Here is a 115343-nt window from a genome sequence, read left to right as displayed (position 1 = left end):
ACAGCGATTGCGATATAACCGCTGCGGGGTAATGTGTTTAAGAGAGAGTAGAGTTATTTTTAGATCAAATACTTATAATACAACGATGATGCGAAATCAGTTTTTACTATTTACAAGTTATACATCTATTTCGGTGTATATCTTACGTTAGTCATTAACTAGGATATTTATGAAATTTCTTAGTATATTGATTGCTCTTTTCTCTTTTATGCTTACTTACAATGCAAGTGCTGAGGAAAAGAGTTGTGCTGCCGAACTAGGCAAAAAACAATCTCAAATATTAGTTAATTGGTGTATCAACGTTAGTCCAGCCACTCATCCGCCATGTAATTCATTAAATGCCTGTAACTTAATTACCGATGAGATCAAACGAGGCTGTGAATTTCTAAAAAATGAAAAAAATCCGCCGTACTATTGCCTTCTGACATATCAAAATCAATCAAATTAATGTAAACCATGGCTAACGCATCCATCAAGTGGGACGCGCTAAAACGCGCCCCTCATATCAAACGTTAGAGCCTGTATGACACAAGAATTCAGAATTCGAAAACTTGCCAATAAATTTAGTGCGCAATATAGACCTTCAGAAAAAGTTGGCGTTGTTGCTCTAGATATAGTTGAAAGGTACAGAAAAAATCATGGCGGCATTTGGGTTGGTGGGGTTGTAGAGCTTACTGATAAAGGTGTATTTTTTAGTGCCAATGCGCTGAATAGAATGCTACATTCAGGCTCCATAAAAGCACAGGTCCCGATAAATAAAATCCGCTCGGTACGTCGAGAATTTGGATGGCTGACTGGCATTGTTGTTATTGAGCATGATGGTGGAGAGTTTAGATTTCGTTGTTTTGGAGCTAAGAATGTTGCTAAATGTTATTCTGCATATCTTGCTTCGCTCTAACCTATCATTGAAGCGGACGCGCTAAAGCGCGCCTCTTAATTCAAACGTTAGTCTGTAAACACACTAAAGGATGCTCTGAGTGAATTGGGCGCAATTCCAAAAAAACATTGGCATGCGATTTCAAATTGAGCCGCCGGCATGCAACCTGAACGAACTAGGACTTGTCATGCCAGATAGTTTTGACGACTGGCTCATTGAGTCGATTGGACCAGGAGAAGTAATAACGCTCCGCAATTTAGTCACTAACCACATAGCAGAATTGGGGAAGGATCATGTCTATGACTACCGAACCAATCCTTCTCGTTCAAAAGAGGGAGTTAAGTATGGGTTTCTTATGCTTAAGGTTCAAATATTCACGCAAGGTCCAAAACTGTGGTTGCGTCCAAACTCAAAGCCAGGCGAACGAGTTGCCCATTCAGATCGCCAACACCATTCACTCCAATGGACGCCCCGCCAAAAAATCGATGTAAGCTCTTATTTCCCACCAACAGCAAGCTTTATAAAATTGCAGTTCCGTTTATGGAGTGAGCTTCATGGTGCGCCCTTACTAATTCGAATTTCCTATTATCCAGAAGACGCTGCCATGCTTGAGTACTCAGGTCCTTCCGGAGTTATAGAAATTATGCTAACTCAAGGCCCAGAAATTTACGTCAGTTTTTCGCATCCAACGGTTAACTATCAACTAACAGCAATAGGCTGGACACACAATTTGTGAAAGGCGCACATCTTTTTGCACATCAGCCTAACTGGTCTTTCAACAGGGATGCCTATACTGCGTATGATTGCCTTTTAACTTAGCATTAGGTTAGACAAATGCCCATAACCCCTTTTCATTTCGGCCCAGGTGCAGCCATTCATGCGATTGCACCTAAGCGGGTAAGTTTCTTAGCTTTTTGTTCAGCCAATGTGTTGATTGATATTGAGCCGCTATATTACATGGTCACTGGGCAATATCCTTTACATCGGTTTTTTCATACTTACATCGGCGCAACCATCGTCATGGTTGTGACTACACTTATTTTCTTTGGCGCGTTAAATTTGGCTTCAAAAATCAAGTTGCCTAATTTATTTCAATGGCAAAACTTAAGCTCACTTTCTATCTGGCTGGGAGCCGGGATGGGCAGTTATTCTCACATTGTGTTCGATAGTGTGATGCATGCTGATATCGCTCCACTTTCACCCTTTAGCAATGCTAATTCGCTATATCGCTTCTTTTCGCTTGGGGAGTTACATCTCTTTTGCATACTGGCTGCTATATTCGGTGTGGTTGTAATTGCTATCCGTCGGCTTCTCAAGGCTGATAAATCCTAATCATTTTTGATTGGTTCAGCTATTCGCCACCATACTTAATTACATTGACGGCCGAGCACTACCCGCCGAAATTCTCTGTATAGATTGTGGTGACTGCCCATAAGCCCTTAGAAACGCCTGCCGCATACGTTCACGGTCACCAAATCCTGTTTCGCGGGCGATGATTTCAATTTGATGGTGGCCTGTTTCCATCATTAACCTTGCTGACTCTACACGTAGCCGTTCGACAGCTTTAGCCGGTGGCAAGCCTGTTTCTTCGGTAAACACACGGCTAAACTGGCGCGGGCTCAGGTTTGCGACTTCTGCCAAGGATTCAACGGATAAATCAGCTTTCAGATTTTCTTTGACATAGGAAAGCACCATTTGCACGCGATCAGATTTTGCGTCTAGCTCTAATAGCGTTGAAAACTGGGATTGGCCGCCGCCACGCCGCTGATGAATGACTAATTTACGGGCGATTTGCCTGGCTACATCCAGACCAAGGTCTTTTTCTACAATTGCTAATGCCAGATCAATGCCTGCGGTTAAGCCCGCCGAAGTCCAGATCTGACCATCAGTCACAAAAATCTTGTCTTCATCTAGTTGTACTTTTGGGTAGAACTTCCTGAATGCATTTGAATGCAGCCAGTGCGTGGTGGCGCGTTTGCCATCCAGTAATCCTGCTTCTGCCAGAATAAATGCGCCAGTACAAATGGCTGCGATTCTCCTGATATGTTTGGGTGATTCACGTAGATAGTTCAGCAGCTCAGGAGAGGGCAGTTTGCAATCATTATCGCCGCCTACAATCAGTGTGTCGTAAGTGGAGTCAGTGAGCCGTTCGGTATTGACCGAAAATGTTTGCGAAGTCATAACCGGGCCTCCATGTTCTGACACCAGGCGGAAATGGTAGGTTTTTTCAGGATGCATCAGGTTGGCATATTCAAAGACGGCTGAAACCGCTAGGCCTAGTGCTTGAAAGTTTGGAAAGACCAACAAACCTATCGTATGCATATATTTCCTTTATTCTTGAGTGGCATAAATTATTTTATAAGTATCAAATATGCCATTCATTCCACTCATGGTTAATAGCTAATGATTAATATGGTTAGCATAAAACAATGTCTAATTAAAAATAAAGTGAAAATTGCAGTAATGGCATAAAACATTGTATATATGTCATTGATGATATTTTGTCTCAAGATCAAAATGCGCTTCGTAATACAAACCAACACACATTTTTATCTGGAGAAATAACATGACATCTACGAATAAAGGCACTGCAGTAGTCACTGGCGCATCGACAGGCATTGGTGCGGTATATGCTGACCGTTTGGCAAAAAGAGGCTACGACTTGATTTTAGTGGCCAGAAATATTGATCGCCTGAATACGCTGGCTGAACGATTGACCAAAGAAACTGGTGTGAAGGTCACGAGCATAGGCGCTGATTTGAATGACAAGAAAGCGCTGGGCGAACTCGAGAAAATCCTGAAGGAACATAAAGACATCACTATGCTGGTAAATAATGCTGGTATTGGTTCTGTGGCTTCTATTCTGGATGCGGATGTGGATGAAATGACAGCAATGATTGATTTGAATATCACTGCGTTGACACGTTTGACTTATGCAATTGCGCCGGTATTTGCGGCAAAAGGTAGTGGCACAATTATCAATATTGCGTCTGTTGTTGGCATTGCGATTGAATTGCTCAACGGCGTTTACAGCGCTTCAAAATCTTATGTGCTCAGTTTTGGTCATTCTCTGCAAAAAGACCTGGCTGACAAAGGTGTGCGTATTCAAACCGTATTGCCTGGCGGCACTGCCACCGAGTTCTGGGATGTGGCTGGTTACGCAAAAGTGAAAGAAGCGCCAACCACAATGAGCGCAGAGGACTTGGTAGATGCTGCACTGGCTGGCCTGGATAATGGCGAACTGGTGACGATTCCACCATTGCAAGATAATCAGGATTGGGAACAATGGGAAACTGCACGCCGTGCATTGACTCCAAAGTTTGCCAATGCAAAACCTGGCAGCCGCTATGGTCTTGCTTCATAACATTTAGGAAAAGGTTGCTCTTATGTCTGAACTGAACACGATACAAACCCACGTTGCTTTGGGCGATCGCCAGCTTTACCGAATTGGTTTTGGCTCTATGCGTATTACTGGGGCAGGGGTGTGGGGGCAACCAAATGATCCGGCGCATTGTCTTGAATTGCTGCGTAGGCTGCCTGAGTTGGGCGTTAACTTTATCGATACCGCAGATAGTTATGGCCCGAATGTCAGCGAAGAGTTGATTCGTGACGCTTTGCATCTATACAAAGGGCTCACGATTGCAACCAAAGCTGGCTTAACCAGGCAAGGCCCGAATTTATGGGCACCAGTAGGTCGGCCGGAATATTTGCGTCAGTCATTGCTGATGAGTCTGCGTAGGTTAAATTTAGAGCAGATCGATTTATGGCAATTGCACAGAATTGACCCCAAAGTGCCAAGAGATGAGCAGTTCCAGGCGGTTGCAGAGTTTCAAAATGAAGGTCTGATAAAGCACATTGGCTTAAGTGAAGTGAACGTTGAAGATATTAAAGAGGCGCAAAAATACTTCAAGGTGGATACGGTGCAAAACCAATTCAATTTGCTCAATCGGCAATATGAGCAGGAATTGGATTATTGTACTGCCAATAACGTTATTTTTATTCCGTGGTACCCATTAGCCAAGAATGCACTGGCTGGTAAATTGGATACGTTAGGTTTGGCTGCACAGAAATATGAAGCTACACCTAACCAGATTGCCATTGCGTGGTTATTGAAACGCAGTCCAATGATATTGCCAATTCCGGGCACTAGCAAGGTTAAGCATTTTGAAGAAAATATGCAGGCGATGAATATTCATTTAGCTGATGAGGATTTTGAACTGCTGGCAAACGCCTATAAGGCGTTGGCTTAATAGGCTTAAGTTTTACATCGAGAAAGGACCAAGTAAACTCAGGCGGCTTGGTCTTTTTTCATTAAATCATCACCTTTTAATCATCACATTTCTGGTATTTTCTTTTGTTAAGAAAAACTAAAAGCAGGACTGACGATGAAACCCTTAAAAGCAACTCTACTGCTATTAAGTTAGGTAACGGTGCCGGCTTAAGCATCTCAAACCCTTCACCAAGCTGTAGTGTTTCGAATAGGGTCCAAAATGGCGAGGTGTCTTTAATCGACGGCATCAGCAACAATGGAGACACTATTCAGGTAATATCGTTTGGAGGCATTGTCGTCTGTGGCTCTGTTATACAGGAGCCTCGTATTTCTCTTTCAGCATCAGCAGTACTTGAAGCTGAGAGTTACTCAATGATGTTGGCCGGTTTTGGATTGATTTTCGTAATCATTCGTTGCCGTTTTATTTGAATAGAAAAAGCTCCGTTAGAATCGGGGCTTTTTGTTACGGCAAAAACTAGGCTGCAAGTAATAGGAATACTGTCGGTTTCTTATGGACATCCGGCAAAGGTGATTTCTTCCACTCAGCTGCAGTTTTTGTCACAATCAATTCATTCTGTGCTGTGATATTGCAGGCTACACACAACTTGGTTTGCGGCTGCAGGTTGGCAACCAGGTCTTCCAGCATATGCTGGTTGCGGTAGGGCGTTTCGATAAACAGTTGTGTGGCCTGCTGTTTCCTCGAGTCAAACTCAATGCCTTTGATGGTTTTGATGCGTTCGGCTTTATCGCTGGGCAAGTAACCCAGAAACGTAAAACGTTGACCATTGAGGCCGCTGGCCATTAACCCCAATAGCAAACTGCTGGGGCCGATTAAAGGGGCTACGCGTATGCCTTTGTGGTGCGCGACGGCGGCTAATGCAGCGCCCGGATCGGCAATGCCTGGACAGCCAGCCTCGCTCATCAAGCCAATATCTGTGCCTTGTTGCAGTGGCTGCAATAAGGAGGGCAGGTCTTTTGGTGGTGTGTCTTTATTCAGCACACTAAAGGTTAATTCGCGAATAGGTACCGGATGACCGCTGGCCGAGAGGAACTGGCGAGCGGTTTTTTCGTTCTCGACAATAAAGTGGCGCAGGCTATGCATGCGTTCTACCACTTCGGCTGGAAGTACTTGTTGTGGAGTTGTGCCTTCAGCCAAGGGAACGGGGATGAAATATAAAATGCCAGCCATAGTGAACCAGGGAATTATGCAAAGCCGAATTATCCCATGCTATGCATCAAAAGACATGCTGCTTTTAATGCGTTTTTAATTCGACCCTAGCCTGAATGATCACCTGCCATGCCGCGTGCAAGGCCAGGCTCGCCATAATAGTGGCGACCAGTAAATCCGGCCATGCAGAGCCTGTCCCAAACACTCCTAAGGCCGCCAGGATAACGGCAACATTACCAATGGCATCGTTACGCGTACATAACCAGACACTGCGCATATTGCTGTCGCCGTCGCGGTAAGCGTATAGCAACCAGGTCACGCCGAGGTTTGCCAGTAATGCCAGCACGCCAATCATGCTCATGGTTTCCGGCGCTGGAATGACACCCGAAAGCAGGTGCGAGAGGGCGCTGCCCAATATCCACAGGCCAAAGATTGCCATGGAGATGGCTTTGACTAGTGAAGCTTTGGCTCGAATGGATAAATGCATGCCTAACACCCATAAACTCAAACCATAATTGGCGGCATCACCAAAAAAGTCCAGCGAGTCGGCCAACAATGAAACAGAGTTGGCGTGCAGGCCTGAGGCAATTTCTACTATGAACATGGCAAAATTCACCAGCAACGCAATCCATAAGGCGCGGCGGTAATTTTGTGGTTGCGGATGATTGGGTTGTGGGGCACTCGGTGGGCAACAATGTGCGCTCATGGCTATCCTTTCAATACAGTGACTTGTATCATAAACTCTGTAGTTACTACAGGGTCAAGCCATGGAAGAACACTATACGATAGGCGCGCTGAGCCGGGCAGCGGGCGTGAATGTGGAAACGATACGTTATTACGAAAAGATTGGTTTGCTGAAAACACCGTTACGGGCGAGCAACAGTTACCGCTATTATAATCATGCAGCCGTGCAACGCTTGCAGTTTATCCGTCGCGGTCGTGAGCTGGGTTTCGGTATAGCGGAGATTGCGACATTGCTGGAACTGGCCGATCACCCGGAACGACCGTGTTGCGAGGCGGACCAGTTAGCGCAAACGCATTTGCGGGATGTGGAACAGAAGATCAAGGATCTGCAGGCCATGCAACTGGTGTTACAACAGATTGTGACTTGCCAGAGTGATATTGCGGCGGATTGCAAGTTGATAGAGACGCTGGGCAGCCATTAAGCCAGTGTGAAATTGCCAGCGTTGCTGGAAAGCACAACGCTGACAACGTTTGTATTACATTCGACTATCAATATTTCACTTGCACACGGTATTTCAAGGTTACATCACTTTCGGCAGGGATATTGATCTTCCATGTGGCTTGATGCGCAGAAGTTTTCTCGTGCGGATGTGAGGCATTCAGAATCTTCCAGTCGCCGTTGATAGGCTCTTTGACCGTGACGCTCACTGCCTCTTTCTTGGCGTTATGCAGGGTAATGGCATAAGCGCTTTCATACAGCGCATTCTGCTTCTCTTTGGTCAGGTTTTTAAAGTCTGTCTGTACACGGTCGGCGGTGACATCGAATGCATTGCCAAGTTTTAAGCGTACGGTATCATTTTTGGCAGTGTGGTCGATCTGGTCTTCACCGACAAACTGTGCAGTGCCATCATTGTCCTTTTTGTAAACGCGCATAGTACCTTTAGGCAAAGGAATGCCCAGCTTGCTATTTTCTTTATTCTCAAACTCGACAAACACCTGCACTTTCTGTTTTTTCTCTGCGTCGCGGTATTGGCCCTGGTAATAATAGTCTGAGCCAGTGAGTACCAGTTCTTTACGGGCAGGAATATGCTGGGCAGAAAGCAATGCGACTTGCTTGGTTTGGTTGTCAGCAATGGTGGTGGCGCGTGGCAGGGTGTACAAATGATATTCCAGCAAACCTTGCTCGGTTGGCATAGGCGCGTCGGCGACCATGGCCTCAGAGCGCATCATCATGGTTTTGGGGCGGATGGCTTCGCGCACGCGGTTGACGTCGCCAGCCACCAGTTGCACCTTGGCATTCGGGTAGGAGGTGCCGCTGGTGTTGTTCAGGGTTACCCAGCCGGACAGGTCTATGCTGTCTTCCTTGCCACTGAGTTCGGCCACATAGTCTGCTTTCCAGTTCAGGCCACCGGTGAGGTAGCTTAGCTCCACGTCCGCTTGTTCTGCGCCTTTGTATTGCACTTGTGTAGTCAGGGTGGGTCTGTCCCTGAGCTGACCGGGCACATTGGGATAAGCGATACGGCCAGGTATTCCTGTTTCAATCCGGTTACCTAATTTGAGTACCACGCCATTTTGTGCTGAAAGCACAGTCGCGGTTTCTTCAGTTTCAGCGCCTGTGCTTGGGTTGGTCTTAATCACGCTGACTTGCTGGCCGACAAATTTCTCCAGTAAGGTTTGTGGGCTGAGTAAGTCAAAATCAAAATTCTGCTCCAGTACCTGCAAGCTGCTGTTTGGCAGCAAGCTACGCAATAAGGCTGTTTCAGGTTTGATCTGTGCACTGACATCCCTGAAAGAGAGCGCAGACAAGCCATTGCCGAGTTTTAGTTTACGGCTGTCTTTCACCAGGGCCAGGTCTTGGTTGTAAATGGTGACCGCGACGCCGGTCTGGTCTGATTGCGGGCTGGTAATCGCAGATTCCGCCTGGGCAAGTGAAACACTGCCCAGCGTGAAAAATAGCAGGGTACTGAGTCGCATGAATATCCTCTCGTTTTAGTGGTTAGTATGTATGCTTGAGACTTTGTAACGTAGTAGCCGTTCAAAAGTTAACACGCGCTGATGACTAGGTGCGCTGAAAAGATAATACGTCGATACCGGCTTGTTGCAGCATATGGGTTAGCGCGATCAGCGGCAAGCCAATCAGCGCATTGGGATCATCGCCGCGCATATATTCCAGCAACGCGATGCCCATGCCTTCAGATTTGGCGCTACCGGCGCAATCATAAGGTTGTTCCAGGCGTAAATAGGTTTCGATTTGCTGTGGCGTGAGTGTTTTGAACTTGACGTAATAGGGCACGATAGTGGATTGCATATGCCGGTTTGTGCTGTCATATAAACACAGGGCGCTGTGAAAAATGACTTCTTTGCCACTGAGCATGGTTAGCTGTTTTACTGCATTTTCATGATTACCGGGTTTGCCTATTTGCAAGCCATCCACAGTTGCAACCTGGTCGCAGCCGATAATCAAGGCATCAGGATGGCTCTCGGCCACTTTGCGTGCCTTGTTTTCAGCCAGGCGTAAAGAGGTTTGTTCTGGGCTTTCATTCGCTAACGGCGTTTCATCAATATCCGGCGAGCTGCAGGTGAAGGGCAGATGCAGTTTTTGCAGCACTTCACGGCGATAACGCGAGGATGATGCAAGAATGAGGGAACTTATAGATAAAGCCATAGGATAAAAAAATCCCCGAATAACGATTCGGGGATTTTAGCATTGCGACGTCTGACGCTGGAGGATTAATCCGGTTGAATCTCTATCAATGTCTCGTCTGGCGTGACGCTGTCACCCTTGGCAACATGAATCGCCACTACCGTACCTGCCTTGCTGGCCTGGATTTCGTTTTCCATTTTCATGGCTTCGATCACCAGCACGCCATCGCCTGCGTTGACCTTGTCACCGACATTGACTTTGACGGTCACGATAGTGCCCGGCATGGCGGTGGTTACGCAGCCTGGATGGGATGGACGGGGGCGGCCACTGGAAGCAACCGCTGCCGCTTTTTTCTTGCCACCGGTAGAGGTACCGCCATCACTGACTTCCATTTCGCTCAGGGTTTCAACAAACACTTCTTCGGAGATGCCATCTACCTTCACATAGTAAGGACGACGCTCCTCACCTACATGGCCGCTACCAGTCAATTTGATATGGTAGGTTTCACCGTGCAGGGTGATATTGAATTCATTCGGTGCGAAGCGTGCAGCCGCCTGTTGGGAGACTGCTTCCTTGCTGAGCAACTGTTCCGGTTGCAGTGAGCCGGCATTCCGTTCCTGCAGGAAAGTTTTACCAATGTCCGGGAACATGGCATAAGTCAGCACATCCTGTTCGTTATTGGCAAAACGCTCGGCTTCGGATTGCAATTTGGCCATTTCCGGTTGCAGCAAGTCGGCTGGACGGCAAGTGATAGCCTGTGCATCGCCGATCGCCTTTTGACGTACCTCGGCATTGACGGCAGCGGGCGCCTTGCCGTATTGGCCCAGCAGGTAGTTCTTGACTTCATTGGTGATAGATTTGTAACGGCCACCGGTCAAAATGTTCAGTACTGCTTGTGTACCCACAATTTGGGAAGTCGGCGTCACCAGCGGCGGGAAGCCTAAATCCTCACGCACGCGCGGAATTTCCGCCAGCACTTCATCCATACGGTCGAGCGCACCTTGTTCTTTCAACTGGTTGGACAGGTTGGAAATCATGCCGCCCGGTACCTGGTTGACCAGCACGCGGGTATCCACACCAGTGAACTCGCTTTCAAACTGCCAGTATTTTTTGCGTACTTCTTTGAAGTAGGCTGTGATTTCCTGCAGTTTGCCTAAATCCAGGCCGGTGTCGTATTCTGTACCTTGTAATGCCGCAACCAGGCTTTCTGTGGTCGGATGGCTGGCACCTTCAGAGAAGGAGGAGTTGCAGGTGTCGATAATATCCACACCGTTTTCCACGCTCTTCAGCATCACCATGCTGGCTAGGCCAGAAGTGGCATGGCTATGCATATGCACCGGCAGGCTGATGGCCGCTTTCAGTTCCCTGACCAACTCACCTGCCAAGGTTGGGGTCAGCAGGCCAGCCATGTCTTTCACGCCAATACTGTCACAGCCCAGGGCTTCCAGCTCTTTGGCCATATTGACGAAGTAAGCCACGTCATGCACCGGGCTGGTGGTGAAGGACAAGGTACCAATCGCATGTTTCTTCACTGACTTAACGGCTTCAATCGCAGTTTGCAAGTTGCGGATGTCGTTCATCGCATCAAAAATACGGAACACATCCACACCGGTATCCGCAGCCTGTTTCACAAAAGCGTGCACCACGTCGTCAGAGTAGTGGCGGTAGCCCAATAGATTCTGGCCACGCAGCAGCATATTGATGCGTGTATTAGGCAATGCCTTGCGTAAACTGCGCAGGCGCTCCCATGGATCCTCTTTCAGAAAGCGCACGCAGGCATCAAAAGTGGCGCCGCCCCAGGCTTCAAGAGACCAGAAACCAATCTCGTCCAGTTTGCTGGCAATCGGCAGCATATCTTCGGTACGCATGCGCGTCGCGATCAGGGATTGGTGACCATCTCTTAAAACGAGTTCGGTGACATGTATTTTGCTCATAGTCTTGTCGATCTAAATAAATATCTGCAATGCGGGTTAATCAAATGCCTTCGTGGGCAGCAATGGCGGCGGCAATGGCAGCCGCAATGACTTCTTTCGGTAAGCCAGTGTCATACTCAATCAGCTCGGGATGTTGTTCCACAAAACTGGTGTTGAAATCAGCTGCACGGAAATCCGGGTGCAGCATGATCTGCTGGTAGTACGGGATCGTGGTTTTGACGCCATAAACGATCATGTCATTCAGGGCGCGGCGGCCACGCTCGATCACGCCTTCCCAGTCTAATGCCCAAACAGTCAGTTTGGCGCACATGGAATCATAGTAGGGCGGAATCACATAACCGCTATAGATCGCAGCATCCATACGCACGCCAGGGCCGCCAGGGGCATAGTAGCGCGTGATTTTACCAAAGCTCGGCAGGAAATCTTTTTGCGGGTCCTCGGCATTGATACGGTACTCCATGGCGTAGCCACGGAAAGCAATTTCACTTTGTTTGTACTGCAACGGCAATCCGAATGCCACACGAATCTGTTGCTGGACGATATCGACACCGGTAATGGTTTCAGTCACGGTATGCTCCACCTGCAAGCGGGTGTTCATTTCCATAAAATAGAAATTGTTGTCGGAGTCGAGCAGGAATTCCACGGTACCGGCATTTTCATAACCGACCGCTTTGGCTGCTTTCACTCCCAGGCCGCCGATGTAATCACGCTGGGCCGGGGATAATTGTGGTGACGGGGCAATTTCAATCAGCTTCTGGTTGCGGCGCTGGATGGAGCAGTCACGCTCAAACAGGTGAATCACATTGCCATGCGCATCGGCCAGTACCTGTACTTCAATATGCCGGGGATGGACCACGCATTTTTCCAGGAATACTTCCGGTTTGCCGAATGCCTTACTGGCTTCGGAAATCACGCGGTCATAGTTACTGAGCAATTCTTTTTCGTTGTCGCAACGGCGGATACCGCGCCCACCACCACCATTGGTGGCTTTAAGCATCACCGGATAGCCGATTTTTTTAGCCAGAACGACAGCGGCATCCACGGATTTCAGGTTGCCGTCACTGCCAGGCACGCAAGGGATACCCGCCGCAATCATGGCATTACGTGCCTGAATTTTGTCACCCATCTGGCGAATGACGTGCGCTTCCGGGCCGATAAACTTGATACCACGGCGTGCGCAGACTTCTGCCAGCTCCGGGTTTTCAGACAGGAACCCGTAGCCAGGATGTAACGCGTCGCAACCGGCGGCAACCGCAATATTCACAATATTATGTGCATTCAGGTAGCCTGCAACAGGGTCGGCACCTATGTTATAAGCTTCGTCGGCTTTTTTGACATGCAGGGCATGACGATCGGCGTCAGAATAGATGGCCACTGATTTGATGCCCATTTCTGAACAGGCGCGCACAATGCGTACCGCAATTTCACCGCGATTCGCGACTAAAATTTTCTTAAACACACATTACCCTTAAAGCAAGAAAAAAGGACAGAGTTTTTGCAAAGCCAAGTGTCTGTATTTACAACGTTTGGGCTGGCTTGATACCATCATGATCTTCCGGGAAGTTGATCGGCCATACAAACCGGCACCATGTATGCGCTCTCGAAAAGCGCACCGCGTGATGCGCCGGTATTATAACAAAAAACCAGGGGCTTAGACAGTCGGCAATAAATGACCGGGCGAGCTTTCCGCGATTGATGCACTGGCCTGCACGCGGTTTTCTATAGTAAATGATTGATATGCAAAAGGAGATTTTTTTGTCGAATGCGCGATTCCTGGAGTTGGCCAGGCAACAAAAGAAGAGTGAAGGTGTGCTGGGGCTGGCGGCATTACCGCGGCTGGAAGAGGCTTTGCGCGAATTGGGGGTGAGTAATGAGCGGATTCTAGCTGAGGTATCGGTCGCCTATGGTTTGCAAGGGCTACCTGCGCGCTATTTTGGCGAGGTACAACTGCCTATGCTGTCATTGACGGTGCATACCAGCTTGCCACTGGTGTGCCAACGCTGTTTTACGCCCATGCCGCAAGCAGTGGATGCCAGGTTTGAATATGCGATTTGTGATGAGCCACCCGAAGCCTTGCTGGAAGATGATGAGATTGACTGGCTGGAGCCGGGCGAGTTTTCGCTGGAATCCCTGGTGGAAGATGAATTGCTGATGGCATTGCCTATTTCTGTCATGCATGAAGAAGCGTGCGGGGAGTTGCAAAAAACGGCAGGCGAAAAGCCTAACCCTTTTGCGGTACTTAAAAACCTCAAGCTCGCTGATAAGTAGTAAGTACAATGGTGAAAGCAAAAAAACAAATCAAAAGCGGCGGTTGCAGGATTTATTTGCAGTTGTCTCTGGAATATTTTATAATGCTGGATTAGTAGCAATTCTGATTTTCTAAACTGCCCTTTATAAATTGCGGCGGTTAATTTTGGAGTAATTTAAAATGGCAGTTCAACAAAACAAAAAGACACCGTCCAAGCGCGGTATGCATCGTTCACACGATTTCCTGACTAATCCGCCTCTGGCTATTGAGCCAACGACAGGTGAGGTGCATTTGCGTCATCACGTCAGCCCTAACGGTTTCTACCGTGGCCGCAAAGTGATGCCTGCAAAGGGCGAGTAATCGCTGGTCAGTAGCATTAACGCTTCAAGGCGCCGCGCACAAAATGCGCGGCGTTTGTGTATCTGGTGCAAGCCTGCGTTTTTTCCGGCCCTGTGTCGAGATGACAGAGACAGAGTGCGTGTAAGTAAACATGGAAAATAACATGATGACAACTCAACAGGGGCAATCTCAGGAAGTGGTGATTGCCATTGATGCCATGGGGGGAGATCACGGTCCACATGTGACTGTGCCTGCGGCAGTTCGTATTCTGAACGAAAACCCTAATCTCAATATTATTCTGGTCGGTTTGCAAGACGCTATCGAGGCGGAGCTGAAGACCTTGCATGCTTCGCCCAGCCCGCGCTTGCGCGTGCATCATGCCACGGAAGTCGTGTTGATGGACGAGTCTCCACAAAGTGCGATGAAGAATAAAAAAGATTCTTCCATGCGTGTGGCTATCAATATGGTGAAAACCGGTGAAGCGCAGGCATGTGTCAGTGCCGGTAATACGGGTGCCCTGATGGCAACCGCACGCTTTGTACTCAAGACCTTGCCGGGTATTGATAGACCGGCGATTGCCTCCACCTTGCCTTCTGAAAAAGGCAGTACCTTCATGCTGGATTTGGGAGCGAATGCCGATTGTACGGCGGAGCACCTGTACCAGTTTGCCATTATGGGCGCCATGGTGGTCAGTTGCGTCAGCAACAAGCCTAATCCTACCGTGGGCTTGCTGAATATCGGTTCGGAAGACATCAAAGGCAATGAGGTTGCCAAGCAGGCTGCCGAGCTGTTGCGCGGCAGTCATTTGAATTTTTATGGCAATGTTGAAGGTGACGATATTTTCAAGGGAACGACCGATGTGGTGGTCTGTGATGGCTTTGTCGGGAATGTTGCCTTGAAAACCACAGAGGGTCTGGCCCATATGATGGGCAAGTTCCTGACCCAGGAATTCAAGCGCAACTGGCTGACCAAACTGATGGCGCTGGGCGCGTTTCCCGTTTTGAAAGCGTTCAAAAAGCGCCTGGATCCACGCCGCTACAACGGTGCCAGCTTCCTGGGCTTGCGCGGTATTGTGGTAAAAAGTCATGGCGGCGCTGACAGTGTCGGCTTTTACCATGCGATTCATGTCGCGATGGAAGAAGCGCAAAGCGGTATTCTGAAGCGCATCCAATCCCAACTCGAAATCGAGCATTTAACAACGGCTGAACAGCCTTAACACCACGCTGACACATTAGTTTTAGGCGTTTTTACCCATTTAAGGCATAATCGCAACCATGATTTACGCACGTATTGCAGGGACGGGCAGCTACCTGCCACCCCATATATTGACCAATGCCGATCTGGAAAAAATGGTCGATACCACCGATGAGTGGATATTCACACGCACCGGGATAAAACAGCGCCATCGTGTCACGGATGAACTGACCAGTGACCTGGCTACCCAGGCTGCGCTCAATGCGATTGAGGCCGCCGCTATCCAGCCACAGGACATTGACCTGATTATTGTCGCTACCACTACTCCGGATAAAGTTTTCCCAAGTGTGGCGACCATGGTGCAGCGTAAACTCGGTATTTCCGGCTGCCCGGCTTTTGATGTGCAGGCGGTATGTAGCGGTTTTATTTATGCATTGGCCACGGCCAACCATTTCATACAGTCGGGGCAATACAAGAACGCGCTGGTGATTGGTGCCGAGACGTTCACCCGCCTCTGTGATTATACTGACCGCAGCAACTGTATCCTGTGGGGAGATGGTGCCGGCGCGGTCATCCTGCAGGCCAGCGACCAGCCTGGCATCCTGTCTACCCATATTCATGCCGATGGCAAATACGAAACCCATCTGCATGTACCACGCAGCCCTGATGGCTCCAGCAAAGTGATCATGGAAGGGAATGCTGTGTTCAAGATTGCTGTCAACACGCTGGACCAGATTGTGGATGAAACACTGGCCGCCAATGGCATGCAAAAATCAGATATTGACTGGCTGGTTCCGCATCAGGCAAATATCCGCATTCTGCAGGCCACCGCCAGAAAACTGGAAATGTCCATGGATAAAGTAGTGGTAACCGTGGATAAACATGGCAACACTTCGGCAGCTTCCATTCCTCTGGCGCTGGATACTGCGGTGCGTGATGGCCGTATTCAACGCGGCCAAACCCTGTTGATGGAAGCCTTTGGTGGCGGATTTACCTGGGGCTCTGCGCTGGTCAAGTTTTAGGCGGCAGGCAGCCCCCATATGTTCGGCGCATCACTTCCACCCTCTGTCTAACATTGATTTCATTACTATTTAATTATCTATGTCTAAATTTGCTTTTTTCTTTCCAGGCCAGGGCTCACAGTCTGTGGGCATGATGCAGGGGCTTGAGTCCCAGGCCGTTGTGAAACAAACCTTTGAAGAGGCTTCTACCGTATTAAGTGTGGATTTCTGGAAAATGGCGACAGAAGCCAATGATGAAATCAACCTGACCCAGCATACGCAACCGATTATGCTGACGGCAGGCATTGCGACCTGGCGTGTATATCAGGCCATGGATGGGCAATTACCTGCCGCAATGGCGGGCCATAGCCTGGGAGAATACACGGCACTGGTTGCGGCGGGTGCGATCAGCTTTGCCGATGCGCTGCCTTTGGTGAAGTTCCGGGCAGAAGTCATGCAGCAGGCCGTGCCCGAAGGGCAGGGGGCCATGGCGGCCATTTTAGGCTTGGATGACGATACCGTGCGTGCCGTCTGTCATGAAGCGGCGCAAGGCCAGGTGATACAGGCCGTAAACTTTAATTCGCCAGGCCAGGTGGTGATTGCCGGCGAAAAAGCAGCGATTGAGCGTGGCATGGAGCTGGCCAAAGCCAGAGGTGCGAAACGCGCATTACCCTTGCCTGTCAGCGTGCCATCACATTGTGACTTGATGAAACCTGCCGCAGAAAAATTACGCGATTACCTGCAAAACGTGACAGTGCAAGCGCCAGTGGTGCCTGTGTTGCATAATGCAGATGTTGCCGCTTATAGCGATGCAGCACACATCAAGGATGCTCTGGTACGCCAGCTTTATAGCCCGGTGCGCTGGGTGGAAACCGTACAGCAACTAGCTTCACAGCAGATACTGAACAGTGCAGAGTGTGGTCCTGGTAAAGTATTGGCAGGCCTGGCCAAGCGTATCGTGGCTGACATGGCTTGCGTGGCACTCATAAGTGAAGAATCCATACAAACTTTTGTGAACCAATAATAAAAGTGAAGTGTGAAGGAGAAGAAATATGTTGAATCAACAAGTAGCGCTAGTGACCGGTGCCAGCCGTGGTATCGGTGCAGCCATCGCGCAGGAGTTAGGTAAACAGGGTGCAACCGTGATTGGTACCGCGACTTCAGCCAGTGGTGCAGATGCGATTACCACCGCGCTGAAGGCCGCCGGCGTGAATGGCACTGGCATGGCACTGGATGTGACACAACCTGAACAGATCGAAGCCGTCCTGAAGCAAATTGCCGAACAATATGGCGAGGTGAGCATTCTGGTTAATAATGCCGGTATTACGAAAGATACCTTGTTGATGCGCATGAAGGACGAGGACTGGGATGCCGTATTGAATACCAACCTGAAATCCGTATTCCGCATGAGCCAGGCGGTACTGCGCCCGATGATGAAAGCGCGTACAGGCCGGATTATCAATATTTCCAGCGTGGTTGGCCATATGGGGAATGCCGGGCAGACCAATTATGCCGCTGCCAAAGCGGGTATGACCGGTTTTACCAAATCCATGGCGCAGGAAGTTGGCAGCCGCGGCATCACCGTGAACTGTGTGGCGCCAGGTTTTATTGAAACCGATATGACGGCTGAATTGCCGGAAGACATTAAAACCAAAATGCTGGAGCGCATTGCGGTCGGCCGTTTGGGGCAGGTTTACGAAATTGCGGCGACAGTGGCTTTTCTGGCATCGCCAGCGGCGGCGTATATTACCGGCGAGACGATTCACGTCAATGGCGGGATGTACTGCGCCTAAACTGATAGGACAATATTATTTGTCATATCATTTTGAGCAATTGTTTTTTGTATTCTGAACAACATTTGTTAGAATACCGGTTTACTGAACATGACACTTTATCAATAAGGGGTATTTTAGATGTCCGACATCGAACAACGCGTAAAGAAAATCGTTTGTGAACAACTGGGTGCAAACGAAGCTGACGTTAAAAACACATCATCCTTCGTGGATGATCTGGGTGCAGATTCTCTGGACACTGTAGAGTTGGTAATGGCTTTGGAAGAAGAATTCGATTGCGAAATTCCTGACGAAGAAGCTGAAAAAATCACAACCGTTCAGCAAGCGATTGACTACGTCAACGCTAATCTCAAGTAATTCATTGACTCAATTCTTTTTAATCAGCCCTCGAAAGAGGGCTGATTTTCTATTATGACGAAACGCAGAGTAGTAGTAACTGGCTTGGGCGTGGTGTCTCCAGTAGGGATTGGTAGCCAGAACGCCTGGAACAATCTGATCGCTGGTCAATCAGGCATTACCCGTATTACCAAATTTGATCCCGCCCCGTTTGCTTCGCAAATTGCCGGTGAAGTCAAAGGCTTCAATGCTGAAGACTTTATTCCGGCAAAAGATGCGCGCCGCATGGATACGTTTATCCAGTATGGCCTGGCAGCCGGGATTGAGGCTTTCCGTGATTCCGGCCTGGAGGTGACCGAGGCCAATGCCGAACGCATTGGTGTGACCATCGGCTCCGGTATCGGTGGCCTGGGGACAATCGAGGCAACCAACGATAGCTACGATGAAGGTGGCCCTCGCAAGATTTCACCGTTTTTTATTCCTGGCACCATCATCAACATGATTTCTGGCAACCTGTCCATCATGCTGGGCCTGAAAGGGCCGAATATTGCCGTGGTGACTGCCTGTACCACTGGTACGCACAGCATAGGCGAAGCCGCGCGCATGATTGAATACGGCGATGCTGATGTCATGATTGCCGGTGGCGCAGAAGCCGCCATTACCGAATTAAGCGTCGGCGGTTTTTCTTCTGCGCGCGCCTTGTCCAGCCGTAATGACGATCCTGCGACGGCCAGCCGCCCCTGGGACAAGGACCGCGATGGCTTTGTGATCGGCGAAGGTGCGGGCGTACTGGTGCTGGAGGAATATGAGCATGCCAAAGCACGTGGTGCACGTATTTATGCGGAAGTCTCCGGTTACGGTTTAAGTGCCGATGCTTACCACATGACTGCACCGAATATGGATGGTCCGCGCCGTTCCATGGTCAATGCCTTGAAAAATGCAGGTGTAAACCCTGACCAGGTGCAATTCATGAATGCGCATGGTACTTCAACGCCATTAGGTGATACTAACGAAACCAACGCCATTAAAGCGACATTTGGTGATCATGCCTATAAGTTGGTCGTGAACTCTACCAAGTCCATGACCGGCCACTTGCTGGGTGGCGCGGGTGGCCTGGAATCGGTGTTTACGGTATTGTCTATTTATCATCAGGTTTCCCCACCGACGATTAACATCTTCAATCAGGATCCTGACTGTGACCTGGATTACTGTGCCAATACCGCACGTGATTTGAATATTGAGTATGCCTTGAAAAACAACTTCGGGTTTGGTGGTACCAACGGTAGTTTGCTGTTCAAACGCGTGTAAGCTTCCCGTTTTTAATGATGCAACAAAAAAGCCAGCTTAGCTGGCTTTTTTGTTTTCATGATTGATGCAGGATTATTTCAGGTACTGAAAGAAACTCATGTTCTTCAAGAATGGCAGGTGCTTAAAGAGCCTCAGCAAAGGCGTCAACCTCTCTTCTGCAATATGCGTATAAATAGATAATAACGGCGTATACATGGCGCTGGCATAAGCGACCATGGCGATTCCCAGGCCACCAACGAGGTCATCCGTAAACCAGTGGGCACCCGCCGTCAGGCGCGGGAGCGACAGTAAAATCGCCAGCCCCCAGGCCAGGCAGGGTTTATAGCCAGAGGTAAAGCGCGTGACAAACATGGCCCAGATCAGTAACACCGATGTATGGTCACCGGGAAAACTAACCGGTGAAGCATCTTTCATGAAATATTTTTGCCGCCAGTCAGGAAATAATTCGCTCAGCCTGACAGCATCCGGCAGGGTTAGGCTAGGACTGGCACGTGACCAGGAAAAGTCGGTGGATAGAATATGGACAAGCGCAATACGCAAAAGCAGCATCCATAACAGCAGGCATACAAAGCCGATCAGTGTAGTTTTTACCTCTTCAGCTTTGACTGTCCAGTTGGTACGTAATAGCAATGAAAATAAGAGCAGGCCAGAAACCAGGTCGATTGGCCGCATGTTTAATACAGCCCATCCCTTGGCTAAAAACAGATGACCGGCCATGGGATGGTTGAGCAGGGAAAATACGCCTATATCCACTCTGTCCCATATGGCACGGCTGGGTGACCACAACCAGCTCAGGCCGAGGATGATGACCAGTAACAGCATTTTTAATAATGCAGCAGGCTGTAAACGGGTATTGAATAATGAATTCTTCATACCCGGATTTTAACAATGGATTTATCAGCAGTTCTGTATTAGCAGCAGGCCATGATGCGAATATTGTGAAGTAAGTGTGACAAATACAACAGTTTTAATGCAGGGAGGGAGTGCGGAAGCGGCTGCCAATCTAGCTTGATTGACAGCCTTTGTACTACGAGGGGAAGTTACAGCACAGCCAGGGCTGCTGCGTAATTTGGTTCATTTGCAATTTCGCTGACCAGCTCGCTGTGCAGCACTTTGTTGTTTTCATCCAGAACTACCACGGCGCGGGCGGTTAATCCTGCCAGGCTGCTGTCAGTAATGAATACGCCGTAGTCGTTGGCAAATTTGGCAGTATCACGGAAAGTGGATAAGGTCACCACGTTTTCCAGACCTTCAGCGCCGCAGAAACGGCTTTGCGCAAATGGCAGGTCGGCAGAAATACACAGCACTACCGTGTTGCTGATATTGCCGGCTTCCTTATTGAAGGTACGTACGGAGGTGGCGCATGTCGGTGTGTCGATACTCGGGAAAATATTCAGCACTTTGCGCTTGCCGGCATAGGCATCCAGGCCCACCAGGTTGCGCTTGGCATCTGCCAGTTGGAACGCAGGCGCAGTGTCACCTGCAGCCAGAAATTTTCCGCCAACAGCGACGGGGTTACCTTTAAGCGTTACGCTTGCCATAGAGTTCTCCAATATAACGGGTTCAAATGAATTCAAGTAGCTACTTTAGCGTGTCACAGGATACCAATCAACCTTATAAGTAATAAGGATATCAGCGCGACAAGGCTTTCAGTGCCGCTTCATAATCCGGCTCTCTGGTGAGGTCTGCCACCAGTTCGACGTGCAGTACGTGGTCATGTTCATCCGCAACCATAAGTGCTCGTGCCGGCAAGCCGGCCAGTTTGCTCGACATGATCAGTACGCCATAATGCTTGAACATATCACGTCCACGCATGCCGGAGAGGTTAATTCCGTGCACCAGGTTTTCCATGGCGCAGAAACGGGTCATGGTAAAGGGGAGGTCTGCGGAAATATTCAGGATAACGGTATTGCTGAGTGTTTGCCCCAGTATATCCAATGTGCGCACGCTATTGGCGCTGACTGGCGTATCTATGCCGGGAAAAAAGTGCAGAATCTTGCGCTTGCCCTGAAAAGACTCCAGCGTGACATCCTCAAGCAAATGATTCACCAGTTGAAAAAAGGGCAGGGTATCACCGACGCCTGGTAAATTGTCTTCAACAAGGATAGGTTCATCCAGCAGCGAAATCGCGTTAGGCATAATTACATGGGCTTAAACAACAAAGTGCCTAACATCATAGTGCATATCGGTCAGGGGATTAAGTACATTTTGCAAATGTTAAGATGCGCGCTGGAGACTCTATTGAACCGGCGTTTGCCGTCTGTCAATCAGATTATTTCCATGGCTGACCGGCACAAAAAAGTCGCGTGCAGGTAAAATAACCGCATGGAAGCGCCTCAGACTCCGACCCTTCAACCTGCATTTGTCCACCTGCGTTGCCACAGTGAATATTCTATTGTGGATGGCACGGTGCGCATTGATGACTACGTGAAAGCAGCCAGGCAGGATGCGATGCCTGCCATTGCGTTGACCGACCTTGCCAACCTGTTTGGCGCGGTCAAGTTTTACAAGGCGGCACGTGGTAAAGGATTAAAACCCATCCTGGGTTGCGATGTCTGGGTAGAAAATACTGTGCAGCGTGACCAACCGTACCGTATGTTATTGCTGGTACAAAACCAGCAGGGCTATCGCAACCTGTGCGAACTATTGTCGCAGGCCTACCTGGAAAACCAGTATCGTGACCGTGCGGAAGTCAAGCCGGACTGGTTGCAGGAAAAGAATGCAGGTTTGCTGATGTTGTCCGGCTTTATGGCAGGGGATATCGGGCTGGCCTTGCAATCCGGTAACCAGGCGCAGGCATTGCAGGCAGCCAGGCATTGGGCGCATATATTCCAGGGACGTTATTACCTGGAAGTCCAGCGTGTATACGAAACGGGCAGTGCTGAAGCAAAGGCACAGGAGCAATGGATACAGCAAACCGCAGCGATTGCGCAACAGCTTGGGCTGCCAGTGGTTGCTACGCATCCGATACAGTTCCAGACTCCTGACGATTTTATGGCGCACGAAGCGCGTACCTGCATTGCCGAAGGCTATGTGCTGGCAGATACGCGCCGCCCCAAACGGTTTGTAGCTTCACAGTATGTGAAAACACAGACAGAAATGCAGGCTTTGTTTGCCGATATGCCGGTTGCGCTACAAAACTCGGTCGAAATCGCCAAACGCTGCAACCTTGCCTTGACCCTGGGTAAAAACTATTTGCCGGATTTTCCTACGCCGAATGGTGAAAGCCTGGATGCCTACCTGATCGACCAGTCCAAAGCCGGACTTGAACATCGTCTGGCCTATTTATATCCGGATGAGCAGGTGCGGGAAACCAAGCGTCCTGAGTATGAAGAGCGCCTGCAGTTCGAATGCGGCATCATTATCCAGATGGGTTTCCCCGGTTATTTCCTGATCGTGGCCGACTTTATCAACTGGGCCAAGAGCAATGGCGTACCTGTCGGGCCGGGTCGGGGTTCTGGCGCCGGCTCACTGGTGGCCTATAGCCTGGGCATTACCGACCTGGATCCGCTCAAATACAACTTGCTGTTCGAGCGCTTTCTCAACCCTGAGCGGGTGTCCATGCCCGACTTCGATATTGACTTCTGTATGGAAGGACGAGATCGCGTCATCGATTACGTCAAGCGCAAGTATGGCTTAGCGTCGGTGTCGCAGATCGCCACCTTCGGTACCATGGCCGCCAAGGCGGTGATTCGCGACGTGGGCCGGGTGCTGGATTTGCCGTTCAACTTTGTCGATGGCATCGCCAAGCTGATTCCGCTGGAGCTTGGCATCACGCTGGAGTCCGCGCTGGAAAAAGAGCCACAGTTACAGGAGCGACGCGAAAAAGAAGAAGAGGTCGCAGAATTACTTTCCCTGGCGCTCCGCCTGGAAGGCCTTGTGCGTAACATCGGCATGCACGCCGGTGGCGTATTGATTGCGCCTGGCAAGATTTCTGATTTTTCGCCTGTGTACTGCCAGCCGAATGGCGAAAGCCTGGTCAGCCAGTACGATAAGGATGACGTGGAAGCGGTGGGCCTGGTCAAATTCGACTTTTTGGGCCTGCGTACGCTGACCATCCTCAATATGGCCCTGGAAAATGCCAATGCCCAGCGTGCGCAGGAAGCGTTGCCACCGTTAAGTTTTGAAACAATTCCGCTGGATGACAAGCGCAGTTACCACCTGCTGAAAACCGCCAATACCACGGCGGTGTTCCAGCTGGAATCGCGCGGCATGAAAGACATGCTGAAACAGGCCAAGCCAGACTTGTTTGAGGACATTATCGCGCTGGTTGCGTTGTATCGCCCAGGACCCATGGACCTGATCCCGGATTTCTGCCGCCGCAAGCATGGTACCCAGCGTGTGGAATATCCGCACGCGTCAACCGAATCCATCCTCAAGGAAACCTATGGCATCGCCGTATACCAGGAGCAGGTGATGCAGATTGCTCAGGTCGTGGCTGGTTATAGCCTGGGCGGTGCGGATTTGCTGCGTCGTGCCATGGGTAAGAAAAAGCCCGAAGAGATGGTCAAGCAGCGCGAAATCTTCAATGAAGGTGCGCTCAAAAATGGCCTGACTTTGCAACAGTCTAACGAGCTGTTTGACTTGCTGGAAAAGTTTGCCGGTTATGGTTTCAACAAGTCACATGCGGCTGCGTATGCCCTGGTGGCCTATCATACGGCTTACCTGAAAGCGCATTATCCGGCAGCATTCCTGGCGGCGACCATGTCGGCGGATATGAACAACACCGACAACGTGCATACCTTTTTTGATGATTGCGGCGGCAATCATGTGGAAGTACTGCCGCCGGATATTAACGCCAGTATTTTCCAGTTCAAGCCACTGGATGCCCAGCGCGTGCTGTATGGCCTGGGTGCGATCAAGGGAACAGGCCAGGCAGCGATCGAATTGATTATTGCGTCGCGTACATCGCAGGGGCCATTCCGGGATTTGTTTGATTTCTGCCAGCGGCTGGACCTGCGCAAAGTGAACCGGCGTGTGATTGAATCGCTGATTCGGGCAGGTGCATTTGACAAACTGGAGCAAAACCGCGCTGCATTACTGGCTGGCCTGGATACCGCGATTAGTGCGGCCGAGCAATCCGCTGCGCATGCCGGGCAAGACTGCCTGTTTGGCGGGGTGGACAATACCGAACACCAATTGCCCGCGGTGAATGCATGGAGCCCGGAACAGGCATTGCAGGAAGAGAAAACCGCCCTGGGTTTTTACCTGAGTGGCCACCCTTATTTAAGTTACAAGGCCCAGCTTGGCCCGTTTATCAAAGGTAACCTCCGTGATTTGGCGCCGCAGGAGCAACCCAAGTTGCTGGCTGGCATCGTCATGGGGGTGCGCGTGCGCATGACGCAGCGCGGCAAGATGGCGATTGTCACGCTGGATGATGCATTAGGCCGCGTGGATGTCGTGATCGGCGCTGAACTGTTAACCCAGCATGCACAATGGATTAAAGATGACCAACTGCTGGTGGTAGAAGGTCGTATCAGTCATGACGAATTTTCAGGTGGCATCCGCGTCAGTGCCAGGAAATTGTATGACCTGGCTGCCGTGCGTAGCCGCTTTGCGCAGATGTTGACCCTCAGCTGTAATGGCACATCGGACGTGCAGCGCCTGATGAATGTACTAACGCCGTATCGCTATGCGGGAGAAGACCAGAAGCGTTGCCCGATCAAGATTGATTATCATAACCAGTCAGCGCAGGCCAGCCTGATGCTGGGAGATGACTGGCAAGTGGTGCTGCATGACGACTTGCTACAGAATTTACAGGGCTGGTTGTCAAAAGAAAATGTCAAAATCCTTTATAATGCCTGAACTTTTTTCTAAGAATTCATACTGGAATTCACCATGAGTGCAAAACGTTTAACGCCTAGTAAACTGACTTATCTTGAGTTCGAGCAGCCTATTGCCGGACTGGAGAAACGTATTGAAGCCCTGCAGTCATCCCATGATGAGCATGATGCGCTGGATATCTCCAAGGAGCTGGATTTACTGCAAAAGAAGAATAACAAACTGCTGCAGGAAACTTACCAGAAGCTGAGTGCCTGGCAAATTTCACAGGTTGCGCGCCATCCGCAGCGGCCTTACACCATGGACTACATCCAGGCTTTGTTTACAAATTTCCAGGAACTGCATGGCGACCGCGCCTATGCCGATGACCCGGCCATTGTCGGCGGCATTGCGCGCTTCAATGGCATCCCTGTCATGGTCATGGGCCACCAGAAGGGGCGTGATATCAAGGAGCGCCAATACCGTAATTTCGGCATGCCGCGCCCGGAAGGCTACCGCAAAGCCTTGCGCTTGTTCCGCCTGGCAGAGAAATTCCGTATGCCGATTATCACGTTTATTGATACACCGGGCGCTTATCCGGGTATCGGGGCTGAGGAGCGCGGCCAGTCTGAAGCCATTGCACGTAACCTGTACGTCATGGCCGAACTGAAAACGCCGATTATCGGGATTGTCATCGGTGAAGGTGGTTCTGGCGGCGCATTGGCATTAGGCGTGGTCGATCAGCTTAATATGTTGCAATATTCCACTTATTCAGTGATTTCACCCGAAGGCTGTGCTTCTATCTTGTGGAAGAGTGCCAGCAAGGCATCAGAAGCTGCAGAAACCCTGGGCATTACCGCTGATCGCCTGAAATCGCTCGGCCTGGTGGATTCCATTATCAATGAACCATTGGGTGGCGCACACCGCAATTACGAAGAAGTGATGGAACGTGTGGGCCATACCATTGCCACCCAGCTTAAGACGTTGCAGGCCAAAAAACTGCCGCAATTGCTGGAAACACGTTACCAGCGCCTGATGGGTTACGGTAAATTCAAATCCGCTAGTGAAAAATAATCCGCTGTTACAGGCACAGCTGGAAAAGGGGCTGAGTGCTTTCCTGGCTGCGCAAAAAGAACAATCCTCATCCTCCCCGCATTTGCTGTTGGCGCTCAGTGGCGGTGTTGATTCCATTGTCTTGCTGCATGCGCTTGCGCAGCTATCCACACAGGGGTTGTTCAGCTTGTCTGCCATGCATGTTCATCATGGCCTCAGCCCGAATGCGGATGACTGGCTGGCCTTGTGCGAGCGAGTATGCCTGGAAAAGGGCCTGCCGTTTTATGCCGAAAAAGTACAGTTGGATTTACAAAGCGGCCTGGGCGTTGAAGCCACCGCACGCGAAGCTCGCTACCAGGCACTGGAACGTAGACGCCAGCAAGTGGCTGCCAATGCGATTGTGACAGCCCATCACCTGCAAGACCAAAGTGAAACTATGCTGCTGCAACTGGTGCGGGGCGCAGGCGTCAAGGGCTTGTCTGCCATGAGTGCGTGGGATGTCGAACGCAAGCTGCTAAGGCCGCTGCTACAGGTCAGCAAAGCCGATATCCTGCAACAAGCAGAGGCATCCCAGTATCAATGGGTAGAGGATGAAAGCAACCGCGACATCAGCTATGACCGCAATTTCATGCGGCAAACCGTGATGCCCGTCATGCGTGAGCGTTACCCGCAACTGGATATGGCGCTGGCGCGCACCACCCTGCACATGGCAGAAGCACAATCGTTACTCGATAGCCTGGCCAGCCAGGATATGGCTGCGTGCGATGCGCGGGAAGAGTGGCTGGGCCAGTCGGTGGATATCCAGCGATTGCGTGACCTGGGCGGTGTGCGTGCCAAAAACCTGCTGCGTTACTGGTTCCAGCAACGGGGTTTGCGCATGCCAAATACTGAGCAATTGCAGGATTACTGGCAACAATTGTCTACGGTAAAACCGCATCGCTATTTACACCTGCCTTTGCACAGCCAGTCCGGTAAATCCCTGGCGTACCTGCATCATTACCAACAGCGTTTGTATTGTGTATCCAAACCTTCTGCTTTGCCACAGACGCCATTGATCTGGCAGGGCGGCAGTACGCAGATTTGGGGTGGCTGGCAGGTACAGTTTAAAGTGAGCAAAGGCAAAGGCATTGCCCTGGCGCGTCTGGGTGTCAGTCCCGCAGCCATTACTTTGCATAAGCGCTATGGGCACGTCATGCCGGTGCCTGACGGAATATCGCTCATGCTTTCTCCCAGAACGGGGGGGGAAATGTTGCAACCGGATGCCAAACGCCCCCGGCGCGAATTGAAAGTTATTTTCCAGATGCTGGGTATCCCACCCTGGCAGCGGGCATTTTATCCACTGGTCAGTGTGGTCACTACGCAACCTGGCATTTCCCAAACGCTGGTCTCACTCGCTTCACTGGCGATAGATGCGGGCTGGCGCCCGGGCCGTAACGCTTATGGCCTGGAAATTTCGCTGCATCCTCTTCCATCTTCTTCATACGCATAAATATGGTTGTAAACAACCATAAATAACCATAAAATTGGTTGTAAATAGCCACTTTTGTGGTTGGCCCGTATGGTCAAATATTTACATTATTGATTTTAAATGGCTTTTTCCTATTGGCATTCCAGGAACAATAATTGCTGTGTACAGAGTGCTTTTATAAAAAAGTAATAAGTTAACACTTTAGGGAAAAGGATCATTCTTATGAACAGAAATGCTGTCAAGCCCTTGCTGCTTGCGATTGTGTCGGCCTATGCCACCCAAGCGTTGCATGTGCAGGCTGAAGAGACATTGGATATTGATAAGGTGGAGGTGTATAGCACAACGCCGCTAAAAGGCATCGGTCTGCCTTTGTATAAAGTGCCTGCCAATATTCAGATGGCCAATCCAGCAGCCATTAATAATCAGGTCGGCGTATCGATTGCAGATTATATGAATAACAATATGCAAGGGGTGACGGTAACTGAGTTGGGGGGTAATCCATGGCAGCCTGAAATCAACTTCAGGGGCTATTCTGCTTCTTCATTACTGGGCAACCCGCAAGGTTTGTCAACTTATATTGATGGGGTGCGTGTAAACGAGCCATTTGGTGATGTGACTTCATGGGACAAAATACCCAGTTTTGCCATTGGTGATATGCAACTAGTTCCTGGTTCCAACCCTTTATATGGTTTGAACACATTGGGTGGTGCGATTGCCATTCAGACCAAAAGCGGAAGAAATAATCAAGGTGCTGCGCTTGAGTATGAAGCCGGCTCATGGGGCCGTCAACGCGCATTGGCAGAATACGGCGGTGTGTCTAAAGATGGCTCTGTTGATTATATGATTGGTTTTCAGCATACAACCGAGGATGGCTGGAGAAAATATTCTCCTTCCCATGTAAACCAGTTGTTTGCCAAAACTGGCTGGCAGAGTGAGACTACCAAATTAGACCTGACGTATATCGGAGCGGATAACAACCTGATTGGGAACGGTTTGACACCGGAATTTCTATTGCATGGAGATCGTGACCAAATTAATACCAGACCAGACCAGACCAATAATTACTCACACTTTCTGGCTCTGAATGCCAGCCATTGGTTGAATAGTGACACTTTGTTATCCGGCAACGTTTACTATAAGAAGTCTAACCGCAGGACCAAAAACGGGGATGGTTTTGATGCTGAAGTAGAAGGTGGGGAGGAGTTGGAAGGATATCCTGGCGTGACATGTCCAGGCCCTGGAGATTGTGACTTAAGCGGAGCTGTCATGAATAGCACACAGACCAGTCAGAACACTTATGGTATGACAGGGCAGGCCACATTTAACCAGGACTTCCTGGGTAAGGAAAACCAGTTTGTAGTCGGTGCTGGCTATGATTACAGCCTGATTCGTTTTAAACAATCCGAACAGATTAATATTGCTGAAGCCGATGGCGCGACCGTTGGTGAAAGCGATCCTGTGTTTGATGATACAAGAGCGCCGATACTGGATGGCCCCGGTGCCTTAGGCCAGCGCCAGTCAGTCGGTTTGACCGGCAAGCAATACACCGCACGCTTGTTCGCCAGTGATACCTTGTCACTGAATGACTTTTGGCATTTGAACGCAGGCGCCAGCTGGAACTTTACGCGTGTGGATAATACTGACACCTTGCGTGGTCCCGCATCTGCGGCGAACAATTTCAATAGCTTGACTGCGAAGGATAGTTATACCCGTTTGAATCCGACCGTGGGCCTGACCTATACGCCGACTAAAGCGTTGACACTGTACACTTCATACAGTGAGTCCAGCCGTGCGCCAACTGCCATTGAAGTGGGATGCTCCAATCCGGCAGCGCCTTGTCTGTTACCAGCTGCGATGGCGGACGATCCACCATTGAACCAGGTGGTTGCTAAAACCTATGAGGCGGGTGGTCGGGGGCAGTTGACGGATAACGTGTTCTGGAATGCCGGTGTTTATCACGCGGTAAATCATGATGATATCCAGTTTACCGCAGCCAATTCGCAAACCGGTGCCGGTTACTTCAAAAACGTGGGCAGAACCAAACGTCAGGGTATTGATATGGGACTGAATGGCTTTATTGATAACTTCAAATGGAGTGCTTCTTACAGCTTTGTTCGTGCTACTTATGATAGCGATGTTGAGTTTGTCAACGAGTCAAATTCTTCAGGTGTGAACAGTGATGGCGTTTACACAGCCCGTCCTGGAGACAGAATTCCTGGAATTCCACAACATCAATTGAAGTTGCGTGGTCAGTATGCGGTTACCCCAAGCTGGAATGTAGGTGCTAATGTAGTTGGCTACTCCAGCCAATATGTATTGGGCAACGAAAATAATAGCCATAGAGCAAATGCTGCTGATTGTAACGGCGGAGATGATTGTGCAACTGGCCGTGGCAAACTTGGCGGTTACTTCATTGTCAATCTGGATAGTCAGTATAACTTTGGCAACGGTTGGAAGGTATTTGCTAAAGCAACTAATATCTTTGACAAAGAGTACAACATTGCGGGTCGTTTGGCAGAAAGCATGTTTGATGCAAGTGGTACCTTTGGTGATGAAAGCAAAGTGCTGAGCTTGCTACCAGGTGCACCACGTGCGGGCTGGATTGGCTTGCGTTACGAGTTTAAACCAAAACAATCCGTAGCCAGTTATGATCCTGACTAAGTAATAAACAGAGGAGGATGCGTGCTCTCACAAATTTCATCACCTGATTCCCAGGCGACGCTTTTACCAGTGAAAAAGAAAATTTTACTGGTGGAGGATGAAGTGCTGTTTGCAAGAGCGGTAGTCAAGCGCTTGCAGAAAGCCGGATTTGAATGTGAGCACGCAGAATCCCTGCACGATGCAAAACTGCTGATCAAGCAGTTTGAGCCGGATATGGCATTGCTGGACATGCGCCTGCCGGATGGTAACGGGTTGGATTTGCTTTCTGACATGATTGCCAAGAATATCAATGTCATCGTCATGACCGCGTTTGGGGAAGTGACCGATGCCGTCAATGCCATCAAACTGGGGGCATTGGATTATTTGAAGAAACCCATTGATCTGGAAGAGCTGCTGCTGATTATCCAGAAAAATGAGAAAACCACTGAGCTGCAAACCAGCCTGGCATATTCCAGGCAACGTGATGCAGTGATTAACGAATCCATACAACTAATCGGCGAAAGTGCGGCCATGCAAAGCGTGCGCCAGCAGATCGGCCGTATTGCACAATTGAGCTCACTCAGTGATGCGGTACCGCCAACGGTGCTGATTACCGGGGAAACCGGTACCGGCAAAGATGTGGTTGCCCGGTATCTGCATGCCAGTTGTATTAATCATGACAAGCCTTTCGTGTATATCGATTGTGCGTCTTTACCTGCCGAACTGATGGAAAGTGAGCTGTTCGGCCATGAAAAAGGTGCGTTTACCAACGCTGTCGCTTCCCGCCCCGGCCTGATAGAGTCAGCCGAAGATGGTACTTTATTCCTGGATGAAATCGGTGAATTGCCGCTGGGCCTGCAGGCTAAACTGCTGAATGTGCTGGAGCGCCGCATGGTCAGGCGTTTGGGCTCCACCAAGGAGCGGCCCGTACTTGCGCGCATTATCGCTGCCACTAACCGTGATTTGTACCAGATGTCCAGTGAAGGGCGTTTCCGTTCGGATCTCTATTATCGCCTGAATGTGATTACCATGCAGATGCCGCCTGTACGTAATCGTGGCCAGGATATCCTGCTGCTGGCGAATTATTTCCGGCAAATGACAGAGAAGCGCTATGCCTTGCCGCATCATGAGTTTGACGCCAGCGCATTGATGGCCATTCAGCATTATCATTGGCCGGGGAATGTGCGCGAAATGCGGCATCAGATCAGCCGTGCCGTGTTGATGTGCACACAGCCGGTGATTTCGGCGCAGGCGCTGGGTTTGCCCCAGGCCAGCCAGGTGGCTGTGAGTGCACTGGGTGCCAGCGACGCACCCATGACACTGGAAGATGCAGAAAAAGCCATGTTGCTCAGCGCCCTGGAGCAGGCCAGGCATAATGTATCCAAGGCGGCTCGCATTCTGGGCATTACCCGTATGACCATGCGCTACCGGATGGATAAACATGGTATTTCTTCTGTGTGAAAATAATATACCGCTGGCAAGATAACAGGCCTCGCAATCGCGGGGCCTGTTTGTTTATGGGTAATTGATCCAGGCCAATCTTCTCCCTTCTTTGTGAAGGAAAATCCATGCCGATTGACAGCCCAGCAGGTGCTGCATGGTATCATTGCACTTTTACCTTGGAGTGCAGGAATGATAGGGACCCCATTAAGCGCGAACGCCACCAAAGTCATGTTGCTGGGCAGCGGCGAGCTTGGTAAAGAGGTCATTATTGCCTTGCAGCGACTGGGTGTGGAAGTGATTGCGGTTGACCGCTATGAGAATGCGCCGGGACATCAGGTAGCACATCATTCCTACGCGATTGATATGACGAATGCCGAGGCACTGAAAGCGCTGGTTGATGAGGTGAAGCCGCATTACATCGTGCCGGAAATTGAGGCATTGAATACGCAGGCGCTGGCAGAAATAGAGGCCGCTGGCGTGACTGTGGTGCCGACCGTGCGCGCTGTGCAGCTGACCATGAACCGTGAAGGTATCCGTCGCCTGGTGGCCGAGGAGTTGGGGTTGCCTACTTCGCCATATGCCTTTGCCCGTTCCGAAGCCGAATTACAGGCCGCCATTGATGGCGGCATTGGTTACCCCTGTTTTATCAAGCCAACCATGTCTTCTTCCGGGAAGGGGCAATCCCGTATTACGCAAGCCAGCGAAGTGAAAGCTGCGTGGGAATATGCCGCCAGTGGTGGGCGCGTAAACCAGGGCGTGGTGATTGTCGAAGGGCAGATTGATTTTGATTATGAGATCACACTGCTGACCGTGCGCGCAAAAAATGCTGCCGGGCAGGTAGAAACCTATTTCTGCGCACCTATTGGCCATTTGCAACAGCAGGGTGACTATATCGAAAGCTGGCAACCGCAAGCCATGCACCCTAAGGCATTGCAGAATGCACAGGAAGTAACGAAGAAGGTTACCGACGCACTGGGCGGTCAGGGGGTGTTCGGGGTGGAGTTATTCGTGAAGGGTGAGCAGGTATGGTTTTCCGAAGTCAGCCCGCGCCCGCATGATACCGGCATGGTCACCATGTGCACCCAGCGCCTGAATGAATTTGAGTTGCACGCGCGTGCCATCCTGGGGTTACCGGTGGATGTGGCCCAGCGTGAAGTGGGGGCGAGCGCCGTGATTTATGGCGGCGCAGATAGCAATGCATTGACTTATCATGGCCTGGAAGCGGCGATGACTGTCCCTAACAGTGAAATCCGCTTGTTCGGCAAACCGGAGTCTTTTGTCCGCCGTCGCATGGGAGTGGCGTTGGCAACAGCGGATAATACAGCGTTGGCACGTGAGCGCGCGAAACAGGCAGCATCGCTGGTGACGCCAAAAGCCGCAGGTTAACCGGCCATGGCACTTAACCAGATTCAGGAACCTAATGCAGCCAAGCAGTCTTTATTCGACTGGTTGGGTGGCGAGGAAAAAGGCCCGGAAAATATCCGCCTGCTAGTCGAAACTTTTTACGACATTATGGATAGTGATCCTAAAGCAGCGGAGTTACGCGCTTTGCACAGGCCTGACCTGACAGAAGCCCGGGAAAAGCTGTTTATGTTCCTGATGGGCTGGACGGGTGGGCCGCAGTTATATATTGAGCGCTACGGACATCCACGTTTGCGCGCGCGCCATATGCCTTTCCCGGTTGATGAATCAGCACGTGACCAGTGGATGTATTGCATGATTAAAGCCATGCATCAATGCCAGTTTGAAGACAGCCTGATGCGGCATATCGCCAACCAGTTATATGGCGTGGCAGATTTTATGCGTAACCGTGAAGGTTAATGTTACTCAAACGAAATTGAAATTAAAAAGCCCCGCATCAACGGGGCTTTTTAATTACTGGCTACTTTCAACCTCGACAGCCGGTGAAGTTGCTTGCACTTCTTTTTCCCGGGCTTTACCTGCTACCCGTTTTTTATTCTGCGCCGCACGTGGTGCCGCCTTGAAGCCAAATCCGCCCAGTAAGGCAGCGACGACTTTGCGTTTGGCCGTGGATGGCTTGGCGACGGGGGCTATGACTTTAGGAGTCTCCACGGTAGCCGCAGCACTGGAAGGTTCATAAGGCTGATAAAACCAGGCATCTTCTTTCTTGAGGGATTTTGCCGATTTTACCGGACGGCTGCTGCCTGCACTGGCAGCACTGCCGGATGCTTTTTCTTTGGGAATTTGCTTTTTAATCAGCTTTTCGATTTCATCAAAATACTTGGTTTCCTCTTCGTCAATCAGGGAGATCGCCACACCTTTGGCACCGGCCCGGCCAGTACGGCCAATACGGTGCACATAATCTTCCGGCGAGGTGGAAATCTCGTAATTGATCACCAGAGGCAAGTCGCTGATATCCAGGCCACGTGCTGCCACATCGGTTGCCACCAGTGCATGTATACTGCCAGCCTTGAATGCATCCAGCGCTTCTATGCGTTCTTTCTGGGATTTATCGCCGTGGATGGCAGTGCAAGGAATTTCGTCCCGTTCCAGTGCCCGCGCCAGCCTGCTGGCGGAGAGCTTGGTTTTGGTGAAAATAATCACTTGCTGGCTGGCGTATTGTTTAAGCAATTGCACCAGAAAGCGCTGTTTGCGGTCACTGTTCACCAGGTAGGCTTTTTGCTCGACATTGTCATTAGTGGCATTGCTGCGTGCCACTTCTATCAAGGTCGGCTGGTTTAAAAACGCATCTGCCAGTTTCTTGATTTCGTCGGAGAAGGTGGCCGAAAACATCAGGTTCTGGCGCTGTTTCGGCAAGAGCGCGAGAATGCGCTTCAGGTCAGGCATAAAGCCCATGTCCAGCATGCGGTCAGCTTCGTCCAGCACCAGGAACTGCACCTGGTTCAAAGACAGGGTTTTCTGCTCTACATGGTCGAGCAAACGACCAGGCGTGGCGACCAGGATTTCAACCCCGGTTTTCAAAATGGGCGTTTGCGTTTTGATATCGACACCGCCATACACCACCAGGCTGCGTAAAGGCGTGTGTTTGGCATAGGTTTTGATATTGTCATAGACCTGGATTGCCAATTCTCTTGTCGGCGCCAGCACCAGCGCCCGGATCGGGTGTTTCGCCGGTGAGGTGCTGGTGCTTGCCAGTGGCAGCAGGGTATGCAGGATCGGTAATGAAAATGCGGCTGTTTTGCCTGTGCCGGTTTGTGCGCCTGCCATTAAATCCTTGCGCTCCAGTGCCAGGGGAATGGCTTGCGCCTGGATAGGGGTAGGCGTGGTATAGCCAGATTCCTCAATGGCTTTTAACAGAGGCTCAGCCAGGCCCAATGCGCGAAAATCTACAGTAGTTTGCTCTGACATGGTCGTAAATTATGCAAATGAACGAGGGCGTTTCGGGCTGGATTCACCAAATGATTTGTTGCCTGTTGCACGTGGTTTATTGTTGCCACGATGACCATTCGGGTTGCCAAAACGTTCCTGCTTGTTAGCTGGTTGATTGTTTGAAGAGCGTGGGCGACGTTGGCCAAACTCTTCAGTCAATGCACGCGCAAATTGGAAGTCTGTATCTTTGGTGTAGCTTTTGCTATTGCCATTGACTTCGCGGTCCGTTTTTTGCTCGCCCTGACGAGCATCACGTGCCCGGTTCGGTTGGCCTTCGCGCATCACGCGGTCACCAAAAGAACTGTTTTCACGGTTGCCACGGAATTCGCGATTCTCACGATTGCCGCCATCACGGTTGTTACCACGGAAACCACTTTTGCCTTGCGGGCGGCCATTCCCGCTGCCATGACGTTTACCATTGCTACGTCGGCCTTCGCCATCATCCATGCGCACCGCACGTTTAGGTTCAAAACCGGCAATCACGGCTGGCTGGAATTTATGACCGGTGTATTGCTCGATTTTGCGCAGCAAGTGGCGATCGGTGTTGGAAGCAAAAGAAATGGCGATACCGGTGTTATTGGCACGACCGGTACGGCCAATGCGGTGTACGTAGTCTTCGGCAAATTTGGGCAGGTCGTAGTTAATGACGTGTGTAATACCGTGCACATCAATGCCACGTGCTGCGACATCAGTTGCGACCAGGACCTTGACATCGCCATGGCGCAATTTGGTCAAGGTACGGTTACGTGCACCCTGGGTCATGTCACCATGCAAGGCGGCGGTTTTGTGGCCGGCTGCGTACAAATCTTCAGCCAGCAAGTCTGCATGGCGTTTGGTGCTGGTGAAAATAATCGCCTGGTTAACGCCTGGTTCAACCAGCAAGTGTTCCAGCAATTTGTTTTTGTGGTTCATGTCATCGACAAAGTGCAGGCGCTGTTCAATGTTGGCATGCTTGTCTTTCTGGCCTGCCACTTGAATCGTGATCGGGTCACGCAGGAAGCGTTTGCCGATATCCATGATCCCATCCAGCGTGGCTGAGAATAGCAGGGTCTGGCGTTCAGCGGGCAGGGCGTCACAAATGCGTTCCACATCCGGCATAAAGCCCATGTCCAGCATGCGGTCAGCTTCGTCCAGCACCAGCATCTGCAAACGGCTCAAATCAATACGGCCGCGCTCCAGGTGGTCAATAAAGCGGCCTGGGGTTGCTACCAGGATATCCAGCGGTTGCGACAGCAATTTGTTCTGCAGTGGGTAGGGCATGCCACCGACGATACTGACGCAGCGAGCACGCAGGAATTTGCCGTATTTACGGGCAGCTTCATTGACCTGGGCTGCCAGCTCGCGGGTCGGTGTTAACACCAGGATACGTGGGCCGCGACTGCGTACCGGGTGCTGTGTTGCCAGCAAGTTTAAAGCTGGCAGGGTGAATGCGGCTGTTTTGCCTGTACCCGTTTGGGCGGAGGCCATGATGTCACGGCCTTGCAGGGCCTCGGGGATGGATTGTGCCTGGATCGGGGTCGGGCTTTCGTAGCCGGCTTCGGTTAGGGCGCGCAGAATGGATGGATCTAAGTTTAAATCAGCAAAAGACAAAGGATGTCCCTTTCAAAACAATTAAAAGGACGCAAGCAAAGCCAAAGAAACAATACCGAATTAACGTGTGATATCGCTAATACAACACTGAGGAGCTTTTACCGGCGCTCGGGCTAGCCACTAACCGATAAAAGAAGAGACGTTAACTGAGACGTCATTTCAAGATGATAACTTCCACACTACACGAGTTACCGATGGGTCAGGGCAGACAATCAACACGATGACCAGGGAAGAAAAGAATCGGCATCGCTAAAGACTTTGCGCAGTATAAGGAATTTATTTTAAAAGTCAAATATTTATCACAAAAGATTTGGGTCAAAGTATGCTAAAATCGCGCCCTTTCTATCTTTTGGCAGTTCACATGGCACGCAATCTCAGAAATATCGCAATTATCGCGCACGTTGACCACGGTAAAACCACCATGGTTGACAAGCTCCTGCAACAGGCCGGCACGTTTGCCTCGCATCAGCAAGTGACCGAGCGTGTGATGGATAGCGGCGACCTGGAAAAAGAGCGCGGCATTACCATCCTGGCCAAAAATACTGCCGTGAATTACGAAGGCACGCATATCAATATCGTGGATACGCCCGGCCACGCCGACTTCGGTGGCGAGGTGGAGCGCGTATTGGGCATGGTGGATGGCGTGGTGTTGTTGGTGGATGCGGTTGAAGGCCCGATGCCACAAACCCGTTTCGTGACTAAGAAAGCATTGGCACTGGGATTGCGCCCTATCGTGGTGATTAACAAGGTGGACCGCCCTGGCGCACGGACTGACTGGGTGATTAACCAGACATTTGACCTGTTTGCCAACCTGGGAGCAGATGACGAACAACTGGACTTCCCTGTGGTATACGCGTCTGCATTGAACGGTTTTGCCACGCTGGACATGAATAAGCCCAGCGAAAACATGCGTCCGCTGTTTGAAACGATTCTGAGCCATGTGCAGCCACCGGAAGGTGACAGTGATGCACCACTGCAATTGCAGATTTCCGCACTGGATTATTCTACCTATACTGGCCGCCTGGGCGTTGGCCGTGTAAGGAATGGCCGTATCAAGCCAGGCCAGGTAGTGGCCGTGATGCGTGAAGATGAACAGGTCGCGCAAGGCCGTATTAACCAGGTGCTGGGTTTCCAGGGCCTGGACCGCGTACCGGTAGAAGGTGCAGAAGCAGGCGATATCGTGATTATTTCCGGTATTGAAGATATTGGTATTGGCTTTACCATCGCTGACCGTGACAAGCCGGTTGGTTTGCCGCACCTGGGTGTGGATGAGCCGACACTGACCATGGACTTTATGGTGAATACATCCCCCATCGCCGGTACCGAAGGCAAGTTCGTGACTTCCCGCCAGATTCGTGACCGTTTGACCAAAGAGTTGCTGACTAACGTGGCTTTGCGCGTTGAGGATACGGAAGATACCGATGTGTTCCGCGTATCCGGCCGTGGCGAATTGCACCTGACCATCCTGTTGGAAAACATGCGCCGTGAAGGCTTTGAAATCGCCGTGGGTAAACCGCGCGTGGTTTACCGCGAAATCAATGGCGAGAAATGTGAGCCATACGAAATCCTGACTGTGGACGTGGAAGATGAAAACCAGGGTGCGGTGATGGAAGAACTGGGCCGCCGCCGCGGTGAAATGACCAACATGGAATCCGACGGTAATGGTCGTACCCGTGTGGAATACCGTATTCCTGCCCGTGGCCTGATTGGTTTCCAGGGCGAATTCCTGAGCCTGACCCGTGGTACCGGCCTGATGGCGCATATTTTCGATGATTACGCACCAGTGAAAGCCGATATGCCAGGCCGTCGTAATGGCGTGCTGATTTCCCAGGAAAACGGCGATGCGGTGGCTTATGCGCTATGGAACCTGGAAGATCGCGGCCGTATGTTCGTGAGCCCTGGCGACAAGTTGTACGAAGGCATGATTATCGGGATTCACAGCCGTGATAATGACCTGGTAGTGAACCCGATCAAGGGCAAAAAACTGACCAACGTGCGTGCTTCCGGTACCGATGAAGCTGTACGTTTGACCACACCAATCAAATTGACGCTGGAATCTGCGGTTGAATTTATTGATGATGATGAGTTGGTGGAAATTACACCAAAAACTATTCGCTTGCGTAAGCGCTATTTGCTCGAGCATGAGCGTAAACGTTCTTCCAAGGATTAATCCTTGGCAAGTGATTAAAAACGCCAGCATTCGCTGGCGTTTTTATTTATGTATCCACCAGGGAATGCCGTGAGAGTCGATTAAGGCGGGGTCAGACATAGTGAAAGGCAGGCAACTGAGATACACTTGTTGCTCTTCATCATGGTATCGGTAGGCTGAATGGGTAAATTGAATCCGGGTGATTATCGCGTCAACCCAAAAAAGTTTTCACTCAAGCAATTCAAGCCGGATGACAAATCGGCCCGTGCGGGTGACAAAGAGGCAGATGCCGCCATCCTGGCACAACTGACCGCAAGCATTAACGAACGGCAGGATATCCTGCATGCGCAGGGCGAGCATAAGGTATTGCTGATTTTACAGGGCATGGATACCAGCGGTAAAGACGGTACCATCAAGCATGTGTTTAATGCCTGCGATCCGCTGGGCATCCGCCTGGCCTGCTTCAAGGCTCCCAGTGAAGATGAGTTGGCACATGATTACTTATGGCGCGTCCATACCCAGGTGCCGGGCAAAGGCGAACTGGTGATTTTTAACCGCAGCCATTATGAGGATGTGCTGATTGTCAAAGTGCATGACTGGATTGATGAGGCGGAGGCTACCCGTCGCTATCAGCAGATTAATGATTTTGAACGCATGCTGGCCGAGACCGGTACGACGATTATCAAATGTTTTCTGCATATTTCCAAAGAGGAACAGAAGGTGCGTTTGCAGGAGCGCCTGGATGAGCCGGTGAAGTTCTGGAAATTCAACCCCAAAGACCTGGAAGAGCGCGCGCTTTGGGATAAGTATATGGAAGCTTATGAGCGTACCTTGCGTGAAACATCTACAGCGTATGCGCCGTGGTATGTGATTCCGTCTGACTCCAAAACCAACCGTAATTTACTGATTTCGCGTATTTTGTTACAGGCGCTCGAAAATTTGCCGCTGACTTATCCGGGAAAACCAAAAACCTGGAATACAGTGGTGATTGAGGATTGACGGATGAAATGGAGTAATTAATGATTTTACGCTGTTACAGCCCTGCTAATCACGGTTAAATGGCGGCATATTAAAGCAATTGAAAATGAGTTTACGTTTCCGATTAAATCTTCTGGTGACCATGCTTTCGCTGGCTTTTTTGCTGGCTGCCGGCGTGGTGCTGGTGCGCGATACGCGTGACAGTATCCGTGAACGTGTCGAAGCTGCCACGCGCGTCACGGTACAGTTGCTGGATACCGTGATTGTCAGCTCGGCCATGAATCCCAGCCTTGGCCCGACCCATTATGTGCTGCAGGATTTCCTCAACTCCCTGGGCTATGTGCGCAGCAGCCGCATAGAGCTTTACGATTATGCCAATACGTTGTTATATGTCTCGCCTCACTCGACTTTCCAACTGGAAATTGACCCGCCGCAATGGTTTGTGAAACTGGTTTCGCCCAAGGTGGAAACCGTGACGCGCCGGGTACGCTATGGCACCCTTATTATTACTTCCAGTGCCGAAGGGTCGATCCGGGAAGCCTGGTCCGGTTTTCTGCAACTGATCTGGATGGGGATTGGTTTTTTTGTGCTGTTGAACCTGCTGGTATACGGCCTGCTGAGCCATGCTTTGCGCCCGGTGCAGCATATCCTGCGTGGGATCAACCAGATTGAACAGGGCGATTTGACCACACGCTTGCCGCGATTTTCGGTCCCTGAATTTGACCGCATAGGTGCCAGCCTGAACCAGATGGCAGTCTCACTGGATGCTGAACGCCAACTGGAGCAGAACCGCCAGTTGACCCAGCTGATCCAGCAGCATATTGAAGATGAGCGGCGTAGCCTGGCGCGTGAACTGCACGATGAGCTGGGGCAATACGTCACGGCGATCAAGACGTTTGCAGTAGCCATTGTCAACAAAACCCGCGAAAAATCGCCGGACATCGCGGCCAGTGCGCAAACTATCGTGGCGGCGGCCAATCATATCTATGACGGGATGCATAATATCATCCGCCAGTTACGGCCTGCCGCGATGGATAATATGGGGTTGATAGAGACACTGCGCGACATGATTGCAGGCTACCAGGCACAACATCCCGAGTTAAGTATTCAGTTGCATGTTTCCGGCGAGTTCAAGCCCATGGGTGAAAACGTCAATATCAATATTTACCGTATTGTGCAGGAGGCGGTGAATAACGCGATCAAACATGCCGATGCGCGATCAGTCATGGTGCGCATACAGGCAGCCCAGGATGGCTGGCACCTTAGGATTGAGGATGATGGCGTGGGCATGCAGGCAGATGAAGTGGACCAGACACAACATTTTGGCCTGCTGGGCATACGCGAACGTGTACAGGCCTTGCATGGCCAGTTTAAAGTCATTTCAGAGCCAGGGAATGGGCAAGGTGCCGCCCTGGAGATCCGGTTACCTTTACAATCTGCTTAACTGCAACAGGAAGAGAACAGTATGATTAGTGTGATGCTGGTAGATGACCATGCGGTCGTCAGGATGGGTTTCAAGATGCTGCTGGAATCCGATCAGGATATCAAGGTAATTGCCGAAGCCGATAGCGGGGAAGCTGCTATTCGCGCTTATGTGGAGCACCATCCGCAAGTGGTGGTGATGGATATTACCATGCCGGGTATAGGCGGCATGGAGGCGATTGAACGTATCCTGGCCAAGGACAACCATGCGCGTATCCTGGTACTGTCGGCGCATGAAGACTCCGTGCACCCCAAGCGTGTCCTGAATGCTGGCGCCATGGGTTATGTCACCAAGCGTAGTGCGGCAGAAGAGCTGATTAAAGCAATCCGTAGCGTGGCGCAGGGCAAGAAGTACATAGAAGCGGGTGTCGCGCAGCAAATGGCTATCCAGCAATTATCGGGTGAACAGAACCCGGTGGATGTGCTGAGCGAGCGTGAGTTTGAAGTGTTTATGTCACTGGCACGTGGCAAGTCCACCAATGAAATTGCTGAAACACTGTTTTTGAGCCCACGTACCGTGGGCACGCATTTATACAATATCAAGCAGAAACTGAATGCACAGAATTCAGCTGAGATTGCACTGATTGCGATGCGCTGCGGCTTGCTGGAACCTTGACCTTAACGGCGCGGACTGCTGGCACGGGAACTGGCAACCCCGCTCAGTATAATCAGCGCCATGCCGATATATTCCAGCCACGACAAGCGCTCCCCCCACCAGAATACGCCAATCATCGTTGCAAAGACAATCGTACTATAGGCCAGGCTGGCGACCGTCAGCGTTTGGCCGGTGCGATAGGCGCGGGTCATGGCGAGCTGGCTAATGGTAGCCGAAATGCCCAGGCCCAGTAACAGTGGTAAATCCTGCCAGTGTAATGGCGTTACCTGACTATTCAGCATCAGGCCACCGCTGGCGATACTGCAGACCAGGGTGAAATAGAATACGGTGCGCCAGTCCGGCTCGCCGGCAGCCCCTAACTGTTTGACATGCACATACGCCAGTGCCGCTCCCAGGCCGGAAAGTAACCCTACCGCGCCAGCCAGCCATAAATCGGCTTCCCATCTTGGATGCAGGAGCAAGGTCACGCCGATAAATCCGCCAACCACGCACAGGTTTAAAGTGTTCTGTTGCCAGCGTGACAAAGGTTGCTCGCTGGTCAGCAACCACGGTGACAGCAAGGCCAGAAACATGGGAGAAGTGTAGTTCAGCGTGATCGCCGTGGCCAACGGAAGATGCGCAATGGCATAAAAGAACAGCAACAGTGCGATAAATCCGGTCAATGCACGCCCCATTTGCTTGCGTATCAATGGACTTCTGAGTGGCTTGCCTTGCCAGTACACCATGGCAGCAATAGAGATGAAACCGCATACGGAGCGGTAAAACACTAATTCCGTGCTGCTGAAACGCTGGGCACCGCTTTTCACAAAAGCGCCCATGATGGCAAAGCCCACACCGGCAACCAGCATCCACAGGCTGCCTAACTTCCAGTGTCTGGGGTGTGAAAACAGAAACAAAACGCGTGAAAAACCTAGCGCACAAACTGCGCAGGCAAGTAAGGTTCTATTTGGGTACGGTACCAGCGATGAAAGTGTTCCAGCCCGGTTTCCATCGGATGCTGGTAGGGGCCACGCTCATCCTTGCCTGCGAGATACAGTGCTTTGCGGCCATCGTGCATGCGCTGGCAGATTTCCTTGTCTTCAATCGCGGTTTCAGAATAAGCAGCTTGCTGTGCCTTGATGTATTCGCGTTCAAACAGGGCGATATCCTCCGGGTAGTAGAATTCGACTACGTTTTTACATGATTCTATGCCGGTGGGGATGAGATGCGATACTACTAGTACATTCGGGTACCACTCGATCATCAGGAAAGGGTAGAGCACAAACCAGATGGCACCATATTTAGGCGACGTACCTTGCTGGTAATCGGTCACCGCCTGCTGCCAGGTTTTGTATGCCGGTGACAAGCTGTATTCTGGCAACGGTTTGTACCCTACTGTTTGTACGCTGTAGTGCTCACCGAATTCCCAGTGGAGCTCACCACAGTCGACAAACTGGTTCAGGCCAGGGTGAAACGGGCCCACGTGATAGTCTTCCAGGTAGACTTCGATAAAGGTTTTCCAGTTGAAGTCATAGTGATCCACAATGGCCTGGTCAAAATAATAGCCGGTAAAATCAAAATCCTGGCTGCATCCGAGCTGTTTCAATGTATCTGCAATCGACACGGCTTTGGATTTGCTGGATGCAGGCGAAGTATTGAACAGCAGGCCTTGCCAGTGGCTGAGCGATTGTTTTTCCAGGTGCAGGCAGGGGTTTTGTTCAAAATGCGGCGCCCCCAGCAGTTGGCCATTTAAATCATAAGTCCAGCGATGTAGCGGGCAGACGATATGCTGTGTATTGCCCTGCCCGGATAACATTACCGCCTGGCGATGGCGGCAGATATTACTGATCAGCTGATATTCGCCGTGCTGGTTCACCAGCGCCTTGGCATTGTGCATCCAGTCCAGCGAACGATAGTCGCCAGCATTGGGCGTCATGCGCTCATGGCCAACATATTGCGGTAACAGGGAGAACAGGTGCGCTTGCTCCAGCGCATAGATGTCCGGATTGAGATACCAGTCAACAGGTAATTGTGCGAAGCGAGTCTTGTGTTGTTCTTTGTTTAAAGAGGTGACAGAACCCATATCTCAAACTTGATTGATCACGTGCAAAAAAGAATAATTGTGCCCGAAAAGAGGGGTAATGGAAAGCCGCTGCGGGGAAGGCTGCCTGGTTTGCCAGCAACAATTAATTGATTTTAATCAGTAAAACCGATTGTCGCCTGGCAAGCTGTACCGGCAAGCGATGGCGACATCAGTGGAACGGCCCTTAACGAACGCGTAAATTCAGTTATAATGTTTGAGTTTTCTATGTATAACGATACGTAAACAATACTTGCATTTTTAGGAGCAAACGAATGGCAAACTTATTAGATCAGTTGAAAGCGATCACCACTATTGTGGCCGACACAGGTGATGTTGAAGCAATTAAAAGCGTAAAACCGGTAGACGCAACGACCAACCCCTCTCTGGTATTGAAAGCTAGCCAGATTCCTGAGTACGCACCTCTGATCGAGACAGCGATTGCCTACGCTAAAGCGCAAGGCGGTAACAAAGAACAGCAGATTGAGAACGCTGCCGACAAACTGGCTGTATTGATTGGTGCCGAAATCACTAAAGTGGTACCAGGCCGTATCTCGACAGAAGTGGATGCACGTCTGTCTTTCAATATCGATGCCATGATTGCCAAAGGCCGCAAACTGATCAAATTGTACGAAGAGTCCGGTATTTCCAAAGACCGCGTACTGATCAAACTGGCTTCTACCTGGGAAGGCATCAAAGCCGGTGAGCAACTGGAAAAAGAAGGCATCCAGTGTAATTTGACATTATTATTCGGTTTCGGTCAGGCACGTGCTTGTGCTGAAGCTGGCGTATTCCTGATTTCCCCATTTGTAGGCCGTATCCTGGACTGGTACAAAGCGAAAAACCCAGGCACAGAATACACACAGGAAACAGATCCAGGTGTGGTTTCCGTACGCGCTATTTACCAATATTACAAAGAGCACGGTTATAAAACTGTTGTGATGGGTGCTTCTTTCCGTAATACTGGCGAGTTGATTGCATTGGCTGGCTGCGACCGTCTGACAGTCTCTCCTAACCTGCTGCAAGAACTGGCATCCACAGAAGGTACCTTGGCACAAGTGCTGAAAGATGGTGGAAAAACCAAAGAAGTACCAGCCAAACTGACAGAAGAAGAATTCCGCTTCGAATTGAACCAGGACCCGATGGCAACTGAAAAACTGGCAGAAGGTATCCGCGGTTTCGTGGCTGACCAGAAAAAACTGGAAGATGCATTAGCAGCAAAACTGTAATATCCCTGTGAGATGATAGGAAGAACTGGCAAGCCCTGCCAGTTCTTTATTTTCAGTCAGGCATAATTTGGCCTGCAACATTGACTTATTTTGGCTGCCAGCTTACTATGAGCGACCAGCTTGAATTGGTAGTACGCTAGAAATAGCATTTAGAAACTTTAAAATTTTTGGAGAAAAACATGGCATTAACTCAAATGGCATTAGACTCATTGGATTTCGACGCAACTGTTGCTTTGGCAGAAAAAGTGGCCCCACACGTTGACATTCTGGAAATCGGTACACCATGCATCAAGCACAACGGTATCAAACTGCTGGAAACTCTGCGTGCAAAATTCCCAAACAACAAAATTCTGGTTGACCTGAAAACCATGGACGCTGGTGAGTACGAATCTGAGCCATTCTACAAAGCAGGTGCTGACATCTGCGTAGTGTTGGGCGTATCCGACATCGGTACAATCAAAGGCGTAATCAAAGCTGCTAACAAATACGGCAAAAAAGCGCAAGTTGACCTGATCAGCGTTGAAGACAAAGTTGCTCGTACTAAAGAAGTTGCTGCTGCTGGCGCACACATCATCGGTATCCACACTGGCTTGGACCAACAAGCTGCTGGCCAGACTCCTTTTGCTGACCTGGCTGCTGTTGCCGGTTTGAACCTGGGTGTTGAAATCTCTGTTGCTGGTGGCGTTAAAGCTGCTACAGCCGGTCAAGTTCGTGACGCTGGTGCTTCCATCATCGTTGCTGGTGCTGCTATCTACGGTGCTGCTGACCCAGCTGCTGCTGCTGCAGAAATCACTGCTATCGCTCACGGTTAATTAACCCTCCATCAATAAGCAATTATTGATAAGCGATAATAAAAACCCGACTCAGCAATGTGTCGGGTTTTTTATTTAACACTTTTGCATACACAGGATAGAAAATGGATCATCAACAATTTATTTTGGATAACTTGAAGCGTATTCTGGACGTGACTGACAAGTCAAAAGCGGCTGAATTATTGAAACTGGTTGACGAGGCTGGTTCTACATTTATCGGTGGCGCAGGTCGTTCCCTGCTGGTTTCACGCTTTTTTGCAATGCGTTTGGTGCATTCCGGTTACAGCGTTTACATGATTGGCGAAGTGGTGACACCAGCCATCAAAAAAGGTGACTTGCTGGTGCTGGTTTCAGGTTCTGGCGGTACTGCAACCCTGTTGCCATTCGTGAAGAAAGCGAAAGAAGTGGGCGCTAAATTAGTCGTGATTTCCATGAAGAAAACTTCTGCAATGGCAGATGTGGCTGATCTGGTGATTCAAATTGGCCAGGATGACAGCTTCCCATTGGTTAAAGGTATGCCTATGGGTGGCCAGTTTGAACTGTCTACTTTGGTATTCCTGGAAGGCGCGATTTCTGAACTGATCCACGCTAAAGGCCTGACTGAAGAAGGCATGCGTGCATTGCACGCAAACCTGGAATAAGTCTCCACGTAAGCTTTGCTGTCAAAAAAACCGGCCTGTTGGCCGGTTTTTTTTATGCAGTCAGTGTCGGAGGCTGGCGAGGTGTACGAGATCGCGCGTTGTGACTCGCTTCTGATGCAGGGCGCTGGCTACCAGTACACCGGCAGCATTGGTTTGTTGCAGGGCGAGGGTATCCGCCAGGTTGCGCACGCCGCCTGCGGCATAAAAGTGCTTCAGCGGGGCCTGTTGCTGCATCTGCTGTAGCAGGGATAAATCTGGCCCCTGGTTGGCACCCACAGCGGGTAAGCTCATCAGAATGGTGTTGGCTGGCCAGAGGCCTGGATTGTTCAATAATTCAGCGGGACCGCGATAGCCCTCTGCAAAGAAGTCCAGGGATAACACCGCTTCTGGTGCATATTGCTTCAACATATGATAAGCCTCGATATCATTTAACCCTTCACTCGCAATAATGGGGATGGTGCCGATCTGTTGCCAGGCCTGCAATTCTGCCACGTGTTGTATGGCGGCATCTACCCACCATTGTAATTGCGGGAAAACCTGCATGGTTTGGGCAATGAGGTCTCTATGATGCGGGTATTTTGTATCGCGGGTGATTGCATTTAAATCGGCAATATACACGCAGTCAAAGGGATAAACTTGTAAAATAGCGGCCACGATATCGAGCAGGGCATGGCTTTCCGTCAATTGTGATTGAATGGGGCGGTAATGCTGGCGTTGCCCTTGTATGGCCTGTACTACCTGGCCATGCATCAAATCGATCACCGGAATAATATGCAAAATAAATCTCGCTTGAAAATCTGGGTTTGTGAATTTGTCAGTGCAGGGGGGCTGGCATCGGAACCGTTGCCAGCCAGCCTGTTGCAGGAAGGCCTGCTGATGCGGGATGCCTTGCTTGCTGACTTATTTTCCCTGGGCATTGATTGTATCACCAGTCATGATGCCCGGGTGCAGCCTGCAATGCAGGCGCGAAGCATGCCGGTGAGCGCTGCTGACGATGCGTTTGCGATCTGGCAGCAGCAACTGGCGACCGGGGATGTGGATGCCTGTTGGGTGGTGGCCCCCGAGACTGGTGGTGTGCTGCATCGTATGCAGCAATTGGTAGCAGAGGCCGGCAAATACTGGATAGGCTGTGCGGGTGATGCTATCCGTCTGGCAAGCTCCAAATCACAGATGGCGGATATTTGCTATCAGGCAGGGATTCCTGTGCTTCCCCATATTTATCTGCAGCAATTTTTGCCTGGCTCACCATTGCCATGGCAGACCTCTACAGCAGCCGGATTTGTGGTTAAACCGGATGATGGAGCGGGGTGTGAGTTTACTTTTTACTTTAAAAATAAATCAGAACTATTTGAGTTTAAACATAAAATACAATCAAGTAACAACTCTGTTTATCATAAACTATTATTGCAACCTTATATCACAGGTGAAGCATTAAGCATGTCTGTGGTGTCTACAGATGACCAGGTCAAGGTGATCGCGGCGCACCGGCAATGGATAGTGATCGAAGAGGGCGCATTTCAATTCAGGGGCGCAGGCGTTAACCAGGCTTCCCGTTATTTACCACTGATGCAAAACATGGCAGAAAACATACATCGCGCGATGCCAGGGCTTGTCGGATATTGGGGAGCTGACCTGATTCTGGCAGAGGATCAGCAACTGGTGCTGGTCGAAATCAATCCGCGTTTGACCACTCCGTATACAGAGCTCTCCAAATTGCTGGCAGAGAACCCTGCCCGAATGATACTGGATGCCGTATTGGATAACAGATTGACCGGTCTTACAGCGCAATCTTCGCTGGCGCTTGATTTGGTTGAATTAAGCGAGAAACAGGCCATATGAGTCAGCCCGTGGTTGGTTGGGATATTGGTGGCGCACATGTCAAAGCAGTGATGCTGGATAGCCAGGGCCATATTGTTAAGGTATCGCAGCAGGCTTGTGCTCTATGGAGAGGCCTGCATTTGCTTGAGTCCACTTTGTGCGACGTGCTGCAGCAATGGCAATTGCAAGCAGAGGATTGCCTGCATGCAGTGACCATGACGGGTGAACTGGTGGATTTATTTGAACATCGGGCGCAAGGAGTACGCGCGATTGCGGAAACAGTCAAAAAATATATGCCCAATGCCGTGTTTTATATGGCTTCACCGGATCAGGGAGCCGCGTTCGCAGTGACTGTCAGCAGCCAAGAGGCCGCGATTGCTTCCATGAACTGGCATGCTTCGGCACAATGCCTGGCGGTGCACAATGAAGCGGTGATGCTGGTAGTGGATATTGGCAGTACGACAACCGATATTACCTTGTGTGAAAAACAGCAGGTCATTGCCCATGGCTGGACTGATGCAGCACGCATGCAGCAACATGGCCTGTTTTATAGCGGCGTGGTGCGCACCCCCCTCATGGCATTGGGTCCGTATATTGAATGGCAGCAGCAGGCGCGTCATATCGCGGCAGAATATTTTGCCACCACTGCTGACGTTTATCGCGTGCTAGGCGAGTTACCGCCACAATATGACATGGCAGATACGGCTGACGGGCAGGATCGTTCGATCAGCGCCAGTATGCGCCGCTTGGCACGCATGGTCGGGCATGATCTGGAAGATGCAGAAACACAGGCATGGCATTCGCTGGCACAGGCCTTCAGGCAAAGGCAAGTATCCTGCCTGCTGCAGGCTATCCGGTGTGGCCTGGCGCAGGTCAACGTACAGCCTAAAACGCTCACAGGATTGGGCGCAGGCAGTTTTCTGTTGCCTGAACTGGCGCAGGCTTTAAATCTGCCTTATATCCCGGCTTCTGCCTGGATGATGGCTGATCAACCACAATTAAAAGACGACGCAGAAGTCTGCTTCCCGGCTTATGCTGTCGCGAGGTTATGGCAAACATGGCATTGATGCAACTGGATTTACCTTATGCCGAAGGTGCTGACTGGCTGGGCCAGCTCAGGCATTTCCCCTGGCCGATGCTGCTTGAAAGCGGCCGGGTAGAGGTTACCGGAAAACAAATGGCGGCAGATGAAGAGGCCAGCCTGGGCGCCAGATTTGATATTGTGGTGGCAGATCCTGTTGCCAGAATTATCCATCGTCGGCCTTGTACGGAAGTGCATGTACAACAGACAGTTGAGCGCAGCGAAGAAGATCCTTTTACGGTCATCAAGCGTTGGTTGCAACCGCATGCGGTACCGCGCGTACCTGATATCCCGTTTGCCGGCGGCGCGTTGGGTTATTTTTCCTATGACTTGGGGCGCAGTATAGAAACCTTGCCGGAAATTGCTGCCAGCGAGATGCCATTACCAGAGTTGCTGGTGGGTATGTATGATTGGGCCATTGTGGTGGACCACCACCTGCAACGTTGCCAGCTGGTTTCGCACACGCGTTTTATATCGCCCCGGTTTTTGCAGGATTTACACCAGCAATTGCTGCAAAAACGGCAGCTTCCAGCAGCACAGCCATTCCAGGTGCATGGCGATATCCGGCACAATATGGATAAAGCCGGGTATGCGCAGGCATTCCAGCAAGTAAAAAACTATATTCGTGCCGGCGATTGCTACCAGATCAACCTTGCCCAGCGTTTGGCTGTCAGCGTGAGTGGGGATGCATGGCAGGCCTATGACCAGTTCCGGCAACTTAGCAAGGCACCTTTCATGGCCTATCTGCAGGTCGATGACGGAAAAGGTGTGCCATTTGAGGTGCTTTCCATGTCGCCAGAGCGTTTTCTGCAAGTCACTGACAATAAGGTTGAGACGCGGCCGATCAAGGGGACGCGGCCAAGGCATGCAGATAGCCTGCGGGATGAACAAGAAGCTCAATCACTGGCCAATAGTGCCAAAGACAGGGCAGAGAACCTGATGATTGTGGATTTATTGCGCAATGATATCGGCAAAGTATGTGAGGTTGGTTCAGTGAAGGTCGATGCCTTGTTCCGCTTGCAACGGTTTACCAATGTGCATCACCTGGTCAGCATTGTGCGCGGTGTGTTAGCCAACGGTTATCATGCCCTGGATTTATTGCGCGGCTGCTTTCCTGGTGGTTCCATTACTGGCGCCCCCAAGCTGCGTGCGATGGAAATTATCGAAGAGCTGGAGCCGCACCGCCGCGGTATTTATTGTGGCAGCATCGGGTATATAGGTTTTGATGGCAGCATGGATACCAATATTGCGATCCGTACTGCGGTCGTTTGTGGGCAAACCATGACTTTTTTTGCCGGTGGCGGTGTCGTTGCTGATTCGGATTGTGACAAGGAATACCAGGAGACCTTGGATAAGGCTTCCCAATTCCTGAAACTGGTTGCACAATGCAAAACCTAATTTAACTCTCGGGAAAATGACATGTGGGTGATCAAGCTGGGCGGAAGCGTGACACGCCATGACAGCCTGTTGAAGTGGTTGCAACTGGTTGCCCGCTGGGGAGATGGCAAGGTGATTATCGTGCCAGGCGGTGGTGTGTATGCCGATGCCGTGCGCGAGTTCCAGAAAATTCGAGCCCATTTGCCGGATGGTCATCTCAGTGATACGCAAGCGCATGCCCTGGCGATTTATGCCATGGACCAGATGGCACGGAGCTTTGTCGCCATGGAGCCAGCATTGACGTTGGTACGCAATCCCCTCGAAATTGCAGAGCGTGGCTGGCAACACCGAGGGTTGGTCTGGCTACCGAGTGAAATGACGCTCAACCCTGTATTATGGGGAGAGACAACGCTCCCCGAAAGCTGGGAAACGACTTCTGACAGCCTGGCAGCCTGGCTGGCCAGCCAGCTGGAGGCCAGCCAGTTATTGCTGGTGAAATCGGATGACCGGCTGCTGGAAGAGCAGCCAGCGTATCGCTTAGCCGAATTGCAGGCCATGAATATTGTCGATGCCGGTTTATCGAAAATCCTGCCGCAACCCGGTTTTAAGTCGTGGGTCGTGCATGAGCGCCGATACACGCGGTTTCAAGATGGCCTGGACGAGCAGACTCTTACTGCTGGCTTGATCGGGTAGCCTCAAAGACAGCAGTTTTCTCAAATTTGCCGAAATGCAGCATGATGGTCGGCAAAATCAACAAATTGAGGATGGTGGAGGAAATCAGGCCGCCGACGATAATGGTCGCCATCGGACCTTCAATTTCACGCCCGGGCTCGCCACTGCCGATGGCCAAAGGCAGCAGGCCCAGCGCCGTGACCAGCGCGGTCATGAGCACGGAGGGCAGGCGCTCGGATGCGCCGCGGATACAGGTTTCCAGGTTCCACTCACAGTCTTCCTTATCCACCAGGTGCTGAAAGTGGGACACCATCATAATCGAGTTGCGCAAGGTAATGCCGAACAGGGTGACGAAGCCGACCAATGTCCCTACCGAAATCCAACTGCCGGCAAAAAATGTCGCGATGACGCCGCCAATCAATGCAAAGGGCAGGTTGGCGAAAGTGAGCAACAGGTTTCTCAGGCTGCCAAAAGCAATATATAGCATCAGGAAAATCGCCACACCGGCTACCAGCGAATGCACAATCAAGTCCTGGCGTGATTGTGCATTGGCTTCGGCTTCACCGGAAAACTCCATATAGTTGCCGGGATGCAAGGCCAGCTTTTGCCGCAGTGTTTTTTGTATTTCACGTAAGACAGCTTCCTGGTCGCGCCCGGCAATATTGGCCGTGATGGTCTGGATACGCTTGGCACCGAGGTGCAGAATTTTCGATCGGCCACCTTCCTGCGCGATATAGGCGACGTCGGACAGTTTGAGCATCTGGCCTTCCGGGTTGAAAATCGGGATATTGCGCATATCCGCAATATCATCACGGTTATCGTCATTCAGCAGTACGCTGACACCGATGGAACGGTTGCCCATGTACACATGATTGACCGGTACGCCTTCATAACTGGCTTTCACGGTATCCAGCACATCCAATGGGTGTAATCCCCACAGCGAGAGTTTTTCCTGTTTGAGCCTGATTGCAATTTCAGGCGTTTCCGGCGGAGATTGCACCATCACGTCACGTACGCCACGGATACCACCCAGCATATTGGCGACTTTTTGCGCGTCTTTATCCAGTGCATCCAGGTCCTGGCCGTAGATATTGACGACCAGGCTGGCAGCATAGCCGGAGATGGTTTCTTCAATGCGCTCGGTTAAAAAGGTATTAATGGCGAAAGTGGCACCGATAAACCCTAGTTCTACTTTGCCATCGTCATCGTCATCTTCCAGTTCACCGGCAAGTTCTTCCCGGATGTCATGCAGGATACGGTCTTGCTCTGCACCGGAAACAGTACCGATTTCAACTTCAAACTCGCTGTAGTGTGTCCCGAACGTATCCGCGGCATTCGGTGCGCGACCTACCCATTGCGCCACAGATTTCACACCGGGGATTTGCAATAATACCTTGGTGACCTGGTTGCCTAGCTTCAGCGATTGTATTTCGGAAGTGCCGGGAAGTGTGGTCATGTGCAGGATAAAATGCCCTTCATGCAGGGCAGGGATAAACTGGCTCCTGAACAAGGGTAGCAGGGCCAGCCCCAGTGCAATACAGACGAAGCTGGTGATCAGTGTTAACTGGTAGCGCCGCTCAATCTGCTGCAATACCTTGACATACTTTTGCTTGAGCCAATGCAAGAGCGGAGACTCCCGGTTATCCAGGCGCGCTTTGCCGAGCAAGGCGTAACATAAGGCTGGCGTCAATGTCAGCGCCACCACGAGGGAGGCAAGGATGGCGGTAATGTAGGCATATGCCAGCGGCGCAAATAATTTACCGGCCACGCCAGACAGGGTAACTAACGGTAAAAATACCAGTGCCACGATAATGGTGGCATAGACGACGGAGCTCCGTACCTCCATGGAGGCCTGGAACACGACCTGGGAGATGGGCAGTGGTTGGGCAAGCTGTCTGTTTTCACGCAAGCGGCGGAAAATATTTTCCGTATCAATAATGGCATCGTCTACCACTTCCCCCAGCGCAATTGCCAGCCCGCCCAACACCATGATGTTGAGGCCAACGCCATACTGGTACAGAACAACAATGGCAGAGAGCAGGGAAAGCGGGATGGCAGTAGCCGAAATGACCGCCGTACGCGCATTGAACAGAAAAACGAACAGAACCGCGATCACCAGGATTGAGCCAATCAGGATGTCGGTCCGTAAACTCTGGATCGCCGTTTCAATAAAGTTGGCGGGCCGGAACAGGCCTTCATGCAAGTTGACTTGCTGGCTGGTTAAACTCGGTTTGATTTCTTTCAGCCGTTGCTCCAGCAGTTTGGTCAGTGCATAGGTGTTAGCACCCAGCTGGCCCTGAACCGATAAATAGACGGCGGGTACGCCATTAATGGCAGCGGCACTGATGGAGGGCGCTGAGCCTTCAATCACCTCGGCAACATCGCTGATACGGATGGTGCGGCCCAGCTTGCGAACCAGGGTGATATTGGCCAGTTGTTGCGGGGTGGTGGTCTGGCCCTGGCTATTCAGGATAATGCGCTGATTATCGTTTTGGATATAACCGGCCCCACGTACCCCGGTGGCACGGCTGGCAGCATTCACGACATCCTGTACATTCAACTGGTACAGCATCAGTTTTTGCGGGTCTATCTTGATCTGGAACTGGCGTACTTCACCACCGAAGACATTGATATCCGCGACACCGGGCACGGCCATCAAATGGGGCGTCAAGTGCCAGTCAACCAGTGTGCGCAACTGCATCAAGTTCAGTTTTTTTGACGTGACGCCCAACCCCAGCACGGTACTGGCGGAAGAGGTTAATGGTGTAATATTGGGCACGATTCCCGGCGGTAACTGATTGCCCAGCATGTTCAGGTGCTCGGCGACGATTTGCCGGTTACGGTAAATGTCGGATTTGTCCTGGAAAATGACCGTGATGATGGACAGGCCGGGAATGGATTGTGAGCGCAGGCTTTTGACCCCGATGGCGCCAGAAATAATATTTTCGATGGGTTGGGTGACCAGCTTCTCCACCAGGCTGGCTGACAGGCCGGGAGATTCGGTTTGAATGACGATTTGGGTTGGCGCGAATTCCGGGAAAACATTGAGATCGCTCTGGGTCAGGCTATAAGAGCCATAGACCAGCACAAGGACTGCGAGCCCGATAATGACGCCATAAAAACGAATCGCAAATCTGACCAGTGCCGACATCATGTTGATTGCTCTTTCTAATCTATTGTTGGTCGCAACTTAATCGTCGTTTTCATTCTTGATCTGGAATTTAAACTCTTCCGAGAGCAGCAGCTGTGCACCTTGCGTGACGACTTCAGTGCCTGGGCGCAAGGTATTGTCAAACCAGCCATTATCCAGTTCAATTTCTGAAGCAACCGGTTTACGCAAAAACATATCTGGCTTCGCTTTGGTGTACACCCAGGCCATCCCACCATGCCAGACAATCGCCTGGTTGGGAACGAAGACACCCCTGACCATGGATGAGGAGGATTGTGCCGGTACAACATTGACGCGCATGCCTACCCGCAGGTAATCCGCCGGGGCGATATAAAAATAGGTTTTCCCGATATTGCTGATATCTGTTTGAATAGATTGGGAAATGTACTCTGCCCGAATGGGTTTGATTTCACTCTGGATAGGGGAAACAAGAATACTGGAGTTGGCTTCAGGCGCTTTAAAGTTGAGCGGGAAACTGGCTTGCACCAGCACTTTCTTTTGCATCAGTAAATCATGCAAGGGCCCGGAGGGGGGGTGTTGTGTCACCAGGGTGGCCAGTGGCTGGCCCCATTGTGCCACTATGGTGTCGGTCAGCGCTTTTAATTGGGCCTCGGTGGATTTGATTTGCGTCTGGTCATTAATAACCAGTGCTTGTGCTTCCTGTACTGCTTTGTCAGACACATTTTTGTCGTCCGCATTCAGCTGCTTGTAACGCTGGTATTGCAGTTGATGGTTGGGTAACAGGCTTTCAGCCACCGCTAATTGGGCTTTAAGTTGCTGGTACTGACTGTTGTAATCTACCAGGGTCTGGATAGAAATAACCGTACCAAGCACTTTGATATTGCCCTGATAGTCATAAGCTTTCAGTGGCTGTACGTGGATACCACTGTTTTGCTGGGTAGCCAGGTTCAGTTGCACCAGTTGTAAACCATTTTGCTCAATCACGCGTACCGGACCTTCTACTTCATCATCATTGTCACCTTGTGCCGATTCGTACTCATCCTGGCCAAGCAGCACGATGGCCCAAATCAAGCCTACGATAATGACGAGTTGAGCCCCGATGATCCAGAGTGCTTTTTTATTCATTTTGCTGGCGCCTCTTGTGTTTGAATGGCAAACGGTATGGTCTGTTGTGACAACAATAAGGGTTTTTGCATGACATTCTCAATATCTTGCAACGCACGCAGTACCGTGGCCTGTTGTGTCACCAGGCGCTGTTGGGCAGCATAAAACTGTATTTCTGTTTGCAAGTATTCTGTTTTGTCGATAAGGCCGTTGCGCCACTGGTTTTCAAGTTGCTGCTTACGCCGCGACTGCTGTTCGTATTCCCCTGTCATGGTGACCAGCAGGTTGGCTGCATTATGGTATTTCAGATAAGCCTGCTCTGATAATTGAATGACCTGGTGTTGCAGGGCGTAAAAACGTGCCGCTTCATTTTGCCGCACTTGTTCAGCATGCGCCCACAAATCAGAAGATTTATTGAGCAGGTTTAACATGCTGCCAATGCCGAGGGACCATATTTTGTCGCCATACTCATACAATATCCCCGGATTCAGGGAAAGGTCGGGATAACGCTTGGCCATATCCAGTCTTAACTGGGACTCGGCTTTGGCATATTGCGCCAACCCACGCTGGATATCCATGCGATTGGTGAGCGCCTGATGCTGGATGGTTTGAGCATCCTGGTATGCTTGTGGCTGATCAAACCTGGCTTTCAGTAACTGCGAGACATTCATTGGCGCAACGGGCAATGTCTGGTTATTTTGCCCGGTTAAGCCAGCATCATGCATGATTTTTTGTTCTGTTTGCCTGATTTGCAAGGTGAGTTGCTGTAGCTGCCAGGCAGACTGGTCATGCTGCAGGCGGATAGGCAGTACATCTGATTGGCCGGCCACACCCAGATCCAGCCTTTTTTGATAGGCATTCAATAAATCTGCCTGGGATTTCTGCAGCTTCGCAAGATTGGACTGCAATGCCTGCTGTTCGGCTAACTGGATCAGGTCCAGGCTTAATTGCTGTCTCAGCGCCCACGCAGTTTCCGATATCTGTATTTTGGCAATGTCGGCTTGGTACTGTGCAATGTCTATATTGATTTGGCGCTTGTTGGCGGTAATGACAGGGATATCAACTTGTAGCCCATACGACCAGGGATTAATATCCCCATTGGCCCGGTTGCTATGTGCCAGTTGTCCGTTTAGTCCGACCATGGGGCGTAATCCGGCTGCGGTGATACCCGCCAATGCCACGGCATAATCCGATTTGGCTACCTTGAGTGCCGGATGGAAGTACAGCGCTGACAGCGTCAGGCTATCAATATCCCACGATTGAATAGGCCAGGGGATTTGCGGATACTGAGCTTGTACGAATTGCCTGAAGCCATCCTGGCCGGGCGCAGCTTGCTGAATCGCATCAATATTCTGCTGCTGCTGAATAGGTTGTGGCTGGTACATCACACCACAGGCGGAAAGCAATAGCGGGCAAATACAGGTAAGGTATCGCATCAGGCTTGCGTGGTAGCCGACTAGGGCAACCTTATAATTGAAATTATTCGACGATTGTCGCGTTGACGGCATCCAGTGCGTCTTGCAACACGTCTTCAGGCAACTGATTGATGGAGGTCGCCAACAGGTCAGCAGCTTCTACCGTGCGAATCGGCAGGTCTGTGGTGTTTAACTCTGCGATTAAACCGGCAGCCACGCCCGTAATCTTTAGCAGAATTTCGCGCTCTCTCATCAAAAGCTCAAGCTCCGCTCTAAGCATGTTTTCTTCGGCTGAATGCATATCCCTGTTCCTAATGTACTGACTTTTTTATGGTAATCAATTCTGCATCTTGCAGTTGAATGTCCGGCTTGTCAATGTAATGACATATAGTTTGTGGCTCGTACTTGAATACTGTTATAATGGCAAATTGCCAGCATTGAACTGGTGGCGATGCGAAAGTGGCGAAATTGGTAGACGCACTGGATTTAGGTTCCAGCGCCGCGAGGCGTGAGAGTTCGAGTCTCTCCTTTCGCACCAGATAATCAAATGCATTACAATCAATCGGGCTTCCTTTCCAGGAGGCCTTTGTTGTTTTAGGCGCTCTTAATATTTAAAGGGTGGTTCTGGTTATATAGTTAAGGATAAGTGATGAATATTGTACAAACCCCTCATGCGCCTGCAGCGATTGGCCCTTATGCCCAAGGCGTTATCGTCAGCAATATGTTATATACCTCAGGCCAGATTGCATTGCGCCCGGATGGCAGCCTGAATGATGGTGATGTGGTAGAGCAGACCAGGCAGGTGCTGGCTAACCTGCAAGCCATTATTGAAGCGGCGGGCGGCCGCATGCAGCAAGTGATCAAAACTACGGTGTTTTTGAAAAACCTTGATGACTTTACGGCCATGAACCAGGTATACGGTGAGGTATTTGGCACACATACCCCGGCGCGCTCGACAGTACAAGTCGCAAAACTGCCACGTGATGTGCTGGTTGAAATCGAGGCAATTGTCGCTTTGGGTTAAATTCAGGCGCCCGATACCAGGCGTACGCTTTGGCAGTTTGCAAGCCTGCATACAGGATGAGTTGGCCCAGCGCGTGTTGAAGTTTATTTCAATAAAGAGTTGTGTTATATTTTTACGCTCTTTTTTCATGATTTGATTGTTAAATGTCCACCATTGATATGATCAGGTCATGTAAACACTATAAATAAGACGTTTGAAGTTCGTCTACTCATATAACCCATCGTTTATCAACGATTTTTACAGGAAGTTCAGCATGGCAGCAGTATCTGTTGAAACAGTCAGCAACTTGGAACGTCGCATGACAATCAAAGTCCCTTTGGCACCGCTCGAAGGGCAAATCAGACAACGTTTACAGCAAATTTCACGTACCGCCAAATTTGCTGGTTTCCGTCCGGGTAAAGCGCCTGTGGGTCTGGTGAACCAGCATTATGGCGACCAGGTACGCGACGAAGTGTATTCGAAAGCCGTTGAAACCAGCTTTGGTGAAGCGGTTGAGCAAAACAAACTGCGCGTGGCGGGCTTTCCGAATATTGAGCACATTCCATTCAAAGATGCGGCTGAAGACTTCGAGTACATCGCTACTTTCGAGATTTTCCCGGAAGTGGCGATCGGTGATTTGAGCAAAACCAAAATCGAACGCCCAACCCTGGAAGTGTCTGAGGCAGATGTAGAAAAAACCCTGGATGTATTGGTCAAGCAGCGTGTGAGTTACGAGCCGGTGAAACGTATGTCTAAAAAGGCTGACCGTATCAATATTACATTGACTGCCTCTATTGATGGCCAGCCAGTGGAAAGTACAGGTGATCGCGGCATTGACCTGGTGATCGGTGAACCTGGTCGTGTTAAAGAGTTTGATGAGGCACTGGTAGGCGGTAAAGCCGGAACAGAAAAAACCTTTGATATCACTTACCCCGAAGATCATAATCCTGCCCAGCTGGCAGGTAAAACAGTGACTTATGCGGTGAAGTTTATTTCCGTGTCACAACCTGTTTATCCGGAAATTGACGCAGAGTTTGCTAAAAATCTTGGGGTGGAAGACGGTAATCTTGACACCATGAAAGCCGAAATCAAGCAAAGCCTGGAACAGGAAGTGGAAAAACGTATCAAAGCCAGAGTGAAGGAAGCGGTTTTCCAGGCGTTGGTCAGCGAAAGCAGTTTTGAATTGCCGAAAGCTATTGTCGCAGCGGAAACCAACCGCCTGATGCAAGTGGCTGCGCAAAACCTGCGTGAACGCGGTGTGGACCCGCAAACGGTGCCTATGGAACCATCTGTATTCGAAGCGCAAGCACAACGTAATGCAAAGCTGCGCCTGATTCTGACTGAACTGGTGAACAGTAATGATTTGCAAGCCAATGCTGATCAGGTGCGTGCCATGGTAGACACGTTTGCCCAGAGCTTTGAGAAGCCTGAAGAGCTGGTGAACTGGTATTATGCAGATGTCAAACGCCTGGATGAACCAGTTGCGCTGGCGACAGAGGAAAATGTTGTGAACTGGGTGCTAGGTAAAGCCAAAGTAAGCAACAAAAAAATTAAATTTGATGAATTGATGATGGCAGGTGCTTAAACCATGAATTATATGAACGCAAGCGAAGGCATGATGCAACAACGAATGGAGCCGCAAGGACTGGGGTATATCCCCATGGTCATTGAGCAAAGTGGCCGCGGCGAGCGTTCATATGACATCTATTCGCGCTTATTGAAAGAGCGCGTCATTTTCCTGGTTGGCCCGGTTAATGATATGACAGCCAACCTCGTCGTGGCGCAGCTTCTGTTCCTGGAAGCCGAGAATCCGGATAAGGATATCTCCTTGTACATCAACTCACCAGGTGGCTCGGTGACTGCAGGCATGTCGATTTACGATACCATGCAATTCATCAAGCCGGATGTCAGTACTTTATGTATTGGCCAGGCCGCCAGCATGGGCGCATTCCTGCTCACCGCAGGTGCCAAAGGCAAGCGTTTCTGCCTGCCTAACTCCCGTGTCATGATCCATCAGCCACTGGGTGGCTTCCAGGGCCAGGCTTCTGATATCGAGATTCACGCCAAGGAAATTCTGTACTTAAAAGACAAACTGAATGGCATTATGGCTCACCATACTGGTCAAGATATCGAAACCATTGCCAACGATACAGATCGTGATAATTTTATGAGCGCTGACGCTGCTAAAGCCTACGGCTTGGTAGACCAGGTCATTGCCGCACGGACTGCTGTCTAATCAGTGAATCACCAGCAGGGGGAAAAGCATGGCAAATAAATCTGATAGCGAAAAACTTTTATATTGCTCATTTTGCGGCAAAAGCCAGCATGAAGTGAAAAAACTGATTGCAGGCCCTTCCGTATTTATTTGCGATGAGTGTGTCGACTTGTGTAACGACATTATTCGTGAAGAAATCCAGAGCCTGAACGAAATCAAGTCCGCAGATAAAAAGCTGCCAACGCCGCAGGAAATCTGCTCTATTCTGGATCAGTACGTCATTGGCCAGATACAGGCGAAAAAAAACCTGTCAGTCGCGGTGTACAACCATTACAAACGGTTGGGTTACAATCCACTTTCCGAGGGTGGCCAGGCGGCGAAAGACGATGTTGAGGTTCAGAAAAGCAATATTCTGCTGATTGGACCAACCGGCTCCGGCAAAACCTTGCTGGCGCAAACATTGGCGCGCTTGCTTGATGTACCTTTTGTGATGGCGGATGCTACCACATTGACCGAGGCAGGGTATGTCGGTGAAGACGTGGAAAACATCATGCAGAAATTGCTGCAAAAGTGTGATTACGACGTGGAAAAGGCCCAGCGCGGCATTGTCTATATCGACGAAGTCGACAAGATTTCCCGAAAATCCGACAACCCTTCCATCACCCGTGATGTTTCCGGTGAGGGCGTGCAGCAGGCCTTGCTGAAACTGATTGAAGGGACGATTGCTTCCGTGCCACCACAAGGCGGGCGCAAACATCCTAACCAGGAGTTTGTGCAACTGGATACAACTAACATCCTGTTTATATGCGGTGGTGCGTTCGATGGCCTGGAAAAAGTCATTCGCCATCGCTCCGAAAAAGGCGGCATTGGTTTTGGCGCCCAGGTGAAAAGCAAGGAAGATGTACGCGCTGTCGGTGAAGTACTGCGTGAAGTCGAGCCTGAAGACCTGATCAAGTTTGGCCTGATTCCTGAGTTTATTGGCCGTTTGCCAGTCGTTGCCACACTGGAGTCTCTCGACGAGGCAGCCCTGATGACAATCCTGGTTGAGCCAAAAAATGCGTTGACCAAGCAATACATGAAACTGTTCAAGATGGAAGGCGTAGAGCTGGAATTTGAAGAATCTGCATTACGTTTGATTGCCAAAAAGGCACTTGAGCGTAAAACAGGTGCTCGTGGCTTGCGTTCCATTATGGAGCACTCATTGCTGGATCTCATGTATGAGTTGCCATCATTGAAAGACCTATCCAAAGTGATTGTCGATGCAGGTGTGATCGAACATACCTCCGAACCTATCCTGATTTATCAGGATGCACAAAAACGCGTTGAAAACGCCAGCTAATCCTGCTTGCAATAGCCGCACGGCTATTGCAAGATACCATCTATGCTAGTAGATGGTTTTTCTCTTGAATTTTCAAAGTAAGTTCCCATCTAAATGCAAAGGCATCTGCCTTTGACACTTTTTGAAAGAAGCTATGACTGAACACACTTTGTTTGAAGCCGAGACACCGGAAACCGCTTTAATTCCTTTGTTACCATTGCGTGACGTTGTGGTTTATCCTCATTTGGTCATTCCGCTGTTTGTCGGGCGCACCAAATCAGTAAAGGCACTGGAGCGCGCTTCAGAGGGCGATAAGAAGATTTTGCTGGTTGCCCAGAAGTCTGCCAATAAAGATGATCCTGCTGCCGAAGACCTGTATGAAATCGGGACTCTGGCGACCGTATTGCAAATGCTCAAGCTGCCGGATGGCACTGTAAAAGTGCTGGTGGAAGGCTTGCATCGTGTTCGTGTGACTGATTTCACCGAAACGGATGAGTGCTTCATGGCATTGGGTGAAGAAGTCGAGCAAATGGATCAGGACGACAAAGAGGCGGAAGCCCTGATGCGTACAGTCATGACGCAGTTTGACCAGTACGTCAAACTGAATAAGAAAATCCCGCCGGAAATCCTGACCTCCCTCGCGACCATTAATGAACCTGGCCGCCTGGCAGACACTATCTCTGCCCATCTGACACTCAAGCTGGAAGAAAAGCAAAAAGTGCTGGAGATGCTCAGCGTGATTGAACGCCTGGAGCATCTGCTTTACCTGATGGAGTCAGAAATCGATATTCTGCAGGTCGAAAAACGTATCCGTGGCCGCGTCAAACGCCAGATGGAGAAAAGCCAGCGTGAGTACTATCTGAACGAACAAGTAAAAGCCATTCAGAAAGAGCTCGGCGAGCAGGATGAAAATGCCGAGATGGACGAGTTGGAGCAACGCATTAAAAATGCGGCCATGCCAAAAGAGGCCTTGGCTAAAGTGACTGCGGAGTTCAAGAAACTCAAATTGATGTCACCGATGTCCGCTGAAGCCTCTGTGGTGCGTAATTACATCGATACCCTGCTTAACTTGCCCTGGAAGAAAAAAACCAAGATCAGCAAAGATCTGAAAGTGGCCGAAGCGGTGCTGGATGCAGATCATTATGGCCTGGATAAGGTGAAAGAGCGGATTGTCGAATACCTGGCTGTACAGCAGCGCGTAGGCAAGCTCAAAGCACCTATTTTGTGCCTGGTAGGACCTCCAGGAGTGGGTAAAACTTCGCTGGGGCAGAGTATTGCCAAAGCCGTCAACCGTAAATTTGTCCGCATGGCCCTGGGAGGTGTGCGGGATGAAGCAGAAATTCGCGGTCACCGCCGCACTTATATCGGCTCTATGCCAGGCAAAGTACTGCAAAGCATGACCAAAGCGGGTGTAAAAAATCCTCTGTTCCTGCTTGATGAAGTCGACAAGATGGGGCAGGACATGCGTGGTGATCCTTCCTCTGCATTGCTGGAAGTGCTTGACCCTGAGCAAAACCATACATTTGCCGATCACTATGTGGAAGTCGATTACGACCTGAGTGATGTCATGTTTGTGGCGACGGCTAACAGCATGAATATTCCAGAGCCATTGCTGGATCGTATGGAGATTATTCGCTTGTCCGGATATACCGAAGACGAAAAAATCAACATCGCCCAGCGTTACCTGTTACCCAAGCAGTTGAAGGCTCACGCATTGAAGTCGACGGAAATCTCTGTGGCAGAAAGTGTATTACGCGATATCGTGCGTTATTACACGCGGGAAGCCGGCGTACGCCGACTGGAACAGGAAATCGCTAAAATCTGCCGTAAAGCAGTGAAAGAGCAGCTGTTGGCCAAAGGCAAAAACAAGGTCATCAAGAAAATCAACGTGACCAGCAAGAATCTTGAACAATATCTGGGGGTTAAACGTTATGACTTCGGGGTTGCTGCCAAAGAAAACCAGGTAGGGCAGGTGACTGGCCTGGCCTGGACCTCTGTTGGCGGTGAGTTGCTGACCATTGAAGCGGTGACTTTGCTGGGTAAAGGGAAAACCATTACCACCGGTAAACTGGGCGATGTCATGCAGGAGTCTGTGGCAGCCGCGATGAGTGTGGTACGCAGCCGCGCCGAAGGCTTGGGCATCAGTCCTGACTTTTATGAGAAAAAAGACATTCATATTCACTTGCCAGAGGGTGCGACGCCTAAAGATGGCCCAAGTGCAGGGATTGCCTTAACGACGGCGCTTGTTTCAGTGCTGACAGGCATTCCGGCACGCGCCGATGTGGCCATGACGGGTGAAATCACTTTACGCGGGGAGGTGCTTCCTATCGGCGGGTTGAAAGAGAAGTTACTGGCAGCACACCGTGGCGGCATCAAAACGGTATTGATTCCATCTGCGAATGAGAAAGATCTGGTAGAAATTCCTGCGAATATCAAAAAAGATCTGGAAATCCACCCTGTAAAATGGATTGATCAAGTGCTGGATCTGGCCCTTGAAAGCGCACCTCAACCACTTTCCGTGAATGCGGAAGCAGTCGAAATTGTGGCTGCCGGCGGTGCAAATCCCGAGCAGGCTGTGACGCATTAGTAAAATTGATGCGAATTATTGTCAAAAGGCCGGATTAGCGCTTGACAGCTCGTTTTGCGGCTTGATATAAAGGCAATACAGGATGTACCTGTCTTTTTAACTAGATATTAGGGGAAACTCGTGAATAAATCAGAATTGATAGATCATATTGCAAATGCTGCCGGTATTTCTAAAGCGGCTGCCGCTCGTGCTCTGGATGCCACAACTGAAGCAATTTCTGGTGCGTTGAAAAAAGGTGATATGGTGACCTTGATTGGTTTTGGTACATTCTACGTAGGTGAACGCTCTGCTCGTTCCGGCCGTAACCCTCGTACCGGTGCAACGATTAATATCAAAGCTGCTAAATCTCCTAAATTTAGGGCTGGTAAAGGTCTGAAAGATGCTGTAAACTAGCGCTCTTTGGTTGAGCAGCCTTTAAGTTGCTCAACCAGCAGTAGCACCACCCAGTGGCTGTTACGGGTGCTTAGCTCAGTTGGTAGAGCGTCGCCCTTACAAGGCGAATGTCAGCGGTTCGACCCCGTTAGCACCCACCAAGAAGTTTAATAAATTAAGAGTGCGAAGTTGGCGCTCTTAATTTTTTGAGTGACTCTGTACTTAAGAAATTACTTTAATAAGTGTAACTAAGTGCAGAAACTATTTGAAAAAATAGTTGTTGATTTTATAAAAAACAATGTTATAATTTCAGCTTAACGATTACCGGGAGCGGTAGTTCAGTTGGTTAGAATACCGGCCTGTCACGCCGGGGGTCGCGGGTTCGAGTCCCGTCCGCTCCGCCAAATAAAAGCCCTGATTTTTCAGGGCTTTTTCTTTTTACGTATCCTTAATCCACCTTATGTAAATAGCAATCAAATCCCAAACGTTAGAATTGGATCCCTTACCTGGCATCCCTGGAATGATTTTTCCAGCGCTTTCGATACAACTATGCAAATCTGCTTCATCCATAGCCCGTGGCAACGCTTGTTGTTCGTAACTCACTATGACTTGTTACGGGCAGCTGTGGCATTTAGGTGACACGCGTGGAATGAACAACGGGTAGTGCTTGATTGGCACAATCAGCAACTACATGAGTTGTTTCTTAGTGTTCCTGGCGAGCAATGGCCATTCATTTGCGGATTTTCAATAATTTGCACAATATTGGTGCAATTTTAGAATTAATGAGAGAAAATGCACCACTTTAGGTCGTTTTGTTAGAGAGTAGATAAAGATGAAGTATCAATCGGTACATGATTTCCTTGCATTGGTGGCGGAACAAAATCCAAGGCAGCCAGAATACCTGCAGGCAGTGACTGAAGTTGTCGAAAGCCTGTGGCCATTTATCAGCCAGAATCCACGGTATGCTGAGCACGGCGTACTGGACCGCCTGGTAGAACCGGAGCGCGCCATTATTTTCCGTGTTTCCTGGGTGGACGATAAGGGCGAAGTGCAAGTGAACCGTGGTTATCGTATCCAGCATAACAGCGCTATTGGTCCTTACAAGGGCGGTTTGCGTTTTCATCCCTCGGTGAACCTGTCTATTTTGAAGTTCCTGGCGTTTGAACAGACATTTAAAAATGCGTTGACCACATTACCAATGGGCGGGGGTAAAGGCGGCTCTGATTTTGATCCCAAAGGCAAGAGCAATGGCGAGATCATGCGTTTCTGCCAGGCGTTTGTCAGTGAGCTATTCCGCCATGTGGGTTCGGATACGGATGTGCCGGCAGGAGATATTGGTGTGGGTGCAAGGGAAATCGGCTATATGGTGGGTATGCTTAAAAAACTCACCAATCGTGCCGACTGCGTATTTACTGGCAAAGGGTTGAGCTATGGCGGTTCGCTGATCCGTCCTGAGGCTACCGGTTACGGAACGGTTTACTTTGCCGAAGAGATGCTGCGCCACAGCGGACGTAACATTGCCGGATTGAGAGTGGCTGTGTCCGGATCAGGCAATGTTGCACAATATGCGATTGAAAAATGCATGGCCTTGGGGGCAAAAGTCATGACAGCTTCCGACTCCAGTGGCATCGTGATTGATGAAGAGGGATTTACGCCGGAAAAACTGGCTATCCTGATGGATATCAAGAATAAAAAATATGGCCGCATTCGCGACTATGCCGAACAAACCGGTGTACGATTCGTTGCTGGTGAAAAGCCATGGAATGTGCCCGTGGATATCGCACTGCCATGTGCGACCCAGAATGAACTGGATGGCAAGGATGCCACGACATTGATCGCCAACGGTGTTATCTGCGTGGCAGAAGGTGCCAATATGCCTTGTACTGCTGAAGCCATGAAATTGTTTGACCAGCACCGTACGCTGTACGCACCCGGCAAGGCGACTAATGCAGGTGGTGTAGCTACTTCTGGCCTGGAAATGAGCCAGAATGCTATCCGCATGTCGTGGTCACGCGAAGAAGTAGATGTGCACCTGTTCTCTATCATGAAGAGTATTCATGAGGCATGTACACGTTACGGTACCCGTGCCGATGGTACAGTCAATTATGTGGATGGCGCCAACATTGCGGGTTTTGTTAAGGTGGCAGACGCCATGCTGGCACAAGGGGTTGTTTAATCCTTATTGCGACAGGGAAACTGTTCCGATTTCTCTGTCGCCAGTCATTCAGTTGCAAGTAAAAATCCCTGTCATGTGGCAGGGATTTTTTATATGCATGCCTCTGTCAGTTATACCGTTCCCCGCAGGCGTGATTAGGAAATATAGCCGTCCAAGTGATACGCATTGCATGCGGATTACGATACAAATTGAGCCGGGTTGAGCAGCAGGAATCCGGCGATTCTGGCGGGTTTATGGTATAGTTTGCTGTTATAAAAAATCAGGTAATGGAAATTAAAAAATGTTGGAAGCACTCAGAAAACATACACAAGGATGGATGGCAAAAATCATTCTGGCACTGATTGTGGTGCCGTTTGCCTTGTTTGGTATTGACTCTTATCTTAACCAGGCGGGCGGGCAAGTCGCCGTTGCCAAAATTGATGGCCACAAAATCTCACTGCAGGAATATTCCAATGCGGTAGAAAATGCGCGTAACTACATGCAGTCTCAAGGCGAGAAAGTAGACACGGCGCTGCTGGAAAGCCCGGCATTCAAGCAATCCATACTGGATGGCATTATTACCCGTCGCCTGGTGGAAGGAGCGATCCAGGATTACCGTTTCAGAATCAGTGACGAGCAATTGAGCCAGCATATCGTGGACATGCCTGAATTCCAGAGTAATGGTAAGTTTTCTGAAGACACTTACAATCAGTTGTTATCCCAGAATAAGCTGACCCCTGCCAAGTTTGAGCAGGGGGTACGTAAGGATTTAACTGTACAGCAAGTACGTGATGGCTTGTCTAACCTGGTATTTATGCCCAAGAGCGTTGCTGAACAATCATTGATGTCTGAATTCGAGCAGCGTGAAGTAAGCGTAGCGGATGTCAAAGTGAACGACTTTTTAAGCCAAGTGACGGTGACACCTGAGCAGGTGCAAGCGTATTACAACCAGCATAAAACCAAATTTATCGCACCTGCCAAAGCCAAAATACAATTTGCTTTATTATCTGCTGCCGGCCTGGTAGGCCAGGTCAGCGTAAGTGACGAGGAAGTCAAGCAGGAGTACGAGGCGAATGCTGCAAAATATCAGGGGAATGAGCAACGCCAGGCCAGCCATATCCTGATCGGTTTCAACAGTAATGCCAGTGCCCAGGAAAAAGCAGCTGCCAAAGAAAAAGCAGAAGCTATCCTGAAGCAAGTCAAAGCCCATCCGCAAAGCTTTGAGAAGTTCGCCATTGAGAATTCGCAAGATACTGGCTCTGCCAGCAAAGGTGGTGACCTTGGCAGCTTCGGTCGCGGTGCGATGGTAAAACCCTTTGAAGACGCTGTATTTTCCATGAAGGTTGGCGATATCAGCGATCTGGTGGAATCCGAATTCGGTTACCACATTATCAAGTTGACCGGTATTACCGGCGAATCTTCAGACTTTGATTCAGCGAAACTCAAAATAAAGGCAGAGTTGCTGTTCCAGAAAGCCCAGGCCAAATATGCTGAAATGGCAGACGATTTTGGCAATACGGTATATGAACAGTCAGGCAGCCTGGAGCCGGTTGCCAAGAAGTTTAATGTGCAGTTGCAAACTTCCCCAGCGATGAGCAAAGATGAAATTGCCAAATTCTTCAAGAGTGACCGTCTGGCAACCCTGGTGTTTTCGGATGAGGTCTTGAAAGAAAAACGAAACACCGAAGCCGTAGAAGTATCACCAAATAACCTGGTTGCTGCGCGTGTAGTTGAATATACGCCAGAAGCACCGCGCAATTTTGACGAGGTCAAAGGCGGCATTGAGTCATTACTGAAACTGGAGGCTGCAGGCAAGCTGGCACAGCAAAAAGGCGAAGCGATGCTGGCCGACTTGAAAGCTGGCAAACAGGTGAATGCTGACTGGATTCCACCAGTGACGATTGACCGTAGAAATGCGCAGGGCTTAACGGATGGCGTGATGAGGAATGTCTTCAAGGTAAATACCCATACCTTGCCAGCGTATTATGGTTTTAATGAAGCGAACAAAGGTTATACCGTGATTAAAGTAATCAGTGTTAACCAGAAGCTGAAAGATACGCCAGAAGTGGCAGACAAGGCTTACAAGGCCTATGAAGCTGCACTTGGGGCTGAAATGTCACATGCCTATGTGGCTTCACTCAAGGCCAAGAAGAATATTCAGTTTAATGCGAAAGTGCTGTTATCCAAGGGTAACGAATAGAGCCCGTTGGCTGAAGTAAGAAAAGGAGGGCATTGCCCTCTTTTTTGCATTTTGCGCCTTAATAAACACTATCAAAGAAAATTAGCCAACCAAGCAGAGTGCAGTTCAACATAATGGTTATCCAAAAGACTATCTGAAAAGGGCGATTTTTTGATTTATGACGAAACAGCATTTACGCCATTACCGCTCCTGGCCAGCCACCGATAAGTGCCAATAGGTGTAGCATCTTTTCAGGGATGCGTCTTTGCTTGCGCGTGGCAGCTGATTTGTCCGACGCGTAAATAATGAAGGTGAGACTACCCGTTACCAGATATAGCCATAAAATTATCAGTGGTAATTTCCCAGTCAGTATTGAGATAGCCAGAGCAATAATAAACACAGCAGTAAACAGCAAGGAAAACATGGTTGGACTGATTCCAAGTGGGGGAAATAAACCGGCTGTCAACCGGCGGAAGCCGCAGGAGAGAGGCACTAGCCTGTGAAAATCATTTTGATATTTTTTCTCAATTCAGCATGATGGATATGCTTAAGCAAATAGCTGACAGCCCTGACCTGAACATAAGTGACAGAAACGGCTACCGTAAAAGCGATGAGATATTTAAGCAGGAAGTGCGTGTGCACCGCCTTAATCACAGGAATATGCCACAAGTAAATCCAGATGGAATTGGCTGCAATAAACATTACCAGAGGCTTGACTTTGGTGCTTGTAAGAAACCGGTTAAGGAAGTCGCTGCTCATCCATAGCAGGCTTGAAATCAATACGGCATACGAAAGATAATAGATCGAAGGCGGATATTTAAGTGCTTGTGTGGGAAGCCATCCGCCATGGCTGAGAAGTAGTATTAATCCGGCCAATACGAAAATGCCTGCGCTGGTTAAAGCCATGACATGTAATTGCTTTTCCTTTGCTTGTGCCATGCGCAAACCTATCGCAAATATCAGGCTATATGGAATGAGATAGAGTAGAGCGGATGCAATTAACTCTCCGCTGCCAGCCTGAATATAGGGTAATGCAAAATAACGCAATCCCTCATAGGCGATAAAAGAGACTGTAAGTACGCCATAGTATTTGCAGTTATCCGCTATGTTCTGATGCCAGTGAAAGAGTAACGGAGAAACAATGGCGACCAGTAAAAATACCCTGATAATCCAGACGTAACCTATCCCCTCGAGTAAGGTATAAGAGGTCAGTATGGTATGCGCATTCAGGTCTGTGTTTTCCGGATCTATGGCGAATAGCGCAAGGAAGTAAACCGTTAGAAAGAACCATACAGGCAACACCAGCCGTTTGAATCTTTTCCAGAAGTAAGTGAGGTATGACTCGCGCTTCTGGTAGCTCACGCGAAATGACATCGCCGAAACCACTATCATCAACGGGACATCAAAGTTCCTAAGTTGGAAGAGAAGGGCGGGTGGATCTACATGCGCAAGAATAATCATAGCCAGGCCGATAAACCTGAGGATATCTATCCTGTCGTCTCTCATGCAGTTCTCTTGTTAGGGCTACCCGTTGTAATAAAAAACGCCTGACTTTGAAGGTGCAGGCGTTTTTGCGTTGCTGGCTGTGTTGATTTAGTCGATTTGGCCAGCTGCGGTGATGTTCATGCCGCCATCGACATAAGTGATTTCACCGGTCACGCCTGAGGCCAGGTCGCTGGCTAGGAAGGCCGCCACGTTGCCGACTTCTTCAATCGTGACGTTGCGGCGCAGGGCCGCATGTTTTTCGTTGAAACCGATCATTTTGTCAAAATCGGCAATACCGGAGGCTGCCAGCGTCTTGATCGGGCCGGCAGAGACTGCATTGACACGGATGCCACGAGGTCCCAGGCTTTGTGCCAGGTAGCGTACGTTGGCTTCCAGGCTGGCTTTTGCCACGCCCATGACGTTGTAGTTAGGCATGGTGCGCTCTGCGCCCAGATAGCTGATGGTCAGCAGGCTGCCATTGCGGCCTTGCATCATGGGGTAAGCCGCTTTGGCCATGGCAGAAAAACTGTAGGAACTGATATCGTGCGCGATACGGAAGTATTCGCGGTCAATGTTGTCCAGGTAGTCGCCATCCAGTGCGACTTTAGGCACGAAAGCGATAGAGTGTACCAGGCCATCCAGGCCATCCCATACGTTGGCCAGTTCCACAAACAGGTTATCGATTTGCGCATCTTCGGCCACGTCACAGGGTAACACGATGGTTGAGTCAAAATCAGCCGCCAGGTCACGTACACGCTTTTCGTGTTTGTCGACTTGGTAAGTGAAAGCCAGTTCGGCACCTTCACGTTTCATTGCGGCTGCAATGCCATAAGCGATTGAACGGTTGCTGAGCAAACCGGCAATCAGAATTTTTTTTCCAGCAAGAAATGCCATGCTTGTTCCTGTTTGGTTGTTAGTTCATTTGATTGAATCAGCGTGCGTTGTTGGAACGCGGGTCGAACACGTCACGCAGACCTTCGCCAAGCAGATTATACCCTAACACGGTGATTAAGATGGCAAGTCCGGGGTAGAGCGAGAGCCACCAGGCGAACTGGATATACTCTTTGCCATCGGTAAGGATATTGCCCCAGGAAGCTTGTGGCGCCTGTACACCCAGACCGAGGAAGCTGAGGCCGGATTCCAGTAACACGGCACTGGCAATCCCCAGTACTACGCTGACAATGACAGGCGTCAGACTGTTGGGCAGGCAGTGTTTAAAAATCACGCGCCAGTCTTGTGCGCCCAGCGCAGTGGAAGCCATGACAAATTCACGCTGGGTGATGCTCAGGAATTCTGCGCGTACCAGGCGAGTGATGCCCATCCATGAAGTCAGTCCGATGACGATCATGACATTGGTAATGGAGGGGCTTAAAAATGCAATGACAGCCAGAATCAGGAAAAAGCTGGGAATGGACAGCATAATGTCTACCAGGCGCATAATGAAGGTATCTACCCAGCCACGATAATAGCCCGCCAGTGCTCCCAGAACCACACCAGTCAGGGTGGAAATGCCCACGGCCACCAGGCCGACCAGCAATGACACACGGCCACCATATAGCATGCGGCTCCATACATCGCGGCCCAAACCATCGGTGCCCATCCAGTGCTGGGTGGAAGGCGCCAGCAGGATTTGCTTGACATGGATGGCATCCGGGTCATACGGTGCCAGCCAGGGTGCGAGCAATGCCAGGGCCAGGATCACAATGATCAGGCACAAACCGGTCAAGGCCAATGGATTCTGCAGTATCTTTTTCATGGTCAATATCCAGTTAGCGGTCAGGCATCACGCCTTTACGTAAACGCGGATCTGCCCAGGCATAAGCGAGATCTGCCAGTAAGTTGCCGAGCAGCGTTAGTGCAGAGCCTATGGTCAAGATACCCATCACGACAGGGAAGTCACGCATCATGACTGCTTCGTAAAACAGCTTGCCCATGCCAGGAATGGCAAAAATGGTTTCTGCAATGACCGAGCCGCCAATCAGGCCGGGTAAGGATAAACCGACTATGGTAATCAGTGGTAGCAGGGCATTGCGCAAGGCATGCCGGTATGTGACGGCACGGTCACTCAAGCCTTTGGCTCGTGCAGTGGTGACGTAGTCCTGGCTCAATACATCCAGCATTCCATTTTTGATAAAAAGAGTGATGCCCGCCAGCCCGGTAATGGAAGGGATCACTACCGGTAGAAACAAATGCATGAATAAGTCCTGGCATTTTTGCCAGGCGTTCAGCTGCTCGTAATTCAGGCTATGCAACCCGGAAATGGGGAACCAGGGATGGATCACACCCAGCCAGTACATCAGTAATAGCGATAACCAGAAGCCAGGAATAGAGAAGCCGATAAAATTGAATAGCGTAATGGTGCGGTCCGGCCATTGGGCGTAGCGTTTAGCCGCCCATACACCTAAGGGTACTCCCAGTGTCAATGTGAGCACCAAACCTGCGATATTCATCATTAAAGTAATGGGCAAGGCTTCTTGTATCATGCCCGGCGTCACATTGCCATCTTTATCTTTTTCGGCCCAGAACACCGGTTTCTGGTGGCTGGCAAATGAATGGCCAAAGTCCAGGTGTACCATACGCTCTACCCATAAACCGTATTGCACAATGACCGGCTTATCCAAATGGTAAAGTTCGCGTAGTTTCTGCCTGGATTCTTCAGAGGATTTGGGATCAAAAGTGGCTTCAGTACTGGTGATATCGCCAGGCGCCAGGTGCATGATAAAGAATGAAATCAGGCTGATGCCGATCAGCATCGGGACCATCCAGAATAGCCGTTTGATCAGGTAACGTAACATGCTTATTCCGCCTGAATCTGTGTGCGCCTGAGCGGCATCGGCAGATACCATTTTTGCGAGTCGTAACCAACACCTGCAGGCGGTACCGGATCCATAATGCCTCTGACACGCTTGTGGATGGCGGTCAGGTTGTAGCCAGCTGACAAGTAAACAATCGGGCTATCTTCATATAATACTTCGGCAAACTGGTGATAAATGTGCATGCGCTTGTCCGGGTCAAATTCACGGCGGCCTCGTTCCAGTAACTGGTCCACTTTTGGATTATTGTAGCCAATAAAGTTGAACTGCCCAGGTTTTTGCTGGCTGGAATGCCAGATCCCGAACTGGTCCGGCTCGAGTCCTAGCTGCCAGCCAAGCACGACGGCATCAAAGTCACCGGTTTTAATAAAGCGTGTAATAAAGCTGGCCCATTCAATGGTGCGGATACGAATCTCAATACCGACTTCTTTCAGGCGTCTCTGGATAATCACGGCGGTCTTTTCGCGCTCTTTGTTGCCATGGTTAGTCAGTACTTCAAAAGAAAGTTTTTTGCCATCTTTTTCCAAAATGCCGTCGCCGTCACTATCCTTGTAGCCAGCTTCGGCAAGCAGGCTGCGCGCTTGCTGCGGGTCAAACGGATAGGGCTTTAATTCCGGATTGCTCCAGCGCGTGCCAGGCTTGTAAGGCGAGGCTATCTGTTCACCCAGACCCAGGTAGACACCATCTATGATTTCCTGCTTATCAATCGCCAGATTGATCGCTTTACGGATGCGGATGTCCTTGAATGGCTGGCGTTTCAGGTTAAAACCCAGGTAGGTATAACTGTTGCCTAATGATTCATATTGATTCAGCCATGCTTGCAACTCTGGCCTTGAGGGGATGATGCGTGCGTAGGTAATCGGGTCCATACTCAGGCTGTCAATATTGTCCGCCATCAGTTCCAGGAACTGTGCGCCAGGGTCGGGTATGATACGCTCAACTAAATGATCAATATTTGCTGGTCCTAATACCGATTTAGGATTTTTTTCCAGCTTGATATATTCCCCATGGCGCCATTCCTTTAACTGATAGTAATGACTACCCAAAGGTTTTTGCGCAAAACTAGTGGTGTGTAAATCCTGTCCGGCCAGTTTATGTTTAGGCAATATCTGCAGTCCAGCCCAGCTATCCAGTGAGGGTGAAAAAGCCTCATCATAATGCACCACAAAGGTAAGTTTGTCCGGTGTCTCGGCTTTGGTGACCAGTTGATAATCCGACGCATAAGGGCTGCGGGTTTTTTCATCAATGATGGCCTGCCAGGTAAAGAACACATCTTCGCTGGTCAATGGATGGCCATCCGCCCATACCAGGCCCGGTTTTAAATGAAAGGTCAGTGTTTTCTGATCCGGCGATACTTGCCAGGATTCCGCCAGTTCACCGGCTAAATCCAGATTCTGGTCATAAGTCAGCAGGCTGTTGAATAAATTAGCGGTGATAGCGCTGGATGCAGACTCGCCTGCAACCATAAAAATCAGGCTGCTGGGATCTGATGGCATGGCACCCATCAAGGTACCACCTGTTTGTGTAGGATAAGGTGCGTTAAGTAATGATGTTTTTTGCTCGGGGTTCTCCGAGCCACAAGCGCCAAGCAGGCTAGACAGGAAGAGAATCAGGAAATGACGCTGAACCATGGGCAGTTTCTTGTTCTTTGCAAAAAGGAGAATCTCACTGTCCTTCATCATATAGCGATTTTAACGTTTATGACTGGTTTTTTTTGTCGATGTCGAACTGCTTTTCTTGGTGGATGACGAAGGGTTACTATGACGCTTGCTGGCGGATGGCGATTTTTTAGGGCTGTTTTTTTTGCCAGAGGTGCCGGTAATGGTCTCTTCTTTTTCAAATTGCAGTATTTGCCCGACAGCCAGTTTCTGGGACTTGAGGTGATTCTGCTGCATGATTTGCTTGGAGCTCACTCCATAGCGCTTAGCCAGTTTAGACAAGGTGTCACCCTGCTTAACCTTGTGTGAGATAGAAGTGGATTTTCCCGAGGCGACCTTCTCAATAGCCGGTTCAATCGGCAATTGCGCCATGGCGACTGCATCAATCGGTTTGGTCAAGGTAGGGTGCGCGCCTGCGGGAACCAGCAGCGGCCTGCGCACAATCAAATTCTTATTGGGTTTGAGGTTATTGGTGGCGCTTAGCTCATAAAGGCTGATATTGAAGCGATTGGCGATATTACCTAAACGCTCGCCGCGCTTGGGCTGATAGCTGTGCCAGTTTGAAAGCGGACGGGTGTAGCCATTTAAATTATTAGTGAAATTGCTGGCTGCCCATGTTGGCAATAGCAGTTTTTGATAGCTTTTTTCGGTTACCAATACTGGCCGGGTGAAACTGGGGTTCAGGGCCGTGAACTCTTCCATGGAAATGCCGGCCAGTTCTGCAGCCAGTTTGGCGTCAATCTTATTAGGTGCTTCAACCGTGGTGAAATAGGGTTTGTTGGGAATGTCATTCAAGGTCAGCCCGTATTCTTCAGGGCGGAAAATAATATTCTTGATCGCCTGCAGTTTGGGCACGTAATTCCGTGTTTCGTCCGGTAGGGACAAATGCTGGTAGTCGGTAGGCAAGCCCAGTTGGCGGTTACGCTCAATCGCACGTGCCACTGTGCCTTCACCGGCATTATAGGCCGCTAGCGCCAGATCCCATGCGCCAAACATGGTATACAGTTTTTGCAGGTAGTTCAGCGCGGCCTGGGTCGCCGCAGTCACATCCTTGCGGGAGTCTTTCCAGTAGTTTTGCTTCAGGCCGAAGTCTTTGCCGGTCGATGGTACAAATTGCCAGATACCGGAAGCTTTGCTGGTAGACAATGCCTTGGGATTAAAGCCGCTTTCAATCATGGGCAACAACGCGATTTCAGTCGGCATTCCCCGTTTCTCCACCTCGACCACAATGTGGTAGAGGTATTTTTTACTGCGCTCCAGCATGCGTGCCACATAATCCGGGCGCGAGGCATACCATTGCTCATGCTTGTTGGTATAGTCAGAGTTGATGTCCGGCATGCTAAAGCCATCACGGACACGATCCCACAGGCTGTCTTCCTGCAGGGTCAGTGAACCTTCAAACTGGTAACTGGAGCTGTAGCCTTCGGTGGAAGGCTCGCCATAACTGTCGTCATAACTGCTGCTGTCATCCGGCAAGGTAGTGGGTTCTACTTCCTCAGCCATTACCCAGAGGGAAAAGGTTGAAAGTGTCATCCATAGCAGCAATTTGTTAAAACGCATGGCGGTGTTTCTACATCCTGAGACTATTGCACACGGCCCGCAGCTACCCGGCTGTGTTGCATGTGCATTCATTGAAAACCTGGCTGGCCCGTGAGTTATACCAAGCAACATGGCATGGCTTAACAGGAGCAGGCGCTTAAGGAAGGACATCATTCTACGTTAATTTCGCAGTGAGACAACCCTTTTTCCGCCGCCGCATGCCTTGATGCATGCCTGGCTGGCCTAGAATACATTTCGTTGTGCCCGCACTTCAGTAAAAATATCCAGGGGTGGCCAATCATGAAAACCTGGCTGCGTGGCGAGTGCGTCGCAGCGCAAAAAAGGGTTGGTGGCTTTTTCCAGCGCAAGGGTGGTAGGCAAGGTCGGTTGTTGCTGTTGCCGAAGTATTGCTGTGTCTTGTGCCCGCTGTTGCAAATCCTTATTGTCCGGTTCTATGGTCAGGGCAAACGCGATATTGTGTGCGGTATACTCATGTGCCGGGTAAATCAGCGTGCCTGCGGGCAATGCCGCAATTTCCTGCAGCGATGTGTACATTTGTAACGGCGAGCCTTCAAATAAGCGGCCGCAACCGGCACCGAACAGGACATCTCCACTGAATAAATGCTGGTCATTTATGTAAAACGCAATATGGTCCAGGGTATGCCCCGGTAACGTCATTACTTTGCATGAGAGCGAGGGTAGTCCGGCAAAGTGAATAATGTCGTCATCTTTGACGCGAGTAGCGTTTAATGCCCGGTATGCCGGATGAGCACTTGCCGGTGCGTATATCGGGCAATTCCAGTGCTGTTGTAAAGCAGCAGCACCGCCAGTATGGTCGGCATGATGATGCGTCAGTAATATACCGTCCAGCTGGTAACCATTGGCATGGAGTGCTTTTTCAACCACTTCAGCATCTCCCGGGTCCACAATCAGGGCATGTTGACCTGCGTGGATTAACCACAAATAGTTATCGCTGAAAGCGGGCAGAGGGGTGATTTGCATGCTTGCGGAAGTTTCGTGCATCCTTCATCATTGAAAAAATGCGTACTGTTGTCAAGGCCATGCGTGGTAAACGATGGCTGACCCTGTTGGTTTTTTGATATCTCGCCGGAGTTTGAAGTTGCAATCCAGTCAAGCAAGCACTTTTGATACTACTGCGTTAGGGCACTACATCGCGCAGTGTGAAATCGCGGTATATGAACAGGCGGTGGCCAATGTGTTCGGCTTCCATGCATTGCAGTTGGGCTGGCCAGGATACGACTTGCTCGCGCAATGCCGCATTCCTTACAAGCACTATCTGAATACGACACTCACCACCCATACGTCCATGCTCTGCGAGAGCGAGTTCTTGCCTTTGGCTGAAACTTCGGTGGACCTGGTTTGCCTGCCGCATATACTGGAGCAATGTAGTGATCCGCAACAGGCATTACGCGAGGCTTTCCGGGTACTGGTGCCAGAAGGCACATTGATCCTGACCGGTATCAGCCCGCTGAGCTGCCTGGGGTTACGGGCCAGTATGGGCTGGTTCAAACAGGCCGGGCAATTTCAACGCCTGTTTACTGCACACCGGATGCGGGACTGGCTAAATGTATTAGGATTTGAAGTGGTACAAAGCCATTATCTCATGCATGCTTTTCCCCTTAATGATATCGGCTGGCTGGAGCGCCAGTCGTGGCTGGAAAAATGGGGTGCTCGTACCTATGGCATGACAGGGGGCGTCTATTTCCTGATGGCCAAAAAAAGAGTGCTGAATGTCCGCTTGCTTAAACCAGACTGGAAAAAAGCGCCATTAAACCCGGCATTACAAGTACAAAAAGGTCGGCCGCGAGTTCAAAATCGCGTGCAAAAACAGTTAGAATGCGCGGATGTCGATAGAACGCTGGATTGAAATGTACGCGGATGGAGCCTGTAAGGGTAACCCGGGTGTAGGTGGCTGGGGCGTCTGGCTTCAAGCCGGGCCGCACGAAAAATCATTATGCGGGGGGGAGCCACTGACTACCAATAACCGCATGGAACTGATGGCGGTGATCCAAGGGTTGCAGGCGTTAAAAAAACCTTCCCATATTAAAATTTACACCGATTCCAGCTATGTGCAAAAAGGCATGACAGAATGGCTAGCTGGCTGGAAGCAAAAACAATGGCGTACCGCTGATAAAAAACCGGTCAAGAATGCTGATTTATGGCAGATTCTGGACAAGTTGGTGATGCCGCACGTGATTGAGTGGATCTGGGTAAGAGGGCACGCCGGTAATGCCGGTAACGAAAAAGCAGATGCGCTCGCCAATCAGGGCGTGCTGACAGTCACGCAACAATTCCCCATAAAGTAATCAACACATGAGACAAATATTCCTGGATACTGAAACCACCGGTTTATACCCTGACCAGGGCCACCGGATTATCGAAATCGCTGCGGTGGAAATTTTTAACCGCCGGCCTACGCAGCGCCATTTCCATATATACGTCAATCCTGAGCGTGAAATTGATGCTGGTGCACAAGAAGTGCATGGCATCTCGCTGGAGTTTTTGCAGGATAAGCCGCTATTTGCACAGGTGGCGTCAGAGTTTATCGAGTTTGTACGTGGAGCCGAACTGATTATCCATAACGCACCATTTGATATGGGCTTCCTGAATATGGAGTTGTCCAGGTTGAATATGGACAAGCTGGAAACCTGTATCAGCGGTATTGTGGATACGCTTAAAATGGCCAAGGAAATGCGTCCCGGGCAGCGTAATAACCTGGATGCCTTATGCCGCCACTTCGGCATCGATAACTCTAAGCGGACCCTGCATGGCGCCTTGCTGGATGCCGAGTTGCTGGCAGAAGTCTATATTGCGATGACACGTGGCCAGGAAAGCCTGCTGATGGAATTATCCACCGTGACTGAGCAAGTATCCGCAACGACTGTTGCCGTAGATATGAATGCGCTGGCGCTGGTGGCTGCTACCCCGGCAGAGTTGGCCGAGCATGTGCAATATATTGAAGGGCTAGCAAAATCTGGCGCTACACCCTGGTAGCTTGTACCGTGCCAGGCTAGCCTGTATTGCACTTAAAGTATGTTAATCACGCGTGATTAAACGCATCTGTCCAGCTATTGGGCGTTTCGTATAACCTGACTTTCACCAGTCTGAGATGGTTATCAAAAGTCCCCTGATAGCGGGCCTTCAGCAATTTAAATGCTTCTGCGGCCATATTTTCCGCCGTGGGAATAGTGGGGAAAACCACGGTTTTGTGATTGGGCAAACTGTTGAGGAAATCCAGCACTGCAGTATCACCCTGATACACCAGGAAGGCATGGTCCCAGCGATCTACAATGGTTTCGCGCGCAATCCGTTTTACATCGGCAAAATCCATCACCATGCCATTGTCGGAAGCATGTTCAGCCTGGATAATATCGCCGGATAAGGTAATCTCAATGGCGTAGCGGTGGCCGTGCAAATTGCGGCATTGACTTTTGTGATCAGGAATGCGATGTCCGGCATCGAACTCCAAGCGTGTAGTAATTTCCATTGCGATATTATATCAGCAACCATGCAGCACGCCCTGCATGCTTCAACAGTTAATAGAGTTCATCGATATCCATCAATGCGTCCTCTTCGGCAGAGTAATGCTTGTGATTTTTTTCGTAACTGCTATAGCCTGTATCAAAGTCATCCATTTCATCGCCGGCAAAATCCTCCAGCATCTGGTCGATACGCTTGAATTTGTCGGTTGGTCCTGATTTTTGCAACATAATCTGCTCCTCAGCTTAGTTGATATTGCTCAAACACGTCAGTCGTGACATTCTTAACCGTATCATTAGCATAGACTGTGCCAATGCCGGGTTTAGTTCCGGGCAATAGTCAGTACCAACCATAGAACAATCAGGCTAACTCATTGTCTGTAAAGACATAATGGTATTGTGATCAGGAGAGATGGAATGCGTGGCTGTATCATCGCACTATTAATGGTGGGAGTATCTTCAATGGCGAATGCCGAGTGTTTACCTCTGTATCAGCATCAATTCAAAACGCTGCAAGGGCAGACTGTCGATTTTTGTCAATTCCAGGATAAGCCCGTTCTGGTCGTCAATACCGCCAGCAAGTGCGGATTTACGCCCCAGTTTGAAGCATTGGAGTCTTTATACCAGCAGTATAAAGATAAAGGTTTGGTGGTGATTGGCTTTCCCTCCAACGATTTCAAGCAAGAGCCTGGCACCAACAAGCAAATCGGCGATTTCTGCAAACTGACCTATGCCGTCAAATTTCCCATGATTGAAAAAACCAGTGTGACAGGCGCGAATGCCAACCCTCTTTACCAGCAGTTAATCAGGCAAACCGGCCAGTCACCCCAATGGAATTTTTATAAATATGTCATTCTGCCAGGCGGGCAAAAAGTGTATTCATTTAACAGTATGACGCGCCCAGAAAGCGAGGAGATTCTGGGGAAAATCAAGCCTTATTTGAAATAGTATTGCAGGGGTAGCAGGACTGAGTGTTTACTCCTGCGTACATTGCCTGGTGCGCTCCACCATTTGCCCATCCATCAACTGAGTAGTCTCTTCCCCGGAACGGCAGCGTTTCTCAGTATCCCAGATCCATACATGCTTATAGATTTCAACATAGCTATCTTTATTCCATGACCAGATGGATTCGCGATCATTTGTGGCATCAGCACTCACTTCCCTGAGTTTTTTGTAGCCATTTAATGTTTTATCCAGGAGAGTGAATGTCTTGGTTGACGGCGAGCTCCAGAGCGGCTTGCTGGGACTTCCTTTGGCTTTGAATACCCACATCGGGCAGTTATTCGCCTCGCACAGGCACATGCGCGCCGGTTTCACCAGGAAGGCCTTGGTCGATTTGTTCAAATCAATAAGCTGAGCCTCAAACATGTCATGAGGTCTGGAGACCTGACAAGTACTGGTCTTCTCGGAGCCAAGCGCTTTGGTCAGGTGAGCCACAATAGGGGCAGGTACGCTGACTGGGCTCTTGAAGCTTTCCTCACTGTTGAATACCTCATCTGCCAGGCTGGCGATAGAAGTCAGTAACAGAGCAAATACAACGGCAATTGAATAATGTCGTGATTTCATGGTGATGTACATGGTTGGTAATGTCTGATGGATTCCTTGCTTGCTTGCGCTGTCATTGAATGGAGCAAGGATCGAGGATAGGGGCGGTTGCACAATGCAAAAAAACCTCAAGTGTAACACTGGAGGTTTTATTTGTATGGTGTGCTGGTATTTTCAATATTCAACCACTTGGTGGTTTGGCGTCCCCACGGGGATTCGAACCCCGGTCGCCTCCGTGAAAGGGAGGTGTCCTAGGCCTCTAGACGATGGGGACCTAAGAAATTTAACAACCTGTGCAGTATACCATTATTTAGTGTATTCGAAAATATTTTTTATAAAAAACTCAATATTTTCAATCACTTGGTGGAGATAAGCGGGATCGAACCGCTGACCTCTTGCATGCCATGCAAGCGCTCTCCCAGCTGAGCTATACCCCCTAATCCTGGTACTGCATTTTCTTCATTTTGCGCTGCAAATCAAAGAAGGCGCCATATTAATGACGGGCTCATCTCTTGTCAACGCTTTTTCGCAGGATTCTTTAAAAAAACTGCAATTGCTGACAATTTATGTATTTAGCCCTTGCTGACCAGTATTTTCTAACCGCGAATATTGCTTTGCGCACTGAATTGCGACAGTTCTACATATGGTTGTGGTTGCCAGCCTGCCGCACGATGTTCGGCGACGACATTGGTAAAAATACCCCCACGGACATAAAATTTGGCTGTGACGCGCATGAACTTGGGATCAATGGCCACAACCAGGTCATCCAGAATCTGGTTGGTCACGGCTTCGTGAAAACAGCCCTCATCCCGGAATGACCACATATAAAGTTTCAGACTTTTTAATTCCACACACAGTTTGTTGGGGATATAGTCCAGGTAAATCACGGCAAAGTCCGGCTGACCAGTTTTTGGGCACAGACAGGTAAATTCGGGGATTTCCATATGAATATGAAAATCACGGCCGGGATTGGGATTGTCAAACGTCTCCAATGCCTTGGTCGGTTCAGCGGTTGGCTTGCCACCGAGTAAATGTTCGTTCATTGCACTCATGTTTGTTAATTGTTTCAGGATAAATTGGGTATTATAACGCTTAAGCCTGAATTCAAATTCTTATAACTGGTTTTCTTACTTTGCGTCTGACACATCTAAAACTGGCAGGGTTCAAGTCTTTTGTCGATCCGACAACCATCCATTTGCATGGTCAGCGTGTCGGTGTGGTCGGGCCGAATGGCTGCGGTAAATCCAATGTCATGGAGTCCGTACGCTGGGTGCTGGGCGAATCTTCCGCCAGGGAGATGCGTGCCGACGCCATGGATGCCGTTATTTTCAATGGTTCCGGTAACCGTAAGCCAATTTCCCGCGCCAGTGTCGAACTGGTGTTTGATAACAGCCTGGGCGGTGCCAGCGGAGAATGGAATCAATATGCGGAAATCTCGGTCAAGCGCGTGATTGAGCGCGACAAAGGGTCTACTTACTATATTAATAACACCGCTGTCCGCCGGCGTGATGTCGCAGATTTGTTCCTGGGTACTGGCCTGGGTGGCCGTGCTTATGCCATTATTGGGCAGAATACCATTTCCCGCATTGTTGAGGCCAAACCGGAAGAGTTGCGCGTGTTTCTTGAGGAAGCGGCTGGGATCAGTAAATATAAGGAGCGCCGCCGCGAAACCGAATTACGGTTGCGCGATACCCGTGAAAATCTGGCACGGGTAGAAGATATTTCGCGTGAGATGAACAAGCAGATCATCAAGCTGGAAGCGCAGGCTGCCGTCACGCAAAAATTCCATGCCTTGCAGCAAGCGCACCAGCTGGCAGAAGCGCAATGGTGGTGGTTACGTAAACGGGATGCCGTGCTGGCCCATGAGGCTGCCTCACAAACCGTTGAACAAGCGGTGAACGCCCTGGAAGCGCAAATGGCTTCTTTACGCAGCAACGAGCTGTTACTGGAGCAGTCCCGCCAGCAACATCAGGAAGTGTCTGCACAATTACATGCGGTGCAAGCGGCTTTTTATGAAGCCAATGCCCAGGTTTCCAATCTGGGCCTGCAAGTCCAGCAATCCGAAGACGCGCGAAACCGCTTATTGCAACAGCAGCAGCAATTGCAAGGGCAGCAGGAGCGTGGCGCCCAGCAGCAACAGCAATTGCAGGCACAACTGGCGGAGAAAACGGCCGCTTTTGCTGCGGTGGAGCAAAGTGTCGCGCAACATGCGGCGTCGCTGCAGGCGATGCAACAGGATTTGCCGGAGCAATCAACCCATTTGCAAGCCGTACAACAGGCAGCCAACCAGGCGCAGCAAGCTGTACAACAAAGCCGGCAGCAAATGCAGCTGGAACAAAACAATGTAAATTTTATCCAGCGCAACCTGACCGAAATTGCCCAGCGCTTGCAACGGTTACAACAGGAACTGGGGCAATGGGTATTGCCGGATATGCAGGCTCTGGAAGAGTATCAGGCACTGCTTGCTGGGCAGCAATCCGCTGCCCAGCAAGAAGAGCAGCAACTGAGCCACCTACGGCAGGAGGAGCATACGCAACAACAGGCATTGCAGCAGGCCAGTACGGCCTGGCAGCAGGCACAACGCGCTCTACATCAACTGGAAGCCGAGATTCAGTCGCTACAAAAATTACAGCAAAGTATGAAGCGGGATCAGCAACTGGAGCCCTGGCTACAGAAAGTAGGCCTGCAGTCAGCGCCTCGTTTATGGCAGGCAGTACAGATCGATAGCCAGTGGCAAGGGGCACTGGAGGCATTTCTGGGGCATAAGCTAAATGCCTTGCTACCTGAACGCCTGCCTGATTGGTTGCAGTTGCCGCATCCACAGGCTGCGCTGGCTGTCGTGAAAGCCGCATCAATGATAGAAGCCATGCCCGAACAATGGCAAGGATTACCCAGCCTGTACAGTTTATTGACCATCAGCCAGCCACAGGTGGCTGCCGCGTTACAGCACTGGCTGGCGGATGTCTATGTCCTTGAGGATGTGCGGCAACTTTCGGTTTACCAGGATAAACTGCCAGCGAATATGAGCCTCCTCACCAGGAATGGCGATGTTTATCAGCGTTACAGCGTGGTTTTCCATGGCCACCATAATCAGGTGCAGGGTGTACTGGAGCGTCAGCAGCAACTGGATAGCCTGCAGTCGGGCTTGGGCGAGGCGAAAGATGCCATGGCCGATGCCCAGCACCAGGTGCAGTCGCTCGAAAACAATTTACAAGCTATACGCCAGCAACAGCAGCAGTCCCATCAGCGTATCAAGCAATTCACTGCTGGCATGCATGACGCACAAATGCAGGTGTCACGCCTGCAACAGGCGCATGACAACGCCTTGCGCCGGCAAACGGCCTTGCAGCAGGAAATTGCCCAGGCAGAAGCGCGCCAGGCCGAATTGAATGATGAAGTCGCGCAGACGCAAACCAGCATTGCAGGCCACCAGGCGCAACTGGCTGGCTTGGAACAGGCAGCACGCGAAACGCAGGCGCAAAAACAGCAAATTGAGCAAACCTATTACCACTTGCGTGATACCGTACAGCAAGCGGAAAAAGCACATCAATCGCAGGTGTTTGAGCAGGCCTTGCTCAAAAATGCAGTGAATGATTTGCAGCAGCGCCTCGCGCAAAATGCACAGGAAAGCCAGCACCTGCAACATCGCCTGATGGAAACCGAGCAGGCGCTGGCCATCAGTAATATGGATACGCTGAAAGCAAACCTGGCGCAGGCCCTGACACAGCAGCATGATTGCGAGCAGGCATTGGCACAATCAAGAAACCGGCTGGCGGAGCAGGAAAATGCCTTGCAGGTGCAAGAGCGTCAGCGCATGCAGGCCGAGCAGCAATTGCACCCGCTGCGGGATGCTGTCGAGCAGCGCCGCCTTAAACAGCAGGAATGCCGCCTCCAGGTGGAACAATGCCAGCAAGCCCTGTCAGACACCGGCTTGGATGAAACGCTGATCCGGCAGGGGCTAAGTGTGGAGACTCAAGTACAGGCGCTGGCAGAGGCCACGCAAAAACTGCAACAACAGATACAACAATTGGGGCCCGTGAATATGGCAGCCATTGAAGAACTGGCTGCTGAAAAAGAGCGTAAAGGCTATCTGGATAGCCAACTGAAAGATTTACTCACCGCCAGTGAGACCCTGGAAGAGGCCATACAGCGTATTGATCGTGAAACGCGCGGCAAACTGCGTGCGACATTTGATGAGGCCAACCGTCATTTTGGCGAGTTGTTTCAGACCCTGTTTAACGGCGGGCAAGCCAAACTGGAATTGCTGGGCGACGAGATCCTGGATACCGGCGTGCAAGTATTTGCGCAACCACCAGGCAAGAAAAACACCACTATCCAACTGCTCTCCGGTGGTGAGAAGGCACTAACGGCCATGGCGCTGGTATTCGCCTTGTTCCGCTTGAATCCGGCACCATTCTGCCTGATGGATGAAGTGGATGCGCCGTTGGATGACAGCAATACTGAACGATTCTGCCAGCTGGTGCGTGTCATGTCGGAAAAAACCCAGTTTTTGTTTGTCTCACACAACAAAATTACGATGGAAATGTCACAGCAACTCATAGGCGTGACCATGCAGGAATCCGGGGTATCCCGGATCGTCGATGTTGATATTGATGAGGCGATACGCATGCATGCGGCGTAAGGCATGTTTTGTTGTATCATATCGCGGAGTTTTAAAGGATTGTAAGCCTACATGTCTGATTTGTGGATGATTTTGGTATTGCTGGGGGCCAGCGTCGTACTGGCAGTGGTTGTTTTTAACTGGTGGCAGGAAAAAAAATACCGCAAAGACGTTGAATATCGCTTTAGTCACACGCGTGGGGATGTACTGGATAGCAATGTAGGCGACTCCAAAAATACTGCGAAGAAAAAGGCGGCTACTGACCGGGCACTGGTATCTGAAGATGTAGAAGGCTGGATGTCTGAGCCTCGTGTACGCCAAGCACCCAAGTTTGAACCGGATTTCACCGTTGCGGATTCTCCCAAAACCAAACCCGCAACGGAACCGCAGTTAAAAACAGAAGCAGGCAAACCGATCGCCTCACCTGGCTCTCAATCTAAAGTCGAGCCTTCAATTTCAGCCCAGCAAACGGCAGCTGATTATTTTAAGGAACCGGCGACCCCATCATTAGCATCAACCTCTGATGCGTCGCCAGCAGAAACCTCTATTGAAGAACCAGTATCCGAACCTCTTCCAAGCATTACACTACCATCTGCTTTACACCAGGCCATGGACTGGATTGGCGTCATTGAGGCACCTTTAGGCGTAATGCTGGCCGAACTGGAAGAGATGCAGGCAGAAGTCAGGACATTCCCGCATCATGCCACGCTATGGGGGCAGCATGTTGCGGAAATTGCGTGGGTTGATGTGCTGGCTATGGATATTGCCGCCATGCACAGCCAAATACCACTCAGCCAGGTAGTCTGCAGCCTGCAACTCGCCGATCGTGGCGGCCCGGTTAGTGAAGAAACGCTGGCACGCTTCCAGAAATCCATGGAAACCCTGGCCCGGACATTGGGGCTGAGCATCGCCTGGCAGGGAGGCTATCAGCCTTCGCAACAGGCGCAATCCATTGATGCGTTCTGTATTGAAGTGGATAAAGCGGTTGAATTTCACGTGCTGGCAAACCAGGGCATGTTTCACGCGACCAAACTTCGTGGCCTGGCAGAAGCCTCCGGCATGCAATTAAGCGATGATGGCCGTTTCGAATTGTTCGGCCCGGAAGGGCAACTTGAATTTTCTGTACGTAATTACGAAGGCAAGCCGTTCTCTGCCGACATGCTGAAATCGACCGTGATGACAGGGGTGACATTTCAGCTGGATATCCCGACAACAACCAATAATTTACAGGTGTTTGACCATATGGTGGAGCTGGCACGCAATATGGCAAACAGTCTGGGTGCTGGTTTGATAGACGTCAACCGTAAACCGATTGGTGATGTGCAACTGGACAAAATCCGCCAGCAATTAAACAGCATTTCCAATGCCATGGCCGCACAAGGCATCGCTCCTGGTAGCGACCATGCCAAACGCCTGTTCTCCTGATGGCTACCCTCGATGAGGCTACGCTGGCGCTGCAACAGCTGAAGCAGCGTATTGCCGAATACGATTATCACTATTATGTACTGGATGATCCGCTGGTCAGCGACAATGAGTATGATGGCGTCTATCGCGAACTGTTAAGCCTTGAGCAGCAACACCCCCACCTGATTACCGCGGACTCTCCCAGCCAGCGCGTGGGTGGATTAGCACTGGCAGCCTTTGAAAGCGTACATCACAGGCAGGCCATGCTGTCGCTCAACAATGCGTTCAGTGAGCAGGAACTGGAAGCCTTTGACCGCCGGGTGCGCGAGGGTACTGGAGAGGCAGAGGTTGTCTACGCGGTAGAACCCAAGTTTGACGGCTTGGCGATTACCTTGACCTATGAGTATGGCATATTCGTACAAGGGGCGACGCGAGGGGATGGTTACACTGGTGAAAATGTGACCCATAACCTGAAAACAATCCGCGCTATCCCCACTCGCCTGGCATTAAATCAGCCGCCCGCCTTGCTGGAAGTCCGTGGTGAAGTATTAATGCTGAAAAAGGACTTCGAAAAGCTTAACCAGCAACAGGCCATAGCTGGAGGCAAGTTATTTGCCAATCCGCGCAATGCGGCAGCAGGCAGCTTGCGCCAGCTGGATTCCAGCATCACAGCCAAACGGCCACTGCATTTTTTCGCTTATGGGCTGGGTGCCAGTGAGGGAATCCCTGCGCTGCATTCGCATGCGGAAGCCATGCAATACCTGGCCGATTTGCGCTTTCCGGTGACGCCGCTGCGGGCGGTGAAAACAGGTGCTGAAGGTTTGCGCGATTACTATGCCGAGATTGGCGAAAAACGTGGCAGCCTGCCGTTTGATATCGATGGTGTGGTGTACAAGGTGAATGCCTTTGAGCTGCAAGAGACACTCGGGTTTGTGTCGCGGGCACCACGCTGGGCCATTGCGCATAAATTCCCGGCGGAAGAGGCCGTGACCATGGTCGAGGACATTACGGTACAAGTGGGGCGTACGGGAGCGATTACACCCGTGGCCCGCTTAAAACCTGTCTTTGTTGGTGGCGTGACGGTGACCAATGCGACCTTGCATAACGAAGATGAGCTACGCCGCAAAGATATCCATATTGGCGATACGGTAGTGGTCAGGCGGGCAGGGGATGTCATTCCTGAAGTGGTGTCGGTCAAACCGGAATTGCGTCCGGCAGACGCACGCCTGTTTGTGATGCCTGCCGTGTGCCCGGAATGTGGTTCCCATATCGTACGCCCACAGGATGAGGCTGTGGCGCGTTGTACCGGCGGCCTGATTTGCCCGGCCCAGCGCAAACAGGCCATCACGCATTTTGCCTCGCGACGGGCCATGGACATTGAAGGGCTGGGCGAGAAACTGGTAGATCAACTGGTTGCCAGTCACCTGGTCAGTCACCTGGATGATGTTTACCGTCTGGATTTGCCCACGCTCGCCGGACTGGAGCGCATGGCCGAGAAATCGGCGCAGAATGTGCTGGATGCCATTGAGAAAAGTAAACAGGCAACATTGCCACGGTTTATTTATGCGCTGGGTATCCGTAATGTCGGTGAAGCAACCGCCAAGGATCTGGCGCAGTATTTTGGTAACCTGGATGCGCTGATGGATGCAGATGTGGAAACACTGATGCAGGTCAATGACGTTGGCCCGGTGGTGGCCGAAGCTGCCTATCAATTCTTTCAGGAGCCGCATAATCGCGAAGTGATTGCAGCGATGCGGGCACTGGGCGTACATTGGTCGGATATGCCGAGGAAGAATCAGTCAGCCTTGTTTGCAGGCAAGACATTCGTACTGACTGGCACCTTGCCAACGCTTAAGCGTGACCAGGCACAAGCCATGATTGAAGCAGCAGGCGGTAAAGTCAGCGGTAGCGTCTCGGCCAAAACCAGCTATGTGGTTGCCGGAACCGAGGCCGGCAGTAAGCTGGAAAAAGCCCTGGCGCTGGATATTCCTGTGCTGGATGAGCCTGCTTTCATGACAATGTTACAGTCCTCTGCGGGATTAATACCACCAGAAAATGAAATAGATACGTTAGCGGAAACTTCTTCAACACAACCAGGCCTGTTTTAATCATGTATTCAAAATTAACTTTAATAGTATTGTTTAATCTATTGGTTTCAAATATATCTTTCGCCAAAGATGCAGCACTGGAATCATGTGAGGCTGCCGTGCATGGCCATCAATACGCACAAGCAGTGAATATCGCTGAGCAATATGCCGGTCAGCCTGAGTTCTGGTTATGTAAAGGGCGTGCACAAGCCGGCCTGGCGCAAAATGCTGCCGCGCAGGAAAGCTTCAGGCAAGCCATTGCCCTCAAGCCGCAAGGCGTGGATCTGATTTCTGCCCACATGCTGTTAGGCAATGCACAAGAAGCCGCCAAAAATACTGCGGGTGCATTGGAAAACTACCAGCAGGCCCTCAGATTCAGCGAGCAGCAGGATTTACGCCGTTATATGCGCGTAGCACATAATTTAATTGGTGAAGCCCTATATGGAAACGGCCAGCATGCTGAATCTCTGCAGGCCTTCCAGGCGGGGGAAAAACTGGCCGCCAATGACGATGAACGTGCAGACAGCTATATCCACGAAGCCATGGCCTACCAGCAGTTGCAGCAACTGGACTCAGCAATTGAATACCAGTTAAAAGGCGTCATGATGCTGCAGAAATCCGGTACGCCAGAGCAATATGCAGAAGCCAGCCTGACCCTGGGTAAATTATTCACCAGCAAAAAAGACTATGTGGGTGCCGGGAAAACTTACCAGCGCCTGATGGCGTATGCGCGGGAAAACGGGGGCGCATTCTATGAAGCCAAAACCGCACTTTACTGGGCTGAAACCAAGCGGGAGCAAGGGGATATGGCAGGTGCGGAGCAGCTAGTGAAAGAAGCGGGGGCGATTGCCCTGAAACTGCAGGATGCTGAGCTGGACGAAATGCTGGCGAAGGCCAAATAAATCACTGCTTGCAATACGCCTGAAATTTTGATTCAGGAATTCAATTGTGCCTGCCCTGGCTGAAACCCTGATTGAATCATGTTAAACGCCAAAAGTACCCAGTATTGAGCGAATGTTTACGCTCGCTCTTTTGGAAGAGAACATTTGCCGTAGGCGTTGTATGGAGGACTAGTGAGCAAGCGCATGATTGCTCACGCTGCGATACCCAGCGGCAGCGAAAATATCTCTTTAAAAATCAAGTCACTATGGCATTCTTATCATGTGCAACCTAATTATGGCTTGACATTGCAGGTGCTTTTCGACACATTATCATAAATATAAAAGAGCGCAGCGACAGGTCGACTGACGCTTACTGATAATTCTCGGGGGTGTGACATCTTAACAACCGGCAGGCGTCCAGCGTCTTTTGTCGGCAGTTAGATTTTGCACTGGGTTGTGAAGGTGTGTGATGTCAAAAGTAAATGTTAGGCCAATTGCGTCAGTATTGGCCGATCCTGTATTAGCCACAGTATTCCAGCAGTGGCAGTCTGCTATCGAATCGTCCGGCTTTTACCTGGCTGCTGACATAGATAGCCACGGCGCGTGCGACGCTTTATTGTTATTTAACCAGGCTGAAATGCCGGTGGGTGATCCTGCCGGCCTTGCTGTTCAAATGGTATGGGATTATTTGCCGCCCGTCGTACATGGGCCGTTACGGGGCATACTATTCCAGTCACTGCCAGGCGTTGCCCAGCGTACGTTGCGGATTGCTTTGCATGATGTGCAGGAACGCTGGCTGGAATGTATAACGCACCACTTTACGAATGGAGCAGGGGAGTCGCGGATTTTATTGCTTGTACGCGAAACCACGGCAGCGTATCAGCCAGTGCCGGCCTTGCAGCAGGATAAGGTGCGGGCAACCGCTTACGAGCAATTTAATTTCTCAATGCTGGAACTGGTATTGCAGGAGCCCGATGCGACACGTGTGCTGGAAAAAATTGCACGCGATATCGAGGCCATGCACACTGATTTGTATTGTGCCATTGTGATTACCCAGCAGCTGGGAAAACTGGTACAAACGGTCATTGCGCCTACCCTGCCTCAACCTCTGCTGGAAACACTTTGCCAATTACAACTGGAAGCAGGCAACGGCTCACTGGCGACCTCAATTACCAGGAAACAGCGTGTCATTGTCGATAATGTCATGACCCATCCTTACTGGGTAAATCACCGTGATGCGGCACAGGCCGCAGGTATCCAGGCCGGCTGGGTAGAACCCATGCTGACGGCAGCCGGTGATATTCTGGGCGCATTGGCGATTTACTATCGCCAGCCACAAACCCCCGACACTTATGAGCAGTCCATGATTGCGCAGGCAGCCAAGCTGGTCAGCATCGTGGTCGACCGCCACCTTTCCCGCGATACGATACAAACACTGGCTTACCTTGAACCGGTGACAGGATTGCCTAACCGCAGGCGGACGTACGAACTGCTGCAACAGTTGCATACGCAGGCTGTGAGTGGGGAATCCCTGGGCATGATCTATATTGACCTGGACCATTTCAAATGGATTAACGAGGCACATGGCCATACCCTGGGTAACCATCTGTTACAGCAAGTGGCAGAGCGCCTGCAGAAAGTCACGACCCCTCATTTTCTGGCATGTATGGGCGGTGATGAATTCCTGATACTGCTGTCAGAGCTGGATGGGCAGGGTGACGCCGCATTGCAGCAAGTGTGGTCCATGCAACGCAAGATACAAAAAATATTCGAGCGGCCATTCAAAGTCGGGAGCCAGAAGCTGTCGATTACGGCTAGCATGGGCTTATGCTGTTTTAATGAGCTGGAAATACGTGATACCGATTGCGTCAAGGCTGTAGATATTGCCATGCACCGGGCCAAGCAGGCAGGCCGCAATACCGCTTGCCTGTACGAGCCGGGCATGCAGACCGAAATTGCGACCCAGGTGATGCTGGAAGCAGAACTGCGCGAAGCGATTGAGCAGGCACAACTGCGTTTGCACTACCAGGTACAGGTGGACCATACCGGCCGGCCATTTGGCGCAGAAGCCTTGCTGCGCTGGGAGCATCCAGAGCGCGGATTTATCCCGCCTGCGCAGTTTATCCCGGTGGCAGAGTGCAGTAGCCTGATTGTAGAAATGGGGCAGTGGGTGCTGGACCAGGCTTGCGCACAGATTGCGCAATGGCAACGTGTGCGTAAAACCAGTGACCTGAGCCTGTCGGTGAATATCAGCGCCCGCCAGTTCAGGCAGGCAAACTTTACAGCCATGGTGAAGGCCTGTGTTCAACATCACCAGATCAACCCCAATGCCTTGCGCCTGGAGCTGACAGAAAGCCTGCTGCTGGAGAATGTGGATGATGCGGTCAGCATCATGAATGAACTCAGCCAGCTCGGTATCCAGTTTTCACTGGATGATTTCGGTACTGGTTACTCTTCCTTGCAATACCTGAAAAAACTGCCTTTGTACCAGCTGAAAATTGATCGTTCATTTGTGAATGACATTGTGACGGATAGCCATGACCGTACCATTGTACGAACGATTATCGCCATGGCGCAAAGCATGTACCTCAGTGTGATTGCGGAAGGTGTTGAAACCCAGGAGCAGATGGAGCTGTTACTGAATAATGGCTGTCGCCGCTACCAGGGGTATCTGTTTGGTAAGCCGATGGCTATAAAGGAATTTGATGCCTGGCTGGAGCAGGCGCTGGCTTAATTCAGGCTACGGCCTGGCAGCAGATATTTCTGCTGCCGGTTGCTGTAATGCCGCGCCATCGCCGGGATCAATTTGCAATTGCATCATATTATTACTTGCTTGCTGCGCATTACTTTCTGCTGTCAGCACGCGGATGACAACCCGGTTATTCATGGCTTGCGCCAGATCATTTTCACTACTGGAAACCGGCCTGGTATCGGCCAGGCCGCTGGCAGATAACCGCTTGTTCGGAATGCCCCGCGTGTTCAGGATGGCGGCAACGCGCGCCGCCTGTGCCGCCGTCATTTCCCATCGCCTGATGTCCGGGCTGACCTCATGTGCAAACATATGCCTATCCATATGGCCTTCCACCTGGATGCTGCGCAGTTCTTTTTTTAATTGCCCGCCTATCAGTTTGAGCACATAAGGCGCCTGATCCGACAATGTCATACCATCCGCTTTAAACAGGAAGCCACTCAGCATCACAATATCGATACCAAATTCTCCCTGGGAGACGATGATTTTCTTTTGCTCTATCCAGGGGGCCAGCATATTGGCCAGCTGCTGTCCCAGGGCATACATTTTTTCCTGGTCACGCTGTTTCTTTTCCTGGTACAGGTAGTTCAGCGGCAATGGTTTGAGGATAGCGCTCTGGTTCTGCAATGAAGACGGGTTCTGGATATCCATGGAAGGTGTTTGCCCGGGCTTGCCCTGGAAGGCTGTCACCACTGCATTGGATAATGCCTGGTACTTATTCAGGTTAATGGTGGAAGTGGCGTACATCACGACAAAAAACGCAAATAGCAGCGTAATGAAATCCGCATAGGAAATCAGCCAGCGGTCATGATTATCCTCTTCATCCTCATGCATTCTGCGCCGGTACATTACGACTCCCTGAGGCGCAGGTAGGCTTCCAGCCGCTCACTGACCAGTTTTGGGTTATCGCCCCTGGCGATGGAGACCCAGGCATTCAGCAGCATTTCACGGCGCGACATTTCATGTTGTACATGGCTTTTTAATTTGTTTGCAATCGGCAGGAAGACCAGGTTAGCCAGGGCGACGCCATAAATCGTCGCGACAAACGCCACAGCAATCCCGCTGCCGATTTTGGCCGGGTCAGACAGGTTTTCCATCACATGAATCAATCCCAGCACCGCGCCCAGGATACCGACCGTTGGCGCATAGCCTCCCGCAGCAGACCAGACCTTGATGGCATCCCGTTCCTGCGCTTCAAAATAATACATATCAATCGCGCACACTTCACGGATACGGTCGGCAGGCGTGCCATCCACCAATAGCTGTAGTCCTTTGCGTACAAAAGGATCTCGCTCGCGGTGAATCAGGTTTTCCAGGGAGAGCACGCTTTCTTTGCGTGCCTGCAGGCTCCACTGGTTAATTCTGATGGCCAGTTTCTGGCGGTCATCCTGTGGGCGTACAAACACCCAGCGCAGCATGCGCACGCCTTTGATGAATAGCTTGAGTTCCGTTTGCAGCAAAACGGCGCCCACGGTTCCCAGCACGACCACGGCAAAAGCCGCCGGCTGCATGAGTGATTTCAGGTGGCCGCCTTCAATGGTTTGCCCCAATACCAGGCCGGCGAGGGCAATGACCAGGCCGGCCAGACTACCCCAATCCATTATGCCGCTCCGGTCCAGGCCTTATCGCGCATGGAAGCACGTAAACGGGCAACTGCCTGGCTATGCAACTGGCAGACACGTGATTCGGACACATTCATGATGGCGCCGATTTCTTTCAGGTTAAGCTCCTGTTCATAGTACAGGCCCATTAATACCTTTTCGCGCTCCGGCAGGCGGTCAATCGAATCAATCAGTGCTTCACGGAAATCGCTTTCCAGCAGGGATTTAACCGGGTCACTGCTGTCGTCATCGACATAGCGGTCAAGAAAATGCTCGCTGCTGTCATCATCCTGAAAGTCTTCGTAGTAAATCAACTGGTGGCCCTGGCAGTCACTCAGTACATCGTAGTAGTCTTCCAGGCTGAAATTCATGTGTTTGGCAATTTCAGATTCGGTCGGCGGACGGCCAAATCTTTGCTCCAACTGCTGCACCGCGACCTCAATGTCACGCATATTTTTACGGATACCGCGTGGCAACCAGTCAGCACCGCGTAACTCATCCAGCATGGCGCCGCGCACACGTTGTGAGGCGTAGGTTTCAAACTGTGCGCCATGCGTATCTTCATAACGCTGGATGGCGTCCATCAGGCCTATCATGCCTGCCTGCACCAGATCATCCACCTCCACACACGAAGGCAGCTTGGATTTCAGCTGGTAGGCCATGCGCTTGACCATGACACTATGCTGTTTCAGCATCTGGTCGGTATTGTTCGTTGTGCCTTTAGCGGTATACATGTTTTCCCTCTTTTTTAGACAGCCGCCAGTGAAGGGGTGGCTAAACGTTGTTTCTCCAGGCTGCCAGCAATGGTTTTAAACGCCAGTGCCAGTTGAGCCGCAGGGGAGGTATCGCCTCCATTGCGATGGCTTACACCATTGGCTTTCTGTATGGTTACCGCCTGCGGAATCGCGCCCAGGAAATTCAGCGAGATGCCCAGAAATTGTCCGCATACCTGATTAAGGCGCATAAAGTACTGCTGCCCCTGTGCATGCGTAGCGCCCGTCACCATGATGCTTAACGGTTGTTGGGCATCCTGTTGGCACAGGCGTTTAATCGTAATATAAGCCGATTTAATCGCCTCGTCACTGCGTTCCATCTGGATCACTACTGCATGTTGCGCCATGACCGGTAACACCAGGTGCTGGTCACGGCCATCCAGTATTGCTTCTATCATGACGGTATCATAACCATACGCAAGCTGGTTCACTATACCGTCCAGCGCCGTTTTTACATCGCCTGATAAGGTGGAGGTTAATGTGTTATTTTCAGCCAACGCGGCCAGGTCATAGCCTTGCGGATGCCTGATGATGGCGCGGCTCAGAAGGCTTTTGCGTAATGCCACGGCATGTAAAGTATGGGCGGTGGCTGGTTGCTGGGTTGCCTGAATGACCAAAGTACGCTGCCCGGTGCTGGTCATGCTGGCTGCCAGCTGGCTCAGCCAGCTGCTGGCTGGCTGGCCACTGGCGGTCATGACACTGATGATACGGGCTGAGGACTTGGCCATAAGGCGGCGCAAACCATCGGCCTGGTCCTGGTAATTAAGCATGCGCCTCTCCCTGGGATTGCATCATGCTGGAAATCACCAGTGGCAATTCTTCATCCAGGTACTGGTAGGGCAGGCTGGCCTGATGTGGAGTTAACACACGCTCAACCAGGGCTTGTTTGTCGGCGACTTCAATATCTTCCGGTACACGCTGGCCGCTGGTGGTGTAGAACAAGCGCATGCGCTCACGAATCAGCACATCCAGCACATTGCCAATCGCCGCTGCTTCATCCAGTTTGGTCACGATACAACCGGCCATCTCGTGTTTCTTGTAGCTGCGCATCACATCCGTCAGCGTTTCACCAGTGGACGTGGCATTCAGGCACAACAGTTTCTGGATCGGTGACTCCGCTCTGCTCAGCATGGATAATTGCTCTGTTACCGCCTGGTCACGCTGGCTGACACCGACTGTGTCAATCAGGATCATGTGTTTGCCTTTCAGCTCATTCAGCGCGATTTTCAGGTCTTCTTCATCTTTAACCGCATGTACCATCACGCCCAGAATTTTGCCGTAGATGCGTAATTGCTCGTAACCACCGATACGGTAGCTGTCTGTCGTGATCAGGCCCAGGTTCTGGGTGCCGTGCTTCATGACATAACGGGCGGCCAGTTTGGCTGTAGTCGTCGTTTTACCCACGCCAGTCGGGCCTACCAGTGCGTAGACGCCGCCACGATCCAGCAGAGCATCTTCATCATCCAGGGTATGCAGGTTGCGGCTGATGACTTCTTTTGCCCACATCGGTGCCTTGTTGACGTCAATATGCTGCGGTATTTTTTCTGCAATCTGGCGGGAGAGGGCAGCACTGAAGCTGGCTGACAGCAAAGTGCTCAGTACTTTGGACTTGGCCGGGCTATGTTGCAGGTGATGCTGCCAGGTCATGGCACTCATCTGGGTTTCAAAATGACTGCGCATATGACGCATTTCCTGCATCATGCCCTGCATTTTGTCTTCCAGGGTCTGGGTGGCCAGTTGATACGCCTGTTCCTGCTGTTCGCTGTGCTGTTTGAGCATATCCATGATGGCATGCTCACTGGCAGGATCCTCTTCCATCGCAGCTGGGGCAACCGGTGCGCGTGTTGCCGGTTGTGAGGCCGGGCGTGGCTGTTCTTTGCCCGTGACAAAATCCAGCAGGCTACGGCCATGGTCAGGTTGAGGCTCTGCCTGCTGGCTGTCCGTGGTTTCAATATCGGATTCGAGCATGGCCATGATCTCGGTGCCACCATTGACGCTGCGATTGGCGACGATAATGGCATCTTCACCCAATGCCTGCTTGACCTGTGCCAATGCATCGCGTGCATTCTTGCCAAAAAATCTTCTGATGTTCATGTTATTGCGCTCCGATTAAACTGGTCACTCGAATGGATTTGTTGTCTGGCAGCTCGTCATGTGACAATACTCTGAGATGCGGGACGGTTCTTCTCAAGAATCTGGATAAAGCCTGGCGTAGCGGGGCAGCGACCAGTAATACCGGTGTCAGCCCCATTTGTTCCTGCTGTTTGGCTGCCATTTCTGTTTGTTGCGCCAGTCTTTCGGCAATGCCAGGTTCAATCCCGTTTTGTGCAGACTGGTTATTTTGCAAGGCTTGCAGCAGCAGTCGTTCCAGCTGGCCATCCAGGGTCATGGCAGTCACTTCATTGCTGTAGGGGAACAAGTCCTGCACGATGGCGCGGCCAAGCTTGACGCGGACCATGGCGGTCAGGTCATTGGCATCCTGGCTATATTGGGCATGGTCGGCCAGGGTTTCCAGAATGGTGCGCATATCACGGATATGCACCCCTTCATTAAGCAGGTTCTGCAACACTTTTTGCAACGTGGAAAGCGAAATCATTTTAGGCACGATTTCTTCAATCAGCTTGCTGGATTCTTTACCCAGGTGATCCAGCAACTGCTGCACCTCCTGGCGACCCAGCAACTCACCGGCATTCAGTGAAATAATATGGTTCAGGTGGGTAGCGATCACCGTACCGGCATCCACCACGGTGTAGCCCAGGCTTTGCGCATATTCTTTACGCTCCGGTTCAATCCATACCGCTGGCAGCCCAAATGCCGGATCAGTGGTTTTGGCACCATCCAGTTCAGCCGTCACGGCACCCGGGTCAATGGCCAGCATCTGGTTGAAATTGGATTCGCCACTGGCCATTTCCACGCCTTTCATGGTGATGCGGTAAGCATTGGGCTTTAAGGTCAGGTTGTCGCGGATATGCACGGTTGGGGCCAGGAAGCCGATTTCCTGCGCAAATTTCTTGCGAATCCCTTTGATACGTTTCAGTAGCTCGCCGCCCTGGCCCTTATCCACCAGCGGGATCAGGCGGTAGCCGACTTCCAGGCCAACCGTGTCCACAGGCAATACATCATTCCAGGTGGCTTCCTCGGCTTCGCTGACAGGTGCCAGCTTATCTTCCGGTTGTACTTCCAGCGCAGCCTGTTGCCGGGCTTTTGCCTGCTTCTGTTTCAGGGAGTAGGCCAGGCCGCCGAGTATGCCGCCCAATGCCAGAAAAGCTAGGTGCGGCATGCCAGGAATCAGGCCGATCCCGCCAATAATACCGGCAGTAAAGCCCAGCACGCGTGGGTTTTCAAACAGCTGGGTAATCAGCTGCCCACCGATATCTTCATTGTTAGCCACACGCGAAACTACCACACCAGCAGCAATGGAAATCACCAGGGAAGGAATCTGTGCCACCAGGCCATCACCAATCGCCAGCAAGGTGTAGTTTTTCACCGCATCATCAAAGCCCAGGCCGTGTTGCATCATACCGACAATCAGCCCGCCAACGATGTTGATGATAATGACCAGGATGCCGGCAATCGCGTCACCACGTACATATTTACTGGCACCATCCATGGCCCCGTAGAACTCGGATTCCTGGCTGACTTCCTTGCGGCGACGACGGGCTTCATCTTCGCCAATCAGGCCGGCATTCAGGTCGGCATCAATCGCCATCTGTTTACCGGGCATTGCATCCAGAGTAAACCGTGCACCCACTTCAGCAATACGGCCGGCACCTTTGGTGATCACGGTGAAGTTGATAATGGTCAGGATGATAAAGACCACGATACCGACAGCGTAATTACCGCCGATCAGGAAGTGGCCGAAAGCTTCAATCACCTTACCAGCCGCATCCGGGCCGGCATGGCCTTCCGTCAGCACCACGCGGGTCGATGCCACGTTCAATGCCAGGCGTAGCATGGTGGTCATCAGCAGCACAGTAGGGAAGGCGATAAAATCAAGCGGTTTGGTCGTTTGCAAGCCTATCATCAAGACAAGAATGGAGAGTGCAATATTAAAGGTAAAGAATACATCGAGCATGATGGCCGGCAACGGCAGGATCATCATGGCGAGCAGCAATACAATAATGAGTGGCGCGGCGATTGCACGACCGTCCATTTTTCCCATCCATTGTTGCCAGTTGTTCATGTAAGCTCCTTAAGCCTGCTTTAATTACTCAATATCTGTTGCACTGGGTGGCGTTGCAACCAATGCATGTGGATCCAATGCATCTGGAACCGGTACATTGTCTGGCATGGCCGGACGTACGCCCCCATGCTGCCTGAACACGCGTAGCTGGAACACATAAGCCAGGATTTCAGCCACTGCTGCATATAAAGTTTGCGGAATTTCACGCTCCAGCTCCGTGTGTGCATATAAAGCACGCGCCAGTTTCGGAGATTCCAGCACCATGACTTCATGTTCAGCTGCAATCTCTTTAATTTTTTGAGCAATCGTATCGACGCCTTTAGCCACGACGATAGGAGCGCCATTTTCACCTTCTTTATAGCGCACAGCCACCGCATAGTGAGTAGGGTTGGTAATCACCACATCAGCAGTCGGGATGTTACTCATCATTCTTCTGCGCGCCATTTCACGTTGCTGCTGGCGGATACGGCCTTTGACTTCCGGGCTACCTTCAGATTCTTTCGCTTCGTCTTTCAGTTCCTGCTTGGTCATCTTGTGCTTTTGCGCATACTGGTAGAGCTGATAGGGCACATCAATCACCGCAATCAGCACCAGGGCAGAGGCAATGGTCAGGAATCCGGTCATCATGTAATCATTAATGGCATGGATACCGGATTCCAGCGGCATATTGGACAAGCCCAGCATAGGCTGCAGGTCTTTCCTCACAATGGTGTAGCCGACCGAGGCTACCAGGACGGTTTTAGCCACGGACTTCACCAGTTCTACCAGTGAGTTTTTGGAGAACAGATTACCGAACCCTTTGATCGGGTTCAATTTACCAAAATTGGGCACCAGAGATTTCTGTGTCATGACCCAGCCGCCGACCAATACCGGGGCAGCGATGGCGCTGGCCACCATAATCACGGCCAGTGGCAGGAAGGCCCATGCAATCTGTTCCAGCACTTTCAGTAGATGGACGATCAGCAGTTCGGGCTCAAATGCCATCGCCTGGTCAAATCTCAGCCCTTGCCGCAAGACATTTTGTAGCGCCTCACCCATGGGGCGACCCAGCATCATGATGGCCATGCCACTGGTAAACAGTACGGCACACGCGGCTAATTCGCGTGAGCGGGGAATATCACCGTCTTCGCGCGCCTTCTCCAATCGCTTGGGGGACGCGTCTTCGGTTTTTTCCATGTCGCTGTCTTCAGCTGCCATTTATTCACTCTTCAGGTTACAAGGAAACAACAAATACGTTGTGTTTACAGCTGCGATTATTGAGCAATCCCCGAGGGTTTTATATCGGGAATAAAGAGACTTATTGACCGCTTTCTATCACTTATGCTGCCAAGATTGTTAACAAATGCAAAATATAAAAATTATTATTTTTAATAAACAATGAGTTATGAATTTTTTTAATATTTTTTAGAAAAAAACCTAAAGTTTTAGTCTGCGTTGCCGTTAACCGAGTTAAGACAAAAAACGCCCGATGATGAATCAGGAAAGTGAAAGCAGCAGAAAAAACAGCGTTAACGGAATACAGCCGGAAAACTTGAATTATTTTTTGAATTGAAAGGTCAGAGCTATTGAGAGAATAAGCTCAGTTTTAGTATAACTTCACATTAAGATACAAACATAACCTGTTGTTTAATATGGTTATGTGGAATGCCATGTAGGTCTTTGTAAGACAGACACCTACATGGCTACTTTCGTCCGTCCTACAAAATAAACCGACAAACCCTGCTTGTTGGCACTCATGATTGCGCGCAAAGTACGCCTAACGCTGAGGCGTGCTTAAATTACCCATAAAATGGAGATAAGAAATCATGAATGTCATGCAAAACGATTTACTCGCTGAAATCAAAGATGCCAACTTGAACTATCTGATGCTGGCACAACAACTGATCCGCGCCGACAAGGCCACCGCCATTTTCCGCCTCGGCATTAACAAGGAAATTGCTGACCTGCTGGAAAACCTGACTAACCTGCAATTGCTCAAACTGTGCAACACCAATATGTTGCTGACCCGTTTCCGTTTTGATGATAGCGAAATTCTGGGCATGCTGACCAGCTACACCAAAGATGCTACCCAGGCTCACCTGCACACAGCAGTATTGATGTCTGCCCAGGCTGCTGAGTCTACTGTTTAACTGCATTATTCATCTCACGATAAAGAATAGAAAAGAGGGTTTATCATGCAAAAGAAAAGTGTAGTCAACGAAGCAGAACAAATTCAACTGGCCATGCAAATGATCCAACTGGGTGCACGCTTGCAATTGCTGGAGTCGCAAACCACATTGTCCCGCGAGCGCTTGATCAAGCTGTACAAGGAGATGAAAGGGGTCTCACCTCCCAAAGGCATGTTGCCATTCTCCACTGACTGGTTCCTGACATGGCAACCTAATATCCACTCTTCCATTTTCTATAATATCTACCGCTTCATGGTGGATTATGCCGGTGTAGATGGGATTCAAGCCATTATCAAAGCCTACACTTTGTACATGCAGCAGGTGCAGAACCCTGATGCAGCGCAAAATGAAGAGCCAGTGCTGTCACTGACACGCGCCTGGACCCTGGTACGCTTTATCGAAAGCAAATTGCTGACGACTAAAATCTGTCATTGCTGTGGTGGCCAATATATCGTCAACAGCTATGACCTGAACCAGAATTATGTATGTAACCTGTGCCATGTGCCTTCACGTGCCGGTAAAACCAAAAAAGCCAAAGAACTCAGCTATAAACTGGTATCCATGACTGCTTAAGCAATCGTAGTCATGATCCACCGGTTGGATTCGATGCGACCTGGCATTTAAAGAAAGGCTCAGCATGAGCGCTGTAAAACTGCTGGCAGGGACGTTGCAGCAACACACGGTTGCCTGGCGTCCCCTGTCTTCAAAGTTGTGGCCCCGGAAACTATGGTGCCAGGCCTTGCTGATACAGGGATTGAGTATGCTGTTGATTGCGGGCGTTGCGCCTGGTGTAATCAACAGCATATTTGCATTTGAATTGCGCAATAGCACAGGATTACGGCTGGAGACCATCTGGTGCTGGCTGGCTTTGCATATTACCCTGGTCAGTATATTCGCCAGGGTGGCGCGCATGCCTGCCTGGTGGCGCTGGATTCATGGGGTTTTCCCTCTTGCGGTGATCATGATGCAACAACTGGCATTACCTTCCACTGTTTACTTTTCCGGTTTTGTGGTCACGCTGTTGCTGTACTGGTCGGTACATAATACCCGGGTTCCTTTTTATCCCTCTTTCCCGGCCACCTGGCGTGCGATGGAGTATCTCCTGGTACAACACGCGGGCGATCGGCCATTACACGTGCTGGATATCGGCAGCGGGTTGGGCGATGTCTCCCTGTTCCTGTCGCGGCAACGCCCGCAAGATCAGGTGGATGGCGTGGAAATTGCGCCTTTGCCCTGGCTGGTCAGTGTAATACGTGCGACCTTTTCCGGTAGCCGGGCCAATTTCACGCGGGGAGATTATCGCCAGGACAACTTTGCCAGGCTGGATGTAGTCTTCGCCTATTTATCACCGGCAGTGATGGGCGATGTATGGCAAAAGGTACAGTGTGAAATGCGCCCCGGCAGCCTGTTCGTCAGCTCCGAATTTCCCGTGCCAGGTATCACTGCCGCACGCATCCTTTATCCGGCTGCGAATGCGCCCGCCCTGTTTGTATATCTCCTGTAGCCTGCTGCCCGCCACGCTGTGGCGGGATATTAATTAGGCAGCTAAATCCCTCTTATTTGAAAAATTGAATCAGGCAGGTCATTGCTATGCTATAGGCGTTCAATGCTAAAAGCGGGGTAGAGCATGTTTGTTGTAATCGGGTATATCATGGTATGCGGCATGATTTTCGGTGCCTATGCAATCGCAGGCGGCCATTTGGGTGCGCTGTGGCAGCCACTGGAACTCATGATGATTTTTGGTGGTGCTGCTGGCGCATTTGTGGTCGGAAACGACAGCAAGGCCATCAAAGCCACACTGAAAGCGCTTCCTACCTTGTTCAAAGGCTCCAAATACTCCAAACAACTGTATATGGATCTGCTGGCCTTGCTGTTTGAAATCCTGACCAAAATCCGCAAGGATGGCCTGATGTCGATTGAGAATGATATCGAGGATCCTGAAGCCAGTGCCTTGTTTGCCAAATACCCCAATATCCTGCACGACCATCACCTGGTGGAATTTATGTGTGACTACCTGCGCCTGATGGTGTCCGGCAACATGGATGCCTTCCAGGTGGAAAACCTGATGGATAACGAGCTGGAGACCCATCATATGGAAGGGCATGTACCGGTCCATTGTATCGCCAGGCTGGGCGATGGCTTACCGGCATTCGGTATCGTGGCAGCCGTGATGGGCGTGGTACACACCATGGAAAACGTGGCGTTGCCACCGGCCGAACTGGGTATTCTGATCGCCCATGCCCTGGTGGGGACATTCCTTGGTATTTTGCTATCGTATGGCTTTATTGGCCCGCTGGCTGGCTTGCTGGAGCAAAAACTGGAAGAGACCAGCAAAAGCCTGCAAACCGTCAAAGTGGTCCTGCTGGCCAGCCTCAACGGTTATGCACCACCCATCGCCGTGGAGTTCGGGCGCAAGGTGCTGTACTCCACCGAGCGTCCAGGCTTTACCGAACTGGAAGACCATGTGAAGCAGACCAAGTCGAAATAATCCATCCTGTTAGTGAGTCAGCCTATTCCGAGAGAACATCATGGCAGAAGATCGTATTGCCCCGATTATTGTTAAAAAAATTAAAAAAAATGGTGGTGGCCACCATGGCGGCGCCTGGAAAATTGCCTATGCCGACTTTGTCACCGCCATGATGGCGTTTTTCCTGCTCATGTGGTTGCTCGGCTCAACTACCAAAGCCCAGAAAGAGGGCATTGCCGAATACTTCCAGACCCCATTGCATTTGGTATTGACAGGGCCTTCTGTCGGCCAGAGCGATTCTGCGTTAAAGAATACCGGTGGCCGGGACGTTACAAAGAAACAGGGGCAGGTAAAACCGGTAGAAGGTGACCCAGGCAAGTTGAAATCGGTCAGGATCGAAGATGTCAAAGCGGCATTGAAACAAGCAGAGAAAATCAAGCTGGAAGCACTGAAAGCCAAAATCGAGCAGGCCATTGAAGATAACGAGACTTTAAAACAATTCAAGTCCCAGTTAAAACTGGATATTACCAGTGAAGGTTTGCGCATACAGATTATTGATGAGCAGAACCGGCCCATGTTTGAAAATGCCAAGGCGGAATTGCAGCCGTACGCCAGGCAGATTTTGCGTGAGATCGGCAAAACGCTGAATGGTGTGGATAACAAAATCAGCTTGTCCGGCCATACCGATGCCACCGCCTATGCCAATGGTGAACATGGCTACAGTAACTGGGAGCTGTCATCTGACCGGGCGAATGCGTCGCGCCGCGAGCTGATTGCGGGTGGCATGGATGAGACCAAGCTGATGCGCGTGGTAGGGCTGGGTTCCGCCATTATGATTGATAAGGAAAACCCGTTTAACCCGATTAACCGCCGGATCAGCCTGATTGTCATGAATAAGGAAACGGAAGAGGAATTGTTAAAAGACAATGACCAGATTTCAGTCAGCGAGCATGACCAGTCGCAAGTGAAGTCATTACAGAAACCGCAGGGAAATCCTGCGCAATAAGGAGCATAAGAATTAAGCGTTTTTTATGATGCTTATTTCCTGATTGGAAGAATGGGTATTCAGGCAAGATAGGGGCCACTATGAAAACATTGCCCGTAGAAGAATTAAGAGAGTTGCTGGCTGCTGTGTCTAGCCATGGCGACTGGCATTTGCTGGAAATCGAAACCGATTTGCAGCAAACCGCCTTTTTGCTGGATGAGGCGATTGAAAAACTGGGTAATAGCTTTATGACCGTCTATGCCCATTTAATGGAGCAGCAGGCAGCTATCCAGTTACTGGCAGATGCCGGCAAACTGCAGGTGGAAGAAGTCGCACAGCTACAGGTATTCCAGGACAATATCGGCCAGGAAGTCAATAAAGTCGTGACCGGCATGCAGTTCCAGGATATGACCAACCAGCTATTGCAACGCACGATCAATCGTGTTCATGGCTTGAAAATGCTCTTGCAGGAATTGTCCAGCCATCAGTTCCCCATGTCGGCGGATGATGAAAAAGAAGAAATCCGGCAATTTATCAGGCAACTTAACCAGAATTTCGATCAGGGTAGCCAGCACCTGACCGGCAGTTTGCGCAAATCCGTCAGTCAACAGGATATGGCCACCGGTGAAATCGATTTATTTTAACCGCAACAGCGTTTAACAAGATGAGTGAAAAAGGCGAATAAACATGGCAAAGACAATTTTAACAGTGGACGATTCAGGCTCTTTGCGTCAGATGGTGGCTTTCAGTTTGAAAGCGGCCGGTTATGACGTTGTTCAAGCGGTGGATGGGCAGGATGGCTTGAACAAGGCCAAGGAGAAAACTGTTGACCTGGTATTGACTGACCAGAATATGCCTGTGATGGATGGCCTGACCCTGATTAGCAATCTTCGCACCCTGGCCTCCTATCAGCGGGTGCCTATTTTGATGCTGACCACTGAGTCCTCGGATGAAATGAAGGCAAAAGGCAAGGCTGCCGGTGCCAATGGCTGGCTGGTCAAGCCATTTGACCCGAAACGTCTGATTGAAGTGGTACAAAAGGTCATCGGTGCATAAGCGCCCGGATTAAGGGACTGGAGAAAATAATGACAGTGGATATGAGCCAGTTTTATGAGGTGTTCTTTGACGAAGCTGAAGAACTCCTGGCTGAAGCAGAACGCCTGTTGCTCGGGATTGATGTGGCAGCTCCCGATGTCGAGCAGTTAAATGCGATTTTCCGGGCGGCACACTCCATTAAAGGGGGTGCCGCCACATTTGGTTTTATGGACATGGCAGAAATTACCCATGTGCTGGAGAACCTGCTGGATAAAATCCGCAAACAGGAAATGGCGCTCACCAACGAACACGTAGATGCCTTCCTGGCGGCAAAAGATGTCATCAAAATGCAACTGGATGGCCATCGCCATGGTTCAGACGTAGATGCTGAGCAGGTGAATGATATTTCTGCCACCTTGAAAGCCTTGTCTGAAGGCCAGGCCGCTGTACCAGTCGAAGCTGCGCCAGCGGCAACTGCTCCACAAGCCAGCCAGGACACTGCGGCACAGGTATCCGCCTTGACTGTCTCTGCCGACGAGCAGGCCAAGGGCATCCAGCTTTATGATGTAGGGTTGCCGGAGGTCACTGAAAAAGACTTGAGCAACCTGAAAGATGAGCTGGCATTGCTGGGCGAGGTGGCTGATTACCAGCGCGCCGACAACCGCCATGCCTTGCTGGTGAAAACAGATTCCAGTGCTGATGATATTGTCTCTATCTGTTCATTTATCGTTGATCCTGATGCACTGGTGATCCAGGTATCGGGCACTGCACCAGCAACAGAAGCTGTTGCAGCTGTCGCCCCGGCTGCGCCCGAAGAAACAGCGGCGGCACCTGCAGACCCGGGATACGGTTTCTTTGACAATGGCCAGGCAGGCAAACCTGAAGAGAATAGCAGTGGCAAACCAGCCGTTGCCGAAGAAATGGGCTATGGCCTGTTTGCTACAGACGGGCAGGATCAGCAGGAAGAAGGGTATGGTTTCTTTGCTCCCTTCAAGCCACACCCTGATGCACCCAAAGCACAAATGATCGGGGACGAAAATGCTGCGGCTGCCTTATCCAAGGCCACTGCCGACACAGCCGCTACCGTGCCGGCCGATGCACCGGCTGCACCCAGGGAGGAGCGCAGGGCACAGGCGCGCCGTGAATCTGACAAACCGTCAGCACAAAATACCGAGAGCAGCTCCATTCGTGTCGGTATTGAAAAAGTTGACCAGTTGATTAACCTGGTCGGCGAACTGGTGATTACACAAGCCATGATTGAACAACGTGTCAATGCCCTGGACCCAGTGGAAAACGAAGCACTGATCAACAGTGTCAGCCAGCTGACCCGCAATACACGGGATTTGCAAGAGTCGGTCATGTCTATCCGCATGATGCCAATGGACTTCGTATTCTCGCGCTTTCCACGCATGGTGCGTGACCTGGCCGGCAAACTGGGTAAAAAAGTGGAGTTTGTCACCAATGGTGCATCAACAGAACTGGATAAAAGTTTAATTGAACGTATCGTGGACCCACTCACCCACCTGGTGCGTAACAGTGTGGACCACGGCATTGAAAAACCGGAAATACGCCGTGAGCTGGGTAAATCGGAAATCGGTACCCTGACATTATCTGCGGCACATAAAGGCGGCAGTATCGTCATTGAGGTGACAGACGATGGGGGCGGCCTCAACCGTGACAAGATTCTGGCCAAGGCAGCCTCTAATGGTTTGCCTGTCAGCGAAAGCATGAGCGATACGGAGGTATTCAGCTTGATTTTTGCACCGGGATTTTCTACTGCCGAGGTGGTCACAGACGTGTCTGGCCGCGGCGTGGGCATGGATGTGGTCAAGCGTAATATCACAGCGATGGGCGGCAATATTGAAATCCGTTCGGCACTGGGATATGGCACGACGATTTCCATCTCGCTGCCGCTGACACTGGCTATCCTGGACGGGATGTCCGTCTCGCTGGACAAGAGCATTTACGTAGTGCCGCTGAACCTGATTATCGAAACCTTGCAGCCACGTGCCGAAGACCTGAAAACCGTCACTGGCGAAGGGTTAATGGTACATGTGCGCGGCGAGTACCTGCCGATTATCGCCTTGCATGCCTTGTTTAACCATCCTACTGAAATTACAGATCCGACCGAAGGCGTTTTGCTGATTCTGGAAGCAGATGGCAAGAAATCTGCCCTGTTTGTCGATCGCCTGGTAGGCCAGCAGCAAGTGGTCATCAAGAGCCTGGAAACCAACTTCAAGCGTATTCCGGGTGTATCAGGCGCCACCATTATGGGCGATGGTTCCGTTGCATTGATTTTGGATGTGCCAGCGATTACGCAAATGGGACAGACCACGAATTACGTCACTGGCGGCTCGGCATTTGCCAACCAGAATTATTCCAACTTGAAAAATCACATCAATGCATAAGGAGTACATGCAATGAGCACTACCTCAGAAATGGCCAATCAAGGCAACAACGCTGTCAGCGCACTGAAAATGGCCGCCGGCGAGTACCTGACATTTGTATTGGGCAATGAGCAATATGGCATCGAGATCCTGAAAGTACAGGAAATCCGTGGCTATGACGCGGTCACCCAGATTGCCAATATGCCTGCGTTTATCAAGGGCGTGATTAATCTGCGCGGCAAAATCGTGCCGATTGTGGACTTACGCATCAAGTTCAACCTGGGCAAGATCGAGTACAACGAATTCACCGTGGTGATTATCCTCAATCTGAATGGGCGCATTGTCGGTATTGTGGTGGATGGTGTGTCTGATGTGCGCGAATTGCGCGAAGAGCATTTGCGTGAAGTACCGGCACTCGTCACTCGCATTGATACCAAATATATCGTTGGGTTAGCGACGATAGAGCAGGAAATGCTGATCCTGGTAGATATTGAGAAGCTGATGAGCAGCAGTGAAATGGAACTGATGGATGCAGTTATCCATTAATTTTTCTTGATATCTACGCGCAGAATACACTTCATGCGCCATGGGAGAGCAGGATGATTTCGACAATGATGAGTAAATTGATTGGCGGTACTAGTAAACAGCGGCAACTTCAGCAGGAGGTTGCCGAATTTCGCGTGTTAAAACGTGAAATCAATAAAGCCAGATGTATTGTGGAGCTGAACGCCGATGGTGTCATTACCCACGCCAACGAAAATCTTTGCCGGGTATTAGGTTATCAGGCCTCCGAGCTGCTGGGAAAGCAGCATAGCCGATTCGTGCCAGCCGCTGACGCGGATAGCCAGGCAATGAAGCAATTCTGGCAGGAATTAAATGCTGGCAACTCGCAAGCCGGTGAGTTCAAGTTGCTCGGTAAAGCAGGAAATACTGTCTGGCTGCAAGGCTATTATGCGCCAGTTTGTGAAGGTAGCGACAACCACCTGCGCAAGGTGGTCGCCTATTTGACAGACATTACCGCCACCAAGGATGCCTACATCAGCACGACTTCTGAAGTGGCTGGCATTAATTCGGTATTTGCCATTGCCACGTTCGATCTTGATAAAAAGATTATTGATATCAATGAGGCTTTTTACAAAACACTGGGCTTTGACGAGCAGGAATTACTGGGGCAGCCAGCGACCATCCTGCTGACAGAAGAAGATAAGGCAAACCACAGCGATGATCAGTACTGGGATACCCTGAAACAGGGGCAATCCGTCTCTCGCCAAGTACGCAGAAAATCAAAAGATGGTCGCTCCCTATGGTTCCTGGCCAGTTTTTTCCCGATTAAGGGTGCCAGTGGGCAGGTGGAAAAGATCAAGCAGTATTGCGTCTGCATTACCGACGAAAAAAGCAAAAACGCGAATTATGAATCTCAGATCAATGCCTTCCATAAATTGCAGGGCGTGATTGAGTTTGATTTATACGGCAGCATCACTTCCATCAATGGCAATTTCCAGAAAGCCACGGGCTACAGTGCCGAGGAAGTGATTGGCAAGCATCACAGCATTTTCCTGGATGAACAATACAAAAACAGCCCGGAATACAAACTGTTCTGGGAACAGCTCCGCGCCGGCCAGGGCCAGGATGGTGTATTCCAGCGCTTTGGCAAAGGCGGTAAGGAGATCTGGCTGCGCGCCTATTACTACCCGGTGTCAGATATTGATGGCAAAGCCTACAAAGTGGTGAAATTTGCCACCGATATCACGGCGGAAATTGTGGCGCGCCAGGAGCGGGAAACCAGAGCCGCGCATGCATTGATGATCCAGACGACGCTGGATAGCGCCTCCACCAATATGATGATGGCCGACAATGACGGCATAATCCGCTATATGAATGAATCCGCGCATCACCTGATGCAAAACTCAGCATCCAACCTGCGCCAGGAATTGCCACATTTCAACCCGGAACAGATCATTGGCCAGAATTTTGATATTTTCCATAAAAACCCGGCACATCAGCGTAATTTGCTGGCTAGCCTGACCAACGACTACACCACGGACATTCATGTGGGCGAACTGTTTCTGCGCCTGAAAGCAACGCCGATTTTCGGCAAAGACGGCCAACGCGCCGGCACATCCCTGGAATGGCAGGATATTACGCAGGAGCGCAAAGTGAGTGAGCAGATTGCTACCATTATTGCCAATGCCGCCAGCGGTGATTTAGCCGAGCGTATTGATCTTGCTGATAAAACCGGTACCACAGTGGAAATTTGCAGTGGTGTCAACAATTTGCTGGATAAAATCACTGAAGTATTGCTGAAAGTGCGTGAAGCAGGTGAAACCATCAATGTGGCCGCACAGGAAATTGCAAGTGGCAATAACGACTTGTCCAGCCGCACCGAGCAGCAGGCTTCCAGCCTGGAGGAAACCGCCTCCAGTATGGAAGAACTGGCCTCGACGGTAAAACAGAATGCGGACAATGCGAAGCAGGCGAACCAGATGGCCGGTGCGGCTTCGCAAGTCGCGATACGTGGCGGCAATGTAGTTGGCAATGTGGTCACGACCATGAATGCCATGAACGAAAGCGCACGCAAAATCGAAGACATTATTACCGTGATTGACGGCATTGCGTTCCAGACCAATATCCTGGCCCTGAATGCGGCGGTGGAAGCGGCACGCGCCGGTGAGCAGGGCAGGGGCTTTGCAGTGGTGGCGGGTGAAGTGCGCAGCCTGGCACAGCGCTCGGCCAGTGCTGCAAAAGAAATCAAGGAACTGATTACCGATTCTGTCAGCAAAACGGCAGAAGGCACCAAACTGGTACAAAGTGCAGGTGAAACCATGCAGGAGATCGTCACTTCCGTACAGCGTGTGACCGATATCATGGGCGAAATCACGGCCGCCTCCACCGAGCAAAGCTCAGGTATTGACCAAGTCAACCAGGCCGTGACCAATATGGATGAAGTAACCCAGCAAAATGCGGCCCTGGTGGAAGAAGCGGCAGCAGCGGCTGAATCCCTGGTGGAGCAAGCGTCCGGCCTGATGGAAACGGTCAATCAATTCAAATTGCGTGGTGCACAACGTTCTATCCGTGCGGCCCAACCACCTTCAGTCAAAAAATCGAAACCGGTTGCCCGCGATGTCCAGGCCGAACTTGCCCATTCAGTACAAACGGCCAGAACCGGCACCGACAATCAGGGTTGGGAAGAGTTTTAACCAGTGATCAGGGAGAGGGAGATGGCAAACAATATTCGCCAGGTTCTCAATGCACTCCACGATGGTTTCTTGCTATGGGCATCCGCTATTAGCGGTTATCCCATTTATCGAAACACGACAGGATTCAACCAGCCAAACCAGTCAACACTACTGCATCCGCAGTAGTGTTGAGCTGTTTCCATCCCACTTGTCCCAGATAGGTTTCCTAAGCAATAGCCTGTTCCATATTATCAAAAAATTATGCCCGGATATGCTCAAGTTTCCCTTTAAAAATACGATATCTAGAATAGGGCGCTGTCCAGTAAATTTCGAGCCATGAGAGGGATAGCGCACTACGCATGAGTTTATAAAAATGTGTGCCCTGAATGAGTAAATGTCATCTGAATAAAAAGCAAATGCTGTCCTGGCTGGTGATGTGCAGCTGGTTAGCCCTGGTTTTCTGGTTACAGGCTGATCAGCATCAGGCATTAACGTTACAAACCAGTCTTTGCATCAGCGTAAAGTGAGCGAGTAAGTAAAAATGAGTACAAAAATAATAGCCGGTATTGATGGCCAGATGGTAAAGGCAGACAAAACCTTGTCTGTCATATTGATGGTCGCTTTTGCGATTTCGATCGCTATCGCTTTGTTGAACCAGAGTTTGGCCCCGGCATTGCCCCTGGGATTACCCACCTTGCTGGTGCCACTGGTACTGGTCTATATGCAGCCAGGCGCACTGGTGAACAGGATGGCGATGGCTGCCGCCTTAATGAGCTTTTCTGCCATTTATATTCAACAAACGCACGGCCTGGTAGAAACGCATTTCTCTATTTTTATCTTCCTGGCTGTATTGCTCTACTACAAAGATTGGCGCCCCCTGGTATTTGCAGCTGCCGTGATTGCAATCCATCACGTTATTTTCAATGTACCGCAAGTATACGCCAGGGGTTACATCGTTTTTAGCCAAGGACCTGATATCAACATGCTGGTCATCCATGCCCTGGCCGTAGTGGCTGAAACATCTATCCTGGTCCTGTTTGCCAATGCACTCAGGCAGGATGCCAACCTGCTGGGTTACGATGCCCAGGCGCTGGCCGAGGTTGCAAAAAACATTGCCAATGGACAACTGAACCAGCAGATCAACGTCCCAAGCGAGGACAAGAGCAGTGTTGCATATTCAATCCGTGTATTGCAGCGTACCCTGGATGGCCTGGTGCAATCACTGGGTTATGTCAGCCAGCAGCACGATGAAGGGGATATTGATTGCACTGTCGACGAATCCCGCTTCAAAGGCGGCTACGCCGAAATGGCTGCCGGTATCAACAAGATGGTGGCTGGTCATATCGCCATGAACAAGGAAGCCATCGAAGTGGTAAAAGCCTTCGGTGAAGGTAACCTGGATGCGCCCCTGAAACAGTTCCCGGGCAAGAAAGCCTTCGTGAATGAAGCCATTGAACAAGTGCGCAGCAATATCAAGCGCCTGGTCAGTGATACTGATGAACTGGTACAGGCTGCCGTAGAAGGCCATTTGTCTACGCGTGCAGATGCCAGCAAGCACCAGGGCGACTTCAACAAGATCGTCCAGGGTGTCAACAACACACTCGATGCCGTCATCAATCCGTTGAATGTTGCCGCCAAATACGTGGCAGACATTTCACAAGGCCATATTCCAGCCAAGATCACGGATGAATACAACGGTGAATTCAACACCATCAAGGATAATCTGAACCAATGTATTGATGCAGTGAATGCACTGATTGCAGATGCCAATATGCTGTCACAAGCCGCCGTTGATGGACAATTGTCCACCCGTGCAGATGCCAGTAAGCATCAGGGCGACTTCCGCAAGATTGTAGAAGGCGTCAACAATACCCTGGATTCCGTGATTAATCCGTTGAATGTTGCAGCAAACTATGTGGACCGTATCTCCAAAGGCGATATCCCAGAACACATCAGCGAACATTACAATGGTGACTTCAACGAAATCAAGAATAACCTCAACACCTGTATTGATGCCGTCAATATGCTGGTTGCCGATGCAGACCTGCTGGCCGAAGCTGCCAAGGATGGCCGTATTACCGTCCGTGCAGAGGCCGACAAACACCAGGGTGATTTCCGTACGATTATCGAAGGGGTGAACAACACCCTGGATATGGTGGTTGAACCTATTATTGCCGTGACTGAAGCGGTTGAAACTATCACCACAGCGGCCAACGAAATCTCCAGCGGTAACGCAGACCTGTCTGCCCGTACCGAGCAGCAGGCTTCCAGCCTGGAAGAGACCGCTGCCAGCATGGAAGAACTGGCCTCTACTGTGAAACAGAATGCTGAGAACGCCAAACAGGCGAACCAGCTGGCACTGACCGCCTCCGATGTAGCTGTTAAAGGCGGCGCGGTGGTGAACGAAGTCGTGGCTACCATGAGTGCGATTAACGACAGTGCCAAGAAGATCGAAGACATTATCTCCGTGATTGACGGCATTGCCTTCCAGACCAATATCCTGGCCCTGAATGCGGCGGTGGAAGCGGCGCGTGCAGGTGAGCAGGGTCGAGGTTTTGCGGTGGTGGCAGGGGAAGTGCGTAACCTGGCCCAGCGTTCAGCCAGTGCGGCCAAAGAGATCAAGGAACTGATCAGCGATTCGGTCAGCAAGACTACGGAAGGGACACGGCTGGTTGAGAATGCCGGTAGCACCATGGAAGATGTGGTTTCCTCTGTCCAGCGTGTGGCTGACATTATCAGCGAGATTTCAGCGGCTTCTGCGGAGCAGACCACGGGAATTGACCAGGTGAACCA

The 115343-nt window shown here is 50.6% G+C and carries 99 protein-coding genes and 5 tRNA genes; 64 read left to right on the top strand and 40 right to left on the bottom strand.

Going from position 1 to position 115343, the window contains the following annotated elements:
• The first annotated feature begins 169 nt into the window (after positions 1–169).
• From BLP53_RS13620 to BLP53_RS04330, 4 genes are all read left to right on the top strand, one after another.
• Positions 170–448: a hypothetical protein gene (locus BLP53_RS13620; protein WP_176755214.1), complete on the top strand. Its 279-nt coding sequence runs from the start codon at positions 170–172 to the stop codon at positions 446–448.
• Positions 449–523: 75 nt separating this feature from the next.
• A complete protein-coding gene (locus BLP53_RS04340) occupies positions 524–898 on the top strand; it encodes a hypothetical protein (RefSeq protein ID WP_091470690.1) in 375 nt (124 codons plus the stop codon).
• A 79-nt stretch (positions 899–977) separates the two neighbouring features.
• The gene (locus BLP53_RS04335) at positions 978–1613 is read left to right on the top strand and encodes a hypothetical protein (protein WP_091470689.1); all 636 of its coding nucleotides are present in this window, start codon (positions 978–980) and stop codon (positions 1611–1613) included.
• Positions 1614–1711: 98 nt separating this feature from the next.
• Entirely contained in the window at positions 1712–2209 is a 498-nt protein-coding gene (locus tag BLP53_RS04330) for a hypothetical protein (protein WP_091470686.1), read from the top strand.
• A 39-nt stretch (positions 2210–2248) separates the two neighbouring features.
• Here BLP53_RS04330 and BLP53_RS04325 read toward each other — a convergent pair whose 3' ends face one another.
• Positions 2249–3199, bottom strand: a complete 951-nt coding sequence (locus BLP53_RS04325; RefSeq protein ID WP_091470683.1) for a GlxA family transcriptional regulator — start codon at positions 3197–3199, stop codon at positions 2249–2251.
• Between the two features lie 244 nt (positions 3200–3443).
• Between BLP53_RS04325 and BLP53_RS04320 the strand changes: the two genes are divergently transcribed.
• Together BLP53_RS04320 and BLP53_RS04315 are read left to right on the top strand one after the other, a co-directional pair.
• Entirely contained in the window at positions 3444–4241 is a 798-nt protein-coding gene (locus BLP53_RS04320) for an SDR family NAD(P)-dependent oxidoreductase (protein ID WP_091470681.1), read from the top strand.
• A gap of 22 nt (positions 4242–4263) precedes the next feature.
• Entirely contained in the window at positions 4264–5127 is an 864-nt protein-coding gene (locus tag BLP53_RS04315) for an aldo/keto reductase (protein WP_091470678.1), read from the top strand.
• Positions 5128–5622: 495 nt separating this feature from the next.
• On the opposite strand, the gene BLP53_RS04310 is transcribed toward BLP53_RS04315, so the two are convergent.
• Together BLP53_RS04310 and BLP53_RS04305 are read right to left on the bottom strand one after the other, a co-directional pair.
• Positions 5623–6336, bottom strand: a complete 714-nt coding sequence (locus tag BLP53_RS04310) for an SAM-dependent methyltransferase (protein WP_091470676.1) — start codon at positions 6334–6336, stop codon at positions 5623–5625.
• 64 nt (positions 6337–6400) lie between these two features.
• Positions 6401–7021: a cation efflux transmembrane domain-containing protein gene (locus tag BLP53_RS04305; RefSeq protein ID WP_091470673.1), complete on the bottom strand. Its 621-nt coding sequence runs from the start codon at positions 7019–7021 to the stop codon at positions 6401–6403.
• A gap of 61 nt (positions 7022–7082) precedes the next feature.
• Between BLP53_RS04305 and BLP53_RS04300 the strand changes: the two genes are divergently transcribed.
• A complete protein-coding gene (locus tag BLP53_RS04300) occupies positions 7083–7481 on the top strand; it encodes a MerR family transcriptional regulator (protein ID WP_091470670.1) in 399 nt (132 codons plus the stop codon).
• Between the two features lie 67 nt (positions 7482–7548).
• Here the strand turns inward: BLP53_RS04300 and BLP53_RS04295 are convergent, their stop codons facing one another.
• The 4 genes from BLP53_RS04295 to BLP53_RS04280 all read right to left on the bottom strand — a co-directional run bounded on the left by BLP53_RS04295 (position 7549) and on the right by BLP53_RS04280 (position 13036).
• Positions 7549–8973, bottom strand: coding sequence for a DUF4139 domain-containing protein (locus BLP53_RS04295; protein ID WP_091470668.1), 1425 nt, complete (start codon positions 8971–8973; stop codon positions 7549–7551).
• 85 nt (positions 8974–9058) lie between these two features.
• Positions 9059–9664: a Maf family nucleotide pyrophosphatase gene (locus BLP53_RS04290; protein WP_091470665.1), complete on the bottom strand. Its 606-nt coding sequence runs from the start codon at positions 9662–9664 to the stop codon at positions 9059–9061.
• Positions 9665–9729: 65 nt separating this feature from the next.
• The gene (gene oadA, locus BLP53_RS04285) at positions 9730–11577 is read right to left on the bottom strand and encodes a sodium-extruding oxaloacetate decarboxylase subunit alpha (protein WP_091470663.1); all 1848 of its coding nucleotides are present in this window, start codon (positions 11575–11577) and stop codon (positions 9730–9732) included.
• A gap of 40 nt (positions 11578–11617) precedes the next feature.
• On the bottom strand, positions 11618–13036 hold the full coding sequence (locus tag BLP53_RS04280; RefSeq protein WP_091470660.1) for an acetyl-CoA carboxylase biotin carboxylase subunit: 1419 nt from the start codon (positions 13034–13036) through the stop codon (positions 11618–11620).
• A 296-nt stretch (positions 13037–13332) separates the two neighbouring features.
• On the opposite strand from BLP53_RS04280, the gene BLP53_RS04275 reads away from it, so the two are divergent.
• The 8 genes from BLP53_RS04275 to fabF all read left to right on the top strand — a co-directional run bounded on the left by BLP53_RS04275 (position 13333) and on the right by fabF (position 19796).
• Positions 13333–13845: a YceD family protein gene (locus BLP53_RS04275; RefSeq protein WP_245652621.1), complete on the top strand. Its 513-nt coding sequence runs from the start codon at positions 13333–13335 to the stop codon at positions 13843–13845.
• Between the two features lie 160 nt (positions 13846–14005).
• On the top strand, positions 14006–14185 hold the full coding sequence (gene rpmF, locus BLP53_RS04270; protein WP_018985326.1) for a 50S ribosomal protein L32: 180 nt from the start codon (positions 14006–14008) through the stop codon (positions 14183–14185).
• A 142-nt stretch (positions 14186–14327) separates the two neighbouring features.
• The gene (gene plsX, locus BLP53_RS04265) at positions 14328–15380 is read left to right on the top strand and encodes a phosphate acyltransferase PlsX (RefSeq protein WP_091470657.1); all 1053 of its coding nucleotides are present in this window, start codon (positions 14328–14330) and stop codon (positions 15378–15380) included.
• A gap of 58 nt (positions 15381–15438) precedes the next feature.
• The gene (locus BLP53_RS04260; protein ID WP_091470655.1) at positions 15439–16380 is read left to right on the top strand and encodes a beta-ketoacyl-ACP synthase III; all 942 of its coding nucleotides are present in this window, start codon (positions 15439–15441) and stop codon (positions 16378–16380) included.
• 79 nt (positions 16381–16459) lie between these two features.
• Positions 16460–17383, top strand: a complete 924-nt coding sequence (gene fabD / locus BLP53_RS04255) for an ACP S-malonyltransferase (RefSeq protein WP_091470652.1) — start codon at positions 16460–16462, stop codon at positions 17381–17383.
• 28 nt (positions 17384–17411) lie between these two features.
• Positions 17412–18152 carry a 3-oxoacyl-ACP reductase FabG gene (gene fabG, locus BLP53_RS04250; RefSeq protein WP_091470645.1) on the top strand — a complete coding sequence of 247 codons (741 nt, stop codon included), beginning with the start codon at positions 17412–17414 and terminating at the stop codon, positions 18150–18152.
• Positions 18153–18272: 120 nt separating this feature from the next.
• Positions 18273–18509, top strand: coding sequence for an acyl carrier protein (gene acpP, locus BLP53_RS04245; RefSeq protein ID WP_018985321.1), 237 nt, complete (start codon positions 18273–18275; stop codon positions 18507–18509).
• Between the two features lie 54 nt (positions 18510–18563).
• Complete coding sequence (gene fabF, locus BLP53_RS04240; protein ID WP_091470642.1) at positions 18564–19796, top strand: beta-ketoacyl-ACP synthase II; 1233 nt, start codon at positions 18564–18566, stop codon at positions 19794–19796.
• Between the two features lie 72 nt (positions 19797–19868).
• Here fabF and BLP53_RS04235 read toward each other — a convergent pair whose 3' ends face one another.
• The 3 genes from BLP53_RS04235 to tpx (BLP53_RS04225) form a co-directional block, all read right to left on the bottom strand.
• Positions 19869–20669, bottom strand: a complete 801-nt coding sequence (locus BLP53_RS04235) for a phosphatase PAP2 family protein (RefSeq protein WP_091470640.1) — start codon at positions 20667–20669, stop codon at positions 19869–19871.
• 167 nt (positions 20670–20836) lie between these two features.
• Positions 20837–21337, bottom strand: a complete 501-nt coding sequence (gene tpx / locus BLP53_RS04230; protein ID WP_091470637.1) for a thiol peroxidase — start codon at positions 21335–21337, stop codon at positions 20837–20839.
• Between the two features lie 91 nt (positions 21338–21428).
• Complete coding sequence (tpx, locus tag BLP53_RS04225) at positions 21429–21935, bottom strand: thiol peroxidase (protein WP_091470635.1); 507 nt, start codon at positions 21933–21935, stop codon at positions 21429–21431.
• A gap of 186 nt (positions 21936–22121) precedes the next feature.
• Between tpx (BLP53_RS04225) and dnaE the strand changes: the two genes are divergently transcribed.
• The 7 genes from dnaE to BLP53_RS04190 all read left to right on the top strand — a co-directional run bounded on the left by dnaE (position 22122) and on the right by BLP53_RS04190 (position 33981).
• Entirely contained in the window at positions 22122–25601 is a 3480-nt protein-coding gene (dnaE, locus tag BLP53_RS04220; RefSeq protein ID WP_091470633.1) for a DNA polymerase III subunit alpha, read from the top strand.
• A 33-nt stretch (positions 25602–25634) separates the two neighbouring features.
• Positions 25635–26630, top strand: a complete 996-nt coding sequence (locus BLP53_RS04215; RefSeq protein WP_091470631.1) for an acetyl-CoA carboxylase carboxyltransferase subunit alpha — start codon at positions 25635–25637, stop codon at positions 26628–26630.
• Positions 26620–28098 carry a tRNA lysidine(34) synthetase TilS gene (gene tilS, locus BLP53_RS04210; protein ID WP_245652619.1) on the top strand — a complete coding sequence of 493 codons (1479 nt, stop codon included), beginning with the start codon at positions 26620–26622 and terminating at the stop codon, positions 28096–28098. The genes BLP53_RS04215 and tilS overlap by 11 nt, the downstream gene beginning before the upstream one ends.
• Before the next feature lie 201 nt (positions 28099–28299).
• A complete protein-coding gene (locus BLP53_RS04205; protein ID WP_091470629.1) occupies positions 28300–30738 on the top strand; it encodes a TonB-dependent receptor in 2439 nt (812 codons plus the stop codon).
• A 21-nt stretch (positions 30739–30759) separates the two neighbouring features.
• Entirely contained in the window at positions 30760–32178 is a 1419-nt protein-coding gene (locus BLP53_RS04200; protein ID WP_091470626.1) for a sigma-54-dependent transcriptional regulator, read from the top strand.
• Between the two features lie 171 nt (positions 32179–32349).
• Positions 32350–33546 carry a formate-dependent phosphoribosylglycinamide formyltransferase gene (gene purT / locus BLP53_RS04195; protein WP_091471377.1) on the top strand — a complete coding sequence of 399 codons (1197 nt, stop codon included), beginning with the start codon at positions 32350–32352 and terminating at the stop codon, positions 33544–33546.
• 6 nt (positions 33547–33552) lie between these two features.
• A complete protein-coding gene (locus tag BLP53_RS04190) occupies positions 33553–33981 on the top strand; it encodes a group II truncated hemoglobin (protein ID WP_091470623.1) in 429 nt (142 codons plus the stop codon).
• 54 nt (positions 33982–34035) lie between these two features.
• On the opposite strand, the gene BLP53_RS04185 is transcribed toward BLP53_RS04190, so the two are convergent.
• Entirely contained in the window at positions 34036–35490 is a 1455-nt protein-coding gene (locus BLP53_RS04185) for a DEAD/DEAH box helicase (protein WP_091470620.1), read from the bottom strand.
• 9 nt (positions 35491–35499) lie between these two features.
• Positions 35500–37101: a DEAD/DEAH box helicase gene (locus BLP53_RS04180; protein ID WP_091470618.1), complete on the bottom strand. Its 1602-nt coding sequence runs from the start codon at positions 37099–37101 to the stop codon at positions 35500–35502.
• A 361-nt stretch (positions 37102–37462) separates the two neighbouring features.
• Here BLP53_RS04180 and typA point away from each other — a divergent pair, with 361 nt between their 5' ends.
• The 4 genes from typA to BLP53_RS04160 all read left to right on the top strand — a co-directional run bounded on the left by typA (position 37463) and on the right by BLP53_RS04160 (position 42326).
• Entirely contained in the window at positions 37463–39271 is a 1809-nt protein-coding gene (gene typA, locus BLP53_RS04175) for a translational GTPase TypA (RefSeq protein ID WP_091470615.1), read from the top strand.
• Positions 39272–39430: 159 nt separating this feature from the next.
• Positions 39431–40249 (top strand): polyphosphate kinase 2 family protein, encoded by an 819-nt coding sequence (locus BLP53_RS04170; RefSeq protein ID WP_091470612.1) that lies wholly within the window; start codon positions 39431–39433, stop codon positions 40247–40249.
• A 121-nt stretch (positions 40250–40370) separates the two neighbouring features.
• Positions 40371–41672 (top strand): ATP-binding protein, encoded by a 1302-nt coding sequence (locus BLP53_RS04165; protein WP_091470609.1) that lies wholly within the window; start codon positions 40371–40373, stop codon positions 41670–41672.
• Between the two features lie 21 nt (positions 41673–41693).
• Positions 41694–42326 (top strand): response regulator, encoded by a 633-nt coding sequence (locus BLP53_RS04160; RefSeq protein ID WP_425412892.1) that lies wholly within the window; start codon positions 41694–41696, stop codon positions 42324–42326.
• Positions 42327–42328: 2 nt separating this feature from the next.
• Here the strand turns inward: BLP53_RS04160 and BLP53_RS04155 are convergent, their stop codons facing one another.
• Both BLP53_RS04155 and BLP53_RS04150 read right to left on the bottom strand, forming a co-directional pair.
• Positions 42329–43222, bottom strand: coding sequence for a DMT family transporter (locus BLP53_RS04155; protein WP_281202877.1), 894 nt, complete (start codon positions 43220–43222; stop codon positions 42329–42331).
• Between the two features lie 14 nt (positions 43223–43236).
• Complete coding sequence (locus tag BLP53_RS04150; protein WP_091470603.1) at positions 43237–44388, bottom strand: aromatic ring-hydroxylating oxygenase subunit alpha; 1152 nt, start codon at positions 44386–44388, stop codon at positions 43237–43239.
• A 272-nt stretch (positions 44389–44660) separates the two neighbouring features.
• Between BLP53_RS04150 and tal the strand changes: the two genes are divergently transcribed.
• The 3 genes from tal to hxlB all read left to right on the top strand — a co-directional run bounded on the left by tal (position 44661) and on the right by hxlB (position 47067).
• A complete protein-coding gene (gene tal, locus BLP53_RS04145) occupies positions 44661–45614 on the top strand; it encodes a transaldolase (protein WP_091470600.1) in 954 nt (317 codons plus the stop codon).
• A gap of 179 nt (positions 45615–45793) precedes the next feature.
• Complete coding sequence (hxlA, locus tag BLP53_RS04140) at positions 45794–46426, top strand: 3-hexulose-6-phosphate synthase (RefSeq protein ID WP_091470598.1); 633 nt, start codon at positions 45794–45796, stop codon at positions 46424–46426.
• Positions 46427–46530: 104 nt separating this feature from the next.
• The gene (gene hxlB, locus BLP53_RS04135; RefSeq protein ID WP_091470596.1) at positions 46531–47067 is read left to right on the top strand and encodes a 6-phospho-3-hexuloisomerase; all 537 of its coding nucleotides are present in this window, start codon (positions 46531–46533) and stop codon (positions 47065–47067) included.
• A 60-nt stretch (positions 47068–47127) separates the two neighbouring features.
• On the opposite strand, the gene BLP53_RS04130 is transcribed toward hxlB, so the two are convergent.
• Entirely contained in the window at positions 47128–47844 is a 717-nt protein-coding gene (locus BLP53_RS04130) for a HisA/HisF-related TIM barrel protein (protein WP_091470594.1), read from the bottom strand.
• Here BLP53_RS04130 and BLP53_RS04125 point away from each other — a divergent pair.
• Genes BLP53_RS04125 through BLP53_RS04110 form a run of 4 tightly spaced genes read left to right on the top strand, consistent with a single transcriptional unit; the run spans position 47839 to position 52036 of the window.
• Positions 47839–48906: an ATP-grasp domain-containing protein gene (locus BLP53_RS04125; RefSeq protein WP_091470591.1), complete on the top strand. Its 1068-nt coding sequence runs from the start codon at positions 47839–47841 to the stop codon at positions 48904–48906. The genes BLP53_RS04130 and BLP53_RS04125 overlap by 6 nt on opposite strands.
• On the top strand, positions 48903–49952 hold the full coding sequence (locus BLP53_RS04120; protein WP_091470588.1) for a hydantoinase/oxoprolinase family protein: 1050 nt from the start codon (positions 48903–48905) through the stop codon (positions 49950–49952). Before BLP53_RS04125 ends, BLP53_RS04120 begins: the two co-directional genes overlap by 4 nt.
• The gene (gene pabB / locus BLP53_RS04115) at positions 49943–51364 is read left to right on the top strand and encodes an aminodeoxychorismate synthase component I (protein ID WP_091470586.1); all 1422 of its coding nucleotides are present in this window, start codon (positions 49943–49945) and stop codon (positions 51362–51364) included. Before BLP53_RS04120 ends, pabB begins: the two co-directional genes overlap by 10 nt.
• Positions 51365–51385: 21 nt before the next feature.
• Entirely contained in the window at positions 51386–52036 is a 651-nt protein-coding gene (locus BLP53_RS04110) for an amino acid kinase family protein (protein ID WP_091470583.1), read from the top strand.
• Here BLP53_RS04110 and BLP53_RS04105 read toward each other — a convergent pair.
• The 4 genes from BLP53_RS04105 to BLP53_RS04090 are packed head-to-tail and all read right to left on the bottom strand — an operon-like array spanning position 52014 to position 57965.
• Entirely contained in the window at positions 52014–55169 is a 3156-nt protein-coding gene (locus BLP53_RS04105) for an efflux RND transporter permease subunit (RefSeq protein WP_091470581.1), read from the bottom strand. The genes BLP53_RS04110 and BLP53_RS04105 overlap by 23 nt on opposite strands.
• A gap of 36 nt (positions 55170–55205) precedes the next feature.
• The gene (locus tag BLP53_RS04100; protein ID WP_091470576.1) at positions 55206–56270 is read right to left on the bottom strand and encodes an RND family efflux transporter; all 1065 of its coding nucleotides are present in this window, start codon (positions 56268–56270) and stop codon (positions 55206–55208) included.
• Positions 56267–57685: a TolC family protein gene (locus BLP53_RS04095; protein WP_091470573.1), complete on the bottom strand. Its 1419-nt coding sequence runs from the start codon at positions 57683–57685 to the stop codon at positions 56267–56269. Before BLP53_RS04095 ends, BLP53_RS04100 begins: the two co-directional genes overlap by 4 nt.
• Before the next feature lie 43 nt (positions 57686–57728).
• Positions 57729–57965 (bottom strand): hypothetical protein, encoded by a 237-nt coding sequence (locus tag BLP53_RS04090; RefSeq protein WP_176755213.1) that lies wholly within the window; start codon positions 57963–57965, stop codon positions 57729–57731.
• Between the two features lie 152 nt (positions 57966–58117).
• Between BLP53_RS04090 and BLP53_RS04085 the strand changes: the two genes are divergently transcribed.
• From BLP53_RS04085 to BLP53_RS04035, 11 genes are all read left to right on the top strand, one after another.
• A tRNA-Leu gene (locus BLP53_RS04085) sits at positions 58118–58202 on the top strand.
• A 111-nt stretch (positions 58203–58313) separates the two neighbouring features.
• Complete coding sequence (locus BLP53_RS04080; protein WP_091470570.1) at positions 58314–58688, top strand: RidA family protein; 375 nt, start codon at positions 58314–58316, stop codon at positions 58686–58688.
• 253 nt (positions 58689–58941) lie between these two features.
• Positions 58942–60252, top strand: a complete 1311-nt coding sequence (gene tig / locus BLP53_RS04075; protein ID WP_091470567.1) for a trigger factor — start codon at positions 58942–58944, stop codon at positions 60250–60252.
• Positions 60253–60255: 3 nt separating this feature from the next.
• Positions 60256–60903 (top strand): ATP-dependent Clp endopeptidase proteolytic subunit ClpP, encoded by a 648-nt coding sequence (gene clpP / locus BLP53_RS04070; RefSeq protein ID WP_091470564.1) that lies wholly within the window; start codon positions 60256–60258, stop codon positions 60901–60903.
• 28 nt (positions 60904–60931) lie between these two features.
• Entirely contained in the window at positions 60932–62221 is a 1290-nt protein-coding gene (gene clpX, locus BLP53_RS04065; RefSeq protein WP_091470561.1) for an ATP-dependent Clp protease ATP-binding subunit ClpX, read from the top strand.
• Positions 62222–62354: 133 nt separating this feature from the next.
• On the top strand, positions 62355–64787 hold the full coding sequence (gene lon / locus BLP53_RS04060; RefSeq protein WP_091470558.1) for an endopeptidase La: 2433 nt from the start codon (positions 62355–62357) through the stop codon (positions 64785–64787).
• Between the two features lie 120 nt (positions 64788–64907).
• On the top strand, positions 64908–65180 hold the full coding sequence (locus BLP53_RS04055; protein WP_091470555.1) for an HU family DNA-binding protein: 273 nt from the start codon (positions 64908–64910) through the stop codon (positions 65178–65180).
• Between the two features lie 64 nt (positions 65181–65244).
• Positions 65245–65320 (top strand) — tRNA-Val (locus BLP53_RS04050).
• A gap of 166 nt (positions 65321–65486) precedes the next feature.
• Positions 65487–65563: transfer RNA gene (locus BLP53_RS04045), tRNA-Asp, on the top strand.
• Positions 65564–65991: 428 nt separating this feature from the next.
• Positions 65992–67335: an NADP-specific glutamate dehydrogenase gene (gene gdhA, locus BLP53_RS04040; protein WP_091470553.1), complete on the top strand. Its 1344-nt coding sequence runs from the start codon at positions 65992–65994 to the stop codon at positions 67333–67335.
• A 280-nt stretch (positions 67336–67615) separates the two neighbouring features.
• On the top strand, positions 67616–69514 hold the full coding sequence (locus BLP53_RS04035; protein WP_091470551.1) for a SurA N-terminal domain-containing protein: 1899 nt from the start codon (positions 67616–67618) through the stop codon (positions 69512–69514).
• Positions 69515–69686: 172 nt separating this feature from the next.
• On the opposite strand, the gene BLP53_RS13915 is transcribed toward BLP53_RS04035, so the two are convergent.
• The 8 genes from BLP53_RS13915 to gloB form a co-directional block, all read right to left on the bottom strand.
• Entirely contained in the window at positions 69687–69917 is a 231-nt protein-coding gene (locus tag BLP53_RS13915) for a DUF1294 domain-containing protein (protein WP_091470549.1), read from the bottom strand.
• A 68-nt stretch (positions 69918–69985) separates the two neighbouring features.
• Positions 69986–70999 carry an acyltransferase family protein gene (locus tag BLP53_RS04025; RefSeq protein ID WP_091470546.1) on the bottom strand — a complete coding sequence of 338 codons (1014 nt, stop codon included), beginning with the start codon at positions 70997–70999 and terminating at the stop codon, positions 69986–69988.
• Positions 71000–71086: 87 nt separating this feature from the next.
• Positions 71087–71872 (bottom strand): enoyl-ACP reductase FabI, encoded by a 786-nt coding sequence (locus BLP53_RS04020; protein ID WP_091470544.1) that lies wholly within the window; start codon positions 71870–71872, stop codon positions 71087–71089.
• Positions 71873–71909: 37 nt separating this feature from the next.
• Entirely contained in the window at positions 71910–72734 is an 825-nt protein-coding gene (locus BLP53_RS04015; protein ID WP_091470541.1) for an ABC transporter permease, read from the bottom strand.
• 13 nt (positions 72735–72747) lie between these two features.
• On the bottom strand, positions 72748–73773 hold the full coding sequence (locus BLP53_RS04010; protein ID WP_091470538.1) for an ABC transporter permease: 1026 nt from the start codon (positions 73771–73773) through the stop codon (positions 72748–72750).
• Between the two features lie 2 nt (positions 73774–73775).
• Positions 73776–75422, bottom strand: coding sequence for a peptide-binding protein (locus BLP53_RS04005; RefSeq protein WP_091470536.1), 1647 nt, complete (start codon positions 75420–75422; stop codon positions 73776–73778).
• A gap of 60 nt (positions 75423–75482) precedes the next feature.
• Positions 75483–77009: a transglycosylase SLT domain-containing protein gene (locus BLP53_RS04000; protein ID WP_091470533.1), complete on the bottom strand. Its 1527-nt coding sequence runs from the start codon at positions 77007–77009 to the stop codon at positions 75483–75485.
• A 222-nt stretch (positions 77010–77231) separates the two neighbouring features.
• Positions 77232–77990, bottom strand: a complete 759-nt coding sequence (gene gloB / locus BLP53_RS03995; protein ID WP_342670198.1) for a hydroxyacylglutathione hydrolase — start codon at positions 77988–77990, stop codon at positions 77232–77234.
• Positions 77991–78108: 118 nt separating this feature from the next.
• On the opposite strand from gloB, the gene BLP53_RS03990 reads away from it, so the two are divergent.
• The 3 genes from BLP53_RS03990 to dnaQ are packed head-to-tail and all read left to right on the top strand — an operon-like array spanning position 78109 to position 80003.
• Positions 78109–78876, top strand: coding sequence for a class I SAM-dependent methyltransferase (locus tag BLP53_RS03990; RefSeq protein ID WP_091471374.1), 768 nt, complete (start codon positions 78109–78111; stop codon positions 78874–78876).
• Position 78877: 1 nt separating this feature from the next.
• Positions 78878–79315, top strand: a complete 438-nt coding sequence (gene rnhA / locus BLP53_RS03985) for a ribonuclease HI (RefSeq protein ID WP_091470528.1) — start codon at positions 78878–78880, stop codon at positions 79313–79315.
• A 7-nt stretch (positions 79316–79322) separates the two neighbouring features.
• A complete protein-coding gene (dnaQ, locus tag BLP53_RS03980; protein WP_091470526.1) occupies positions 79323–80003 on the top strand; it encodes a DNA polymerase III subunit epsilon in 681 nt (226 codons plus the stop codon).
• 46 nt (positions 80004–80049) lie between these two features.
• On the opposite strand, the gene queD is transcribed toward dnaQ, so the two are convergent.
• Positions 80050–80496, bottom strand: a complete 447-nt coding sequence (gene queD / locus BLP53_RS03975) for a 6-carboxytetrahydropterin synthase QueD (protein ID WP_091470524.1) — start codon at positions 80494–80496, stop codon at positions 80050–80052.
• Positions 80497–80545: 49 nt separating this feature from the next.
• A complete protein-coding gene (locus tag BLP53_RS13615) occupies positions 80546–80719 on the bottom strand; it encodes a hypothetical protein (RefSeq protein ID WP_176755211.1) in 174 nt (57 codons plus the stop codon).
• A 186-nt stretch (positions 80720–80905) separates the two neighbouring features.
• On the opposite strand from BLP53_RS13615, the gene BLP53_RS03970 reads away from it, so the two are divergent.
• Positions 80906–81436 carry a glutathione peroxidase gene (locus BLP53_RS03970; RefSeq protein WP_176755210.1) on the top strand — a complete coding sequence of 177 codons (531 nt, stop codon included), beginning with the start codon at positions 80906–80908 and terminating at the stop codon, positions 81434–81436.
• 27 nt (positions 81437–81463) lie between these two features.
• On the opposite strand, the gene BLP53_RS03965 is transcribed toward BLP53_RS03970, so the two are convergent.
• The 4 genes from BLP53_RS03965 to queF form a co-directional block, all read right to left on the bottom strand.
• Positions 81464–82054 carry a hypothetical protein gene (locus BLP53_RS03965; protein WP_091471372.1) on the bottom strand — a complete coding sequence of 197 codons (591 nt, stop codon included), beginning with the start codon at positions 82052–82054 and terminating at the stop codon, positions 81464–81466.
• Positions 82055–82231: 177 nt separating this feature from the next.
• Positions 82232–82307 (bottom strand) — tRNA-Glu (locus BLP53_RS03960).
• An 87-nt stretch (positions 82308–82394) separates the two neighbouring features.
• Positions 82395–82470 (bottom strand) — tRNA-Ala (locus BLP53_RS03955).
• Positions 82471–82629: 159 nt separating this feature from the next.
• The gene (gene queF / locus BLP53_RS03950) at positions 82630–83076 is read right to left on the bottom strand and encodes a preQ(1) synthase (RefSeq protein WP_091470522.1); all 447 of its coding nucleotides are present in this window, start codon (positions 83074–83076) and stop codon (positions 82630–82632) included.
• An 89-nt stretch (positions 83077–83165) separates the two neighbouring features.
• Here queF and smc point away from each other — a divergent pair, with 89 nt between their 5' ends.
• The 5 genes from smc to BLP53_RS03925 all read left to right on the top strand — a co-directional run bounded on the left by smc (position 83166) and on the right by BLP53_RS03925 (position 93760).
• A complete protein-coding gene (gene smc / locus BLP53_RS03945; protein WP_091470519.1) occupies positions 83166–86675 on the top strand; it encodes a chromosome segregation protein SMC in 3510 nt (1169 codons plus the stop codon).
• A 51-nt stretch (positions 86676–86726) separates the two neighbouring features.
• A complete protein-coding gene (locus BLP53_RS03940) occupies positions 86727–88079 on the top strand; it encodes a cell division protein ZipA C-terminal FtsZ-binding domain-containing protein (RefSeq protein WP_091470517.1) in 1353 nt (450 codons plus the stop codon).
• On the top strand, positions 88079–90166 hold the full coding sequence (gene ligA / locus BLP53_RS03935) for an NAD-dependent DNA ligase LigA (protein WP_091470514.1): 2088 nt from the start codon (positions 88079–88081) through the stop codon (positions 90164–90166). The genes BLP53_RS03940 and ligA overlap by 1 nt, the downstream gene beginning before the upstream one ends.
• Positions 90167–90207: 41 nt before the next feature.
• A complete protein-coding gene (locus BLP53_RS03930) occupies positions 90208–91047 on the top strand; it encodes a tetratricopeptide repeat protein (protein WP_245652617.1) in 840 nt (279 codons plus the stop codon).
• A 448-nt stretch (positions 91048–91495) separates the two neighbouring features.
• A complete protein-coding gene (locus tag BLP53_RS03925) occupies positions 91496–93760 on the top strand; it encodes a putative bifunctional diguanylate cyclase/phosphodiesterase (RefSeq protein ID WP_091470508.1) in 2265 nt (754 codons plus the stop codon).
• Positions 93761–93766: 6 nt separating this feature from the next.
• Here the strand turns inward: BLP53_RS03925 and BLP53_RS03920 are convergent, their stop codons facing one another.
• From BLP53_RS03920 to flhB, 7 genes are read right to left on the bottom strand one after another with little or no spacing between them, the layout of a single operon-like run.
• Positions 93767–94624 carry a flagellar motor protein MotB gene (locus BLP53_RS03920; protein ID WP_091470502.1) on the bottom strand — a complete coding sequence of 286 codons (858 nt, stop codon included), beginning with the start codon at positions 94622–94624 and terminating at the stop codon, positions 93767–93769.
• A complete protein-coding gene (locus tag BLP53_RS03915) occupies positions 94624–95376 on the bottom strand; it encodes a flagellar motor protein (protein ID WP_091470500.1) in 753 nt (250 codons plus the stop codon). Before BLP53_RS03915 ends, BLP53_RS03920 begins: the two co-directional genes overlap by 1 nt.
• Positions 95376–96110, bottom strand: a complete 735-nt coding sequence (locus tag BLP53_RS03910; protein WP_091470498.1) for an RNA polymerase sigma factor FliA — start codon at positions 96108–96110, stop codon at positions 95376–95378. The genes BLP53_RS03915 and BLP53_RS03910 overlap by 1 nt, the downstream gene beginning before the upstream one ends.
• A 14-nt stretch (positions 96111–96124) precedes the next feature.
• On the bottom strand, positions 96125–96919 hold the full coding sequence (locus BLP53_RS03905; RefSeq protein ID WP_091470495.1) for a MinD/ParA family ATP-binding protein: 795 nt from the start codon (positions 96917–96919) through the stop codon (positions 96125–96127).
• Positions 96912–98243, bottom strand: coding sequence for a flagellar biosynthesis GTPase FlhF (flhF, locus tag BLP53_RS03900; RefSeq protein WP_091470492.1), 1332 nt, complete (start codon positions 98241–98243; stop codon positions 96912–96914). Before flhF ends, BLP53_RS03905 begins: the two co-directional genes overlap by 8 nt.
• A 1-nt stretch (position 98244) precedes the next feature.
• A complete protein-coding gene (gene flhA / locus BLP53_RS03895; RefSeq protein WP_091470489.1) occupies positions 98245–100332 on the bottom strand; it encodes a flagellar biosynthesis protein FlhA in 2088 nt (695 codons plus the stop codon).
• Positions 100333–100356: 24 nt separating this feature from the next.
• The gene (flhB, locus tag BLP53_RS03890) at positions 100357–101529 is read right to left on the bottom strand and encodes a flagellar biosynthesis protein FlhB (RefSeq protein ID WP_091470486.1); all 1173 of its coding nucleotides are present in this window, start codon (positions 101527–101529) and stop codon (positions 100357–100359) included.
• Between the two features lie 608 nt (positions 101530–102137).
• On the opposite strand from flhB, the gene flhD reads away from it, so the two are divergent.
• The 11 genes from flhD to BLP53_RS03835 all read left to right on the top strand — a co-directional run.
• Entirely contained in the window at positions 102138–102461 is a 324-nt protein-coding gene (gene flhD, locus BLP53_RS03885; protein ID WP_091470484.1) for a flagellar transcriptional regulator FlhD, read from the top strand.
• A gap of 45 nt (positions 102462–102506) precedes the next feature.
• Positions 102507–103073 carry a flagellar transcriptional regulator FlhC gene (gene flhC, locus BLP53_RS03880; RefSeq protein WP_091470482.1) on the top strand — a complete coding sequence of 189 codons (567 nt, stop codon included), beginning with the start codon at positions 102507–102509 and terminating at the stop codon, positions 103071–103073.
• A gap of 64 nt (positions 103074–103137) precedes the next feature.
• Positions 103138–104004, top strand: coding sequence for a class I SAM-dependent methyltransferase (locus tag BLP53_RS03875; protein WP_245652616.1), 867 nt, complete (start codon positions 103138–103140; stop codon positions 104002–104004).
• A 123-nt stretch (positions 104005–104127) separates the two neighbouring features.
• Positions 104128–104988, top strand: coding sequence for a flagellar motor stator protein MotA (motA, locus tag BLP53_RS03870; RefSeq protein ID WP_091470479.1), 861 nt, complete (start codon positions 104128–104130; stop codon positions 104986–104988).
• 40 nt (positions 104989–105028) lie between these two features.
• The gene (motB, locus tag BLP53_RS03865; RefSeq protein WP_091470477.1) at positions 105029–105973 is read left to right on the top strand and encodes a flagellar motor protein MotB; all 945 of its coding nucleotides are present in this window, start codon (positions 105029–105031) and stop codon (positions 105971–105973) included.
• Positions 105974–106053: 80 nt separating this feature from the next.
• Complete coding sequence (locus BLP53_RS03860; RefSeq protein WP_091470474.1) at positions 106054–106596, top strand: chemotaxis protein; 543 nt, start codon at positions 106054–106056, stop codon at positions 106594–106596.
• A 43-nt stretch (positions 106597–106639) separates the two neighbouring features.
• Positions 106640–107008, top strand: coding sequence for a response regulator (locus BLP53_RS03855; RefSeq protein ID WP_091470472.1), 369 nt, complete (start codon positions 106640–106642; stop codon positions 107006–107008).
• 29 nt (positions 107009–107037) lie between these two features.
• Entirely contained in the window at positions 107038–109395 is a 2358-nt protein-coding gene (cheA, locus tag BLP53_RS03850) for a chemotaxis protein CheA (protein WP_091470470.1), read from the top strand.
• A gap of 12 nt (positions 109396–109407) precedes the next feature.
• Positions 109408–109920, top strand: coding sequence for a chemotaxis protein CheW (locus BLP53_RS03845; RefSeq protein WP_176755209.1), 513 nt, complete (start codon positions 109408–109410; stop codon positions 109918–109920).
• Between the two features lie 65 nt (positions 109921–109985).
• On the top strand, positions 109986–112571 hold the full coding sequence (locus BLP53_RS13860) for a methyl-accepting chemotaxis protein (protein ID WP_281202869.1): 2586 nt from the start codon (positions 109986–109988) through the stop codon (positions 112569–112571).
• Between the two features lie 520 nt (positions 112572–113091).
• Positions 113092–115343 (top strand): methyl-accepting chemotaxis protein (locus BLP53_RS03835; RefSeq protein ID WP_245652615.1); only part of this gene is annotated, 2252 nt, incomplete at its 3' end.

Origin of the sequence: Methylophilus rhizosphaerae, assembly GCF_900100975.1 — a bacterium.
GTDB lineage: Bacteria > Pseudomonadota > Gammaproteobacteria > Burkholderiales > Methylophilaceae > Methylophilus > Methylophilus rhizosphaerae.
This window is presented reverse-complemented; position numbering and strand designations above follow the sequence as displayed.

Excerpts from the sequence above, each read along its gene's own strand:
- rnhA (WP_091470528.1), top strand. The coding sequence starts at position 78,878 with ATGTACGCGGATGGAGCCTGTAAGGGTAACCCGGGTGTAGGTGGCTGG.
- BLP53_RS04020 (WP_091470544.1), bottom strand. The coding sequence starts at position 71,872 with ATGGCATTTCTTGCTGGAAAAAAAATTCTGATTGCCGGTTTGCTCAGC.
- BLP53_RS04110 (WP_091470583.1), top strand. The coding sequence starts at position 51,386 with ATGTGGGTGATCAAGCTGGGCGGAAGCGTGACACGCCATGACAGCCTG.
- fabD (WP_091470652.1), top strand. The coding sequence starts at position 16,460 with ATGTCTAAATTTGCTTTTTTCTTTCCAGGCCAGGGCTCACAGTCTGTG.
- plsX (WP_091470657.1), top strand. The coding sequence starts at position 14,328 with ATGATGACAACTCAACAGGGGCAATCTCAGGAAGTGGTGATTGCCATT.
- BLP53_RS03845 (WP_176755209.1), top strand. The coding sequence starts at position 109,408 with ATGAGCACTACCTCAGAAATGGCCAATCAAGGCAACAACGCTGTCAGC.
- BLP53_RS04325 (WP_091470683.1), bottom strand. The coding sequence starts at position 3,199 with ATGCATACGATAGGTTTGTTGGTCTTTCCAAACTTTCAAGCACTAGGC.
- rpmF (WP_018985326.1), top strand. The coding sequence starts at position 14,006 with ATGGCAGTTCAACAAAACAAAAAGACACCGTCCAAGCGCGGTATGCAT.
- BLP53_RS03940 (WP_091470517.1), top strand. The coding sequence starts at position 86,727 with ATGTCTGATTTGTGGATGATTTTGGTATTGCTGGGGGCCAGCGTCGTA.
- BLP53_RS04290 (WP_091470665.1), bottom strand. The coding sequence starts at position 9,664 with ATGGCTTTATCTATAAGTTCCCTCATTCTTGCATCATCCTCGCGTTAT.
- flhB (WP_091470486.1), bottom strand. The coding sequence starts at position 101,529 with ATGGCAGCTGAAGACAGCGACATGGAAAAAACCGAAGACGCGTCCCCC.
- BLP53_RS04320 (WP_091470681.1), top strand. The coding sequence starts at position 3,444 with ATGACATCTACGAATAAAGGCACTGCAGTAGTCACTGGCGCATCGACA.
- tig (WP_091470567.1), top strand. The coding sequence starts at position 58,942 with ATGGCAGCAGTATCTGTTGAAACAGTCAGCAACTTGGAACGTCGCATG.
- queD (WP_091470524.1), bottom strand. The coding sequence starts at position 80,496 with ATGGAAATTACTACACGCTTGGAGTTCGATGCCGGACATCGCATTCCT.
- BLP53_RS04125 (WP_091470591.1), top strand. The coding sequence starts at position 47,839 with ATGCAAAATAAATCTCGCTTGAAAATCTGGGTTTGTGAATTTGTCAGT.
- flhA (WP_091470489.1), bottom strand. The coding sequence starts at position 100,332 with ATGAACAACTGGCAACAATGGATGGGAAAAATGGACGGTCGTGCAATC.
- flhD (WP_091470484.1), top strand. The coding sequence starts at position 102,138 with ATGAATGTCATGCAAAACGATTTACTCGCTGAAATCAAAGATGCCAAC.
- BLP53_RS04015 (WP_091470541.1), bottom strand. The coding sequence starts at position 72,734 with ATGAAAAAGATACTGCAGAATCCATTGGCCTTGACCGGTTTGTGCCTG.
- BLP53_RS04100 (WP_091470576.1), bottom strand. The coding sequence starts at position 56,270 with ATGAATAAAAAAGCACTCTGGATCATCGGGGCTCAACTCGTCATTATC.
- BLP53_RS04160 (WP_425412892.1), top strand. The coding sequence starts at position 41,694 with ATGATTAGTGTGATGCTGGTAGATGACCATGCGGTCGTCAGGATGGGT.
- BLP53_RS04035 (WP_091470551.1), top strand. The coding sequence starts at position 67,616 with ATGTTGGAAGCACTCAGAAAACATACACAAGGATGGATGGCAAAAATC.
- BLP53_RS04120 (WP_091470588.1), top strand. The coding sequence starts at position 48,903 with ATGAGTCAGCCCGTGGTTGGTTGGGATATTGGTGGCGCACATGTCAAA.
- flhF (WP_091470492.1), bottom strand. The coding sequence starts at position 98,243 with ATGAACATCAGAAGATTTTTTGGCAAGAATGCACGCGATGCATTGGCA.
- tpx (WP_091470637.1), bottom strand. The coding sequence starts at position 21,337 with ATGGCAAGCGTAACGCTTAAAGGTAACCCCGTCGCTGTTGGCGGAAAA.
- purT (WP_091471377.1), top strand. The coding sequence starts at position 32,350 with ATGATAGGGACCCCATTAAGCGCGAACGCCACCAAAGTCATGTTGCTG.
- BLP53_RS03925 (WP_091470508.1), top strand. The coding sequence starts at position 91,496 with ATGTCAAAAGTAAATGTTAGGCCAATTGCGTCAGTATTGGCCGATCCT.
- hxlB (WP_091470596.1), top strand. The coding sequence starts at position 46,531 with ATGGATCATCAACAATTTATTTTGGATAACTTGAAGCGTATTCTGGAC.
- gloB (WP_342670198.1), bottom strand. The coding sequence starts at position 77,990 with ATGCAAATCACCCCTCTGCCCGCTTTCAGCGATAACTATTTGTGGTTA.
- BLP53_RS13860 (WP_281202869.1), top strand. The coding sequence starts at position 109,986 with ATGATGAGTAAATTGATTGGCGGTACTAGTAAACAGCGGCAACTTCAG.
- dnaE (WP_091470633.1), top strand. The coding sequence starts at position 22,122 with ATGGAAGCGCCTCAGACTCCGACCCTTCAACCTGCATTTGTCCACCTG.
- BLP53_RS04205 (WP_091470629.1), top strand. The coding sequence starts at position 28,300 with ATGAACAGAAATGCTGTCAAGCCCTTGCTGCTTGCGATTGTGTCGGCC.
- BLP53_RS04315 (WP_091470678.1), top strand. The coding sequence starts at position 4,264 with ATGTCTGAACTGAACACGATACAAACCCACGTTGCTTTGGGCGATCGC.
- tpx (WP_091470635.1), bottom strand. The coding sequence starts at position 21,935 with ATGCCTAACGCGATTTCGCTGCTGGATGAACCTATCCTTGTTGAAGAC.
- pabB (WP_091470586.1), top strand. The coding sequence starts at position 49,943 with ATGGCATTGATGCAACTGGATTTACCTTATGCCGAAGGTGCTGACTGG.
- BLP53_RS13620 (WP_176755214.1), top strand. The coding sequence starts at position 170 with ATGAAATTTCTTAGTATATTGATTGCTCTTTTCTCTTTTATGCTTACT.
- BLP53_RS04330 (WP_091470686.1), top strand. The coding sequence starts at position 1,712 with ATGCCCATAACCCCTTTTCATTTCGGCCCAGGTGCAGCCATTCATGCG.
- BLP53_RS04305 (WP_091470673.1), bottom strand. The coding sequence starts at position 7,021 with ATGAGCGCACATTGTTGCCCACCGAGTGCCCCACAACCCAATCATCCG.
- BLP53_RS04260 (WP_091470655.1), top strand. The coding sequence starts at position 15,439 with ATGATTTACGCACGTATTGCAGGGACGGGCAGCTACCTGCCACCCCAT.
- BLP53_RS04310 (WP_091470676.1), bottom strand. The coding sequence starts at position 6,336 with ATGGCTGGCATTTTATATTTCATCCCCGTTCCCTTGGCTGAAGGCACA.
- BLP53_RS04025 (WP_091470546.1), bottom strand. The coding sequence starts at position 70,999 with ATGAGAGACGACAGGATAGATATCCTCAGGTTTATCGGCCTGGCTATG.
- BLP53_RS03905 (WP_091470495.1), bottom strand. The coding sequence starts at position 96,919 with ATGCTTAATTACCAGGACCAGGCCGATGGTTTGCGCCGCCTTATGGCC.
- fabF (WP_091470642.1), top strand. The coding sequence starts at position 18,564 with ATGACGAAACGCAGAGTAGTAGTAACTGGCTTGGGCGTGGTGTCTCCA.
- BLP53_RS04010 (WP_091470538.1), bottom strand. The coding sequence starts at position 73,773 with ATGTTACGTTACCTGATCAAACGGCTATTCTGGATGGTCCCGATGCTG.
- BLP53_RS04235 (WP_091470640.1), bottom strand. The coding sequence starts at position 20,669 with ATGAAGAATTCATTATTCAATACCCGTTTACAGCCTGCTGCATTATTA.
- BLP53_RS04185 (WP_091470620.1), bottom strand. The coding sequence starts at position 35,490 with ATGTCAGAGCAAACTACTGTAGATTTTCGCGCATTGGGCCTGGCTGAG.
- hxlA (WP_091470598.1), top strand. The coding sequence starts at position 45,794 with ATGGCATTAACTCAAATGGCATTAGACTCATTGGATTTCGACGCAACT.
- BLP53_RS04005 (WP_091470536.1), bottom strand. The coding sequence starts at position 75,422 with ATGGTTCAGCGTCATTTCCTGATTCTCTTCCTGTCTAGCCTGCTTGGC.
- BLP53_RS04080 (WP_091470570.1), top strand. The coding sequence starts at position 58,314 with ATGAATATTGTACAAACCCCTCATGCGCCTGCAGCGATTGGCCCTTAT.
- BLP53_RS04215 (WP_091470631.1), top strand. The coding sequence starts at position 25,635 with ATGAGTGCAAAACGTTTAACGCCTAGTAAACTGACTTATCTTGAGTTC.
- BLP53_RS13915 (WP_091470549.1), bottom strand. The coding sequence starts at position 69,917 with ATGTTTTCCTTGCTGTTTACTGCTGTGTTTATTATTGCTCTGGCTATC.
- fabG (WP_091470645.1), top strand. The coding sequence starts at position 17,412 with ATGTTGAATCAACAAGTAGCGCTAGTGACCGGTGCCAGCCGTGGTATC.
- flhC (WP_091470482.1), top strand. The coding sequence starts at position 102,507 with ATGCAAAAGAAAAGTGTAGTCAACGAAGCAGAACAAATTCAACTGGCC.
- BLP53_RS13615 (WP_176755211.1), bottom strand. The coding sequence starts at position 80,719 with ATGTTGCAAAAATCAGGACCAACCGACAAATTCAAGCGTATCGACCAG.
- BLP53_RS03855 (WP_091470472.1), top strand. The coding sequence starts at position 106,640 with ATGGCAAAGACAATTTTAACAGTGGACGATTCAGGCTCTTTGCGTCAG.
- BLP53_RS03915 (WP_091470500.1), bottom strand. The coding sequence starts at position 95,376 with ATGGATTGGGGTAGTCTGGCCGGCCTGGTCATTGCCCTCGCCGGCCTG.
- dnaQ (WP_091470526.1), top strand. The coding sequence starts at position 79,323 with ATGAGACAAATATTCCTGGATACTGAAACCACCGGTTTATACCCTGAC.
- oadA (WP_091470663.1), bottom strand. The coding sequence starts at position 11,577 with ATGAGCAAAATACATGTCACCGAACTCGTTTTAAGAGATGGTCACCAA.
- BLP53_RS04170 (WP_091470612.1), top strand. The coding sequence starts at position 39,431 with ATGGGTAAATTGAATCCGGGTGATTATCGCGTCAACCCAAAAAAGTTT.
- motA (WP_091470479.1), top strand. The coding sequence starts at position 104,128 with ATGTTTGTTGTAATCGGGTATATCATGGTATGCGGCATGATTTTCGGT.
- BLP53_RS04105 (WP_091470581.1), bottom strand. The coding sequence starts at position 55,169 with ATGATGTCGGCACTGGTCAGATTTGCGATTCGTTTTTATGGCGTCATT.
- BLP53_RS04000 (WP_091470533.1), bottom strand. The coding sequence starts at position 77,009 with ATGCGTTTTAACAAATTGCTGCTATGGATGACACTTTCAACCTTTTCC.
- BLP53_RS04340 (WP_091470690.1), top strand. The coding sequence starts at position 524 with ATGACACAAGAATTCAGAATTCGAAAACTTGCCAATAAATTTAGTGCG.
- BLP53_RS03970 (WP_176755210.1), top strand. The coding sequence starts at position 80,906 with ATGCGTGGCTGTATCATCGCACTATTAATGGTGGGAGTATCTTCAATG.
- ligA (WP_091470514.1), top strand. The coding sequence starts at position 88,079 with ATGGCTACCCTCGATGAGGCTACGCTGGCGCTGCAACAGCTGAAGCAG.
- BLP53_RS04295 (WP_091470668.1), bottom strand. The coding sequence starts at position 8,973 with ATGCGACTCAGTACCCTGCTATTTTTCACGCTGGGCAGTGTTTCACTT.
- gdhA (WP_091470553.1), top strand. The coding sequence starts at position 65,992 with ATGAAGTATCAATCGGTACATGATTTCCTTGCATTGGTGGCGGAACAA.
- BLP53_RS03965 (WP_091471372.1), bottom strand. The coding sequence starts at position 82,054 with ATGAAATCACGACATTATTCAATTGCCGTTGTATTTGCTCTGTTACTG.
- clpX (WP_091470561.1), top strand. The coding sequence starts at position 60,932 with ATGGCAAATAAATCTGATAGCGAAAAACTTTTATATTGCTCATTTTGC.
- motB (WP_091470477.1), top strand. The coding sequence starts at position 105,029 with ATGGCAGAAGATCGTATTGCCCCGATTATTGTTAAAAAAATTAAAAAA.
- clpP (WP_091470564.1), top strand. The coding sequence starts at position 60,256 with ATGAATTATATGAACGCAAGCGAAGGCATGATGCAACAACGAATGGAG.
- tal (WP_091470600.1), top strand. The coding sequence starts at position 44,661 with ATGGCAAACTTATTAGATCAGTTGAAAGCGATCACCACTATTGTGGCC.
- lon (WP_091470558.1), top strand. The coding sequence starts at position 62,355 with ATGACTGAACACACTTTGTTTGAAGCCGAGACACCGGAAACCGCTTTA.
- BLP53_RS03860 (WP_091470474.1), top strand. The coding sequence starts at position 106,054 with ATGAAAACATTGCCCGTAGAAGAATTAAGAGAGTTGCTGGCTGCTGTG.
- BLP53_RS03920 (WP_091470502.1), bottom strand. The coding sequence starts at position 94,624 with ATGTACCGGCGCAGAATGCATGAGGATGAAGAGGATAATCATGACCGC.
- BLP53_RS04300 (WP_091470670.1), top strand. The coding sequence starts at position 7,083 with ATGGAAGAACACTATACGATAGGCGCGCTGAGCCGGGCAGCGGGCGTG.
- cheA (WP_091470470.1), top strand. The coding sequence starts at position 107,038 with ATGACAGTGGATATGAGCCAGTTTTATGAGGTGTTCTTTGACGAAGCT.
- BLP53_RS04090 (WP_176755213.1), bottom strand. The coding sequence starts at position 57,965 with ATGCATTCAGCCGAAGAAAACATGCTTAGAGCGGAGCTTGAGCTTTTG.
- BLP53_RS03875 (WP_245652616.1), top strand. The coding sequence starts at position 103,138 with ATGAGCGCTGTAAAACTGCTGGCAGGGACGTTGCAGCAACACACGGTT.
- BLP53_RS04165 (WP_091470609.1), top strand. The coding sequence starts at position 40,371 with ATGCTTTCGCTGGCTTTTTTGCTGGCTGCCGGCGTGGTGCTGGTGCGC.
- BLP53_RS03910 (WP_091470498.1), bottom strand. The coding sequence starts at position 96,110 with ATGTATACCGCTAAAGGCACAACGAACAATACCGACCAGATGCTGAAA.
- typA (WP_091470615.1), top strand. The coding sequence starts at position 37,463 with ATGGCACGCAATCTCAGAAATATCGCAATTATCGCGCACGTTGACCAC.
- BLP53_RS04095 (WP_091470573.1), bottom strand. The coding sequence starts at position 57,685 with ATGCGATACCTTACCTGTATTTGCCCGCTATTGCTTTCCGCCTGTGGT.
- acpP (WP_018985321.1), top strand. The coding sequence starts at position 18,273 with ATGTCCGACATCGAACAACGCGTAAAGAAAATCGTTTGTGAACAACTG.
- queF (WP_091470522.1), bottom strand. The coding sequence starts at position 83,076 with ATGAACGAACATTTACTCGGTGGCAAGCCAACCGCTGAACCGACCAAG.
- BLP53_RS04190 (WP_091470623.1), top strand. The coding sequence starts at position 33,553 with ATGGCACTTAACCAGATTCAGGAACCTAATGCAGCCAAGCAGTCTTTA.
- BLP53_RS04150 (WP_091470603.1), bottom strand. The coding sequence starts at position 44,388 with ATGGGTTCTGTCACCTCTTTAAACAAAGAACAACACAAGACTCGCTTC.